At 68.3% G+C, this 88,201-nt stretch carries 72 protein-coding genes, 1 tRNA gene and 1 pseudogene (1 of these 74 only partly in view); 28 read left to right on the top strand and 46 right to left on the bottom strand.

The genetic code is table 11. From position 1 onward, the window contains the following. Both ASF18_RS24565 and ASF18_RS05735 read right to left on the bottom strand, forming a co-directional pair. Positions 1–171 (bottom strand): annotated as a pseudogene (locus ASF18_RS24565) (PhnA-like protein); the annotation flags it as partial. Positions 172–218: 47 nt separating this feature from the next. After that, positions 219–548, bottom strand: coding sequence for a CsbD family protein (locus ASF18_RS05735; RefSeq protein ID WP_056350089.1), 330 nt, complete (start codon positions 546–548; stop codon positions 219–221). Between the two features lie 931 nt (positions 549–1,479). Here ASF18_RS05735 and ASF18_RS05730 point away from each other — a divergent pair. Then, complete coding sequence (locus ASF18_RS05730; RefSeq protein ID WP_056350087.1) at positions 1,480–2,256, top strand: calcium-binding protein; 777 nt, start codon at positions 1,480–1,482, stop codon at positions 2,254–2,256. Positions 2,257–2,686: 430 nt separating this feature from the next. Here the strand turns inward: ASF18_RS05730 and ASF18_RS05725 are convergent. Next, positions 2,687–2,761 (bottom strand) — tRNA-Val (locus ASF18_RS05725). A gap of 422 nt (positions 2,762–3,183) precedes the next feature. Between ASF18_RS05725 and ASF18_RS05720 the strand changes: the two genes are divergently transcribed. The 4 genes from ASF18_RS05720 to ASF18_RS23540 all read left to right on the top strand — a co-directional run bounded on the left by ASF18_RS05720 (position 3,184) and on the right by ASF18_RS23540 (position 15,072). Beyond that, positions 3,184–5,373 carry a glycosyltransferase family 2 protein gene (locus ASF18_RS05720; RefSeq protein ID WP_056350085.1) on the top strand — a complete coding sequence of 730 codons (2,190 nt, stop codon included), beginning with the start codon at positions 3,184–3,186 and terminating at the stop codon, positions 5,371–5,373. A 507-nt stretch (positions 5,374–5,880) separates the two neighbouring features. Next, the gene (locus tag ASF18_RS05715) at positions 5,881–13,302 is read left to right on the top strand and encodes a type I polyketide synthase (protein ID WP_156649672.1); all 7,422 of its coding nucleotides are present in this window, start codon (positions 5,881–5,883) and stop codon (positions 13,300–13,302) included. A 25-nt stretch (positions 13,303–13,327) separates the two neighbouring features. After that, positions 13,328–14,704: an aminotransferase class I/II-fold pyridoxal phosphate-dependent enzyme gene (locus tag ASF18_RS05710; protein ID WP_056221203.1), complete on the top strand. Its 1,377-nt coding sequence runs from the start codon at positions 13,328–13,330 to the stop codon at positions 14,702–14,704. Positions 14,705–14,922: 218 nt separating this feature from the next. Continuing rightward, complete coding sequence (locus ASF18_RS23540; RefSeq protein ID WP_156389572.1) at positions 14,923–15,072, top strand: hypothetical protein; 150 nt, start codon at positions 14,923–14,925, stop codon at positions 15,070–15,072. A 22-nt stretch (positions 15,073–15,094) separates the two neighbouring features. Here the strand turns inward: ASF18_RS23540 and ASF18_RS05705 are convergent, their stop codons facing one another. The 3 genes from ASF18_RS05705 to ASF18_RS24375 all read right to left on the bottom strand — a co-directional run bounded on the left by ASF18_RS05705 (position 15,095) and on the right by ASF18_RS24375 (position 18,892). Continuing rightward, positions 15,095–16,471 (bottom strand): Nramp family divalent metal transporter, encoded by a 1,377-nt coding sequence (locus ASF18_RS05705; protein ID WP_082487129.1) that lies wholly within the window; start codon positions 16,469–16,471, stop codon positions 15,095–15,097. A gap of 165 nt (positions 16,472–16,636) precedes the next feature. Then, on the bottom strand, positions 16,637–18,334 hold the full coding sequence (locus tag ASF18_RS05700) for a PAS domain-containing methyl-accepting chemotaxis protein (RefSeq protein ID WP_056221197.1): 1,698 nt from the start codon (positions 18,332–18,334) through the stop codon (positions 16,637–16,639). Between the two features lie 312 nt (positions 18,335–18,646). Continuing rightward, positions 18,647–18,892, bottom strand: coding sequence for a hypothetical protein (locus tag ASF18_RS24375; protein ID WP_210166753.1), 246 nt, complete (start codon positions 18,890–18,892; stop codon positions 18,647–18,649). A gap of 567 nt (positions 18,893–19,459) precedes the next feature. Here ASF18_RS24375 and ASF18_RS05695 point away from each other — a divergent pair. Together ASF18_RS05695 and ASF18_RS05690 are read left to right on the top strand one after the other, a co-directional pair. Then, positions 19,460–20,131 (top strand): DUF2865 domain-containing protein, encoded by a 672-nt coding sequence (locus ASF18_RS05695; protein WP_162239161.1) that lies wholly within the window; start codon positions 19,460–19,462, stop codon positions 20,129–20,131. Positions 20,132–20,217: 86 nt separating this feature from the next. Beyond that, complete coding sequence (locus ASF18_RS05690; RefSeq protein ID WP_056221191.1) at positions 20,218–21,135, top strand: MBL fold metallo-hydrolase; 918 nt, start codon at positions 20,218–20,220, stop codon at positions 21,133–21,135. A gap of 7 nt (positions 21,136–21,142) precedes the next feature. Here the strand turns inward: ASF18_RS05690 and ASF18_RS05685 are convergent, their stop codons facing one another. Further along, positions 21,143–21,922: a DUF1499 domain-containing protein gene (locus ASF18_RS05685; RefSeq protein ID WP_056221188.1), complete on the bottom strand. Its 780-nt coding sequence runs from the start codon at positions 21,920–21,922 to the stop codon at positions 21,143–21,145. Positions 21,923–22,062: 140 nt separating this feature from the next. Between ASF18_RS05685 and ASF18_RS05680 the strand changes: the two genes are divergently transcribed. Further along, complete coding sequence (locus ASF18_RS05680; RefSeq protein WP_056221185.1) at positions 22,063–22,545, top strand: MarR family transcriptional regulator; 483 nt, start codon at positions 22,063–22,065, stop codon at positions 22,543–22,545. Here ASF18_RS05680 and ASF18_RS05675 read toward each other — a convergent pair. Beyond that, positions 22,542–23,270, bottom strand: coding sequence for an HAD-IA family hydrolase (locus ASF18_RS05675; RefSeq protein ID WP_056350077.1), 729 nt, complete (start codon positions 23,268–23,270; stop codon positions 22,542–22,544). The two genes, ASF18_RS05680 and ASF18_RS05675, sit on opposite strands and share 4 nt — an antisense overlap. Beyond that, positions 23,260–23,799, bottom strand: coding sequence for a hypothetical protein (locus ASF18_RS05670; protein WP_056221180.1), 540 nt, complete (start codon positions 23,797–23,799; stop codon positions 23,260–23,262). The genes ASF18_RS05675 and ASF18_RS05670 overlap by 11 nt, the downstream gene beginning before the upstream one ends. Before the next feature lie 102 nt (positions 23,800–23,901). Here ASF18_RS05670 and ASF18_RS05665 point away from each other — a divergent pair, with 102 nt between their 5' ends. Both ASF18_RS05665 and ASF18_RS05660 read left to right on the top strand, forming a co-directional pair. Further along, positions 23,902–25,299, top strand: coding sequence for an aminotransferase (locus ASF18_RS05665; protein ID WP_056350075.1), 1,398 nt, complete (start codon positions 23,902–23,904; stop codon positions 25,297–25,299). 673 nt (positions 25,300–25,972) lie between these two features. Next, positions 25,973–26,926 (top strand): metallophosphoesterase, encoded by a 954-nt coding sequence (locus ASF18_RS05660; RefSeq protein ID WP_056350073.1) that lies wholly within the window; start codon positions 25,973–25,975, stop codon positions 26,924–26,926. A gap of 55 nt (positions 26,927–26,981) precedes the next feature. Here the strand turns inward: ASF18_RS05660 and ASF18_RS25030 are convergent, their stop codons facing one another. The 7 genes from ASF18_RS25030 to ASF18_RS05630 all read right to left on the bottom strand — a co-directional run bounded on the left by ASF18_RS25030 (position 26,982) and on the right by ASF18_RS05630 (position 35,536). After that, positions 26,982–27,110: a hypothetical protein gene (locus tag ASF18_RS25030; RefSeq protein WP_274534750.1), complete on the bottom strand. Its 129-nt coding sequence runs from the start codon at positions 27,108–27,110 to the stop codon at positions 26,982–26,984. Between the two features lie 113 nt (positions 27,111–27,223). Then, positions 27,224–28,756, bottom strand: a complete 1,533-nt coding sequence (locus ASF18_RS05655; protein ID WP_056221169.1) for an acyl-CoA carboxylase subunit beta — start codon at positions 28,754–28,756, stop codon at positions 27,224–27,226. A 116-nt stretch (positions 28,757–28,872) separates the two neighbouring features. After that, positions 28,873–29,667, bottom strand: coding sequence for an ATP12 family protein (locus ASF18_RS05650; protein WP_056350072.1), 795 nt, complete (start codon positions 29,665–29,667; stop codon positions 28,873–28,875). 65 nt (positions 29,668–29,732) lie between these two features. After that, positions 29,733–30,410 (bottom strand): HAD-IA family hydrolase, encoded by a 678-nt coding sequence (locus ASF18_RS05645; RefSeq protein ID WP_056350070.1) that lies wholly within the window; start codon positions 30,408–30,410, stop codon positions 29,733–29,735. Between the two features lie 630 nt (positions 30,411–31,040). Next, entirely contained in the window at positions 31,041–32,471 is a 1,431-nt protein-coding gene (locus ASF18_RS05640; protein WP_056350067.1) for an RluA family pseudouridine synthase, read from the bottom strand. A gap of 91 nt (positions 32,472–32,562) precedes the next feature. Then, entirely contained in the window at positions 32,563–33,810 is a 1,248-nt protein-coding gene (locus ASF18_RS05635) for an Hsp70 family protein (protein ID WP_056350065.1), read from the bottom strand. A gap of 229 nt (positions 33,811–34,039) precedes the next feature. Further along, positions 34,040–35,536 carry a carboxypeptidase M32 gene (locus ASF18_RS05630; RefSeq protein WP_056350062.1) on the bottom strand — a complete coding sequence of 499 codons (1,497 nt, stop codon included), beginning with the start codon at positions 35,534–35,536 and terminating at the stop codon, positions 34,040–34,042. 297 nt (positions 35,537–35,833) lie between these two features. Between ASF18_RS05630 and ASF18_RS05625 the strand changes: the two genes are divergently transcribed. Then, positions 35,834–36,220, top strand: coding sequence for a hypothetical protein (locus ASF18_RS05625; RefSeq protein WP_056350060.1), 387 nt, complete (start codon positions 35,834–35,836; stop codon positions 36,218–36,220). 70 nt (positions 36,221–36,290) lie between these two features. Here the strand turns inward: ASF18_RS05625 and ASF18_RS05620 are convergent, their stop codons facing one another. The 6 genes from ASF18_RS05620 to ASF18_RS05595 all read right to left on the bottom strand — a co-directional run bounded on the left by ASF18_RS05620 (position 36,291) and on the right by ASF18_RS05595 (position 42,692). Continuing rightward, positions 36,291–37,607: a replication-associated recombination protein A gene (locus ASF18_RS05620; protein ID WP_056350058.1), complete on the bottom strand. Its 1,317-nt coding sequence runs from the start codon at positions 37,605–37,607 to the stop codon at positions 36,291–36,293. A 140-nt stretch (positions 37,608–37,747) separates the two neighbouring features. Then, the gene (locus ASF18_RS05615; protein WP_056350056.1) at positions 37,748–38,047 is read right to left on the bottom strand and encodes a hypothetical protein; all 300 of its coding nucleotides are present in this window, start codon (positions 38,045–38,047) and stop codon (positions 37,748–37,750) included. 434 nt (positions 38,048–38,481) lie between these two features. After that, complete coding sequence (locus ASF18_RS05610) at positions 38,482–39,945, bottom strand: Do family serine endopeptidase (protein WP_056271721.1); 1,464 nt, start codon at positions 39,943–39,945, stop codon at positions 38,482–38,484. 119 nt (positions 39,946–40,064) lie between these two features. Continuing rightward, positions 40,065–40,727 (bottom strand): hypothetical protein, encoded by a 663-nt coding sequence (locus ASF18_RS05605; protein ID WP_056350055.1) that lies wholly within the window; start codon positions 40,725–40,727, stop codon positions 40,065–40,067. 221 nt (positions 40,728–40,948) lie between these two features. After that, on the bottom strand, positions 40,949–41,311 hold the full coding sequence (locus ASF18_RS05600; protein ID WP_056271717.1) for a phasin: 363 nt from the start codon (positions 41,309–41,311) through the stop codon (positions 40,949–40,951). Positions 41,312–41,438: 127 nt separating this feature from the next. After that, complete coding sequence (locus tag ASF18_RS05595; RefSeq protein ID WP_056350052.1) at positions 41,439–42,692, bottom strand: glycosyltransferase; 1,254 nt, start codon at positions 42,690–42,692, stop codon at positions 41,439–41,441. 142 nt (positions 42,693–42,834) lie between these two features. Here ASF18_RS05595 and ASF18_RS05590 point away from each other — a divergent pair, with 142 nt between their 5' ends. Together ASF18_RS05590 and ASF18_RS05585 are read left to right on the top strand one after the other, a co-directional pair. Further along, positions 42,835–44,109: a glycosyltransferase family 4 protein gene (locus tag ASF18_RS05590; RefSeq protein ID WP_056350049.1), complete on the top strand. Its 1,275-nt coding sequence runs from the start codon at positions 42,835–42,837 to the stop codon at positions 44,107–44,109. 211 nt (positions 44,110–44,320) lie between these two features. Further along, positions 44,321–44,503: a hypothetical protein gene (locus tag ASF18_RS05585; protein WP_056221130.1), complete on the top strand. Its 183-nt coding sequence runs from the start codon at positions 44,321–44,323 to the stop codon at positions 44,501–44,503. 83 nt (positions 44,504–44,586) lie between these two features. On the opposite strand, the gene ASF18_RS05580 is transcribed toward ASF18_RS05585, so the two are convergent. Both ASF18_RS05580 and ASF18_RS05575 read right to left on the bottom strand, forming a co-directional pair. Next, entirely contained in the window at positions 44,587–46,269 is a 1,683-nt protein-coding gene (locus ASF18_RS05580; RefSeq protein WP_056350047.1) for an acyl-CoA dehydrogenase family protein, read from the bottom strand. A 213-nt stretch (positions 46,270–46,482) separates the two neighbouring features. Beyond that, complete coding sequence (locus tag ASF18_RS05575; RefSeq protein ID WP_056350120.1) at positions 46,483–47,355, bottom strand: DMT family transporter; 873 nt, start codon at positions 47,353–47,355, stop codon at positions 46,483–46,485. Between the two features lie 140 nt (positions 47,356–47,495). On the opposite strand from ASF18_RS05575, the gene ASF18_RS05570 reads away from it, so the two are divergent. Beyond that, positions 47,496–48,380 (top strand): YihY/virulence factor BrkB family protein, encoded by an 885-nt coding sequence (locus ASF18_RS05570; protein ID WP_056350045.1) that lies wholly within the window; start codon positions 47,496–47,498, stop codon positions 48,378–48,380. Positions 48,381–48,513: 133 nt separating this feature from the next. Further along, a complete protein-coding gene (locus ASF18_RS05565; RefSeq protein ID WP_056350042.1) occupies positions 48,514–49,338 on the top strand; it encodes a transglutaminase family protein in 825 nt (274 codons plus the stop codon). 170 nt (positions 49,339–49,508) lie between these two features. Here ASF18_RS05565 and ASF18_RS05560 read toward each other — a convergent pair whose 3' ends face one another. Next, positions 49,509–51,284: a glucan ABC transporter ATP-binding protein/ permease gene (locus tag ASF18_RS05560; RefSeq protein WP_056350040.1), complete on the bottom strand. Its 1,776-nt coding sequence runs from the start codon at positions 51,282–51,284 to the stop codon at positions 49,509–49,511. A gap of 248 nt (positions 51,285–51,532) precedes the next feature. On the opposite strand from ASF18_RS05560, the gene ASF18_RS05555 reads away from it, so the two are divergent. After that, positions 51,533–52,306, top strand: a complete 774-nt coding sequence (locus ASF18_RS05555) for a MotA/TolQ/ExbB proton channel family protein (RefSeq protein WP_056221112.1) — start codon at positions 51,533–51,535, stop codon at positions 52,304–52,306. Positions 52,307–52,339: 33 nt separating this feature from the next. After that, positions 52,340–53,173: a flagellar motor protein MotB gene (locus ASF18_RS05550; RefSeq protein WP_056271697.1), complete on the top strand. Its 834-nt coding sequence runs from the start codon at positions 52,340–52,342 to the stop codon at positions 53,171–53,173. A gap of 199 nt (positions 53,174–53,372) precedes the next feature. On the opposite strand, the gene ASF18_RS05545 is transcribed toward ASF18_RS05550, so the two are convergent. Together ASF18_RS05545 and ASF18_RS05540 are read right to left on the bottom strand one after the other, a co-directional pair. Then, the gene (locus ASF18_RS05545; RefSeq protein ID WP_056350038.1) at positions 53,373–53,843 is read right to left on the bottom strand and encodes a CAP domain-containing protein; all 471 of its coding nucleotides are present in this window, start codon (positions 53,841–53,843) and stop codon (positions 53,373–53,375) included. A 60-nt stretch (positions 53,844–53,903) separates the two neighbouring features. Further along, positions 53,904–56,576: a DUF3772 domain-containing protein gene (locus ASF18_RS05540; RefSeq protein WP_082487118.1), complete on the bottom strand. Its 2,673-nt coding sequence runs from the start codon at positions 56,574–56,576 to the stop codon at positions 53,904–53,906. Positions 56,577–57,152: 576 nt separating this feature from the next. Between ASF18_RS05540 and ASF18_RS05535 the strand changes: the two genes are divergently transcribed. Beyond that, complete coding sequence (locus tag ASF18_RS05535) at positions 57,153–57,701, top strand: HNH endonuclease (protein ID WP_055950293.1); 549 nt, start codon at positions 57,153–57,155, stop codon at positions 57,699–57,701. A 347-nt stretch (positions 57,702–58,048) separates the two neighbouring features. On the opposite strand, the gene ASF18_RS05530 is transcribed toward ASF18_RS05535, so the two are convergent. The 3 genes from ASF18_RS05530 to ASF18_RS05520 all read right to left on the bottom strand — a co-directional run bounded on the left by ASF18_RS05530 (position 58,049) and on the right by ASF18_RS05520 (position 61,098). After that, positions 58,049–58,969, bottom strand: coding sequence for an outer membrane beta-barrel protein (locus ASF18_RS05530; RefSeq protein WP_056350037.1), 921 nt, complete (start codon positions 58,967–58,969; stop codon positions 58,049–58,051). 148 nt (positions 58,970–59,117) lie between these two features. After that, positions 59,118–59,972: an outer membrane beta-barrel protein gene (locus ASF18_RS05525; RefSeq protein ID WP_200917513.1), complete on the bottom strand. Its 855-nt coding sequence runs from the start codon at positions 59,970–59,972 to the stop codon at positions 59,118–59,120. A gap of 256 nt (positions 59,973–60,228) precedes the next feature. Then, entirely contained in the window at positions 60,229–61,098 is an 870-nt protein-coding gene (locus ASF18_RS05520; protein ID WP_056350035.1) for an outer membrane beta-barrel protein, read from the bottom strand. Between the two features lie 239 nt (positions 61,099–61,337). Between ASF18_RS05520 and ASF18_RS05515 the strand changes: the two genes are divergently transcribed. After that, positions 61,338–61,640, top strand: coding sequence for an MmcQ/YjbR family DNA-binding protein (locus ASF18_RS05515; protein ID WP_244472588.1), 303 nt, complete (start codon positions 61,338–61,340; stop codon positions 61,638–61,640). Between the two features lie 64 nt (positions 61,641–61,704). Here the strand turns inward: ASF18_RS05515 and glmM are convergent, their stop codons facing one another. The 7 genes from glmM to ASF18_RS05480 form a co-directional block, all read right to left on the bottom strand. Next, positions 61,705–63,048 (bottom strand): phosphoglucosamine mutase, encoded by a 1,344-nt coding sequence (gene glmM / locus ASF18_RS05510; protein ID WP_056350031.1) that lies wholly within the window; start codon positions 63,046–63,048, stop codon positions 61,705–61,707. 238 nt (positions 63,049–63,286) lie between these two features. Continuing rightward, the gene (gene ftsH, locus ASF18_RS05505; RefSeq protein WP_056350029.1) at positions 63,287–65,203 is read right to left on the bottom strand and encodes an ATP-dependent zinc metalloprotease FtsH; all 1,917 of its coding nucleotides are present in this window, start codon (positions 65,201–65,203) and stop codon (positions 63,287–63,289) included. Positions 65,204–65,362: 159 nt separating this feature from the next. After that, a complete protein-coding gene (tilS, locus tag ASF18_RS22810; RefSeq protein ID WP_280138925.1) occupies positions 65,363–66,319 on the bottom strand; it encodes a tRNA lysidine(34) synthetase TilS in 957 nt (318 codons plus the stop codon). A gap of 41 nt (positions 66,320–66,360) precedes the next feature. Then, positions 66,361–67,329 (bottom strand): tol-pal system protein YbgF, encoded by a 969-nt coding sequence (gene ybgF, locus ASF18_RS05495; protein WP_056271680.1) that lies wholly within the window; start codon positions 67,327–67,329, stop codon positions 66,361–66,363. Between the two features lie 168 nt (positions 67,330–67,497). Next, the gene (gene pal / locus ASF18_RS05490; RefSeq protein ID WP_056221079.1) at positions 67,498–68,016 is read right to left on the bottom strand and encodes a peptidoglycan-associated lipoprotein Pal; all 519 of its coding nucleotides are present in this window, start codon (positions 68,014–68,016) and stop codon (positions 67,498–67,500) included. 332 nt (positions 68,017–68,348) lie between these two features. Beyond that, positions 68,349–68,738, bottom strand: coding sequence for an Hpt domain-containing protein (locus ASF18_RS05485; RefSeq protein ID WP_082487113.1), 390 nt, complete (start codon positions 68,736–68,738; stop codon positions 68,349–68,351). Between the two features lie 548 nt (positions 68,739–69,286). After that, on the bottom strand, positions 69,287–70,291 hold the full coding sequence (locus tag ASF18_RS05480; protein ID WP_244472587.1) for a WcbI family polysaccharide biosynthesis putative acetyltransferase: 1,005 nt from the start codon (positions 70,289–70,291) through the stop codon (positions 69,287–69,289). An 84-nt stretch (positions 70,292–70,375) separates the two neighbouring features. Here ASF18_RS05480 and ASF18_RS05475 point away from each other — a divergent pair, with 84 nt between their 5' ends. Continuing rightward, complete coding sequence (locus ASF18_RS05475) at positions 70,376–71,425, top strand: GSCFA domain-containing protein (protein WP_056350109.1); 1,050 nt, start codon at positions 70,376–70,378, stop codon at positions 71,423–71,425. 4 nt (positions 71,426–71,429) lie between these two features. Here ASF18_RS05475 and hemC read toward each other — a convergent pair whose 3' ends face one another. Then, complete coding sequence (hemC, locus tag ASF18_RS05470; protein ID WP_056271675.1) at positions 71,430–72,353, bottom strand: hydroxymethylbilane synthase; 924 nt, start codon at positions 72,351–72,353, stop codon at positions 71,430–71,432. A gap of 255 nt (positions 72,354–72,608) precedes the next feature. Between hemC and ASF18_RS05465 the strand changes: the two genes are divergently transcribed. Further along, positions 72,609–72,956: a hypothetical protein gene (locus tag ASF18_RS05465; RefSeq protein ID WP_056271672.1), complete on the top strand. Its 348-nt coding sequence runs from the start codon at positions 72,609–72,611 to the stop codon at positions 72,954–72,956. 68 nt (positions 72,957–73,024) lie between these two features. After that, positions 73,025–73,423 (top strand): hypothetical protein, encoded by a 399-nt coding sequence (locus ASF18_RS05460; RefSeq protein WP_056350025.1) that lies wholly within the window; start codon positions 73,025–73,027, stop codon positions 73,421–73,423. Between the two features lie 7 nt (positions 73,424–73,430). Here the strand turns inward: ASF18_RS05460 and ASF18_RS05455 are convergent, their stop codons facing one another. Together ASF18_RS05455 and ASF18_RS05450 are read right to left on the bottom strand one after the other, a co-directional pair. After that, positions 73,431–73,730, bottom strand: coding sequence for an antibiotic biosynthesis monooxygenase family protein (locus tag ASF18_RS05455; protein WP_056350023.1), 300 nt, complete (start codon positions 73,728–73,730; stop codon positions 73,431–73,433). 32 nt (positions 73,731–73,762) lie between these two features. Then, the gene (locus tag ASF18_RS05450) at positions 73,763–74,629 is read right to left on the bottom strand and encodes a Kdo hydroxylase family protein (RefSeq protein WP_056350022.1); all 867 of its coding nucleotides are present in this window, start codon (positions 74,627–74,629) and stop codon (positions 73,763–73,765) included. A 279-nt stretch (positions 74,630–74,908) separates the two neighbouring features. Here ASF18_RS05450 and ASF18_RS05445 point away from each other — a divergent pair, with 279 nt between their 5' ends. Further along, a complete protein-coding gene (locus ASF18_RS05445) occupies positions 74,909–75,367 on the top strand; it encodes a hypothetical protein (RefSeq protein ID WP_056271663.1) in 459 nt (152 codons plus the stop codon). Positions 75,368–75,454: 87 nt separating this feature from the next. Continuing rightward, a complete protein-coding gene (locus ASF18_RS05440) occupies positions 75,455–75,760 on the top strand; it encodes a hypothetical protein (protein WP_056271659.1) in 306 nt (101 codons plus the stop codon). Between the two features lie 73 nt (positions 75,761–75,833). On the opposite strand, the gene ASF18_RS05435 is transcribed toward ASF18_RS05440, so the two are convergent. Beyond that, entirely contained in the window at positions 75,834–76,307 is a 474-nt protein-coding gene (locus ASF18_RS05435; RefSeq protein ID WP_056350020.1) for an Hsp20 family protein, read from the bottom strand. 179 nt (positions 76,308–76,486) lie between these two features. On the opposite strand from ASF18_RS05435, the gene ASF18_RS05430 reads away from it, so the two are divergent. Beyond that, positions 76,487–77,470, top strand: coding sequence for an alpha/beta hydrolase (locus ASF18_RS05430; RefSeq protein ID WP_056271652.1), 984 nt, complete (start codon positions 76,487–76,489; stop codon positions 77,468–77,470). A gap of 59 nt (positions 77,471–77,529) precedes the next feature. On the opposite strand, the gene ASF18_RS05425 is transcribed toward ASF18_RS05430, so the two are convergent. Further along, positions 77,530–78,240, bottom strand: coding sequence for a glutathione S-transferase N-terminal domain-containing protein (locus ASF18_RS05425; RefSeq protein ID WP_056350018.1), 711 nt, complete (start codon positions 78,238–78,240; stop codon positions 77,530–77,532). A 109-nt stretch (positions 78,241–78,349) separates the two neighbouring features. On the opposite strand from ASF18_RS05425, the gene ASF18_RS05420 reads away from it, so the two are divergent. Continuing rightward, on the top strand, positions 78,350–78,913 hold the full coding sequence (locus ASF18_RS05420) for a TetR/AcrR family transcriptional regulator (protein WP_056350016.1): 564 nt from the start codon (positions 78,350–78,352) through the stop codon (positions 78,911–78,913). A gap of 171 nt (positions 78,914–79,084) precedes the next feature. Here ASF18_RS05420 and hisN read toward each other — a convergent pair whose 3' ends face one another. Beyond that, entirely contained in the window at positions 79,085–79,873 is a 789-nt protein-coding gene (gene hisN / locus ASF18_RS05415; protein WP_056350107.1) for a histidinol-phosphatase, read from the bottom strand. A 120-nt stretch (positions 79,874–79,993) separates the two neighbouring features. Further along, positions 79,994–81,946: an AI-2E family transporter gene (locus ASF18_RS05410; RefSeq protein ID WP_082487111.1), complete on the bottom strand. Its 1,953-nt coding sequence runs from the start codon at positions 81,944–81,946 to the stop codon at positions 79,994–79,996. Positions 81,947–82,531: 585 nt separating this feature from the next. Here ASF18_RS05410 and ASF18_RS25025 point away from each other — a divergent pair. Beyond that, the gene (locus ASF18_RS25025) at positions 82,532–83,572 is read left to right on the top strand and encodes a methyl-accepting chemotaxis protein (RefSeq protein WP_082487108.1); all 1,041 of its coding nucleotides are present in this window, start codon (positions 82,532–82,534) and stop codon (positions 83,570–83,572) included. A 6-nt stretch (positions 83,573–83,578) separates the two neighbouring features. Here the strand turns inward: ASF18_RS25025 and ASF18_RS05400 are convergent, their stop codons facing one another. Next, a complete protein-coding gene (locus ASF18_RS05400) occupies positions 83,579–84,871 on the bottom strand; it encodes a nicotinate phosphoribosyltransferase (protein WP_056350012.1) in 1,293 nt (430 codons plus the stop codon). A 442-nt stretch (positions 84,872–85,313) separates the two neighbouring features. On the opposite strand from ASF18_RS05400, the gene ASF18_RS05395 reads away from it, so the two are divergent. Next, positions 85,314–87,476, top strand: coding sequence for a molybdopterin oxidoreductase family protein (locus ASF18_RS05395; protein WP_056350010.1), 2,163 nt, complete (start codon positions 85,314–85,316; stop codon positions 87,474–87,476). A 291-nt stretch (positions 87,477–87,767) separates the two neighbouring features. On the opposite strand, the gene ASF18_RS05390 is transcribed toward ASF18_RS05395, so the two are convergent. Next, on the bottom strand, positions 87,768–88,201 hold the 3' portion of the coding sequence (locus ASF18_RS05390) for a pyridoxamine 5'-phosphate oxidase family protein (protein ID WP_056221034.1). Its footprint extends 70 nt past the window's final position; 434 of the gene's 504 nt are visible here — the last part of the coding sequence; the start codon falls outside the window, past its right edge; its stop codon occupies positions 87,768–87,770.

The raw sequence follows: 88,201 nt of genomic DNA, 5'->3' as shown, positions 1-88,201 counted from the left end.
GGGTCCGACGCTGGACAGGCCGACGCCCACCCCGACCATGTTGAGGATGACCTGGGTCACCAGCGCGGTGACGGCGCCGGCGAAGATGGCGCCCCAGGAGACCTGGTTCAGGAGGACGGTACGGGTGTCGGCCGAGACGGCCGGGGTCGCGAGAAGGGGGGACGTGGACACGGGATACTCCGAACGTTCGGTGGGTCTGGAAAAGCGGCGTGGAAGGGTCAGAGCTTGCTGACGAGGAGGCCGAGGCCGAAGCCGACGAGGCCGGCCACGAGAAGCGAGGCGTGCGGCCAGGCGACGGACCGTTCATGGACCTCGTGCAACTGGCGCTTGCCCTGGTCGTAGGCGTCCTCGGCATAATCCGAGACCTCGTCGGCGACGTTTCGGACGACGTCCTTGGCCTGGCCGTAGAGGTCCTCGGCCGAGCCCTGGGCTTCACGCAGGCGCCCCTTCACCGAATCATCCCGGGATCCCGCAAGATCGCCGATGGCGCCCTGCGCCTTGCCGGCGAGTTCCTTGGCGGTACCGGTCACACGGTGGGTGTCGATCATGATGGTCTCCCGTCGTCGTCTGCCGAAGTGGCTTCGCAAGCGTGGCTGCATCCCGGAAGACGATCGCCGGGTGCGTCAGCAACTGTGCGCAAACGGATCGTGCGCAATCCTGTTCCGGTCACGCTCGCGATTTCTGGTACGGACGCATTAGGGGGGCGGTCAGAGGGACCGCCGTGCGGGCCGACGTGCGGATCGGCCGAATGTCCTGTGCCGATCGGGTTCTCGGCATCCATCTGTTCCTGGAATGAGTCTCGGTCGAATCGGCCTGCGACGCCACGCACCCGGTGTCGTGACACGGACGGAGCCCTGCGACGCGAGCCTCCGTGCAGGGGCGCGCGCGGCTGCGCGCCCGATCCTGCTGCAGGCTCCCCCTCCCCTCGCAATGTTGTGATCACATCCGCGTGGGCCCTTTTATTGATCGCCCGCCGCGTGCAGCAGCGCAGCAACGGGTCAGTCGCCGGAATGTCCGTCCGTGACCCTGGTCGGTTGATGGCCGTCGGCAGAAGATTGTCACCCGCCAAGTCTGATCGGGCACTGCGGCAAACGTCACAGTCTGAGTGTTCATTCAGCGTCTCTTCCAGATCCTGTTCCGTTCATGTCTGGCTGATTGTGCGGAGAATTCACTTCGGAACTATCCAGCCAGATCAGGGCGCCCTTCGTCAAAACTATCCGCTGGGCGCAGTTGGGAGCCAACGTCCTATGCCAGTTCTCTGCCGTCTAAGTAGTTTGACCATGAAAAGACAACTACCAACACCAAAAGCCTACGCAGCTTAAGTTCGCATGGCCGGCGTCAGGCCCCTTGGCTTTGGCTTAAAATTCTATTAAAGCTCCCGCCACAGCGCGGGGTGCACTTGCTGCGAGGGTTAGTTCTCTCTCGGACGAAGTATTACGTAGTCCGTGCCGTACAAGTTTTTTAAGGGGGAATTTGAGTATGGCTTTCGGATACTTCGATCGCGGCACCGACGGTGACGATGTTCTGTACGCCTCGCTGACCCAGGCCAGTCGTCTGGAAGGCGGTGCTGGTGATGACACCTACTATGTGTACCACCGGGACGATAAAATCGTCGAATTCAATGGTGAGGGTGGCGGAATCGACAACGTTCACTCGACCGTCACTTGGGCGCTCGGAGTTAATCTCGAGAACCTCTATCTGGAAGGGTCGGCCAATATCGGCGGTTCCGGCAACGACGGCGACAACATCATCGTCGGCAACAGCGGCATGAACAGCCTGCGTGGGGGAGCCGGCAGCGACACGATCGACGGCGGCGCTGGGGACGACGTGATCTCCGGTGGATCCGGTCGCGATGTCCTCGCCGGCGGTACAGGGGCGGACAAGTTCATCTTCGACGCGTCTCTGACGTCGGGTAACCTGGACCACATCGCCGACTTTCAGGTTGGACTCGACAAGATCGTCCTCGACAGCTCGATCTTCGGTGTCTTCAACAACAGCACGCCGATCTACAATGGCTATGCTCAGCTGGTGGACGGCACCGGAGTGGACAATCACTTCATTCTGCGCCCCGGCAACGAGATCTCCCAGAAGGGAGCGCCGACGATTATCTATGACAGCACGAGCGGAAACGTTTCCTTCGATGCCGATGGGACCGCTGGGGCTGGCAAGGCGGTGGTCTTCGCGACGCTCGACACGAAGCCCGTCGAACTCCATGCGGACGATTTTCTGGTCTACACCGCTCCGCTCTACGCCTGATTGACGGCAGCCTGACCAAACGGCCGCACACCGGTCCGCGGCCGCTCATCGACAGCCGTCGTCTCCCCTCGGGGGCGGCGGCTGTTCTCTGTCGTGAGGCCTCCCGCGATCGGATTCGCGCACGCGTGTTCCGGGGGGCGCCTGGTCGCGCGATGCTCGGGCGGGAAATGTCTGGGGGATGACGCGGTTTTCGCGGCTGCGTGATCGGACGCGCGGGACGCCTTGGTTCGTGACGGCTCCGGCCTCGTGGGATTAGGCGCGCCCGGAAAACACGACGCGCTCACGGCCCGTCACCGACAAGCCACAAGGACCTGGAATCCCGGCCGATCCGCCATCGACCACGCGTCGCCGTTGCGGGATGCCCAATTGGAAACGACAAAGGCGGCCCGAAGGCCGCCTTTCGTGAACCACTAATCCGATCAAGGAGTAATGGTGGGCGCGACAGGGATCGAACCTGTGACCCCTACCATGTCAAGGTAGTGCTCTCCCGCTGAGCTACGCGCCCTCACCGGTGCCGCTCGGCGCCGGTGGAGGGGGCTATAGCCTGGGGTTTCGGGGTACGCAAGGGCCCTCGCCGCGCGAATGTTCGGCCTGCCGGTCGGGCGATCCCCGGCCCCGGCATCGGCCCTGTGTGACCCGCGAAAATGCGGTAAGCCGGGCCCGGTCGCCTTCCGGTGGCGCGGGCCGGTCCGGCGCGCCGACCGGGGCTGGCGGCCGGAACAGGCGGGTTGGGGCTTGCGGTGGAACGATGCGGGGCGGGAACGAGGGTGGGCGCGGGAAGGCCGTTCGCGCTTGGGGCGGCGACGCCGACCGGGGGAGCGGGGGCGATGATCGGGCCTGCCCTCCGGTGTCCCGCCGTTCGATGACGCTCGCGGGAAGGTCCGGCCCTGCCGCCTCGGGTACGGTCCGCGATGGAGTGAGCCAGGGATGAAGACCCCGAACCGGTCCGGCTCGCTGCCGGCCGTCTCGCTCCCCTGGATTCGCAGGGGGGCTTCGACGCGGCGCTTCGTCCCGGATGGCCCCGGCTTCGACCTCGACCTCGCGGATGCCGGTCTCGGCGGGACCTGGGCGACGATCCGGTTCCGGGACGTCGGGAGCGCGGGCGTCTGCCGGCTAGTCCTCAGCGCGCGGGTCCTCGGCCCGGACGGTCGGCCCGGCATCGTGGCCCTCTCCGAGGAGGCGGAGGGCGGGGATCGCTTCGCCTGGACGGGGCGCTTGCCCGAGGGGCTGCGAGCCCTGCACCTGGCGCCCCTCGCCCGCGAAACGGGGTTCCACCTCGACGGTTTCGCGATCCGCCGGGTCCGGCGGATCGGCCTCGTCGCGCGCGCCCTGCGCCGGAGCCCGGCCCTCGCCGCGCGCGCCCTGTACTGGCGCGCCCTCGGCCTCAAGGTTCGCGGGCGGGCGCTGCTCCTGCGGGCCCTCCACGATCGGACGGAGACCGGCTACGCCACGTGGATCGCCCGATTCGATACCCTCTCCGAGGCCGATCGGCGGCGCATCCGCGACGCGATCGATGCCTGGCCGGACGCGCCGCGGATCTCGGTGGTGATGCCGGTGCACGATCCCGCCCCGCGCGTCCTGGACGCCGCCATCCGGTCGGTCCGCGCGCAGCTCTATCCGAACTGGGAGCTCTCGATCGTCGACGACGCCTCGACGGATCCGGCGATCCCACGCCTCCTGGCCCGTCGCGCCCAGCAGGATCCCCGCATTCACGTCGTCCGGCGTGCGGAGAATGGTCACATCGCCCGCGCCACCAACGACGCCCTCGCGCAGGCGACCGGTCCTTTCGTCGCCTTCCTCGACCACGATGACGTGCTGGCCGAGGGGGCGCTCTACCACGTCGCGGCCGCGATCCGTGCCGCGCCCGATCTCGTTCTGATCTACAGCGACGAGGACAAGATCGACGGGCGTGGGCGTCGCTTCGAGCCGCACTTCAAGTCGGGGTTCGATCGCGAGCTGCTCTACGGCCAGAACTACATCAATCACCTCACGGTGATCCGCACGGAGGCGATCCGGGCCGTGGGCGGCCTGCGCCCGGGCTTCGAGGGCAGCCAGGACCACGATCTCCTCTTGCGGATCACGGCGCGTCTGACGCCGGATCGCATCCGGCACATTCCGCGGATCCTCTACCACTGGCGTGCCGCCGGCGGCTCGGGGACGTTCTCGGACCGGGCCCTGGAGCGGAGCGAGGTGGCGCGGCTGCGCGCGCTGGCCGAGGTGGCCGCCCCCCTGCGGGCGACGGCGGTGCGCGGCCCCCTCGGGTTCAACCGGCTCGTCCGTCCGGTCCCGGAGCCGGCTCCCCTCGTTTCGGTGGTCATTCCGACGCGCGACCGCGCGGACTTGCTCGCCGTGGCCCTCGCGGGTGTTCTCGACGCGACGGACTATCCGGCCATCGAGGTGCTCATCGTCGACAACGACAGCCGGGAGCCCCGCACGCGCGACCTCTTCGCGCGCTATTCGAACGACGCGCGCGTTCGTATCGTGTCGGTGCCCGGACCCTTCAACTTTTCCGACCTCTCCAACCGAGGCGCGGCAGCGGCCCGGGGGCCGCTGCTCCTGTTCCTGAACAACGACGTCGAGGTCATCGAGCCCGGCTGGCTGCGCGAGATGGTGTCCATCGCGCTGACGCCGGACATCGGCGCGGTGGGCGCGAAACTGCTCTACCCGGACCGCACGCTGCAGCACGGCGGCATCGTCCTCGGGATCGGCGGCGTGGCCGGGCACAGCCATCCCGGGCTGTCCGAGGACGACCCCGGGTACTTCGCCCGGATGGTCCTGACGCAGGAGGTCTCGGCCGTCACCGGCGCCTGCCTGCTCCTCCGGGCGTCGGTCTTCTCGGAGAGCGGGGGCTTCGACGCGAATGACCTCGCCGTCGCGTTCAACGACGTCGACCTCAGCCTCAGGCTGCGTGCGCAGGGGTATCGGATCGTGTGGACACCGCATGCGCGGCTGATCCACCACGAATCGAAGAGCCGCGGCGCGGAGGACACACCCGAGAAGCTGGCCCGGTTCGAGCGCGAGGTCCGGGTGATGCAAGACCGATGGGGGGCGGTTCTGCGGGCGGACCCGTACTACAATCCCAATCTCTCGAAGATCGCCGCGCGCTATCGGCTCTGATGTTGCGGCGCAGCGTCGTCCCCTCGCACCGCAAAGTCGCCGTAATCAGCCGGTCTACCCGCCTTCCCTGGATGGCTTCGGCACAGCGATGAACCGTTGCGAAACAGGGTGGCAGCGGGGTCTGAATCACAGGGGGCGACGCTGGTCCGCATCCTTCCTGCCTCCAGGTCCCTCCCTTGCCAGGATGCCGGCGTAACGGGCCGGTTACTTCGGTCGGCGATGGTCCATAAGTCAGGTCGGGGAAGCCGTCCCGGTTTGTGGCATTTGTTTGGAATTCCTGCATGTGATCGAGCAGTCGTCGTCGTGAGGCGCGGCACTTTGCTCCCTCATCTTGCCGGAATGATCGATGAATACGTGCAACAGGGTCCCTGTGTCCGGTCGGTGATTGCCCTGATTCCCGGCGCTCCGGTTGGACAGTAGCCTGGAGCCATACTAAGGATCGGGCTGGTTGCCACCGGTGGTACAAGTCGGTCCTGTCCCCCGTTCAAGAGCGTGTGCGAATCGAACGTGACACAACGTACAGACATCGCGATCATCGGCCGTGCCTGCCGGCTTCCCGGCGCTTCGAGCGTCGACGGGCTCTGGCAGCTCCTGACCGAGGCGCGATGCGCCGTCGGTCGCATCCCGGATGACCGCTGGTCCCTGGAGCGGTTCGGACACCCGCGCGCGCAGGAGCGTGGCAAGAGCTATACGTGGTCCGCCGGCGTCCTCGACGACATCTGGTCGTTCGACCCGGGCGTGTTCGGCATCTCGCCCCGTGAGGCCGAGCAGATGGATCCGCAGCAGCGCCTGCTGCTGGAACTCACCTGGGAAGCCCTGGAAGATGCCGGGCTGCGCCCCTCGGACGTGGCGGGGACCCAGATCGGCGTCTTCGTCGGCGCCTCCTCCCTGGATTACGGCAACCTGCGCGTCCTCGACACCTCGTCGGGCGACGCCTACGCGGCCACCGGGAACACGCTCTCGATCCTATCGAACCGCATCTCCTACATCTACGACCTGAAGGGACCGAGCTTCACCGTCGACACGGCCTGCTCGTCCTCGCTCGTCGCCCTCGATGCCGCGGTGGCGGCCATCTCCAGCGGTCGGATCGACACGGCGGTCGTCGCCGGCGTGAACCTTCTCGCGAGCCCCTTCAACTTCATCTGCTTCTCGAACGCGCAGATGCTCTCGCGCACCGGCCTGTGCCAGGCCTTCTCGTCGAGCGCCGACGGGTACGTGCGCTCCGAGGGCGGTGTGGTGCTCGTGCTGAAATCCGCGAAAGCGGCCCTGCGCGACGGCAGTACCGTGCGCGGCGTCATCGCGGCCAGCGGCGTCAATTCGGACGGGCGCACCACCGGCATCTCCCTGCCCTCCGGCTATGCCCAAGGCGCGCTTCTGGAGCAGGTCTACCGCGAGGCCGAAATCGACCTCGACGCGGTGGTCTTCGTCGAGGCCCACGGCACCGGTACGCCGGTGGGCGATCCGATCGAGGCGAGTGCCATCGGCGGCAAGCTCGGTCGTCCCCGCAAGGCGCCGCTGCCGATCGGTTCGATCAAGAGCAACATCGGCCACACCGAGCCGGTCTCGGGTCTTGCCGGTCTCCTGAAGGCCAGCCTCGCTCTCGAGCACGACCTCTTCCCGACCTCGCTTCACGCGGCCGAACTGAATCCCCAGATCCCCTTTCGGGACCTGAACCTGTCGGTGACGAACAAGCCGCTGCCGCTGGCGCGCGATGGCAAGGCGCGCTTCGCGGGCGTCAATTCCTTCGGGTTCGGCGGCACCAACGCGCACGTCGTCCTCACGGACGGCCCGCCGGTTCGTGCCGCCTCGGGCGCCCCCGATGCGGCCCGGATGCCGGAAGTGCTCCTGCTCTCGGCCCAGAGCCGTGCCGCCCTCAACGAACTCGCCCTCGATTACGCCGAGCGCTTCGACGGCGCCGACAAGGCCGAGATCGCCCGGATCGCCGCGGCCGCCGCCCATCGCCGCGAGCGTCTGTCCTCGCGCCTGGCCGTCTCCCTGGATGCCGATCTTCCGGGGGTCCTGCGCGCCGTCGGTGAGGCCGAGGATGCCCCCGAAGCCCTTCTGGGGACCGCCGTGGACCGCGCGGCGGAGGTCGCCTTTGTCTATTCCGGCAATGGGAGTCAGTGGGCCGGCATGGGTCGTGAGGCCTATGACGAGAACGCCGTCTTCCGCGAGGCCTTCGACCGCATCGACGGCCTGTTCCACACCCTTTCGGGCTGGTCCCTGAAGGAGGCCCTGTTCGCCGAGGATCTGGAGGAGCGCCTCGCCCTCACGCGGGTGTCGCAACCCCTGATCTTCGCGATCTCGAGCGCCTCGACGACGGCGCTGCGGGCCCACGGCCTCAAGCCGAGCTACGTCCTCGGCCACAGCGTCGGCGAGATCGCCGCGGCGGAAGCCGCCGGGATCTTGAGCCTCGAACAGGCCGTGAAGGTCATCTTCTACCGGAGCAAGCACCAGGAGACGACGCGCGGCTTCGGAACGATGGCCGTGCTGCTCGCCCCTGCGGACGAGATCGAACTGTTCCTGAAGGATTACCCGAGCCTCGACATCGCCGCCTATAACAGCCCCAAGGCCATCACGGTGGCGGGCCCGGTGGAGGATATCGATGCGGCCATGAAGGCGCTGACGCGCAAGCGTCGTCGCGGGCGCAAGCTCGACCTCGAGTACCCCTTCCACGGCCGGTTGATGAACCCGACCGAGAAGCCGCTGCTGCGGGACCTCGCCGGGCTCAAGCCGCACGCTGCAACGACCGCGATGGTATCGACCGTCACCGGCAAGGTGCTGGCCGGAGATCAGTTCGGGGCCGGTTACTGGTGGCGCAACATCCGTGAACCGGTGCGCTTCTGCGAGGCCGTTCAGGAGGCGACCCGACAGGGCGCCCGAGTCTTCATCGAAGTTGGGCCCCGCGCGACCCTGCTGTCGCATATCGGCGACGCCATCGAGCCCCTCGGCATCGAGAACGCCACCATCGGCGTCCTCCACCGCAAGCCGGCGGGCGGCGATCCGATCGCCCGCACCGTCGCGGCCGCCCTCGTGCAGGGCGCCGCCGTCGATGAGGCGACGGTCTTCGGGGCGAATCCGACGGGCGACGTGTCGCTGCCGCTCTATCCCTGGCAGCGTCGACCCTTCCGGCTCGCCGAGACCACCGAGGGTGTCGGTGCGGCGACGCCGCGTCCCTATCATCCGCTCTACGGCTCCCGCGTCGCACCGGACGGCCTCGAATGGCACGGCCACGTCGACATCGCGACGGTGCCGGACCTCGATGATCACCGCATCGACGGGCAGGCGATCCTGCCCGGCGCGGCCTTCATCGAGATGGCCCTCGGTGTTGCCCGCGAGGCGATGAAGACGGACAGCGTCACGCTCGCGGACTTCGAGATCCAGTCGCCGATGGTGTTCGGCGAGGAATCCCTGCGCGAGGTCGCGGTGCGGGTCGCCGGCTCGGGCAACGCCATCCAGATTCTCAGCCGGCCACGCCTGACCCAGGCCGCCTGGCAGCTCCACGCCGCGGCCAAGATCATCGATGGGACCTTCCCGGCGCCCGCCCCGGTGGACCTGCACGTTCCCGCCGAACACGCGGTGGCGGGCGAAGCCCTCTACCGCCTGGCCGCCGCCTCGGGTCTCGGCTTCGGCCCGAGCTTCCGTCAGGTCGCGGCGAGTGCGCGCCTCGACGAGACCACCATCGTCTCGGAGCTCCTGCCCGCCGAGGCCGACGGGCGCTTCGGGCTCGTCCCCGCGCGCCTCGATTCCTGCTTCCACGGCCTCATCCTGCTCTTCGCCGGTCTGATGGGCGAGGGGTCGACCAAGGCCTATGTCCCGGTTCGCTTCGGCGAAATCCGCCTCGTCAAGCCGGGGGCCGTCATCGCCCGGGCGATGATCCGGACCCGGCGTGCCAACGAGCGCAGCATCCTGGCCGATTTTACCCTGGTGGATGCCGAGGGCGCCGTCATCGCCACCTTGCGCGAGGGGCGGTTTCAGGCGCTCCGCTCGAAGAACGGCAGCGATCTCGCCGCGTACGCCATCGCGCAGCGGCCCGAGCTTGCCACCGAACCCACCGCCATCGCGATGGAGCGCGGAAAGCGCGTCGCCGACGCGATCCGTCCGGCCTGCAAGGCCGCCGTCGCACCTGCCGAGGCGCCGCTGGCACCGGGGCACCTCCTTCTCGAAGGTTGGGCGACGTCGATGGCCTACCGCCTGGCGGAGGGCCTCCAGCGCTCCGGCACCGTGGCGATCGACGACCGCGTGCCGGAGGCGATGCGCCCCTGGCTCCTGAACGCCCTCTACGCCCTGGAGAGCAGCGACCTCGCCACCCTCGACGGCGAGCGCTGGACCCTGCGCAAGGATGTGTCCCTGCCGGCACCCGACGAGATCATGCGTTGGATCGCGGCGGATCACCCCGAACTCTCGGCCGAACTCGTGCTCACCGCCGATATCGGCGCCGTCGTCGGCCGGTTGCTCTCGGGTGATCTGACGGAGGCTCCGACCCTCTCGCAGAACGCCCTCGACGCCTTCGTCCTGCGCAGTGCGACGGCCCGGGCCGCGGCCGACGTGATCGCGGATCTCGTCGAGTCCGGCCGTGCCGCCCTGCCCCGCGACCGTGCGTTGCGGGTACTTCAGGTCGGATTCGGACCGCTCTCGGCGCAGGCCGCCGCCTTCACGGACGGCATCGAGGCGCAGCTGACCGTGTTCGAAGCCGATCGTCGCCTGGCGGAGCGGGCGCGCCTCGCCCTGCCGCGCGGCCTCACCGTCATCGAGGATACGGCCGAGCTGTCGGCAGGCAGCTTCGATGTGATCCTGGCCAGCAACGTCCTGCATCGCTCCGAGCGAGCCCTGCTCGGCAAGGTCGCCGACGCGCTCGCGACCGGTGGCTTCCTCGTCGCCGTCGAGCCGGGAGCGTCGCTGTTCCGCGATCTGGTGTTCGGCTTGACCCCGGATTGGTTCGAGGCAACGGCCGACCTGCCGGTGGGCCGTCTCGACGACATCACCGGGTGGCAGCGTGCGCTGAGCGACACCGGCCTCGTGCGGGTGGCCGTCGATCGCGCCGTCTCCGCCAACGGGGACGATCTTCTGTTCATCGCCGAGGCGCCGGTGCGCGCCAAGCCGGCGCCCGGCCAGACCTTCGCGTTCGTGATCGGCTCGCACGACGCTGTCGCGGCGGAGACGGCCTCGTCCCTGGCGACCCTGCTGGTGGCGAGCGGCGTCCACGTCTCGATCATCCTCGACTCGGAGCAGTCGCTGCTCGAACTGGAACGCGAGACCCCCGACACGGTCGTCTTCCTCGCGGGCGCCTTCAACCATACCGGTGCCGCGGCGGACCGCCTGCGGGAGCGCTGCCTGAGCCTGAAGCGCTGCGTCGAGCATCTCGGCAGCCGCCAGACCCGGCTCTGGGTGGTCTGCCCCGGCGCCACCCGCGATGCGGGGGATCCGACCGGCTCCGTGGAGGCCGGCGTCTGGGCCTTCAGCCGGACGCTTGCCAACGAGGTGGCGAATCTCGACGTGCGTCGGATCGACCTCGCCGAGGCGCTCTCGACCAAGGCCGCCGCCGAGCGGCTGCGCGACCTCATCCTCTCGGGCACGCTCGAGACCGAGATCATCCTCGACGCCGACCGGACCCGTGTGATCCGGTTCTCGCCGGGCCAGCTCTCCCGTCGTCCCGGCGCCGATGCGGTTCCGGCCGAGGCGGCCCGCCTGGAACGCAGCAATACCGGCGGCCTCAACGAGATGGCCTGGGGGCCGGCGACCCGCCGGGCTCCCGAGCGCGGCGAGGTCGAGATCGCGGTCGAGGCCACGGGTCTCAATTTCCGCGACGTCCTCTGGGCCCTGTCAATGCTGCCGGAGGAGATCCTGGAGGATGGCTTCGCGGGTCCGCGCCTCGGGCTGGAAGTGGCCGGCCGGGTCCTCTCCGTCGGCAAGGGCGTCGACGCCTTCAAGCCCGGCGATCGCGTCGTCGCCTTCGCGCAGTCGGGCTTCGCGACCCACATCGTGGTCCCCGAGCTCGTCGTGGCCCCGAGCCCGCCCGGCCTCGATCCGCAGGCCGCCGCCACCGTGCCGGTCGCCTTCCTCACGGCCTATTACGGCCTCGTCAGCTGCGCCCGCCTGCGCCGCGGCGAGTGGGTCCTGATCCATGGCGGAGCCGGCGGCGTCGGTCTGGCCGCCCTGCAGATCGCCAAGATGAAGGGCGCGCGGGTCATCGCCACGGCCGGCTCGCGGGAGAAGCGCGCCCTGGTCAAGGCGTTGGGGGCCGAGCACGTGCTCGACTCGCGTTCCCTCGCCTTCGTGGACGATGTCCGCCGCATCACCGGCGACGGCGTCGGCGTGGTGCTGAACAGCCTGTTCGGCGAGGCGATGGAGCGCAGCCTCAACGTCCTCAAGCCCTTCGGCCGCTTCATCGAGCTGGGCAAGCGCGACTACGTCGCCAACACCCATATCGGCCTGCGTCCGTTCCGCCGGAACCTGTCCTATTTCGGCGTCGATCTCGACCAGGTGCTCCAGCACCAGGGCGAGGACGGGGCCCGGCTGTTCCGGGAGGTGATGTCCCTGTTCAAGGAAGGCGGGCTGAAGCCTCTGCCCTTCCAGCCCTTTACGGCGGACGAGGTCTCGGACGCCTTCCGGCTGATGCAGCAATCGGGGCATGTGGGTAAGATCGTCATCGCGCCGCCGAAGCCCGGCAGCGTGATGCAGACGGAGAAGTCCGCCTTCACGATCTCTCCCGAGGGTGTCCACCTCGTCACCGGCGGTCTCGGCGGCTTCGGCATCGAGGCGGCGCGCTGGCTCGCGGACCAGGGTGCGAAGCACATCGTCCTCGTCGGCCGCAACGGGGCCGCGAGCCCCGAGGCCAAGCAGGTCGTGGCCGATCTCGGCGCCCGCGGCGTCGCCGTGGCCGCGATGGCCTGCGACATCACCAGCCGCAAGGCGGTGGATGCGCTGCTGGCCGAGGTGGAGCGCGGGGGCCGGTCGCTCGCCGGCGTGATCCACGGCGCGATGGTGCTCCAGGATGGCCTCATCGCCAACATCGACGCCGCCGCCCTCGACACGGTCATCCGTCCGAAGGTCATCGGTGCCGAGCATCTCGACGCCGCGACGCGCGCGCGCACGCTCGACTATTTCGTGATGTTCTCCTCGGCCACGACGTTCATCGGCAACCCCGGACAGGGCGCCTACGTGGCCGCGAACGGCTTCATGGAAGGCCTCGCCCGCCGCCGGCGCAAGCTCGGCCTGCCGGCGCTGGCCGTCGCCTGGGGGGCCATCGGCGATGTCGGCGTGCTGGCCCGTAACCGTGCGGTGATGGAGACCCTGGCGGGGCGCGTCGGCGTGACGCCGATGGATGCCCGCCACTGCCTCGACCTCATGGCCGACGCGCTCGAAGGCCAGGCGTCGAGCCCGGACGACGCCGTGATCGCCATCGCGTCGATGCATTGGGGCAAGGCGCGCGAGCGCCTCGCCACCATGAAGAGCCCGAGCTACGCCGAGCTCGGTTCGGACCAGCAGATGGAAGCCGGAACGGTGGCGGCCATCAATATCGGCCTCCTGCTGAAGACGCAGGACATCGACTCGGTGCGCAAGACGGTGGCCGACGCCATCGTGGAGGACATCGCCCGGATCCTGCGCCTGCCCAAGGACGACATCAGCCGCGTGCGCCACCTCTCCGAGATCGGTCTCGACTCGTTGATGGGCGTCGAACTCGGCGCGAGCCTGCAGGAGCGCTTCGCCCTCGAGGCGCCGCCGTCCGGCATCTCCTCCGGCCTCACCGTCAACGAACTCACCGAGACCCTGATCCAGTCGATCGCGGCTCCGGTGGACGAGGCGGCGGCGGCCGTGATGAGCCTGGCCCAGCGTCACGCCAGCGAGGGGGTGGATGTCCGCACCCTCGAGCCGTTCCACGCGATGGTCGAAGAAAACAGCCTCGCGATCAAAGAAATCCTCCCGTGAGCGATTCCCCCTTGAGGCATGCCGCATGAGCAATTCCGCGAGACCGGACGGCGGACGCGCGGCCCTGGCGGGTTTCGTCACGAACCGCCTCGGGCGAAACGCCAACCGGACGGCTCCCGCCCGTCCGGCGCAGCGCCCGGCGGGCGATGCGTCCGTACAGAACTTCGAGTCCCTGCCGGGATACCGGGAGTTGCGCCTCCAGCGCTCGGCGGCCGATCTGATCGGCCTCGGCAATCCGTTCTTCCGGGTGCACGAGACCAAGGCCGGCGCCACGACGCGCATTGCCGGCAAGTCGTTCGTCAACTTCTCGTCCTACGACTACCTCGGTCTGAACGGGCATCCCGACGTCAACGCCGCGGCGGCCCGTGCAATCGAAACCTACGGCACGTCGGCGTCGGCCAGCCGGATCGTGGCCGGTGAGCGACCGGGACACCTCTCCCTGGAGAAGGCCCTGGCCGACCACTACGACACCGAGGCCTGCGTGGTGATGGTGAGCGGCCACGCCACCAACGTCACCACGATCGGCGCCCTGCTGGAGCCGGGCGACGTGATCTTCCACGACGCCCTCAGCCACAACAGCATCGTCACCGGTGCTCAGCTCTCCGGCGCTCAGCGCCGCTCGTTCTCCCACAACGACCTCGACGCCCTGGAGACGTTGCTCGGCGCCACGCGCCACGAGCATCGCCGGGCGCTGATCGTGGTGGAAGGCCTCTACAGCATGGACGGCGATGCGCCGGACCTCGCGGCACTCATCGCCCTGAAGCAGCGCTACGACGCCTGGCTGATGGTCGATGACGCGCACGGGCTCGGCGTCCTCGGGCGGACCGGCATCGGTCTGGCCGAACATTGTGACGTCGATCCCCACGGGGTCGATATCTGGATGGGCACCCTCTCGAAGACCCTGTCCACCTGCGGCGGTTACGTGGCCGGACCGGCGGCGTTGATCGAGTACCTCAAGTGTACGGCTGGCGGCTTCATCTATAGCGTCGGCATCTCGCCGCCTCTCGCGGCCGCGGCCGAAACGGCGCTCGAGATCATGCATGCCGAACCGCACCGGGTGGAGCGTCTGCGGCAGAACGGCCACCTGTTCCTGTCCTGCGCGAAGAAGCATGGGCTCGACACCGGGACCAGCCTCGGCCTCGCGGTGATCCCCGTCATCGTCGGCGACTCCCTGAAGTCGGTGACGCTGTCGGACCGCCTCTTCAAGCGCGGCATCAACGTTCAGCCGATCATCCACCCGGCCGTGCCGGAGCGAGCGTCGCGCCTGCGCTTCTTCATCACCTCGGAGCATACGCCGGAACAGATCCGCGAGACCGTGGACGCGGTCGCGGAGGAACTCGCTGCCATCGAAAAGGGCGGTTCGCTGATCGAGCAGCTCATGGCGAAGCGCGGCAAGCCGTAGGGTCCCCGGGACCCTACGACTCCACCATCCTCCGCCTGCATCGGGTCTGGGCACCGGCGTCATCGCGCCGGTGTTTTTTTGCGCGTTTCGCACCGATGCGGCCGATTGCCCTCGACCCCTGAGCAAGCGACACTGATGTTGCTATCTGTGTCTCATCGCAACCGGAACCCGGCCCGGGATGCGACGTTCGTCCTCAGCCCGTCGGTCAGGAGCCCGTCATGAGACAATCGACTGTCGCCTCCATCGCGCGACGTCTGATCAAAACCGTCGCCGAGGCCAGTCGCTCGCTGATCGGTGCGATCCTCGAAGGGCCGATGCCGGCGCCTCAGCCGATCCCGGTGCGTGTCCGCGCCGACCGTCGCCGCTGAGGCCTGCCTGAAGGGCGTCTTTTCAGGCGCCCATCACGGTATCGAACAGCAGCTTGCCGTTCAGGACGACGATCAGGGCCGCGATGGCCCAGGACACGACCTTGAGCCAGGGTTTGATCGTGTGAACCCCCATCTTCCCTCTGTCGGAGACAAATCCGACCAGGGGGATGATCGCGAAGGGGAGCTGCATCGACAGCACCACCTGACTCAGCACAAGCAGCTTCGCCGTACCCTGTTCCCCATAGAGTGCCGTGACGCCGACGACCGGCACGATGGCGATCCCGCGGGTGACCAAGCGTCGGGCCCAGTCCGGGATGTGCAGGCGCAGGAATCCTTCCATCACGATTTGTCCCGCCAGCGTCGCCGTGACGGTGGAATTGAGGCCTGAGGCCAGCAACGCCACCGCGAACAGCGTCGAGGCGATGCCGGCTCCGAGGAGCGGTGAGAGCAGTTCGTAGGCCTGCTCGATCTCCTGGATGTCGGTGCGTCCCTGGGCGTGGAACACCGAGGCGGCCATGATCAGGATGGCGGCATTCACGAACAGGGCCAGCATCAACGCGATCGTCGAGTCGGCCACCGCGAAGCGGATGGCCTCACGTCGGCCGTCGTCCGTCCGAGGATAAGCCCGCGTCTGCACGATGGAGGAATGCAGGTAGAGATTGTGCGGCATCACGGTGGCGCCGATGATGCCGATGGCGATGTAGAGCGCCGCCGGATTCCAGACGATCTCGGATGTGGGCAGGAAGCCGCCGAGCACCGCTTGGAGTGGTGGTGCCGCGAGTGCGATCTGGATCCCGAAGCTCACGAAGATCACGGCCAACAGAGCGATGACGAAGGCCTCGAGCGCGCGAAAGCCCCGCCGCATCAGGAGCAGGATCAGGAAAACGTCGAGCGCCGTGAGGGTTGCGCCAACGACGAGGGGCAAGCCGAACAGGAGCTTGAGGGCGATGGCCGTCCCGATGACCTCGGCGAGGTCGCAGGCGATGATCGCCGCTTCGCAGGCGAGCCACAACATCAGGCTGATGGGGCGCGGGTAATGATCCCGGCAGGCCTGGGCGAGGTCGCGACCCGTCGCGATCCCGAGCCGAGCGGCGAGCGCCTGGAGGACGATGGCCATGAGGTTGGACAGCAGGATGACCGAGAGCAGCGTGTAGCCGAACTGGGCACCGCCGGCGATGTCCGTCGCCCAGTTGCCGGGATCCATGTAGCCGACCGAGACCATGTAGCCGGGGCCGATGAAGGCCAGCAGTCGACGCAACCAGGTGCCTGTCGCCTGAACGGGAACACTGCCGTTCATGCGTCCGAGGCTCGGGTGGTCAAGAGTCTCCCGGCTGAAGCGCCAGGATCCTTCCGTGCGCGTTCCGTTCGCCAGGGTACCCTCCGGTGCCGAGACAGGCATCGGAGCCGTCAGAGGTTCGTGTCGAGCCATGCCCACGCGTGTTTCCGGGAAGAGGACCGCCGGGCGCCTGGAAGCAGCCCACCGCTTTATAGCAGGAGCTATAAAAAGAGCAAACGGCTAAGTCGGGCCCGACGCGATGGTTGCTCCTCCCCGATCCGCAGGCCGTCAGGATGCCAGAGCTTGCAGGTTGCGATCGATATCGGCCACGCCGTGAGCCGCCGTCTGCATGCTCATCGAGATTTCCTGCGTGACCGCGCTCTGCTCCTCCACCGCAGAGGCCACGCCCGTGACGAAGCCGCGAACCACGTCGATCGCCTGTCCGATGGCCGTCAAGGAGACGACGACGTCGCCGGAGACCGTCTGCATCGTCTTGATATCCTCGGCGATCCGTGCCGTGGCGTTCGTGACCTGGTTGGAGAGGTTCTTCACCTCGCCCGCCACCACGGCAAAGCCGCGCCCCGCCTCGCCAGCGCGGGCGGCCTCGATCGTGGCGTTGAGGGCCAACAGATTGATCTGCCCGCCGACGCCCTGGATCAACTGAACGATACCGTTCATCGACGCGGCGGCGTCAGCGAGCTGGCCGGTCGACCGGTCGGCTCTCTGCGCGCGCTCGTCCATCTCGTCCACCTCCTGGCGGGACCGGGCAAGGCTGCTGGCGATCTCGCCGATGGAGGCGTTCAATTCCTCGGCGGCCGAGGCCACCGCTTGGACATTCACGAGGGTCTGCGACGAGGCGCCGGCGGCCTCGATCTGCGAGCGCATCCGCGCCGTGATATCGGTGGCGTACTTGACCACCTTGAACGGCCGGCCGCTCATGTCGAGGATCGGGTTGTAGGAGGCCTGGATCCAGATCGTGCGGCCGCCTGCGCCGACGCGTTGGAAGATGCCGCTGCGGAACTCGCCCCGGCGCAGGGCGGCCCAGAACGCATTGTACTCGGCCGAGGCTCCATAGGTCGGGTCGACGAACATGCGGTGGTTCTGGCCCCGGATCTGAGCGAGATCGTATCCCAGAACGGCGAGGAAATTCGCATTCGCATCCAGGACGTGTCCGGCGAGATCGAAATGGATCACGCCCTGCGAGCGGCCGATCGCTTCCACCTGGCCCTGCAGCTCTGCAGTCCGCAGCTTCTCGGCCGTGACGTCGGTGGCGAACTTGACCACTTTGACCGGGCGCCCGGCCAAGTCGAGGATCGGATTGTAGGTGGCTTGCAGCCAGATCGCGCGGCCATCCTTGCCGATGCGCCGAAACTCGCCGCTCTGGAAGACGCCCCTGGCCAATCCCTCCCAGAGGACACGATAGGCGGCACTGTCCCGTTCGGGGCCGTCGACGAACAGGCGGTGATGCTGGCCCCTCACCTCCTCGAGGCTGTATCCCACCACATCGAGGAAATTTCGATTGGCATTCACGATCGTGCCGTCGAGGTCGAACTCGATCACGCCCTGCGACCGGCCGATCGCTTCGATCTGGCTCCGCGTATCGGCACTCCGCTGCTTCTCCTCCGTGATGTCGGTGGCGAATTTGACCACGCTGGTCACGCGGCCGTCCCGTCCCCGGATGGGATTGTAGGTTCCCTGCAGCCAGATCTCGCGGCCACCCTTGCCGATCCGCCTGTACTCGGCACGCTGGAACTCTCCTCGGGCCAAAGCGGCCCAGAAGGCCTCGTAGGCCGGACGGTCCTGATCCGCCGCGTCGACGAACATGCGATGGTGCCGGCCTTTGATCTCCGCGAGTTCATAGCCCACGGTCTTCAGGAAATTCTCGTTGGCGGTCACGATCGTGCCGTCGGGAAGGAACTCGATCACGGCTTGGGACCGGTCGAGCGCCTCGAGCTTTGCCGCGGTGCGGGTGTTGAAGAACGTCATGGGCAATCCTCGGCTGCGATGCGTTCCACTGCCGTGCGGACACCTCTGCGCCCTCCGTGGTGCCCGTGGGACGGGCCCGACCACCGGTGAGGAAGCGCGGCGCGATTCCTCGAGGGAACTGTGCTGTCGACTCGACGATCCGGAGCGCTCGACATCCCCTGTGGGGTGTTTCGACGACAGCGTGGGAACCGCTGCCGGCACCCTCCCCGGTGCACACCGAGTGAAGCCGGAAAGCCTTAAATCCGAATGAAACCGTAGATAAAATCCCCGTGATGATCCGGAGAAATCTGTAGTCCGGGTTTCCATCAAAGGTTAGCTTCGAGGGAAGAGCAGTCTTAGCTGTTTGGGCGAATTGCTCGTTCTGTTCGTCCGCGCGACCCGGATGTCGCCGGTTCCGTCCGATTGCCGTGAGCCGATGTCGAAGTTTCGATGAAAGACCGCATGGCCGTAGCCTTCCCACGACACCGGGATTGCGATCGGCGGTCGGTCCTTCACCGTGGTTTCATTGCCAACAGGGCGATCGGGCACGACGCCATCGATCACGCGACTGAGGAACATCGAGCAATATGTTTCGACGGCATGGCTGTGCGTCGTTGAAACTGCACCGCCCTGCCGGCCGTCGAAACCAGCCAGGATGCCGCCGCTCCGTCGTCACGCGCGCCCGTCTCGGTTGTTTGCCGCCGTTGCGCCGGGTCCGCGATGATGTGTACCTGAGGAAGCCGTGCCCCGTGAGAGGCGGCCAAAACGATCTCAGCGACGGAAGCGGAGCCGGCGGGTATGAAGTGGCAGCGTCTCGCACCGGCCGGTACGCGACAGCAGATGATAGGGACGGCACTGGCCGGCCTTCTTCTGGGTCTCGGTGGGGTCACGGCGGGGACGACGATGGTCAGGGCCTCGGAGCGGGGGGGCCTCTTCAATTTCCTCGAGACGCTGTTCCGTGAGCCGGCTCCTCCGCCGGCGGCATCGATTCCCGCGCGCCGGCCCGGGCATTACGTCTCGCTTCCCGACGCCCGGCGGGTGAGCGCCGTGCGGCCGATGCGCCAAACGCCGCGCCCCCTCGTCGAGGCGACCGCGGCCCGACCGATCCGGATCCGGCATCCCCGAAGTCCGGCCGCGAGAAACCAGGTGGCGGCTGTGCCGGCCGCCGCGCGCACCGTATTGGGGGCCCGCACCGTCTGCGTGCGATCCTGCGACGGCTACGTCTTCCCCCTCGGACGCCTCGGGGCCCGGTCCGACCTGCCGGTTCACGAGGCCGCCTGCGCGGCGGCCTGCCCGAACACGCCGACGCGTCTCTTCACCCTGGGGGCGGGGGAGACCGAATTCGACCGCGCCGTCGGTCTCGACGGACAGCCCTACCGCAGCCTCGCCGTGGCCAACCTCTATCGGACGAAACGGGTGGAGCAGTGCAGCTGTCAGCCCGAGCAGGGCGTGGCCGCGCCGCTCTCGATTCTCCAGGACATGACCGTGCGCGCCGGCGACGTCGTCGCCACCGAGGCGAGCGCGGCCGTCGTCGTACCGGCCCGCGCCGGCGGTTTCACCGTCGTCGATTTCCGCGCCGCGCGCGGCCTGTCGCGCCGCGCGCGGCGCGACATCGATGCCAAGGTCGATGTGGTCCGCCGCGAGGCCGATGCCCGAGCCCTCCGCCAGGGTGTCCGCAGAGCCGATCGGGCGCTCCGCGTCCGGGTCGCCGCGTCCGACGGCTTCGAGCCGGGGCCGCCGCCGATCGACGTCGAGCCGCGCTTCGGTGCGGTCCGGGCGCCGACCCGGGTCGTGATGGCATCGCCCTTCGTCTATTGAATCGGCGGCCGGTCGCGTGCCGCGCGTTGTCCCTCGGCCGATGGCGGCGGAGGGGCCGGTTCGATTCCACCCGCTCAGGAGCTGCTATGAGCGAGACGCAGTCCGATCCCGACCTCGACGGATCGCCGCCTCCCAGCGGCGAGACGGTCCGGCTCTCCGCCCTGGTCCGGCGGCGGATCGCACCGAACGGCGGACCGTTCACGGCGACCGGCACCTGCAGCTACCTCGTCGGCGACGAGGCCGTCGCGATCGTCGATCCAGGCCCGGCGGACGAGGGGCACATCGCGGCGCTCGTCGCGGCCTGCGCCGGGGCCCCCGTGACGGCCATCCTGGTCACCCATACCCACCGGGATCACTCGCCGGGAGCCCGGCTGCTCCAGGCGCATACGGGCGCGCCGATCCTCGGCTGCGGTCCACACCGGGCGGCGCGCACGCTCGGCGCGGGCGAGATCCCCCATCTCGATGCCAGCGCCGACCGGGACCACGTCCCCGACCGGCAATTGCGGATGGGCGACACCGTCGCGGGGCCAGGCTGGACCCTCGAGGCCGTGGAGACCCCGGGCCACACCATGAACCACCTCGCCTTCGCCCTGCGGGAAGAGACGGCCCTGTTCTCGGGCGACCACGTGATGGCGTGGTCGACCACCATCGTGGCGCCCCCCGATGGCGCGATGCGCGCCTACATGGAGTCCCTCGAGGCTCTGCGGGACCGTGACGAGACGATCTACTGGCCCGGCCATGGCGGACCGGTCCGCGACCCGCGCCGCTTCGTGCGCGGCCTCGCCACCCATCGCCGTCAGCGTGAGAGCGCGATCCGCGGGCGCCTGGAGGCGGGCGACCGGGACATCCGCGCCATCGTCGCGGCGATCTACCAGGGCCTGAACCCCGCCCTGCGCGGCGCGGCCGCCCTGTCGGTCTTCGCCCACCTCGAGGATCTGGTCGAGCGCGGGGTCGTGCGGAGCGACGGCCCTGCCCGGCTCGACAGCCGCTACGCACCGGCCTGACGCCCGTTTACTTCACCGCGATGGCGAGATTGGCGACTTCGTCGAGATAGGCGCGGATGCGGTCGGCGTTGCTGCCGAAGTCCCGCGTGCCGAGACGCGAGGCGGAGCGGACGTCGATGCGGGCCCCGTCCGCCCGCGGGTGGACCCGCACGGTGACGTCATCGGCGAGGTTCAGGATGGGACCGCGCGACACCGCCTCGATGCGGCCGTTCCCGACACGTCCGCCGGGGCGGATCGCCTCGACGATCTGCCAACGGCGGTTCACGGCCGCCTTGCGTGCGAGCTCGAAGGCCTCGTCGGCATCGAGGTCGAGGGTCAGCGGCGCGATCTGCGGATAGGCCGCGCGTTGCGCGGCGCGGGCGGCGGGGCCTGGATCGGGCGGATAGCGACCCTCGCGGGCAGCGAAGGCGGTGCGGGAGCGCGAGAAGGCCGGGGGATTGTCGGTGTCGGTGGTCACGTCCGCGAGCGCCGGCAGCCTCAGGGCCCGCAGGGCCGCGTAGGCCGGATAGGCGAGGACGAGGCCGGCCAGGAACAGGCCCGCCAGGGCCGCCCCGAGGCCCCGCGCGCCTTCGCGCCAGACCCGGACGAAGGCGACGAGGGCCAAGAAAACCGCGACCCCCGCCAGAACGAGACCGGCGCCGAGGGTCGCCAGGGCGGGGCCCGCCTCGGCGCGCGGATCGCGCACCAGGACCAGGGCGAAGAGGCTGACGAGGAGGGCCAGCACCGCAACGGTCCGCGAGACCGGGCCGGCGCGGGTGATGGGATCTTCGTAGGGCAGACGACGCATGCTGTGACGAGATTCGCTGTCCGGACGATCCGCGGGGCCGTATGCCTGGAGCTTTACCGGTCCGCGCTCCCCGGCGCCACCCGGGCTGTGTGTCGCGAAGCTTCCGGGAGTGGCGCCGTGTCTGCTATAGCCGCCCGACGATGCCCGCGCCCCCACCCGCTCCGACCCCCGCCGAGGCTGCCGATCCTCTGCGGGTCTGGTTTCGCTTCATCCGCCTCAACCGTCGGGTGACCGCCGCGATGGCCGGGGAATTGCGCGGATTGGGATTGTCCATCCCACAATTCGATGCCCTCTCCACCCTCACCGAGCGCGAGGGCATGACGCAGCAGGACCTCGCGGCGCGGCTCTACGTGACCAAGGGCAACGTCTCCGGGCTGATCGATCGTCTCGTCGAAGCCGGCCTCGTCGAGCGTCGTCCGATCCCGGGCGACCGGCGCTCGCACGCGCTCTATCTCACCCCCGCCGGAGCGGACCTCGCCACGCGCGGCATCGTCGCGCAGAAGGCGTACGTCGCCCGCACCCTGGGGCAGTTGCCGGCCCAGGACATCGCGGATTTCGAGCGCCTCGTGCTGAAGTGGCGCGATCTGGCCCGTGAGCAGCCGGTCACCGGCGAAGCGGGCTAGAGCCCGAGCAGCGCCGGCAAATCCGCAGCCGAGTCGAGGATGTAGTCGGCCAGGGGCTCCAGCTCGTCCCGGGCGGCGGCACCCAGCGGGCCGCTGAGCACCGCGATCGCGATCGCCCCGGCCGCGCGGGCCGCGACGAGGTCGTAGGGGGAATCCCCCACCATGGCGATCCGCTTCGCCGGCACCCCGAGATGGTCGGCGAAGGCCGTGACCATTCCGGGCATCGGCTTGGCGCCGTGACCGGAATCATAGCCCACCACGAAGGCGCAGTGCGATGCGAGGCCGAGGGCGGCGCATTGGGCCCGCGCCGAAGCCTCGGCGTCGTTGGTGGCGATCCCGAGGGTGAAGCCACCGGCTACGAGGCGTGCGGCGAGGTCCGACGGTGCCCCGATCGGCGTCAGCGCCGCGAGGCCGGCCGCGCGGAACAACGCGTCCATCTCGCCATAGAGCGCCGGGCCGGCGGGCCGGCCCAGGACCTCGGCCCAGAGGGGGCCGTAGCCGGCCGAGGAGCCGGCGATGAGCGGCGAGGTCGGCGCGAAGCGCTGGCCGACCTCGTCGTAGTGGCTCACCCGCATGAGCGCATCCAGCCGTGACCGGTCCCCGCCCGACAGGTCGGACATCACCGAATAGGCGGCCGGCCCCCAGGTCCGGTCGAAATCGACGAGGGTCCCGTCCTTGTCGAACAGGATCCCGCGGATCGTGGTCCCGAGAATCTCAGGCCGCATCGCGGACCTTCTCGACCTCGATCACGACCCCCTGCGGGGTCATACGCTCGCGCGCCACCATGCGGTCGCCGGGCTCGAAGACGCCGAGGGCCACGTCGCGGTCGGGCAGCACCACGGTGGTGGTCCGGTTGAGATGGACGAGGACGTGGCGCTTCTGGGCCAGGGACGACACCGCCCAGCGTTTGAGCTGGCCGTAATAGGGCTCGCGCCGCCAGGCATTCGGCTGGCCCGGATCGACCTGCACGTTCATGTGGCGCGAGATCGGATCGAGGCTCAGCACCATCTTGGCGCGCTCGGGCTTCCATTCCGGGCCCATCCAGCCTTCGGTCATCCAGAGGCAGTGAAAGGCGCGGCAATGATCGGGCCGGGTCGCATGAATGGCGCAGCCCCGCCCCTGCCGGGTGTGCCGGCACCATTGCCCGGCAACGGACTCCACCGCCGGGACGTCGTAGACCTTGCAGCAGAGGGTGCAGGTTCCGCAGGCGCGGCCGGGGGCGGGTTGAGCCACGATGGTGGCGGGGTCGAGCATGGGTTCGGGTCCGGTTGCGACGTCGCGCGGGTTTCTACGGCGGGCGCCCCTCGTTACAGTCTCGCACCCATGTCGGCCATCGGCCAACCGTCAGGCAAAACTATGCTCTCGAACCTCGCGACCCGCGACGTCGAAACCCTGATCCATCCCTACACCAACCTGGAGACCTTTCGCGAGACGGGGCCGCTCGTCATCGAGCGCGGCCACGGCGTGTGGGTCTACGACAGCGACGGCCGACCCTATCTCGAGGGCATGGCCGGCCTGTGGTGCACGGCGCTGGGCTATTCCAACGAGGAATTGGTGGAGGCGGCCAGCGAGCAGATGGCGCGCTTGCCCTTCACGCACCTCTTTTCGGGGCGGAGCCACGACCCGGCGATCGAATTGGCCGAGACCTTGAAGGAGCTCATGCCGGTTCCGACCTCGAAGATCTTCTTCACCTCGTCGGGTTCGGAAGCCAACGACACGCAGGTCAAGCTGACCTGGTACATGAACAATGCGCTGGGCCGACCCCGCAAGAAGAAGATCCTCTCGCACATCAAGGGCTACCACGGGGTCACGGTGGCCACGGCCTCGATGACGGGCCTGCCCGCCAACCACGCCGACTGGGACCTGCCGCTGCCGGGTTTCCTGCATGTGGGCTGCCCGCACCATTATCGCTTCGGGCAGGAGGGGGAGAGCGAAGAGGCCTTCACCACCCGCCTCGCCGCCGAGCTGGAGGCGGTGATCCTCCGCGAGGGCCCCGAGACCGTCGCGGCCTTCGTGGCCGAGCCGGTGCTCGGCGCCGGCGGGGCCATTCTCCCGCCCGCGGGCTATTACGCCAAGATCCAGGCCGTGCTCGACCGGCACGACGTGCGCTTCATCGCCGACGAGGTGATCTGCGGTTTCGGGCGGCTCGGGACCTGGTTCGGATCCGAGGCGATGGGGATGCGGCCCGACAGCCTGTCCTTCGCCAAGGCGCTCACCTCCGGCTACCTGCCGCTCGGCGGCATCTCCGTCGATGAGCCGCTCTACCGTCTGATGGTGCAGCAGAGCGCCAAGCTCGGGACCTTCGGACACGGCACCACCTATTCGGGGCACCCCGTCGCCTGCGCCGTCGCCCTCAAGACCATCGCGATCTACAAGCGCGACCGCATCGTCGAGGGGGTCGCCGAGAAGGCGCCGCAGTTCCAGGCGCGCCTGGCGGCGCTGGGCGATCACCCCCTCGTCGGGGAGGCACGCGGCATCGGGCTCATCGGCGGCATCGAGCTCGTGGCGGACAAGGCGTCCCGCCGGCAATACGAGCCGAAGGCCGGCGTGGCGGCGCGGGTGGTCGCCTTCGCCCAGGCCGAAGGGCTGATCGTACGGTTCCTCGCCGGGGACCGCGTCGCGGTTTGCCCGCCCCTGGTGATCGCGCCCTCCGAGATCGACACCCTGTTCGACCGCCTGACGCGAGCCCTCGACCGGACTTCGGCCTGGATCGCGGAGCAGAAGCTCGAAGCCGCTCCGCGTCCCGTGGCTTGACCATCAAGATTGCGCTGCGAAGGTATTCTTCGCAGTGCATGATGTCTTTTGCGCTGCAAGCGCGGCCCTGCTTAAGTGTTCTCGAGATGGGACGCGCGGTCGATTTGGGCTTTGGTCAAGGGATCGTGAGAGCCTTAAGCTTTCATTCAGGTTGGCGGCGGCTCTATGGTTGTCACGTCGCTCGATCGGCGTCCGGGTGAAACCAAACGGTGCCCGCGAGACGTTCATGGCTCAAGATTAGGCATGAGAACCTGACAGAGCCTGTCGAGCACAACAGGACACCCGTTACATGCACCCGCGCCCACAGACTTCAGGCACCGCTCGACGTTCCGACCGCTCCACCATCATCGTCGATCATCAGGCTGAGACGTTCCGGCCCGTCGCACTTCCGGCCCTGGCAGCGGCCGTACAGGCCGTGTCCAAGGCGCAGAAGTCGGCTCGGACGGGGCTCCTGAGCGGTACTCGCTCCTCCCGCTTCGAGCACGAGGACACGCCACTGTCCTGACGTCTCGACGGTGGGTTGCGTCGAGGGGCGCGAGTCCACCCCTGCGGTAGTCCTTCCTCAACGCCTCGGGCCTAACGGTCACGCTGAGCGCGGCACGCTCCTCGCTTTCGTCATCTTTTGTGGCGAGAGGGACGCGCCGCGTCCTTCGCGCGACCGAGGAGCCTGACCATGCTGATCCTGCCGAGCCGCCGGCAGTTCCTGACCGGGCTCGGGGCGAGTGCGGGTGTCGTCGGGTCGACGGGTGTCTACGCCTTCGGCATCGAGCCGCTCTACCGTCTCGTGGTCACGCCTTACGCCCCCGTCCTTCCGAACTGGACACCCGGCCTGTCGCTGCGCGTGGCAGTGCTGGCCGACTTCCATGTCGGCGAGCCGTTCATGCCCCTCGACCGGATCGCCGAGATCGTCGACACCACGAACGCGCTGAAGCCCGATCTCATCCTGATGCTGGGGGACTACCCGGCCGGACCCAGCGTCACCTACCGAAAGATCCCGCTGCCGGAATTCGCCCGGGTGGTGTCGGCGCTCCGCGCCCCGCTCGGGGTCTACTCGATCCTCGGCAACCACGATTGGTGGGACGACAAGCAGGCGCAGGCGCGCCGCGACGGCCCCGTGGAAGCGCAGAGGGCGCTGGAGAATGTCGGGATTCCCGTCCTGGAGAACGACGCCCTGCGTCTCGTGAAGGACGGCAAGCCGTTCTGGATCGCGGGCGTCGGCGACCAGATTCCGTTCCTCTTGGAAGATGACGAGGGCGGGCGCGACGACCTGCCGGGCACGCTCGCGAAGATCACCGACTCCGCGCCCGTTCTTCTGATGATCCACGAGCCGGACCTGTTCCTCGACGTGCCGGACCGCGTGTCCCTGACCCTCGCGGGCCACACCCATGGCGGTCAGGTTCGCCTCTTCGGCTATTCGCCGGCCATTGCGGCGATCCACGGCAACAACGATTTCGCCTACGGCCATGTGGTCCGGAAAGGCCGCCAGATGATCATCTCGGGGGGGTTCGGCGTGAGCCGCATTCCGGTGCGCCTGGGGGTCCCCCCGGAGATCGTCCTGTTGAATCTCGGAAGCGCGTCCGATCCGGCGGGCAAGACCGTTCAGGGACCCGGGCTCATCCAGGGCTGACGCGCCTCGGGGGCAGCCCGGCGCGGGCTCGGGCCCGCACCGGTGCCCTGCGGGCCTACTTCTTGCCGGCCTTCGGTGCCGCGACCACCGTGCCCTTGGTCGAGGGCGCCGCCGCGATCGTCTTCGTCACGGGCTTCTTGGGCTTCTTCGCCTCGCGGCTTCCGCGCTTCTGTTCCGCCGCCATGACCTGTCTCCTTCCGATTGTGGTTGGGGGATCATGGCAGCCTTCCGGAAATAGGCCACCGGAATGTTGCGCGACGCCGGCCCGGCGAGGCGCCGGGCCGGTGGTCCCCGCCCTCAGAGCGGGATGTTGTCGTGCTTCTTCCAGGGCTGCTCCATCTCCTTGGTGCGCAGCATGCTGAGGGCCCGGGCGACGCGCTTGCGCGTCGAGTGGGGCATGATCACCTCGTCGATGTAGCCGCGCTCGGCGGCCACGAACGGCGAGAGGAAGCGGTCCTCGTACTCGCGGGTGCGCTCGGCGATCTTCTCGGCATCGCCGATCTCGCTGCGGAAGATGATCTCCACGGCGCCCTTGGCGCCCATCACGGCGATCTGCGCGGTGGGCCAGGCGTAGTTGAGGTCGGCGCCGACGTGCTTGGACGCCATCACGTCGTAGGCCCCGCCGAAGGCCTTGCGGGTGATGATGGTCACCAGGGGCACCGTCGCCTGCGAATAGGCGAAGAGCAGCTTGGCGCCATGCTTGATCAGGCCGCCGTATTCCTGCGCGGTGCCCGGCAGGAAGCCCGGCACGTCGACGAAGGTGACGATCGGGATCGAGAAGGCATCGCAGAAGCGCACGAAGCGGGCCGCCTTGCGGGAGGCGTCCGAATCGAGCACGCCGGCCAGCACCATCGGCTGGTTCGCCACGAAGCCGACGGTGCGGCCCTCGATGCGCCCGAAGCCCGTCATGATGTTGCGGGCGTAGGTCGCCTGGATCTCGAAGAAGTCGCCCTCGTCGGCCACGCGCCGGATCAGCTCGCCCATGTCGTAGGGCTTGTTCGGGTTGTCCGGGATCAGCGTGTCGAGGCTCATGTCGAGGCGCAGCGGATCGTCGAAGCTCTCGATCTCCGGCACGCCGTCGATGTTGTTGGCGGGCAGGAAGTCGACGAGACGGCGAACCTGCAGGAGCGCCTCGACGTCGTTCTCGAAGGAGCCGTCGGCGATGGAGGACTTGGTGGTGTGGACCTTGGCGCCGCCGAGCTCCTCGGCCGTCACGACTTCGTTGGTGACCGTCTTCACCACGTCGGGCCCGGTCACGAACATGTAGCTCGTGTCGCGCACCATGAAGATGAAGTCGGTCATGGCCGGCGAGTAGACGTCGCCGCCCGCGCAGGGGCCCATGATCACCGAGATCTGCGGGATGACGCCCGAGGCGGCGACGTTGCGGCGGAAGACCTCGCCGTAGCCGCCCAGCGCCGCGACGCCTTCCTGGATGCGGGCCCCACCGGCATCGAAGATGCCGATGATCGGCGCGCGCATCTTCAGCGCCATGTCCTGGACCTTGACGATCTTGGCCGCGTGCGCCTCGGACAGGGAGCCGCCGAACACCGTGAAGTCCTTCGAGAACAGGAAGACCGTGCGTCCGTTGATGGTGCCCCAGCCCGTGACCACGCCGTCGCCGGGGATCTTCTGCTTCTCCATGCCGAAATCGGTGGAGCGATGCTGGACGAACATGTCGAACTCCTCGAACGACCCGTGGTCGAGGAGGAGCTCGATGCGCTCGCGCGCGGTCAGCTTGCCGCGCTTGTGCTGGGCCACGACGCGGTTCTCGCCGCCGCCGAGGCGGGCCTGGGCGCGCCGCTCTTCCAGCTTCTCGAGAATGTCCTTCATGCGCGCTCGGCCCTGGTTGGAGAGATGAGGTCGCGTCCCGCACGAACTTGAGCGGTAACCTTGGCGGTCGCGATTTGAACCGGCCTTAGCACGCGTCGCTTTCCGCGAAAATCGATTTAACGGCTCAATTGTGCCAACCGGGCCGCGGCCTCGAACTCGGCTTGCCGAAGGGCGTGACGCGCCTCAGCCTCCGCGTCACGGCCCCAGACGCTCGCCTGATAGGTCTCGTCCACATGGGCCGCCGCCCAGGCTTCGGCCGGACTGGCCTGCCCGCGCAACACCGCGAGCGCGAGGACGAGCGATCCGGTCAGCGTCGTCAACGTGTGAAGGGCGGCCAACCGGAACGGGCCTTCGGTTTCGCCGATCGCCCGGCGCAGCGCCACCACGGTGGTATCCGGCTGGGTGACGTGCATGACGCCTTCGCCGAGGATGAAGCGGGCGCCGAGATCGCTGTGCGCCCAGTCGAGGATCGGGTCCCAGGCCTCGGCCTGGGCGCGCACGAGACGCTCCGGATCGCCGGCGCGGTAGGCCAGCAGGTCGGTGCCCGCATAAGCCGAGAGGTCGTCCACCACGGCCTCGCGGCGCGGCGCGACCCCGTCGATGGCGGTGTTGGCGAGGCGCGTCAGCGGCATGGTGGCGGGGTCGATGACCGCGACCTGCGCCGCCCATTCGGCCGCCACGGCCTCCGCGAGGGCGCGCGTCGGCAGGGCGAGAGGATTGCGGGCCGGCGTGTTCGCCGGGCGCCCGTCGAGGGTCAGCCGGAAGCCGTCGCCGTGCGCGGCGAGGCCGGCCTCTCCGTAGAACCGTTTCGGCAGGGCGGGCTTGCCGGGGCCGCGTGCCGCACGGGTGGGATCGGGCTGGGTGGGGTGTTCAGGCTCGCCGAGCCAATCGGGTTTGGGATCGTCGCTCATGGTCCTGCAGATAGGGCATCGCGGCGCGGGCTGCGAGACACGGCGTCTTGCGTCTGGCGCCGGGGTCAGGCCTGGGCCGCCGCCCGTGCGCGCGGATCCCCGGAGAAGAGGGCCCCGAGATCATCCGCGGTGTCGACGACGATGGAGGCGCCGGCACCGAACAGCGCCCCGACGGGATGGTAGCCCCAGGCCACGCCTACGGCCGCGGCACCGGCACTGACCGCCATCGTCATGTCGTAGGTGGTGTCGCCGATCATCACGGTGGCGTCTGGCGCAGCCCCGGTCTCCGCCATGGCCTGGAGCAGCATGGCGGGGTCGGGCTTGGAGGGCGCGTCGTCGGCGCTCTGGGTCGTGGCGAACCATCCCCGCCAGCCATGGGTCTCGAGCAGGCGATCGACCCCGCGCCGCGCTTTTCCGGTGGCGATCCCGAGTTGCACGTCGTCGCGGGCGTGGAGGCGTGTGAGCAGCGCTTCCATGCCGGGGAACAAGGGCTCCTCGTAGTTCGGGTCGAGGCGCAGGATGTTGAAGGCGCGCTTGTAGCTCTCGGATAACCCCTCGATCGGGCCGTCGTCACCGACGAGGCGCCGGAAGGCCTGCGGCAGGGACAACCCCACCACCGAGAGCGAGTCCGTACGGCTCGGCGCCGTCAGGCCATGCTCGGCAAAGGCCATGCCCTGCGCGGCCACGATGAGGTGCTGGCTGTCGACGAGGGTTCCGTCGACGTCGAAGACGATGAGCTTCACGGATTCGGGCTCGTGCTGCGAACGGCGTTCCTCACGGCTGCCGCGGGCCCTGGGTCTGACCGTTCCGGGGACGATCGTAGCCGAGCTTGCACCGGACGAGGAACCGGCGCCGGGCTCCGCCGCGCAGGCCGCGCGTGTGCGAGATCCGGTTGCAGGCGGCGTAGGACCGCCGCCGGGGCCGGCCGACCTGTGCCGCGCCGCGCCCTCCGGCCGTACCGACCGCCTGACTGGCTCCCGCCGGCCGTGATCCCTGCGCCTGTGCGCCCGGTCCCTGAGGCGGGACGGCCGGTGCCGCTTGTGGCTGCGGTCCTGAATTCTGCGGCGTCGCCGGCGTCTGCGGCTGCGCCCTTGTCTGGGTCTGGGCCGGTGGAGTCGCCTGCGCTGTCGCGGCGGTGCTGAGCGTGCTGCCCGCGCCGATCGCCGCGAGTGCCAGGAGTGCGAAGCCGATCGCCGGCGTCAGGATCGTGTCTCGATGCATCGTGGCGCGACGGTCCTTGGCCGGTGGCAACGCGCCCGCCGGGATGGATGGGGAGGATAAGGCATGGCGGGCGCTTGCCAAGGTGCAACCGTGGCGCCCTCCCGCCTCGTCCTCCGGCGAGGTGCCGCACCTCCCGAGAGCGGGAGGGGGCGTCAGGCTTCCGGCGCCTCCACGATGGGATCGTAGCGGGATGCGTCGAACCCGAGCAGGTTCCAGCTCTGCGCCATATGCGGCGGAAGCGGGGCCGTGACGTCCACGGGCTGTCCCGTCCGGGGATGCGGGATCACGATCCGTCGCGCGAGGAGATGCAGCCGATTCTGGATGCCGCCGGGCAGCTCCCAGTTCTCGATGCTGAAGTATTTCGGGTCGCCCACGATGGGATGCCCGATATGGGCGGCGTGCGCGCGCAACTGATGGGTGCGCCCGGTCACCGGCTTCAGCGACAGCCACGACAGCTTCTGGGCCGCGTTGTCGACCATGGCGTAATACGTCAGGGCGTGCGCGGCGCCCTCGTCGCCGTGCTTGGCCACCCGCATGCGCGCATCCGCGTCCGTGGGCTCCTCCTTGGCGAGGTAGGTCGAGATCCGGCCCTGCGCCACCCGAGGCACGCCGGCGGTGAGGGCCCAGTAGACCTTCCGGGCCGAGCGCGAACGGAAGCTCTTAGCCAGGGTCGCGGCGGCCAGCCGCGTCTTGGCCACGATGAGGCAACCCGCGGTGTCCTTGTCGAGGCGGTGGACGAGGCGCGGCTTCTGCCCGTCCTTGCCCGTCAGCGCCTCTAGGAGGCCATCCACGTGCCGCACGGTGCCGGAGCCGCCCTGGACCGCAAGGCCGAAAGGCTTGTTCAGGATCATCATCTCGGCATCCTCGTAGAGGATGAGCGAGCGGATGAAGTCGGCGTCCGTGGCGTCCTTCGCGGCCGAGCGGGGGCGCTCGCCCTGGGCCTCGAGCTTGAGCGGCGGCACGCGCACACTCATGCCCGGCTCGAGCCGATCGTTGGGCTTGGCGCGTTTGCCGTCGACCCGGAGCTCGCCCTTGCGCACGATGCTCTGGACGCGCGTGAAGGGAAGCTGGGGAAAACGCGTGGTCAGGAAGCGGTCGATCCGCATCCCGGCCTCGTCCTCCTCCACCGTGAGGGTCTGGACGCCGGAGGCCAGGGTGGCGGAGGCGGCCGCGCGCTGCTCGCGCCGGGTCGGTCCCTCCGGCGCCGGTGCGGTCTCGCGCGAGGCCGCGCCCGGGCGACGCGCCGGCGCGGGACCGGCCGGCGCCGGTCGCTCGGCGCGGGTGCGCGGCGCCCGCCGGGGGGCTTCGGTCATGGTCTCGAAGCCGTCCTGGGGGCCGGCCTCGCGGTCGCTCGCCTCCTGGCCGGGGCGCCAGGGGGCGTGCTTGGCCGCGGCATCGCCGCGCCCTTGCGCCGCGCGCTGGGCGGCATCGAGGGCACTGGTGCGCGGCCCCGTGCGCTCGCGGTCCGGCCGCCGGAAGGCACCCGGTTTGCCCGGCCGGGGGGAGCGGCCGGGCGGTGCGCCGCGGCCCGTGCCGGCGCCCTTGCGCCCGGAGCCGCCGCGTGAAGGTGGTCGTGTGGTCATGGCCTGCTCGTAACACCCACGGGCGCCCCGACAAAGGGCACACGGAGCGTGTCGCCCGACCGGGTCGATCTTTCTGGGCTCCGATCCGGCCTCAGGCCGCGCGCCGGGCCGCCTCGAGGGTCAACCCGGTGCCCACGGAGCCGAAGGTGTCGCCATCGACCACGCGGGCGTTCGGGACGCCGGCGGTCAGGGCGGCGCGGACATGGGGCAAGCCGGTGGAGCCCCCGGTAAGGAACAGGGCGTCGATCCGGTCGGCCGTGAGGCCGGCTTGCGCGAGGCATCGGTCGATCCGCTCGGCGATCCGCCGCGCGAGTTCGTCCGTATGGACGACGAGGCCCCGCCGGTCGATCTCGGCCTCGAGCCCCGCCTCGACCCAGTCCAGGGCGATCCTGCCCTGACCGGCCTCCGAGGTCGCGATCTTGGCGCCCTCCACCTCCATCGCCAGGGAATGCCCGCGCTCGGCTTCGACGACGGTGTGGAGCCGCGCCAGCAGGTCGGGACGCCGCGCGTCGCGGCGGACCTCCTCGATCTCGCGCAGGGTCTTGGCATTGTAGAGCCGGTTGATGCTCGACCAGGTGGCGAGGTCGTGGAAATAGCCCGTGGGGACATCGATATCGCCCCGCGTCATCGCGCTGCCGAGGCCGAGCAGCGGCATCACCGTGCCGAGGCTCAGCCGGCGGTCGAAGTCGGTCCCGCCGATGCGCACCCCGTCATTGGCCAGGATATCGCCGCTGCGATCGGGCTGCGCATGCCGCTCCGGCGAGAGGCGCACGATGGAGAAGTCCGAGGTGCCGCCGCCGATATCCGCGATGAGGGCGATCTCCTCCGCGCGGACCTGCTGCTCGTAATCGAGGGCGGCCGCGATCGGCTCGAACTGGAACGAGACGTGGCGGAAGCCGATGCTGGTGGCGATCGCGCGCAGGGCCTCCTCGGCACGGGCATCGCCCTCCGGATCGCCGTCGACGAAGTGAACCGGGCGGCCGTGGACCACGGTATCGAGGACGCGGCCGGTCTCGGTCTCCGCCCGCGTCTTCACGGCCGCGAGGTAGCGGGCGATGACGTCGCGGAACTTGATGCGCTCGCGCCCGACGGGGGTCGTCTCCTCCAGGAGGGACGAGCCCAGCACCGACTTGAGGCTTCGCATCAACCGGCCCGGCGTTCCCTCGAGGTACTCGGCCATGGCGGCCCGCCCGACGAAGGGCGCCTGCCCCGGCGGAAAGAAGATCGCGCTGGGGATCGTGACGTGGCGCCCCTCCAGGGGCACGAGCTGCGGGCGCTGTCCGGTGACGAGGCCAAGGGTGGTGTTCGAGGTGCCGAAATCGAGGCCGCAGGCCGCCATGAGGATCTCCGGACGTCAGGTCCGCTGGTGGAGGGGCCGCCGGCCTACAGGCTGACCCGCGTCCGGTCCACCGTCCGTGAACCCGAAACGACGGACCGCGCCCGCGCGAGGCGGTCGGCGAACCGAGCCGGGCGGCGGTTTCGGCGACGGCCTCGCCGCGCGCCGGTGCACTTCGGCCGCCGCCGCGAGCCCCGCGCGGACAGGGCGGCGATCGCCCGGCGCAGGCGTCTCAGCCCTCTCCGAGATACCGGAGCCGCAGGTGAGCCATGAAGTCCTCCGCGCCGAGGGGTTTGCCGGTGGCGGCGACGAGCAGGCCGTCGGTCTCGAGCAGGGAGCCGCGGGCGTGGACGGCCTCGCGCAGCCATCCGCGCAGGGCCGTGAAATCGCCCCTGGTCAGATCGGACGGCAGGCCCGGCCTCTGGTCCCGAGCCGCGCGGAACAGCTGCGCCGCCGCCATCGCGCCGAGGGTGTAGGTCGGGAAGTAGCCGAAGCTTCCGCTCGGCCAGTGGATGTCCTGCAGGCAGCCCAGCCGATCATCGGGGGCGGTGAGGCCGAGGAGATCGCGCAGGCCGTCGTTGAAGGCGCCCGGCAGGTCGGCGAGCGCCAGATCGCCCGCGATCATCGCGGTCTCGAGTTCGTAGCGCAGGAGGATGTGGGCCGGATAGGTCACCTCGTCCGCATCGACCCGGATGAAGCCCGGCGCCACGCGCGTGTAGCACCGGTAGAGGTTCTGCGCGCTCCAGGCGGGTCCCTCCCCGCCGAAGGCCTCCGCCAGGATCGGCGCGAGATAGGCGCAGAACTCACCCGAGCGACAGGCCTGCATCTCCACCAGCAGCGACTGGCTCTCGTGCAGGGTCATGCCGCGGGCCGTCCCCACCGGCTGGTGATGCCACGCGGCCGGCAGGCCCTGTTCGTAGAGGGCGTGGCCGGTCTCGTGCAGCACGCCCATCAGGGCGCCGGTGGCATCGGCGGCATCGTAGCGGGTGGTGATCCGCACATCGTCGGTGGCGCCGCCGCAGAAGGGGTGGAGGCTGACGTCGAGCCGGCCCCGCTCGAAATCGAAGCCGACGGCGCGCATCAGCCGTTCCCCGATCGCCTTCTGCGCCTCCACCGGGAACGGGCCGGTCAGGGGCAGCGGGGCCGGCTCCCGCGCCTGACGCGCCTGAACCGCCGCGATCAGATCCGGCAACGCAGCGCGCAGGTGGGCGAACACCGGATCGATCGTCGCGCGGCGCATCCCGGGATCGTAGCCGTCGAGGAGGGCGTCGTACGGATCGAGGCCGAGGGCGGACCCCTTCGCCGCGCCGACCTCCCGCTGCAGGCGCAGGGTCTCGCCCAGGGCCGGCGCCAGCATGGCGAAATCGGCGCGCGCCCGCGCCTCCCGCCAGATCATCCCCGACTGGGACGACGCCTTCGAGCTCGCCGCCACGAGATCGGCCGGAACCGCGGCGGCATGCAGATAGGCCCGGCGCATCTCCCGCAGGTTCGCCCGTTCCCACGGCCCGAGGCTCGCGACGTCGTCGAGGGACCGGGCGATCAGGTCGCCGGTCTCCGGGGCCGTCAGGATCTCGTGGCCGATGACCGCAAGCTGGGCGAGCTGCTCGGCCCGCATGTCGGCCGCACCCGCGGGCATCAGCGTCTGGCGGTCCCAATGGAGAAGCCCCGCGGCGTCCCCGAGGGCGCCGAGGCGCGCGAAGCGGGCGGAGAGGATCGGATAGGTCTGCATGCTGGCTCGAAGGGACCTGCTGGATCGTGGCCTGGGCACGGAGCGTGACCGAGAACCGCTGGGACGTCGGTCCGGGGTGTCACGCACCCGGCCGCGCGGCGAGACCGGAGACGCGAATCCCACCATGGCGGCCACCCGGTTGCAAGGCCGGGCCGCGCGATCGCGCAGCTCCGGCGCCTCGCGCCGAGCCGAGACATCGGACGCCCCGCAAGACTGGCCGCCGGCCCGGCCAGACCAGATCTGGCCCGGCCTGGGCAGTTAAGACGGTGTTAGCGGACTCGGTCCACTTTGAGCGACATGGAACCCGTGCTTGTCCCGCTCAGCGACGACTCCGCCGCCTTCGATTTCAGCGCATTCCCGCTGGCGCCGAGCGGCGCGGCGCCCGCGACCTCCCGGGCGGCGGCTGTCCCGGACGTGCCCGCCCGGATGCTGGCCGGAACGTCGGCCGGCTCACGGCCCCATTCCCTCCACCGGACGCTGCTTCCCTGGATCGGCGGTCAGGTCGCTGCGGCCATCGGTCTCGGCACCTGCCTCGCGCAGGCGATGCCGCCCGTCTCCGCCAAGCCGTTGCCCACCGACGAGATGGCCTTCGCCCTGCGCGTCGGCGATCCGGCGGAGTTCACGGGGCCGGTCCCGAGTGCGATCCGGGACGGCTTTCATCTGCGCCTCGTCTCGAGCGACTAGATTTCCCTCGTCTGCCTGAGGCAGCGGGAGCGCGACGGGTCGCGGACTTTCGACGGAGGAGACGCGGGCTTCAGTCCTCGTCGGCGCGTCGCTGCCGGCGCAGGGCTTCCCAATGGGCCAATCGCTCGGTGTAGCGCTGCTCCATGCCCCGATCCGTGGGATCGTAGAAGTGCTGGCGCCCGAGCTTTTCCGGCCAGTAATCCTGGCCCGAGAAGGCGTCGGGCTCGTCGTGGTCGTAGCGATACCCCTCGCCGTAGCCGATCTTGCGCATCAGCTTCGTGGAGCCGTTGAGAATGGTGCGGGGCGGTGGCAGCGAGCCGTGCTCCTTCGCCACCCGCGTGGCGGCCTTGTAGGCCTCGTAGACCGCGTTCGATTTCGGCGCGCAGGCGAGGTAGACCGTGACCTGGGCCAGCGCCAGTTCGCCCTCCGGCGAGCCGAGGAAGTCGAAGGCGTCCTTGGCGGCGGTGGCCACCACGAGGGCCTGCGGGTCGGCCAGCCCGATATCCTCCACCGCCATGCGCACGAGGCGGCGGGCGATGAAGAGGCGGTCCTCGCCGCCGTCGAGCATCCGGCAGAGATAGTAGAGCGCCGCGTCCGGGTCGGAGCCGCGCACGGTCTTATGCAGGGCGCTGATGAGGTTGTAGTGCCCCTCCTGCGACTTGTCGTAGATCGGCGCGCGGCGCTGGATGATCGCCTGCAAGTGCTCCGCGTCGAAGGTCTCGCCCGGCTTGGCCGAGCGCCAGACCTCCTCGGCGAGGGTCAGCGCGGCCCGCCCGTCCCCGTCGGCCATGCGGACCAGGACCCCGCGGGCCTCCGCGTCCAGGGGAAGCGGCTGGCCGGTCAGCGCCTCCGCCCGCACCAGCAGCTTGGCGACGGCCGCGTCGTCGAGCGCCCGGAAGAGGAGGACGCGGGCGCGGGACAGGAGGGCGGCGTTCAGCTCGAAGGACGGGTTCTCCGTGGTGGCGCCGACCAGCGTCACCGTGCCGTCCTCCATCACGGGCAGGAAGGCGTCGAGCTGCGCCCGGTTGAAACGGTGGATCTCGTCGACGAAGAGCAGAGTGCCCCGCCCCATGGCCCGGCGCCCGCGCGCCGCGTCGAAGACCTTCCGGAGTTCCGCGATGCCGGAGAAGATCGCCGAGATCTGCTCGAAATGCAGGTCGGTCTCGTGCGCCAGGAGCCGCGCCACGGTGGTCTTGCCGGTGCCCGGCGGTCCCCAGAACACCAGCGAGCCGAAGGAGCGGGCGTTGAGGAGCCGGGTCAGGGCCCCGTCGGGGCCGGTCAGGTGCTCCTGGCCCACCACCTCGGCGAGGGTTTTCGGGCGCAGGACATCGGCGAGAGGGCGGGGGGCGGCGTTGGCCAAGCCGGCGGAGGCGAACAGGTCGGACATCGGCGCATCAAAGACGCGGGCGGCGCCGCTTAGCAATCGAACCGTCGCACCTGTCACCAGCGATCCGGCGCATGGCCCAGGCGCGGTGCTCCGCCTCCGCCAGAAGCGCCCGGCGGAAACCGACGTCGGAGATGGGTCACCTACATGCGAAGGGGTGTTCGCTTTTGGTCTTGCCGCAGCACCTCCTCAGATACCTTGGGATCGAGGTCGCCGAAGGTGTTGTAGAGGTCTTCCACGGCGGCGAGCTGCGCGACGATCGTCTTGTCGAGTCGGAGGTTTTTCGCGGCAATCGCCGAAAAGAGCGTATCGGCCGCCAAACCGTACTCGCCCGCTGCGATGAACGAGCGAATGTCCGTCGCATCGTGGTTGTCCAGATCGCCCTCGATGGCCCCGAGGATCCCTGCAAGAATCTCGGATTTTGGGTGAAGGACTTCGATCATGACGGAGCACCAAGTTGTCTAGAGAGGGAATCCCGTGATGACCCGGCCGTTCCCGTCGACGACCACCCTGACATGAACGCCCGATCGCACCCCTTCGACGATCAGGCGGCCCTGGTAACTCGGCCGCTTCATAAGCGTCGGATCCAGAGCGATCTCGGAAATCATATCCATGATCGTCTGATCCGACCATGATCGTGGAAAGTATGACTTTCCGGGTTTTCCGGTTCGTGGTGAGTGACCACCTCCGCTTGCGTCCCCGTGAAGGATATGGGCGGCGCGTTCCGCCGTGATGTTCGAGGGCAGCCTGAGCGACACGCCCATCTCCGGCATCCAGCGGACCAAGGGCAGCCCGCCGAAATCAACTACCGGTTGTTTCTATCCGCGGAGGTTCGCTGGGGCAAGCGGTGCGCGGGAGGCGCGGAGCTTCGAATTCGCTATCCCCCGAACATCGAGGTCATGACCTCGCCGCCGCGGTTGATCGAGACCTCCCACATGTTGAGGCTGTTGCGGGTGATCCGTTCCAGGTCCTTGGTGGTGGCGATCGGCATGCCGTTGATGGCGACGATCATGTCGCCCTTCTGCAGGCCTGCGCGCGCGGCGACCGAGCCTTCGTCGATGCTGGCCACCGCGACCCCGTCCGACGGGAAGTCGGCCTGAAGCTCCTCCGCCACGGCGGGGGACGTGTTCACGAGGGTCGCGCCCAGGAAGGGCGAGCGGGTGCGCACCTTGAGGGTGTCGCGCGGACGCGTCTCCGGTGCGGGGCCGAGCTTCACCGCCACGGTCGAGCGCCCGGTGCCGCGCAGGATGCCGAACTGGGTCTGGCCGGTGAGTCCCTTCAGGGCGAAGCGGTAGCCGAAGGCTTCCGGGTCGTCGACGCTCTTGCCGTCCACCGTGAGGATGAGGTCGCCGCGCTTGAGGCCGGCCTCCTCCGCCGGACTCTTGGCCTGGAGGCTCGCCACCAGCACGCCGGTGGGGTGATCCAGGCCCATGCTCTCGGCGATGTCGGGCGTCACGCTCTGCACGCGGGCGCCGAGCCAGGGACGCCGCACGGCGCTCGCCCCGCCCTTGGCGGTCTCCACCACGGCGCGGACCATGCTGGCGGGGATGGCGAAGCCGATGCCGTGGCTGCCGCCCGATTGCGAGTAGATCGCGGTGTTGATCCCGACCAATTGGCCCTGGAGGTTGACCAGGGCACCGCCCGAATTGCCGGGATTGATGGCCGCATCGGTCTGGATGAAGAACTGGTAGTCGGAGGAGCCGACCTGCGTGCGCGCCAGCGCCGAGACGATGCCCTGCGTCACCGTCTGCCCGACCCCGAACGGGTTGCCGATCGCCATCACGAAGTCGCCGACTTCGAGGGACTCGGAGTCGCCGAAGGCCATCGGGCTCAGCCCGCCGGACGGGCTCTTGATCTTGACCACGGCGAGATCGGTGCGGGGATCGCGCAGGACGATGGTGGCTTCGAACTCGCGCCGATCGGCGAGCGCGATGCGCACTTCGTTCATATTCTCGATGACGTGGTTGTTGGTGATGACGAGGCCGGATTCGTCGACGATCACGCCGGAGCCGAGGGACTTCTGGGCGCGTTCGCCCGGCGCGCCGCCGCGCCCGCGTCCCGCGCCGTTGTCACCGAAGAAGCGCCTCATGAACTCGTCCATGGCGCTGCGGCTCTGACCGCGCGTGTCCACGTGCGAGGCATAGACGTTCACCACGGAGGGGGCGGCCCGCTTCACCACCGGGGCGAAGGACAGTTGCACCTGGCCCTTGGCGAGGGGCACCACCTTCTCCGGCGCCCCCGGCTCGGGGACCGCCGGCGACTTCATCATCTGCGCCGTGGCGGGCGCGGCGGCGAGCGTCGCGGTCAGCAGCGGGACGAGCAGAAGGGACGTGCGCGGCATGGGAACTCCCGGGACGAGGGCGCGGCGGCCCTGCCCCGGTCTGGGACGGCGCCGCGACGGATTCCCGGATATCTAGACGCGTCGAGCCGCCGGCGCGAGGGGCGCCGGAGCCGGATCTTTCAGCGCCGGCCGATCGTGCCGGTGAAGCGGCTCGCCCGCTTGGCGAGGGCCGCGAAGCAGCTCAGCGACGCGTCGGCGGCGCGCTGCATCTCGGTGACCTGGAGGCGGATGGCATCGGCCGGGGTCTTGGCGCCCGAGAGAGCCTGCCAGTGGGCCACCGCCGCGGCGCCCTCGCCGCGAAGATAGGTGAGCACGGTGGTGTTCACCTCGCCGAGTTCACCCATCACCTCGGAGATCCGCGGCGACTTTGCGAGGTCCGCGAGCTTGCCGAAGGAAGCCTGGGAGCCTTCGAGGACGGACCGCGCCGCCGGCAGGGGCTCGGCCATGGTCGCGGGCAGGGTCTGAGCGATGGTCTCCACGGCGTCGGTCGCGACTTCGACAGCGTCGGCCGCGGCCTGGACCGTCTCCCGCCCGCCTTCGCCCGGTGCCGCCGTCTCTTCCGGGACCACGGTGAGATCCTCGACGCGTTCGGAGGTCTCGGTCGTCGCGGTGGCGGACTCGGTCACGACCGGGACCGGCGTGCCGTCGCTTCCGGCTGCCGCCGCCAGAGCGTCCGGGGACACGCCTTCGAGGAGCGCGTCATGGAGGTTCGGCGCATGGTCCGACCCCGATGGATCGTTCGGGTCACCCATCTCGACGGCCTGCACGGTGTCGATGTTCATCGGTCCATCCTCCTGGCTGCCGGCGGTCTGCGGGAGCGCTCCGGCTCGGTCCTGCGCTTTGGAGGGGGGTCTGCGCCGTCTTGCCATGGCTTCTGTCTCCTTGCCGCTTCGAGGGGAAGAATAACCCGAAACGGCGGGATGTCTGCGGGGCGCCGCGCGGGCGGGCGGCACCCCGAGGCGCTGAAGGGGGCCGGCCGCGCGTTTCGGGCCTTCGGCCGGGTTCAGGCGGAGGGGCGCAGGGTGTTCTGAGCCAGGGCGCCCAGATCCTTGGCCTGGGCCTGCAGGGTGGCGATCTGGCTGCGGATGAATTCGCCCTGCAACGCCATCGCCTCGCGGACGTCGCGGGTCCGGACCAGCTTCTGGGCGAAGTCGAAGGTCGCGGCGGCATTTTCCTGAGCCTGGTCGAGACCCTTCGCGACGACGGTCTGCATCGACTCCTGCACCGACTTCGACGTCGTCTGCATCTGCTCGGCCGTCTTGACCGCGGTTCCGATGAAGGTGCTCACGGCGGTGCGGGCCTGATCGACGCTCTTCTCGGCGAAGGCGCGCATTTCGGCGGGGATTTCGAAGGTCTGACCGGTCATCTCGCTTCTCTCCAGGCTGCACCGACTCGTTCGATGCATCGCGGGAAATCTATGTTGCGATGCAACATGAACGTCAAGATCATCGGTCCGGAAAGATGCAGAATTTTGCCAACTTTCTGCGCCGCCTTCAAGCGGCCGAGGCAGCCGCGTCCGCGGGCAGCCGTTCGACGGCCCGGGTTGCGAGAATGCGTTCGTAGACTGCGATCAACGCATCGGTATGAACCCCCAGCGTCATCGGGCTCGCCCAGTAGCGGGCATGCGCGGCGGCGCCGAGGCTGGCCGTGCGTGCGTCGTCGTGGAGCGTCGCGGCCGCCCGGGCCCAGGCCTCGGGCTCCGGCGAAACGGAATAACCGTTCACCCCGTCGAGGACCTTCTCGGACGCTCCGGATCGGTTCGAGGCCATCGCCGGGATGCCGTTGGCCAAGGCCTCGTAGACCGTCAGGGGCCCGGTCTCGTACCAGCGGGACGGCGCGGCGATCGCCCGGGCCCGGCGGCGCAGGAGCGACCAGACCGCGTCCGGCGCCTGCCAGCCCACGAGTTCGACCCCTGGGCGCGCACGAAGCTCGTTCTCCAGGGGACCGGTGCCGACGAACAGGGCCGGAAGCCCGGCGGCCCGCGCGGCGTCCGCCACGAGGTCGACGCCCTTCTCACGGGTCAGGCGGCCGACATAGGCCAGCGCATCGCCCCGTGCCGGATCGGCCGGCACCTGCTTCGTGACGCGCACCGGATTGTCCACCCGGTGATGGGTGACCGCCAGACCCTCCAGGAGCGTACCCATCCGCGCCACGCTCGCGTCGCAGACATGGATGATGTCGAGGCGCTGCCGCTTCAGGGCCGCGCGCAGGGAGACCGAGCGGCCGATGCGCACCAGCTTGTGGAGCCGGCTCCGGCCGTCGCAGGGCGCTGCGAGGCAGGCGGCCGAGAGAGGCTTCAGAGCACAGGGCTCGGCCTGATCGAAGCGGTAATAGACCCCGTTCGGGCAGGCCAGGAAGTAGTCGTGCAGGGTCGTCACGACCGGGAGACCCCGCGCGAACAGCGCCGGGAAGACGCTGGGCGACAGGCTGCGCGTCCATTGGTGCAGATGGATCAGGTCCGGCCGCACCGGCAGCGCGTCCAAGGCGGCGCCGAGACGGGCGGCGGCCTCCGCGTCCCAGAGCCCGTTGAGCGCGGCGCGATGCGCCGGACGCTGCCAGATGTCCGTGTTGCCGAGGCCGATCCGGCGGATGCGGGGATGGTCGAGGAGGTCATCCACCGGCCCGTCGATCGCCTGGATGTAGGTCACGTCGAGTCCGGCCTCGGCGAGGCCCCGTGCCGATTCGACGGCCACCTTCTCGGCACCGCCGCTCGCCACCGCGAATTCCGCCAACACGACGATCTGCATGGGAGGTCCGAGACTGTGCCGATGCCTGAGGAATTCGCAGCGGACGACCCGACGACCACCGCAAGAACCGGGATTTACCGGAGATCAACGTACGTTCGGTAAAGATCGGGGAAGACCTCGTCGTTGGCCGGGACAGTTCACCATGCACCTCGTCCTTGTCGTGGACCACGCCTTCATCAACGGCGGACAGGCCAAGGTGGCCCTGGATGCCGGCCTCGGGCTGCGTGCCCGCGGCCACAGCGTCACGGTGTTCGCCGCCGTCGGCCCCGCCGACCCTCGCCTGGAGGCGGCCGGCATCCGCGTGGTCTGCCTCGGCCAGGACGACATCGGCACGACCCGGAACAAGCTCGCCTTCGCCGCGCAGGCGATCTGGAACCGTCCGGCCGCCCGGCGCCTGGCGGAGGAACTGCGCGGTCTCGACCCGCGCGACACCGTGGTCCACGTCCACGCCTTCGCCAAGGCGCTCTCGCCCTCGATCGGGCGCAGCCTCGCGGCGTCCGGACTTGCGCTGCTCTATACGATGCACGAGTTCTTCCTCGTGTGCCCGAACGGCGGCTTCTACGAGTATCCGGCCGCCCGGATCTGCCACCGCACGCCGATGTCCCCGGGCTGCCTGACCACGAACTGCGACGCCCGCAGCTACCCGCGCAAGCTCCTGCGGGTGGTGCGCCACCTCGCTCTCGAGCACGTGGCCGGCCTTAAGGCCCTGTTCCCGCACATCGTCACCCTCAGCGCCCTGCAGGAACGGGTCGTCGCCCCGCATCTGCCGAGCGCGACCCACTTCCACCGGGTCGACAACCCGATCGCGGTGGCCAACGCGCCCCTCCGCTCCGGGGCGCCGGGCGATTTCCTCTTCGTCGGGCGCATCTCCACCGAGAAGGGCGCGCCGATCTTCGCCGAGGCGGCCCGCCGCGCCGGCGTTCGCCCGGTCTTCGTCGGGGACGGGCCGGCCCGCGCCGACCTCGCGGCGCGCTATCCCGAGGCCGTGATGCTGGGCTGGCGCGACGAGGCCGGCGTCCAGGCCCTGATGCGGCAGGCCCGCGCCCTCGTCTTTCCGAGCGTCTGGTACGAGGGACAGCCCCTCACGGTCTACGAGGCCCTCGCCTGCGGCGCGCCGGTGATCGTCAGCGACGCCTGTGCCGGCCGGGAGGCGGTGGAGGACGGCGAGACCGGCTTCTGGTTCCGCTCCGGCGACCCGGACTCGCTCGCCGCGCATCTCGTGCGACTCTCCGACGACGGCCTCGCCGAGCGCATGAGCCGGGCGGCCTACGAGCGCTACTGGGCGGCACCGCTGACGTCGGATGCGCATCTCGACCGGCTCACGCAGGTCTACGACTTCGTCCTGCGCGAGGCCCGAACCGCGGGCGCGCCGGCCGGCCGCGTCGCCACGCGCTCTCAGCTTCCGGCCGTATCCTGAGACAGCGGCCGAGATCCATCGACCGCGATGGAATGGCCCGATACGGGATGTCTCAGACCCGGGTGGGCGTTCTGGCCGGCCTGTCGACCCTTGGGTGGACCGATCCGGTCATCGGGCCCGGTTCCCCCATGGAAACCCCACGCGCCCCCGGCGTTGTTTCGGACGATGTGCCGAAGAAGGCGCTGAATCCCCGAACCGAAGGAGTGCCCGCATGGCCGATCACCAGAAGACACCGGAGAGCGACACGATCTCCACCACGGGCCAGGCCGCCCCGAAGGGGTCGGACAAGAACCGCCCCGAGAACCAGAAGGGCGAACTCGACGCGCGCCTCGACGAGGCGCTGGAGGAGACCTTCCCGTCGAGCGATCCCGTCTCGGTGAAGGTGACCAAGTAGCGCGACCTCGACGACACCCTCTTTGAATACCGGAACGCCGGGGCGTCGGATCGCCCCGGCGTTCCGGCGTCGGAGTGCGAGGCTCAGGCGGCTTCGAGCAGGCGGCGGGCGATGACCTGCGCCTGGATCTCGGCGGCACCCTCGAAGATCGAGAGGATGCGCGCGTCGCAGAGCACGCGGCTCACGGCGTATTCGAGCGCAAAGCCGTTGCCGCCATGGATCTGCAGAGCGTTGTCGGCCGCCGCCCAGGCCACGCGGGCGCCCAGAAGCTTGGCCATGCCGGCCTCGAGATCGCAGCGCTTGCCCTCGTCCTTCTCGCGAGCCGAGAAGTATGTGAGCTGGCGGGCGATGTTGATCTCCACGGCCATCATGGCGATCTTGTCGGCCACGCGGGGGAAGTTGATCAGCGCCTTGCCGAACTGCACCCGGTCCTCGGCGTAGCGCAGACCAAGGTCGAGGGCGTTCTGCGCCACACCGATGGCCCGCGCCGCCGTCTGGATGCGCGCGGATTCGAAGGTCTGCATCAGTTGGGCGAAGCCCTTGCCCTCGACCTCGCCGAGGAGGTTGCCGGCAGGGACCTCGAAGTTGTCGAAGGCGAGTTCGTACTCCTTCATGCCGCGGTAGCCGAGCACATGGATCTCGCCACCGGACAAGCCCTGGACCGGGAACGGCTCTGCGTCGGTGCCGCGCGGCTTCTCGGCGATGAGGAGCGACAGACCCTTGTGGCCCTTCTCCTCCGGCTTGGTGCGCACGAGACAGGTCATGATGTCGGCGCGCACGGGGTGCGTGATCCAGGTCTTGTTGCCCGAGATCTTCCAGACGTCGCCGTCCTTGACCGCCTTGGTGCGCAGGCTCGCGAGATCGGAGCCCGTGTTCGGCTCGGTGAACACGGCGGTCGGCAGGGTGTCGCCCGAGGCGATGCTGGGCAGGAAGCGATGCTTCTGCTCTTCGGTGCCGCCGCACAGGATCAGCTCGGCGGCGATCTCCGAGCGGGTGCCGAGGGAGCCGACGCCGATATAGGCGCGCGACAACTCCTCGGAGACCACGCACATGGAGATCTTCGGCAGGCCCATGCCGCCGTACTCCTCCGGGATCGTCAGGCCGAAGACGCCGAGCTCGGCCATCTTGGTGACGATCTCCATCGGGATGTAGGCGTTCTGGCTGTGCCACTCGTGCGCGTGCGGCACGACCTCGGCGAGGCCGAAGCGACGCATCTCGGAGCGGATCGCCTCCATGTCCTCGTCGAGACCGGACTTGCCGATGGTGGCCGAGCCGCCGTTGTCACGGATCCGGGCCACGAGGGCAGCCCGGTTCTCGGGGGTGTTACCCTCGGCGATCAGGGTCTCCACCGCTTCGATGCGGAACTTGGCGACCTCGCGCGCGCCAAGGCCGAGGGAGCCTGTCGGCCGCACCATCTCGCCCTGGCTCATCGGAATGCCCGAGAACATCTGGTCGAGGTACTCGCCGAGACCGATCCGGACGAGGAGGCTCTCGGTCTCGCCGAACTCTCCACTCTCCGTCAGACGCTGCGCGTACGCGCCGAGCTCACGCACGCCCTCGGCATAGGTCGCGATCCAGGCGAGACCATGCGTGGCGTGCTGCTGGGTCTCCATCTTCTCGGCCGAGATCTTGCCCTCGTCCGACAGGATCGTGGCGCGCACGCGCCGCGTGGCCTCGGCGACGAGACCCTTCGCGGCCTCGGCGGCCTCACGGGCCAAAGTCACGAGATCCTGCGGTTCAGTCGAGACGACGGGAGAGGCTGACATGGCAAACTCGCTGGCAAAGGAACGATACTTTGCAGTCCATTATAGGCAGGTTTGTCACGGCTGTAGAGGCGTCTCGCCGCACTGCGGCACTATCCCGCCTGAATTCATTATCCGTGGGCGTGAAAAACCCTGATTTCTCTTTCCTAACCAAGGGGTGATGAATTTTATTGAGATGCTTCTCAAAGAAAAAGTCACCGCCGCACCGGCGGGGGCTCATCCGCGACTGGCCAGAGCGACACCGAGGGTAGCGATGGCCATGCCACCCATCTGGACCGGCGCGAGCGACTCTCCGAACAGGAGGTACGCCATGACGGCCGAGACCGGCGGTACCAGGAACAACAGCGACGCGACACCCGCCACGGCGCCGCGCTTAATCAGCATCAGAAGCAGGAGGATGCCACCGACGGAGTTGACGAGGACCGACCAGGCAAGGCCGAGCCAGAGGGGCGTGGAAGCATCGAATCCACCCGTTCCGAACAGGAGGGCGATTGGAACGGCAAGGAGTACGGCGCCCGCGAACTGAATGGCGGCATTGCTGAGGAGATCCGCACCAGCCCCATGTCGCTTCTGCCAGAGGGTTCCGCCGGTCATCGCCACCATCGCGAAGAGGCAAGCAGTCAGGGCCGGAACCGGGATGCCGGCAGGATCCGAGGCGCCGATCTTCGGTGCCAGGACGAGAAGCGCACCGGAAAAGCCGATGCCGATACCGAGCCAGCGCCGCCGGCTCACGGACTCCCCAAGGACGCGACCTGCCAGGCTCGCGGTCAACAGGGGCTGCAGGCTGCCAACGAGGGCAGCGATGCCGGACGGCAAGCCATGCTGCACCGACCAGAACACGCCGATGACGTAAACCCCCTGCATCAGCACGCCGGCGAACGCGGCATGGAGCCAGCCGGTGCGGTCGCGTGGCCAGCGAGCTCGGAGCAGGAGTGCCAGGGTCGCCAGCACCAGCGCGACGGCAACGACCCGGATTGCCACGAAGGTGAAGGCCTCGGCATGGGGAGCCACGAAGCGGGCCGCGACGAAGCCCGTCGCCCAGATCAGAACGAACAGGGCGGGGACGAGGAACGGAGCGGGCGCGGGCATGATGGCGGCCACGCATCACAGGGTCGCGATAAATTCAAGCGGGTAGAGCGCCGCCTCGCGCACAGCACGTTGCGCGAACCGGTCGCGTGACGTTTAGAAGACACGCCCGCCTGCCCCGTTCGAGGACGAACCCCCGCCCCGTGAGACGTCTCCGCAAACCTTTCGAGATCGCAGGCGTCGCCGCCCAGCGTTTCGTCGCCCATGACGGCTGGGCCATCGCCAGCCACATCGCCCTCTCGAGCCTGACCGCGCTGTTTCCGTTTCTCATCCTTCTCGCCGCCCTGGCTGGTCTGTTCGGCACGAAGTCGCTCGCCGACGAGGCCAGCGTCCTCATCTTCGATGCCTGGCCGCGCGAAGTGGCCAAGCCCATCGTCAATGAGGTGCACCGGGTGCTGACCGAGCAGCGCGGAGGCGTGCTGACCCTGGGTGCCTTGCTGGCGCTTTACTTCTCCTCCTCTGGGGTCGAGAGCCTGCGGGTCGGGTTGAACCGTGCCTACGGCCTGCGCGAGGTACGGCCCTGGTGGCTGACGCGTCTCGAATCCATCGGCTATGTTGTCTGCGGTGCCTTCGCCATGCTGGCCTTCGCCCTCTTGGTGGTGCTTGGCCCCCTGATCTGGCGCAAAGTCATCAACGTGGCGCCGGGGCTCGAGCCCCTCAGCCTGACCGTCGCGATCGGACGGATCGGAATCACGGCCTTCCTGCTCCTCACCGTACTCGTGATCGCTCATAAGTTTGTTGCGACAGGGCGCCGCTCCGTCCTGGCGGTGGTCCCCGGAATCGCGGTGACCTTGCTGCTGTGGTTCCTGGCCGGCCTCGGTTTCGGCTACTACCTCGACCGCTTCTCCAACGCCTACGCCTCCACTTATGGCGGCCTCGCCACCGCGATGGTGTTCCTGGTCTTCCTGTATTGGCTGGCCGCGATGTTCCTGTTCGGTGGCGAGATCAATGGCACCGTCATTGCAGCGCGACGCGTGCGGCTTCAGGCGCGGATGCAGGAGAAGCAGGCCCGGGCTCGGGAGCTCTGAGTCTGTACTGCTTCATCTGCGCGCAGGGCGCGCGATGACATCCGCCTGTGACCCTGGCGGCCTAGTGTCCCGGTTCGGGCACGGGCAGTGATGGCGCAAGCGGCGGCGCGGCGGCCGGCCCGGGAGAGCTTCGATGCTGATCAGGTTCGGTTGCAAGATGGGCTATGATTTTCCGCAGCCGACGCCCGTCATCGCCCGCCTGAACTCCTATCCGGTGAACGGCTTGGCTGCCGTACCGCCGGACGTGCTCACCCTCGATCCACCGCTGCCCCTGCGCACCTTCCGCGATGTCTTCGGCAATCGGACCGTGCGCTTCATGGCTCCCGCCGGTGCCCTGACCCTGAGCGTGCATGCGGAGACGGAGGACGACGGCGCCCTCGATCCGGTGGTGCCGGAAGCCGAGGAGCACGCGGTCGAGGATCTGCCGGAAGAGGCGCTGCCGTTCCTCGTAGCGAGCCGCTACTGCGAATCCGATCTCCTCTCGAGCGAGGCCTGGCGGCTGTTCGGGGACCTCGAGCCCGGCTGGTCGCGGGTGCAGGCGATCTGCGACTACGTCCACGGACACATCACCTTCGGCTATGGGTATGCCCACGTCGACCGCACCGCTGCCGATGCCTTCGCAAGTCGGCGCGGCGTGTGTCGCGACTATGCTCACCTGTTCGTCGCCTTCTGCCGGGCCCTGAATATCCCAACCCGCTACTGCACCGGCTATCTCAGCTTCATCGGCGAGCCCGAGCCGCATGCCCCGGGGGACTTCGCCGCCTGGACGGAGGTCTATCTCGGTGGCGCCTGGCACGTCTTCGACCCGCGCAACAATGCTCCGCGCCGAGGCCGGATCCTGGTGGCCCGTGGGCGCGATGCGGCGGACGTGCCCCTGACCCATACCTTCGGACCGAACCGCCTGACGAAGTTCCGGGTTTGGGCGGAGGACGGCGCGACGTCCGCCGCGGCGGATTGATCGCCTGCACCTGAAGACGCCGCATCGAGCGGGACGCGGATACCGTTCAGACGCAAGCGCAGCGTGAAGCCATAACTTTCAGGGTGCCGTCTAAGTCCTTGGCAAGACAACCAAAAGCCCTCGTCCAAGAACCGGCGAGGGCTTTTGGCTGTTGATTTGCGCTGCGCGGATCACGCCGCGAGCGGCATGCCTTGCGGCTCGGACCCCGCCATGAACTGGGCTCGCGCGAGATCGGCGAAGCGTCCGTTCTGAGCGACGAGCTCGTCGAAGCTGCCCGATTCGACGATCCGGCCCTCATGAAAGACGAGGATGCGGTCGGCGTTACGGATCGTCGCCAGGCGGTGGGCGATGACGAAGGTGGTGCGACCTTCCATCACGGCCTCCAGGGCACCCTGCAGCTTGCGCTCAGTGGTGGCATCGAGGGCCGAGGTGGCTTCGTCGAGGATCAGCACCGGCGGGTTCTTGAGGAGCGCGCGGGCGATGGAGAGGCGCTGGCGCTCGCCGCCGGAGAGCGAGCGTCCGCGCTCGCCGATCACCGTATCGAGGCCGTCGGCTTGGCGGGCCATGAACTCGGTGGCCTGAGCCCGCTCCAGGGCGTCGAGCATCTCGGCATCGGTGGCGTCCGGGCGGCCGACCTGCAGGTTCTCGCGGATCGAGCGGGCGAACAGCATCGGCTCTTGGAACACAACACCGATGTTGTGGCGCAGGCTGGACAGTCCGATGTCGCGGATATCGCTGCCGTCGATGCGGATGGCGCCGTGGTCCGGGTCGAAGGCGCGGTGCAGAAGGCCGAGCGTGGTCGACTTGCCCGAACCGGTGGTGCCGACCAGGGCGATCGTCTCGCCAGCCCGGGCTATGAAGGAAACATCTTCCAATGCCTTGCGGCGAGCGTTGTACGAGAAGCCGACGCCTTCAAAAGCGACCTCACCGTCGAAGCGCGTGACGTGCTGGGCACCCGGACGGTCGTGGACCGCTGGTGTGGTGTCCAGGATTTCGAAGAACTCGTCGATCTTGGGCATCTGCTGGAACAGGCCGTTGATGCAGGTCGCAACCTGGTCGAGGCGCGAGACCAGCATGGTCGCGAGGCTCATGAAGGCCACGACCTCGCCGACGCTGGCCTGACCGTGCTGGTGCAGGGCGATGCCGGTGATGAAGATCGCCGTCATGGTCAGGGTCGCGGAGGCGCGGGTGGCAACGTTGGCAAGCGCCCACCAGGACAGAACCGGGATCTGCGCGGCGAGCAGGTTGCGGATGATGTCGTGCATCGCGTCCTTCTCGGCCTTGGCACGGGTAAAGGATTGGATGACGGCGACGTTACCCAGCGCGTCCGAAGCGTGCTCGGCCAGGCCCGACTGGTAGGCCTCGACCCGGCCCTGCAGGGTCTCGGTACGACGCATGACCATCGTGGTCAGGGTCGTGAAGGCCAGCACGAGCACAACCAGGATCGAGCCGAGCTGCCAGTTCACGAACAGGGTCATCGGCAGAAGGACGATCAGGGAGACGAAGGCCACGAAGTGATCGCGGAAAAAGCCGAGCCAGAGCCAGAACATGCCGTTTGAGCCCTCCAGCATCGCCTTCAGGACGCGACCGGAATGGTTCGAGGAGTGGAAGGCGAGCGGCAGCTCGAGCACGTGCTCGAAGTAGTTGGCCATGGCGGTCAAACGGTTGCGGTGGGCCAGCCGGTCCGCGTGCAGGGCGATCGTCACGCCGGCCGCGATGGTGAACAGGCCGAAGGCCACCCAGGCGCCGATCAGGGGCGCCAGCGTCGTGAAGGCGTTGGTGCTGCTCTTGAGGTGGGTGAGCTGGTCGATGATGCGGCCCATCAGAAGCGGCTCGGCGAACGCCGCCACCGCCAGGGCCACATTGGCGCAGGCCAGGACCGCCGCCAGACGGCGGTCGGAGCCCAGAAGACCCATGACCCGTACGTAAAGACGAACCAACGACATGATACCGTGTGCTCCGATCCCTGACCGGGTTGCGCGAACGCGTCCCGGCGGAGGCCGCCAAATCCTTGGCGTTGCGTGCCTTATGCGGAGCGCTCCCTGAACGGTGCATGACGCGAACCCCTCGGGTTTGGCCAGAGTCCGGCGGTGTTTTTTACGGTTCGTTCAACCTGAATCCGTAACGGTGGGGACGGCGCCTCGTCGTGCGGCGCCAACGCGGCATGCGGGCAGCCGCACAGGCTCGAGTGATCATGGATCTCGCAACCGGTATCGGCCTCGTCGGCGGCTTCGCCGTCGTCTTCGTCCTGATCATGATCGACGGCGGCAACTTTGCCGCCTATTTCGACAAGCACGCCGTCATCGTCATCTTTGGCGGCGCCACCGCCGCGACGATGATGCGCTTCCCCTTCTCGACGATGATGCACGGGCTCCCGATGGGCCTGCGCTACGCCTTCTCGATGCGCGCCATCAAGCCACGCGACCTCATCGAGGAGATCACCAAGATAGCCGACGTGGTGCGGAAGTCCGGCCCGATGGCCTTGGAAAACATGGAGATCTCCGATCCCTTCCTGGCCCAAGGGGCACGCTACATCGCTGATGGTTATGACCGCGAGTTCATCCGGGACACCATGGAGCGCGACCGCGACAACTTCCTCATGCACCTCGACGAAGGCTCGAAGATCTACCGCGCCTTCGGCGACTGCGCCCCGGCCTGGGGCATGATCGGAACCATCCTCGGCATGGTGACGATGTTCGCCAACATGTCGGACCCCTCGAAGCTGGGCCCGGCTATGGCGACTGCCCTCCTCGCCACCCTCTACGGCGCCCTGATCGCCAACATGATCACCCTGCCGCTCGCCGACAAACTCCACGTGAAGCTGGAGGAGGAGGATGTGTCGCGCTCGCTTATCATCGACGGCATCCTGCTCATCCGCGACGCCAAGAGCTCCTCCCTGGTGCGCGAGATGCTCATCGCCTACCTCCCGCACAACCACCGCGACGAACTCGTGGCCGAGCCGGCGTGATGGCGCGCACCCGCATCACGCGCGACGGCGCCGATGGCTAAAAAGAAGCGCGGCGGCGCGCATGGCGGCCACGGCTGGTTCGTGACCTTCGCCGACCTGATGGCGCTTCTCATGAGCTTCTTCGTGATGATCGCCGCCTATTCGACCCAGGACCAGAAGAAGATGCAGGCGGTGGCCGGCTCCATGCGCGACGCGTTCGGCGTCAACAAGGAGTCGCGCTTTGCTGGCATCATCGAGAAGGACGGCCTCGCCCACGCCGACAAGGTCAAGTACAAGCGCGACATTCCCCCTGACCTTGCCTCCGATCACACCACCCCGCCCGCGGTCGACGGGAACGTTGACGAGGGTATGCCGGACAAGGGCTACCCGGACGGCGCCGGTCTCGCGGCAGCGAGTCTGCGTCAGGCGTTGCAGGACATGCCCGAGGTCGCCGAGCTGTCGAAGAACATCATCGTCGCCCCCTCGCAACGCGGGATCGACGTGTCGATCGTCGACCAGGATGGCGCCTCGATGTTCCCCGATGGATCGAGTCGGCCCAATGCCCGTACCCGACGCCTCTTGGAGCGGATCGCCGGGACCTTGCGCAAGATGCCTAATCGCATCGCCATCACGGGCTACACTGCGACGGAGAGACCCGGAACGCGACTTCTCGCTCCGCCTTGGGAGCTTTCGGCCAATCGCGCGATCAGCGTGCGCGAGATCCTGGCCGGCAGCGGCGTACCCGATGACCGTTTCGCATCCGTGACCGGGAAAGCCGATACGGAGCCGCTGTTTCCGGACAATCCCTACCTCCCGGCCAATCGCCGGGTGACGGTGACGCTCCTCAGCGAAACGTCACCGACGCCTCGCATGAAGAACTTTCCCTGAGCCGCCGAGCCTGCGCCTCGTGCACCGTCCGGCCTGACGGCTGGCTCGATCGAGAGGCGTCATCGGCAACGGAAAAGTTTTTCTCGCCCAGCCATCCGGGGAGGCCTCCCTCCCCCCACCCCCCGGAAAACGCGCTCGCAGTCTGACGTCCGGTGGCTGTGCCAGCTTCCGGCCGGGACAGGCTATCCCTGGATAAAGCCTACTGTGCCAATAGGAGGGCCCAATAGACCTTGTACTTCGATCTTGGTGCGTAGGCGGTGGCGATGCCCATACGCTGCACACCGGGCGCAAGCATCGCTGCGTTGTGTGCCGGACTATCGCGCCACCCGGAGAACGCCTCGGCCAAGGTGTGATACCCGGCCGACAGGTTGGCCTCTGCTGACTCGAAGCCGAGCCGCTCGACGGCATTCTTGACGGTCTGAGCCCGGCTCGGTCGATCGGCGGCGGCCATGGAGGCCGCCTCCGCCTCCGCCAGCTTCTGCAATTCAGGATCAAGGCGCAGGGGCCCTGCGCCGTTTCGCGCGCGGTAGGCCGAGATCATGTCACGTGCAGTCGCCGTATCGACCTGCGCCGACTGCGTCGTCATCGGCCAGTAGAGGCTGGGAAGCGTAGAATTTACAGGCTCCGGGGTAGCGCAGCCGGTGAGCAGAGCCAGACCGCCGGCCATCATGCCGGCTCCGAAAATTAGTACCGTCCTCCGCCCCACGCCTCGGTCTCCCTACGCACCGTGTCAGCTCCCCGCGCGCCGCCTCCCCGCCTCCGCGGAGCGCATCGGCTCGGCCTCGTCGAGCCGGTCCTCAACGCGCTGCGGCGCGGTTTGGTCTCCGGAGCGTTGCGGTTGGGCGAACGCGCTGGCGATCTGCCCTACGGCGCTCTGGAAAGAATCCAAGCCTTGCACCGTGACCACGCTGGACCCCGGCCCGAGGGCGGGGATCATTCCAGCCTGCGACAAGGTCTGAAAGACCGTAAGGTTCAAATCGTTCTGCACTTTCAAGCCAAGACTGACGTCGACGATCATGACGATCAGCTCGAATTCCAGGAAGGGATCGCCGATCTTGCGGAAGACGACGCGGGGCGGCGGTTCCTTCAGCACGTCCGGTTGGGCTTGAGCGCAGCCCATCAGGAGTTCGGCCGCGTGAACGGGGTCCTGGTTGCGCAGAACGCTGACCGTGATGCTGACGCGGCCGGTCCGATCGCCACGGACCCGGTTCTTCACAATACCGGAGATCAGGTTCGAGTTCGGCACGATCACAGCCGAGCGGTCGAAGGTCTGAATCTCGGTGGAACGCACCGAGATGCGTTTCACGATGCCTTCGCTGTCTCCGATCAGGACCTGATCGCCGACGCGGATCGGGCGCTCCCAGAGAAGAAGCAGGCCTGAGACGAAATTGTTGACGATGGATTGGAGACCGAAGCCGATACCGACCGAGAGGGCACCGGCCACGATGGTGAGTTTCTCCAGGCTCAGGCCCAGGTAGGAGAAGGCCAGCGCCAGGGTTAGTAGGAAGCCGATATAGCCCGCGATCGTCGAGATCGAATTGCGCAGGCCTGCGTCGAGGTCGGTGGCCGGCAGGTAGGTCTGTTCGAGCCAGCGCTGGATCGCCCGCGTCACTGCCATGCCGAGGAGCAGGAGACCGATGGCGAGCGCGATCGTGGAGAGCGAGATCGTGACGTCGCCGACCTTGAAGCCGAAGAAAGCGCTGCGAACCGAGCTGAACACGTCGGTCGAGTCGAGGCCCCAGGGCGCCAGGGCAAGCAGCGCGGCCACGAGGACCAGTACCACTCGCGCGAGGCCGGTCGCCAGCACGGCGATCTGATTGATCGAGCGCTTGCGCAAGCCGGTATTGGCCTGGAGCGCGGTGGCGATCTTGGTGTCGTCGCAGAGCGTCCCCCCGATGAAGGTGTCGGCGCTGGAGATCAGCAGGAACAGCAGGACGAAGAGCCCCGCCGTCCAGACGAGCTGGTCGATGACGAAGGCCGCGAAGGCCACGTAGCCGACGAGGGGGGCGATGGCGATGACCACCACCGCCGCCCAGCCGAGAAGCCGCGCCGGGCCGCCGATCCCGGTGGTCGCCTCCGGCGCCACGTAGGGGCCGAAACACGCCTCCTCCTGCTCGGCCGAATCGGCGAAGCGATGCAGTCCGATGGCGAGGATCAGCGCTGTGGCGAGCGCGCCGATGCCGCGCGTGGCGATGGAGATGGGCAGCGCCGCCGAGATCCCCGAGTTCAGGGCCTCGATCGACTTGACCACTGTGATGACGATGGCGATGCCGACGGCCAGACGGGTCACCCGCGCAGCGGCGGCGTCGCTCATGGTCGCGACGCGCCAGGACGGCTTGTCGGGTGAGAGCAGCGCGTCGGCCAGGGCCTCCACGAAGGCGATGAAGGCGAGGCCACCGAGGATGGCGCCCGCCACCGGCAACAGGCGCAGGGGTAGGAGATCGGTGGCATCGAGGGCGTAATAGACCGCGTAGCTGCCGATGAACGCCGGGATGGTGCCGAGGAGGAACACGCGCCAGGCCGCGAGGAGCTTCCGGCGTTGCGAGGGGTCGACGGCCTTGGCATCGCGCCGGCCGAGGCGTGGGGCGATGTTGCGACGCCCGAAATACAGGGCGATCGAGATACCGAAGGCGATCCCGAGCAGCAGCAGGTTTCCGATGGTGCCGTTGCGGGCGAACAGGGCCGCCGTATCCTCCACAGCGCCTTGCAAGGCGCGTCCGTCGCGTGGGATGTCGGCCGCGATCCTCATCCACAGGTCGGGATTCACGAGGGCGGTCGATCGCTCGAACAGGCCGCGAGTGAAGGCCGCGCGACGGCGGTTTGAGACCTGATCGACGATCTGGTCACTCTGGACCAGGAGGGAGCGGGCAAGTCGCTGGGTCTCGTCGATCTCCGCGACGGCGTGCTCGCGCTCCGTCCGCTCGCGCGCCACGTCCTCGCCCTCCTCACCGTCCTTCGGCTTCGGACCGAGCTGTGTCAGCCGCTCGCGGGCCGCATCGAGGCGCGGGGTGGTGATGTCGATGACGTGACGGATCTTGTCCGCGATCACCTCGATGCCTTCGCGGGCGCGGGTCAGGTCGCCGCTCCCGATATTCGGTCCGGTGAGGATTTTTTCGCGCTGCTCCAGATCCGCCTTGGCGCTGTCGAGCTGGTCGCGGACGTTTTGGATCTGCTCCGAAACGGCCGGCTTCGGGGCCGCCGCTTTGGGGGCCGGCTTGCTATCTGCGGGGGCTGCTGGCGCAGGGGCCGGGGCAGCCTTCGTCGGGGCCGCGGCGGGCGGCGCCGTGGGCGTGCCCTGCCCCACTGCGCCCGCAGGAGCCAGGACGAGGACACCCAGCCAAGCGGCGATCAGTGCCGCACCTCGGGTGCCTCGGGTCGTCTGGCCTCTCGGGATACCACCCATGATGATCCTTTCGCGCTGCGCCGTCGCGCGGTTCTGGCGCGCTGTCGCGCCTCGCCTCGTCGGGCCACTGGCAACCCGCATGCCCGAACTGGACGGGTAGAACCTGCACCACTCGGAAGCACGGGGAGCGACCGGAAACCGCCCCATCGCCGAGCAATGGGGCGAAAGGCTGACGGTGCGGCAGATACAGGCAGCCGATCGGTACGGATCGCCGATCCGTGGGCGCGACCTCGTGGAGAGCGGGGGTGACCTTCACAAGCGTGTCACGCTGATATTAGACTAAATCCCGATGGACTTGGCCTTTTCGTTCCCGTGCGAGGAGGTGGCGACGACCATCCGCGCCGATGTGCGTCGCCACGAACCGGGCGTTCCCGCCCGATGCGACGGCTTTTGGCCAATGCCTGGCTCCCCCGCCCCTCCTCGGCGCTTGTCGAGCGGCTGGGCCCTACCCCCATTTCCGCCTGCGCCAAGACGCTCCGAGACGCGGAGATGTTTGATCTTTCACCAACCTGGGACGATGCGCCCACCGACCTCCGCGCATTGTCCCGCTGTTGACCCGTCGAGAGGGTAGCGCCGATGCTGGATCTTCAAACGCTCGTACTGAATGCGGATTATCGGCCGCTCTCTTATAATCCGCTCTCCTTGTGGTGCTGGAAGGATGCCTTCACCGCATTGTTCCTCGATCGAGTCACGCTGGTGGCCAGCTACGACGTCGAGGCTAGGTCCCCGTCTCGCTCGCTGCGCGTGCCCAGCGTCGTTGCCCTGAAGAGCTATGTGACGCTGGCACGTAGCCCGGCCTTCACCCGCTACAACATCTACCTGCGAGACACTTTTTCCTGTCAGTATTGCGGCCTGCGCCTTCCGGCGGGAGGCCTAACCTTCGACCATGTCGTGCCCCGGTCCCGCGGCGGCCTGTCGAGCTGGGAGAACGTCGTCGCGGCCTGTTCCCCCTGCAATCTGCGCAAGGCCAATCGCACCCCGGCAGAGGCGGACATGCCTCTGCTCCACGAGCCGCACCGGCCGACACGGCACGAACTGCACCGTCGCCAGCCGGAGTTCGATCACCGGGAGTATCACCACACTTGGCTCGATTATCTCTACTGGGACACCGAGTTGGAGACCTAAGTGCGGTCAGAGCGCCTGGAAGCGCGGCGGAGGCTCATTGTAGAGCGGTAGTGCGAGAGAGCGCGGCACGCGACGGACGGGAATCAGGACGACCGGGCGTCGCGGGGCAACGTAGACCGGATCCCGGTAGGCGATGTGCGGCGGGAGGAGCGGGCGCCGGTCGCCCCGGCCGGGTTCACCGCCTGCGTGAGCGGGCGCTGCTCCCACGAACGAGGCCGCAGCGCTCGCGAATAAGGCCGCGGCGCTGCCGAGTAAAATGTGGCGACGCATGAACGAACTCCCGGCGGCGGCGTGGTCGCCGCGCGGACGACCGTAAAAGAAAAGAGCGAGCGATCGCTTAAGGGCCTTCAGAATTTCACGGCGGCGCCGGCCCGCACGGTGCTGATGGCGATCCGGTTCGCGGCACTCTGCTGGAAGTCGTTGAGCATGACGTACTGATATTCGCCACGCAGGAGGATGTTGCTCGTCAGGGCGAACTCCAGGCCGCCACCAAGGACGAAGCCGCCCATGGTCTTGGTCTTGGCAGTGCGGACCACCTGGGTGGCCGGAGTTCCGGATTCCGGGTTGTTCGGGTCGAAGCCGTTCGCTGTGTAGCCGAAGTTCTTGACCGCCACGGGATTGCCCGTCGTCAGAGCTTGGTTGGCCTTGTAGGCGATGGTGTCGTAGCCGTAATCCTGAATCGCGACGGATTGCTCGGTATGGACCCGGCCGATGGCAAGGCCGCCCGTAACGTAGGGCAGGAAGTTCCCGATCGCGTAGCCGCCGCGGGCGCGGATCGTGCCGTAATCCTCGATCCGCGCGGTCGCGGCACCGGTCAGCGAGACCGTCTCCAGGTAACCGTCGGATCCGACCTTGAACCGGCTGAGACTGTCCCGCGTCGAGGCTGTCCGGTCGAACCGCGTATAGTCGGCCTCAAAGCCGATCACGGTCTCGTCGAACTGGTAGTTGAAGCCCGCGAAGGCGCCGTAGCTGGCCCCCTCCATATTGCCACCGCGGGACGCAAGCAGGCTGGAGGCGTTGAAGGTCGTTTCTGCGGTGGAGTAGCGCAAGGCGTTCGACACCAGCGGCGTGTAGGCGTTCTTGAAGCCGGCGGTCGCTGACGAGTACCCGCCGTGTCCACCGAAATAGACGCCGTTCCAGTCGATGATCTGGACTTCGGGTTCGTAGTCGGAGCCGCGCAGGATGCCGTAATCAAGGTCCGCGCCCCACGCCGGCACGACGATTCCGACAGTGAAACCGGTCAGGAGCGCGAGGGAAACGGTACGCATCGATGTCGTCCTCAGGGCGTAAGCCCGATGGGTCAGATGGCTGAGCCTATGGTTCGGTTTTACTTGAGTAACCTTAACGCTCCGTTGCCCTGTCCTTCGCGGGAACGGTAAGGAGCCCGGCGGCGAGGCGCTCGCCGGGCCGGGTCCCTTATTCGTAGGGATTTCGGTTCCAGCTCGCACCGGGGAGGCCGGGGAGGCTCGCCGGACCGCCGGCGAAGCGGTAGCGCAGGCCGACGCGGACCTCATGCGAGGCGAGGTCCTTCAGGCGCGAATCGAAGCCGTAGGTGTCGAGCCCTGTCTTGGCGCGGCCGAGATCGACGTAGCGATAGCTGGTGTCGAGGCTCAGGCCGGCGCCGATCTCGTAGGACACGCCGCCTGTGAGGGCCCAGGCCAATGAAGCGACCGAGCGGCTCGGGCGCCGCACAACGTCGCGCAAGCCGGTGCCCGCATTGCCGTCGCAGGCTTCCAGGATGCAGGTCGTCTGGGTGTAGGCCTTGCCGAGATGCTTATCGGCGAAGCCGATGCCCCCGCCAATATAAGGCGTCAGGCCCCACCAGGTCCCGAGGTCGGCATAGATGTTCACCAATCCGGTGAGGACGTCGAGCTGAGCGGATTCGATGTTGTAGCCCGTCACGAAGCCCGAGCCCGACGAATAGGCGCTGTAGCGGGCGGGCATCCGCTGATCGATCGTGGCGTCCACGCGCAGCCAGTTGTTGATGCGGTAGCCGACGCCGCCGCCATAGCCGGGAACCGTCTCCAGATTCAGGCGCGTGAGGGGATTGAGGGGGCTTCCGTCGGCCGGCGCTGGGGTCGCATCATGGGGACGGGCATAATCGCTGACCGTCGCGTCGACCCGGAGGTACCACCCCTCCCCAATGGCGACCGGGGCCGGTGGCGGTGGTGGCAGGGGGCGAAGATCCGCCGCCGAGGCGGTGGGCGCTAGCCCTTGAGCAGCGAGCATCAGCCCGAAGGCCGTGACGAACCGGAACGTGGATGCGGCCATGACACTCTCGAACGCTGAACGATTTGAAGCGATCGAAGGGGCGCGCGGCACGCCTCGGATCACGCAACGCCGCACTTTAGAGCGGAACCGTTAGAGAGGACTTAACCCTAACGCTTTGTCGCAACGGGGTTTTTGATGATCGCCGACGCCCGGAAACGGACGAAGGCCGAGGACGCGGCACCCCGCGTCTTCGGCCTTCGGATCCATCCGGTCTCTGTCCCTGCTGGGGGGAGCCACCCAGCAGGGCACGCCTCCGTCAGTATTTGCGAACCAACGGGGCCGGCTCGGGCTGATACTCGGCGACTGCAGGGGCGACGATGCCACCAAGCAGCCAGCGCATACCGATCCGGACGTCGTGGGAGGTGACCTCCTTCACCTTGTAGACCGCGCCACCGCAATCCTGGTTGATGCAGTTCACGACACCCGAGCGCACGTCACCCAGATTGAGGTAGCGATAGCCGAGTTCCAGCTTCAAATTGGGCGTCACGCTGTAGGCGAGACCGGCCATAGCCGCCCAGGCCAGCGTGTTCGAATGTTTGTCCTTCGCGAATCCATACCCGCCGGTCGCGTTGCCGAAGCCGCGATCGTTGAATCCGGAAAAGTCGTGGAACGCAGTGCCGACGCCGCCGCCGACGAAGGGCGTCACGCCATACCAGGTGCCGAGATCAATGTAGCCGTTCGCCATTACGACGACGGACGCCAAGTTGGCCTGATACGCGTTGACCCCGCGGCACCCATCCGAGCGGCAATCCGCTCCATAGCTGTCCTGGAAGGTCAGCTTGCCGCCGCCGCGGTACTCGGCCGTGATATCGCCGTGGAAGTAAGCGCCGAACTGATAGCCGACACCGCCGCCGGCGAAGAATTGGCTTTCGATGGCCTTCTGGTCGTATCGGTACCCGTCCGGCAGCGATCCCTTCAGGACCGTGGTCGAGATGGCGCCCACGCTGGCTGCGCCAACGCCGACGTCGCCGCGCAGGTACCAGCCGCCGCCGATCTCAACGGGCGGGGGCAGCGGCTCGGGCGGCAGGGGCGGAAGCAGATCCGCCGCTTGGGCGAGGCAGGGCGCTGCCACGCTCGCAAAGAGCGTGATCGAGCGCGCCAAGGCAGACAGCTTGGTGCGGCGCATCGGATGTCCTTCAATCGACCGTGTGCCGGAAGCCTGAAATGCCGGCGGGATGACGGGGACATCATGGGATCCAAGAGTTAAATCGGATTTAACGTTAAATCTTATCCTTGCGGATGCGTTGACGGCTGTCACACAACGCTTGGTCCGTGATTACGGCGGAATGCACGCTCGTTTTGAGTAGAAATTTAAGCGACAGGGAAACACTGCCCGTGCCCAGCAGACCAGAGGATGTTCGCCGCTTGGCCGGGGCACTTCCTGAAGTAACCGAGGGGGCGCACAACGGACACCCGGACTTTCGGGTTCTTGGGCGGATCTTCGCGACGCTGTGGGTGGAAGAGGAACGGTTGGTTCTGCGCCTCTCGCGAACGCTGCAGGCCGAGTGGATCGAGGCCGAGCCCGATCTCTTCGAAGCGGTGGACGGCGCTTGGGGTCGGCGCGGCTGGACTTGTCTCACCCTTTGGGAGGCGGATGAGGACATGCTGGCCGCAGCTCTCCTGGCCGCCTGGCGAGAGGTCGCACCTGCGGCTTACGATCAGATCTAAGGTCTCGCATCTCGAACGGGCCAAAGCATCTGTGCCGAGCCGTTTTAGTCAAACCCGAGCGAATTCACGCCGCAGCTCTGGCAACAGCCTCGACTACATCATCCACCACCTCCGTGACGAGACCCCGGTCGTCCCCTTCGGCCATCACACGGATCACCGTCTCGGTGCCCGACGGGCGGATCACCAGGCGGCCGGAATTGCCGAGGCGCTCACGCGCCTGAGCAATTGCCGTGACGACCGAATCCGCACTCAGCGGCTGGCCGGACCGGTAGCGTACGTTCTTGAGGATTTGGGGCAGCGGCTCGAAGCAGTGGCAGACTTCGCTGACCGGACGCTCCTGACGCTTCACGACGCTGAGCAACTGCAAAGCCGCCACGAGGCCATCGCCGGTGGTGGCGTAATCCGACATGATGATGTGTCCGGACTGCTCGCCGCCGAGATTGTAGCCGTGCTCCCGCATGTGTTCGAGCACGTAGCGGTCCCCCACTGCGGTGCGCGCCAGATTCAGACCGATGCCACCCAGGAAGCGCTCCAGGCCCAAGTTCGACATGATCGTGGCGACCAGCCCCGGCTGCGTTAGGCGGTCATCCTCCTTCCATGACCGGGCGACCACGGCCATCAGCTGATCGCCGTCGACGGACTGGCCCTTCTCATCGATGATAAGGACCCGGTCTGCGTCGCCATCCAAGGCGATGCCGATATCAGCGCGCAGCTCCCGAACCTTGGCCGCAAGCGCAGCCGGCGCGGTTGAACCGACGTCACGGTTGATATTGAAGCCATCTGGCTCCACACCGATGGCGATCACTTCGGCACCCAACTCCCAGAGGGTTTCGGGTGCCACTCGGTAGGCGGCGCCGTTCGCGCAATCCACAACGATGCGCAGGCCGTCAAGGGTGACGTTGCGCGGCAGGGAGCGCTTGGCGAATTCGATGTAGCGGGCGTGCACACTCTCGATGCGCTTGGCACGTCCAAGGTCCCGCGAACCAGCCAGACGCTTATGCAGTTCGCCGTCGATCAGTGCCTCGATCTCCCGCTCGACATCGTCACTGAGCTTGAAGCCGTCGGGCCCGAACAGCTTGATGCCGTTGTCCTCGAAAGGATTGTGCGAGGCTGAGATCATCACGCCGATATCGGCGCGCATGGATCGGGTGAGCATCGCCACGGCCGGGGTTGGCATCGGCCCGAGTTGGAGTACGTCCATGCCCATCGATGTGAAGCCGGCAATCAGGGCGGTTTCAATCATGTAGCCCGAGAGACGCGTATCCTTGCCGATCACGACTCGATGGCGGTAATCGCCGCGCTGGAAGATTAAGCCTGCCGCTTGACCGACCTTCAGGGCAAGTTCCGGCGTGATGACGCCGTTGGCCCGTCCCCGGATACCATCCGTGCCGAAATACTTGCGCGACATGCTTTTCGCGTCCCGTCTGCTGTTCTCGTGTGTAGGGGAACTGAGTCCGCCTTAAGACGCAATCCTCCGACTGACCGCCGGTGATGATGCTTCGGCATTAGGTTCACCCATGGGATGAAAATCCGGTTGCCGGATCCCGCCCTTGAAGACCAAATCCATCATATCGTTAGGACGGCCTTGATACGAACGAGCCCGTCGGTGGCGGGCTCGTTATGTCAGATGTGGCTTATCTCAGGTTTTAAGCCTGTGGCTGAGGCTCCAGTCCATCACTGCCGCGTGGACGGCCACGGCCGGCAGACGGAACGGATGAGCCGCGCAGCGTGGTCGGTCCATCGCCCGAGTCCCGGATTGGAGGTTTGCCCGCGATGAGGTTCTTGATCTCGTCACCGGACAGGGTTTCGTATTCGAGGAGACCCTGAGCCAATGCCTCCAGATCGTCCTTGTGCTCACCGAGGATGCGGCGCGCCTCTTCAAGGCCGGTTTCCACGAGGCGGCGAACTTCTGCGTCGATCTTCTGAGCGGTCGCCTCCGAGACCGTCTGCTGACGACCCATCGACATGCCCAGGAAGACCTCGTCGTTGTTCTCTCCGTAGGCCACGGTACCAAGCTCGGGCGAGAAGCCCCAGCGGGTCACCATCATGCGGGCAAGACGGGTCGCCTGCTCGATGTCGGACTGTGCACCCGAGGTCACCTTGTCGGCGCCGAAGGTCATCTCCTCGGCGATGCGTCCGCCCATCATGATGGCGAGGCGCGAGGTCATCTGTTCGAAGGACATCGAGAGCTTGTCGCGCTCGGGCAACTGCATGACCATGCCCAGTGCCCGGCCGCGCGGGATGATCGTAGCCTTGTGGACAGGGTCCGTCGCCGGGACGTTGAAGGCCACGATGGCGTGGCCGCCCTCGTGATAGGCGGTCAGCCGCTTCTCGTCCTCGGTCATGACCAGGGTGCGCCTCTCGGCACCCATCATCACCTTGTCCTTGGCATCCTCGAACTCGTGCATCGTGACGATGCGCTTGCCGCGCCGCGCGGCGAGCAGGGCCGACTCGTTGACGAGGTTCATCAGGTCGGCGCCCGAGAAGCCGGGGGTGCCGCGCGCGATGACCTTCAGGTCGACGTCCGGCGCCAGGGGCACCTTGCGGACGTGGACGCGCAGGATGCGCTCACGGCCGACGACGTCGGGATTCGGCACCATGATCTGGCGGTCGAAGCGGCCCGGACGCAGCAGGGCGGGGTCGAGCACGTCGGGACGGTTGGTCGCCGCGATGATAATCACGCCCTCGTTGGCCTCGAAGCCGTCCATCTCCACGAGGAGCTGGTTCAGGGTCTGCTCGCGCTCGTCGTTGCCGCCGCCGAGGCCGGCGCCACGATGGCGGCCGACCGCGTCGATCTCGTCGATGAAGATGATGCAGGGGGCGTTCTTCTTGGCCTGCTCGAACATGTCACGCACGCGCGAGGCACCGACACCGACGAACATCTCGACGAAGTCGGAGCCGGAGATCGTGAAGAATGGCACGTTGGCCTCGCCCGCGACCGCCCGGGCGATCAGGGTCTTACCCGTGCCGGGGGGGCCGACGAGAAGCACGCCACGCGGAATACGGCCGCCGAGACGCTGAAACTTCTGCGGGTCGCGCAGGAACTCCACGATCTCCTGCAGGTCCTCCTTGGCTTCCTCGACGCCGGCGACGTCGTCGAAGCTTACGCGGCCGGAGGCCTCGGTGAGAAGCTTGGCCTTCGACTTGCCGAAGCCCATTGCGCGCCCCGCCCCGGACTGCATCTGCCGGGAGAGAAAGATCCAGGCGCCGATGAACACGAGGATCGGCAGCCAGCTCACGAGCAGCTGAATGAACCATGGCGTGTTGTCGGATGGGGGACGAGCGGTGATCTGCACGCCCTTGCTTTGCAGCTTGGACACGAGGCTCGGGTCGTTGGGGGCATAAGACGTAAAGTTGCCGCCGCCGACATAGGTGCCGCTGACATCCTGCCCGGAGATCACAACCGTCTGAATCTTACCGGAATCGGCATCATTCAGGAGCTGGCTGTAGGCGATCTCGGAACCGCCACCACGATGACCCGGGTTTTGAAACAGGGTCACAAGGGCAAGCACGAGCAGGAAGATGACGACCCACAAGGCGAAGTTGCGGAAATTCGGGTTCATCGATCAATCCCTGGAGGCATCGGGGCCCGCCGCGCGAATTGGGGCGGGTCGCTCCTGACGCTCCCCGCCAATGTAGGCAGCGAGTCCCCCCTTGCCAAGTCGAAGGGGAGGCCGTGCCATGGCCATGCCGCCGCGGCAAGGCCGCATCGGATGGGAGGGTTACGAAGATTTCCTTCCTCGGCGCAGTGGCGCCGAGGTCAGCACCAGATCCCCTGCCCGCGTCACTTCGAACAATATCCCACGCAGAGTCCGGCGTACCGGAATCCCCTCATGCAGGGCGGGTCGAAGGTCATCCAGAACGAGGGCTTCGAGCCGTTCCAGCCGCTCCGGGCTATCGGGCTTCATCTGCTCCGCCGCGAGGCTCGCAACACGAAGAAGTACGGCGTCCGGCAGGAAGCGAAGATGGGGACCGTCCAGGTGGATGCCGGGGCGGCACTCCGGCCGGAGTGCCGTCGCGAAAGCGATCCGCGCCGCTTCCGTCAAGGCCGCGTCGTCACGAGCGCAGCGCGCCGCGAGACGGCAGAGCCGATCCGAACTCAGACCTTCGCGGGTGAGGTCCGGTATGAGCCTGCGCAGGCGTGCTCGGGCGAAGCGTTCGTCGTCGTTGGATGGGTCGCGCACGAAGGCGAAGTGCCGGCGCTCGCAATAGTCCACGAGTTGAGCCTTCGCGATTTTCAGGAAGGGCCGTGCCAGTCTGATGGAAGGTGTCAGGGATCGCTCGGTGCGCATACCCGCGAGGCCTGCCGGCCCGCTCCCCGCCAGGAGACGCATCAGAACGGTCTCGGCCTGATCGTCCCGAGTGTGCCCGGTGAGCACGAGGCCGGCGCCGATGGTTTCGGCATGGGTGGCAAGGAGAGCGTAACGCGCGATGCGGGCGGCCTCCTGAAGCCCCCGCGACGGCTTTGGTCCGGTCCAGGCCAAGGTTCGGTGGGGGAGACCGACAGCTTCGGCGAGGCTGGCGACCGCCGCGGCTTCCACGCCCGCTTCAGGCCGAAGGTTGTGATCGACCGTGGCGACGTGGACGGTCGCCGCAGGATCGACGGCCGCCGCTGCAGCCATCAACGCGGTCGAGTCGGGTCCGCCGGAGACCGCGAGGAGGACCGTTCCGCCAGTCAGATAGGGGCGGAGCGCGTCCTCGACCGCGTCGACCGGTTTGCTTAGGCGGCGCAGCGCGCGCGCTTCTGTTCGCGGGTCACGCCCTGGCGGACGCTGGCGCTGGCAGAAGGAAATTTACGCTCCAATTCCGCGAGGGTCGCACAGGCCTGCTCGCGGGCTCCGAGCGCATTGAGCGAGGCTCCGAGCTTCAGCATGGCATCCGGCGCCTGCGCCGAGCGTGCATAGTCCGTGGAGACTTTCAGGAATTGCTCGGCCGCCTCGCGGTTGCGATTGCGCTGTAGGTAGCTCTCGCCGAGCCAGTAGGTTGCTGATGGCACCAGTGCATCGCGCGGGTGGGATTGGATGAATTGGCGCAGGCCCATCTCGGCCTGCTCGTACTGGCGCTGAAGGATGTAGGCGTAGGCCATCTCGTAATCGGCGCGCGCATCCCCCGTCCCCGTAGCAGCGACGCTGCCGGCCCGGGGCGGATTCGGAAGTGCACCGGTGGTCGGAACGCGGGCGGGCGGTGACAGGTCGACTGGGCCGCCGAGACCAGGCGGCGTCAGGCCGGGCTCCTCGTCATCCGCCTCGACGACCGCCGGAGGCACGTTGCGAGCCCGGGGCGCTTCGGCCCCCGCCCCGCTCGGCGTGGTGGTACCCAGCTGCATCGGCGCGCCCGGTTTGCCAAGATTGTGCTCGGGATCGAAGGCGTCGCTGCGCTTCTGGGGCTTGGCCGGAGCCGGATTGGTCCCCGATGGAGCGCCGCTGCGGCCCCCCTTCGCCTCCTGCAGGCGGAACTCCACGTCCTCCTGAAACTTGCGGAGCTGCTCCTTCAACTGGCGATTTTCATACTGCAGCGTTTCGATCTGCCCCGCGGTCTGACGCGACTGGTTCTCCAGCCGATTGAGCCGGACGACGAAGTCGGACGCGTCCTGCGCCATCGCGGGAGCCGACATCCCCCAGAGGATCGATCCCGTGACGGATCCGGCTGCGGTGGCGAGGCGGGTCGCGAGGAGGAGGCGGGCAAGCATGACGGGCGTTACCGGTGGTCGAGGAGCGGAGGTGCGTTCGCGAAGATCGCAGCCTGCCGATAGCAAATGCTGTCCCACGCGGCAAAAATGCGGCCATGCCGCGGCACATCGTTTCGGGCGCGGGATCCTGAAGAGGGTTCGGCTCCGAGATCCCGCGGCATCCTTGCGTCAGGAACCAGCGCCGCGATCGAGCACGGTGACGGCGCGGCGATTCTGGGACCAGCACGAGATGTCGTTGCACACGGCCACCGGACGCTCCTTGCCATAGGAGACGGTACGGATCCGCCCATTCGCGATGCCGCGCGAGGCCAGGTAGTCCTTCACAGACTGGGCGCGGCGCTCGCCGAGGGAGAAGTTGTACTCTCGGGTGCCGCGCTCGTCGGCGTGCCCCTCGATCAGGAAGGTGTAGCGCGGATAGCGCTGCAGCCAGTTGGCCTGCTTATCCAGGGTGGCGGTGGCGGTCGAGGTCAGATCGGTGGAGTCCGATTCGAAGAACACCCGGTCGCCGATATTCACCACGAAGTCCTGGGCACTGCCGGGGGTGTTGGCGCCGCCGTTCATGCCACCGCCGGCGCCGAACCCGGAGGCGTCGGCCAGATCCTTGTCGTTGGTGCAGGCTGCGACGCTGAGGGCGGCGCAGAGGGCGGCCGCCAGCGGAAACACGCGGAAGCGCGCAATCATGGACATGATCCTGTTCTCCTCGGGCACAGCCGCCGGATCCCTGATGATCAGGCTGACGACGTCGCCTCATGTGACCCCCTCGGGGACACAGCGGCGGTTCTTATGCGGTCTCGGTTAAGCGAAGGTTCCGTCAACCTTGAACGGATCTTGCCGAAATCGGCCAAAGTCTCGTGAAACCCAGTCTCCATGCACGCCCGCTCCGAATCGCTCCATTGACGGCGAGGTGAGACGAACCCCGGAGATCGGCCCCGATTGCGGCATCGGCGCGACGCTGAAGTCGATGTTTGTACGCGCGTCCAATCCGTGGCGGCATGGCAACATACGAAGCCCCGCGGGCTTTAGGATTGGTTTTGGATCGCACGGATCGCCGTCACCGCGGCTTCAGCGGATCGCCGGACGGCTGCCAAGGGCGCCGCAAGATCGGTTCCATCCAGGCAAGCCCGCTCCATCTCCGAACAGCGCTGGGAGAGATCGAAGAAGCCCAGGGACCCACTCGCGGAAAGCAGGATGTGGGCATCCTGCCCGAGGACGATGCGTTCCGAGGCCGGCGCCTGAAGCCGTCGGCCGATCTCGGTTCTCAAACGGTCGAGAAGATCCATTAAGCGGGCCCGGCCGAAGATGTCTTCCAACTCCTTGAGTGTGCGGGGCTCGTAGATCGGCCCTACCCGCGGGGCGGGCGCATCAGGGGCTGCGGACGTCTCGGCCTCGCGGGTCGAATGGTCCGGCATGAGGTCGTCCAGACTAGGTCGAGGTCGGGACTTGGCCCAACCACCGCCTCTGTTGATCGGTGGTTAACCTCTACCGGACAAAGCCCACTGTGCAAAGAGTTGGTGCGATCCATGCACCGGCGTCAGGTCCTCGTCGTCGGGGACAATCCCCGGCTTCCTGAAATGCCGACCGCCCTGTGCCAGCGGAACGGCATTGCCGTGGTCTCGGTTTCCGGCGGCGAGGCGGCTGTGGCCGTCCTCCGGCAGGCCAGCGCGACAGAGAACGAAGTGGGCAATACTTCGTACTCCTGTTCACCGACATCAACCTTCCAGGCCTCATCGACGGCTGGTCCGTTGTGCAGGCTTTTCGCGCGCTCGACCCCGATGGACTGGTCGTCTGTTCGTCGACCCGCGTCTGCAGAGATCGCCATGCCGTGCCAGACAGCGTCTTCCTGGCAAGCCCTTCCGGACCCGGGATGTGCTTGATTTCGCCGGCTCGCTAAAGCGTGAACCCGCCGCCGGATGGGAGCCGATGAGTCTGCCGGCGACAGGCTGATGTCGGGGCGCAGTCAGGCCCTGAACAATGCCCGCACGGCGGGGTTCGCCCGCCAGCCCGCGACCCGGATGCATCCGAGAGCCTCCGGCGCATGGCGCCGATAGATCGCGAAGCTCGCCGCAATGAAGGCCCGTAAGTCGTAGAGCTTCGGGTCGCCCCGGCGGGCCCGGTCCTTGAACAGCATCGTGCCGGTTAGGCCATAGTGCACCGCGAGGTCAGGGTAGAGGGGCCAGACCACGTCGGCGGCCAGATCATCCGGGAGATAGTCCTCGACCTGGGCCGGAAGCGGTTCAAGGCCCGCTTCGGTGGCGAGCCGCCGGGCAATATCAGCCAGCACGAACAATTTGGGATGGTTCAGGACGTGCATGAAGCAGCCGCGTCGGGACCATCGGGCGAGCTCCGCCTCCAGCGGAAACATGATGTCGCGTGCGCTGCCGAGAAGCTCCGCTGCGGCGACGTTCCAAGCTTCGTAGAAGCCGAGTCGTGTATAGACCGACTCGCGGAACAGCTTCACGGTCTCCTCCAGTCCCAGCCCTTCCAGATAGGCGCACAGGACGATAGCGGAGTGATAAGGACCTGTCGGCGAGGCGATGAGGCGCGAGGCGGAGAGCGCACCGACATCACCCACGAGGACCATGTCGGGCTGATAGCCCGGGAACAGGATGGTCGGGTACAGGCGGAGGCGCGGATCGCTGTCGCCGAGGGCATGGACGTTGCCGCCCTCGACGAAACCTTCGGGGAAGAACTGCGTGAAGACGTGGTCGAAGGGGGCGAGATCGGCCTTCAGGCGCTCGAGGCTGCCATACCGTCGTCCGAGGCCGTCGAAGGGTACGAGGTGGACCTGCGCGCTCGGAAGCAGCAGTCTCAGAGATTGGGCGACGCCCTCGGCCTGGCAGTTGCCTAAGACCGCGATCCGCGATCCGTCCCGAACCGGGTCAAGCGAGTCGATGCGGGGCCTGCGCCATCCTCCCGCCCAGGATCGCCACGATGAACCCGGGCGTGCGAGGGAGGCAGCCAAGGCCGCGACAGAGTCCGGGACCAGTGTCTTGGTGGACGTGCGCGGCAATGGCCTAAGCGATCGGATGGAGATGCCGCCGTGGTGATGAACCCTTACGCCGATCTACCGGCCGAGCGATTCTGGCGCAAGGCCGTCGCAGGCGTGGCGCCCTTCGCCCTGGCACCCGCCCCGAGCGGCCGCTTTACCATCGCCCCCGAGTCCCGGGTGGCGACCGCTGGTTCGTGTTTCGCCCAGCATGTCGCCTGCGCCCTGACCCGGGCAGGGTTCGGGCATTATCTCGCCGAGGCCGCGCCCGACGGCATGGCGCCCGAAACCGCCGCCGACCGTCAATACGGGATCTACTCGGCCCGCTACGGCAACCTCTACACCGCCCGCCAGCTTCTGCAGCTCTTCGACCGGGCTTACGGCACCTACGCCCCTGCCCTCTCGATCTGGACGCGTCCGGACGGTCGCCTAGTCGATCCGTTCCGCCCCGGGATCGAGCCGGCGGGCTTCGCTGACGCGGCCGAGGTGGATGCCGATCGCCGGCGGCATCTCGCGGCGGTCCGGGCGATGTTCGAAAGCCTCGACGTCTTCGTCTTCACCTTGGGACTGACGGAGGGCTGGATGCATCGCGCAGATGGCGCGATGCTCCCGGTGGCCCCCGGGGTCATCGGCGGCAGCTTCGACCCGGATGCCTACGCCTTCGTGAATGCGCGGGTGGGTGACGTCCGCGACGACATGCTGACCTTCCTCGAGCGGCTGTTCGCGGTCAATCCGGCCGCCCGGGTCATCCTCACAATCTCGCCGGTGCCCCTGATCGCGACCTACGCGGAACGGCACGTTCTAGTCTCCAACACCTACAGCAAAGCTGCTCTGCGAGCCGCGGCCGAGGAGATCGTCGCGGCCGAGCCGCGCGCCGTCTACTTTCCCGCCTACGAGATCGTCACGAGTACCGCCAATGCCGCGCGCTACTACGAGGACGACCTGCGCTCGGTCACGCCCATGGCGGTCGCCCACGTGATGCGGGTGTTCCTCGACGCCTTCACCACACGGGCGAAGGCCCCGATCCTGACTCAGCCCCTCGGAATCGAGTATCGCCGCGCGGCCAGCGTGATCTGCGACGAGGAGGCCATCGAGCGAAGCCTGACGTGAGCGCCTACTGGAGGTGCCGTGTGTAGGTGTCGCCCGCCGCGCGCTTCAATTCGGCGCCAGCTTCGCGCCCGATGCGGGCGGCGTCCGACACGGCGCCGGAGCGCTGGACGGCCCAGTGGGCGCTGCCGTCGGGCAGGAACAGCAGGCCGTCGAGGTTAAGCGTGTCGCCGCTGATCCGTGCCAGGGCGGCGATCGGCGTCCGGCAGGAGCCGTCGAGCTCGGCCAGCAGTCCGCGTTCGGCCTCGAGCTCGGCGGTGGCGGTGGCCGAGACCAGGGGGGCCAGGAGGGCGCGCACGGCGGCGTCAGCCGCGCGGCACTCGATGCCGAGGGCGCCCTGCGCAACGGCCGGGAGCATCTCGCCGAAATCGAGCACGCTCCGGGCCATGTCGGCCATGCCGAGGCGCTCCAGGCCGCAGAGCGCCAGGAGCGTGGCGTCGCAAGTCCCCTCCTCCAGCTTGCGCATGCGCGTGTTGGCGTTCCCGCGCAGGGGTACGATCCGCAGGTCCGGACGGCGCATCAACACCTGCGCCGCGCGGCGCAGGGACGAGGTGCCGACCCGGGCCCCCGACGGAAGCTCGGCGAAGCCGGACGCGCGCGGCGACAGGAAGGCGTCGCGGGGGTCATCTCGCTCCAGGATGCAGGCGATGACGAGCCCGTCGGGCAGCCAGGTCTCCACGTCCTTCATCGAGTGGACGGCAACGTCGACCACGTCGGCATAAAGCGCCTGCTCGAGTTCCTTGGTGAACAACCCCTTGCCGCCAATCTCGGAGAGCGGGCGGTCGAGGATGCGATCCGCGACGGTGTTGACCACCACGATCTCGGTCTCGAGGCCCGGATTGGCCGCGACGATCTTGTCCCGGACCATTCCGGTCTGGGCCAGGGCCATCGGACTTCCGCGCGTTCCGATGCGGAGGGGACGTTGGATCATGGGCGAGGATCGCTCGGTGGTGGGGGGCCGGAACCCGGGGGATCGGGCCGGTCCGGTCTGCTGAAACCTAGGTACGCAGTCCGCGCGCGGATGTCACCGGGACCGCGTTCGATCCGCCGCCGGCCGCTAAGTATTCCGAAACCACGCGTACAGGTCGCGCCTCCCGCGCCCCGCGATCTTAGGCCAAGCTTATCGCTCTCGGCGTGTATCTCGTGCGACGAGGATGTCACGAGCCAGGTCGGCGGACGCTCACCGATGAAGCGCAGCAAGCTTGAAGCCTATTACGAGCAGGAGTTCGGTCCGCGCGACGACGAGCCGGACGACCGCCCGCTTCGGCGTTCGTCCGGTCGGGATCGGGCGCCGGCCAGGCCCCGGCGGCGGCGCGGCGGGTTCGGCATCGTCCGTCTGCTCAAGGTCACGCTGATGCTCGGACCCATGACGATCCTGCTGGCCGCGAGCCTGCTGATGGATTGCCAGGGGGGCGTCCGGGGATCCTGGGTCCCCGACATCCTGCGCAGCACTGCCTGCGCCCGCCGCGACCTGGCCGGCCGGGTTCTCCATCTCGACAGCGACCTTCGAACGGTCGCGAACGGCCTGCGGTAGCGCGGCGTGATCGGGACGGACCATCGCGATCGTGGCGGGAGGCCGCGGTGAAGCTCGGAGCTCGGACCATGCCCCTGGAGACGCTCGCCGCGCCGGTGCGGGACGACCCTGCGGCCGACGCGGCCACGCCCGCGCACGCCCGGATCCGTGAGGCGATCATCCGCGACGGCCTGCGCACGCCCCGGACCGTGCGCCGGTTCGGGGAGTTCGAAGGCGAAGCGGACGCGGAGGTCCGGTCCTTCACCCTGGGCTGGGCGCCGTCCCTCCTCCTCAACCTCCTCCTGCTCACCGCGCCCTTCGCTCTGGTGATCGGGCTGCCGCCGGTCCTGGCCTGTCGCGAGCGCGCCGAGCAGTTCGGCTTCTTCGCCGGCGAGACCCTGTCGGGTTGTGCCGCGCGCGGCGTCCGCGCGCGGATCGGCCGGCTCGACGACCGCATCAAGATGCTGGTGCGGGGCTCCGGCTCGTGACGCGGCCTCAGAAGGCCTGGAGCGCCAGCTCGGTGTGCTCGACGCTGGGCGGCGCCTCGAAGCAGGGCGAGACCATGGCCCGGTAGTCCTTCCAGGCCTGGGAGCCGGTGAAGTCCACGGTGTGGTTCTCGAGAGTCTCCCATTCGATGAGCAGGCGGTAGCGCTGCGGCTTCTCGATGGAACGCCGGACGGCGAAGCTGCGGCAGCCCTTGGCGGATTTGAAGATCGCCGCCGCCTTGGCGATGCCGGCCTCGAACTCGGCCTCCAGGCCTGGCTTGATGTCGATCTGCGCGATTTCGAGGATCATGAATCTCTCCGGCCGTAAGGTTCGAGGGGGGATCAGCGAAGGGGGCGGCCGAGGGCCTGGGCGAGCAGGCGCTGCGGGCTGCGCTCGGGGCGGGCCTGGTCGGCCACCGCGAGGTAGGCGGTCTGCTCCAGCATGTACTGGCCGCCCATGGCGCCGTGCATCACGAGGTCCGAGAAGGTTACCCAGGTCTGGCCGGGGGAGAAGTGGACATCGGCCTGGGGCGCCGTCTCCTGGTAGGTCATGTCCTGCTTCAGGGCGTCGTGCAGGTGCAGCATGAGGTGGTCGTACTCGCTGCGCCGCGCCTTGGTGATCTTGAGGAGCGCCAGCATCCGGGCCGAGAGCGGCGAGTAGCCGGGCAGGCGCGGCAGGAATTTCCGCGCCATGGACGGAAAGTCCTCGCCGACCCGCCAGTGGCGCGGCTGCCCGTTGGGGTTGATGTTCCGGAAGATGCGCAGGATGCGCTTCTCGCCGATCGGGTTCGACGGGAAGGCGTCCACGTGCAGGCGGGTGTCGTCGCGCCGCCAGCTCAGCTTGCGCTGGTCCACCTCGTAGGGGCGATAGGAGGTGCCCGCGAAGGAGACCTTGCCGGCATAGGCCGGCAGGTGCGCGGCGACCAAAGCCTCGGCGAAGCGGCGGTAGCGGATGAGGACCTGGCGCAGGGCCTCCTGCTCCTCCGGCGTGCCGGCCGCGCCCCGCAGGGTGGCTTGCGGCCCGCGGATGTTGACGTTCTTGGCCTTGCCGTCGGCGAAGGGGCGCTCGACGAAGCGCTCCTCGAAGGGGCTGAGGGGAAAGTCGAGGTCGGGGAACATCAGGACCGCGCCGCCCTCGAGGGCATCCACCAGAGACGGCGTGCCGGGGGGCGGCCCCGCGCGTGAGACGGATACGATCGGGCTGATCATCGGGCGGGGATCCTCGAAAACCGCGGCGGGACCGGCGGTTTAGCCGAAGCGCACGCGCCTGACCACGGGCGTGGCGGCCCGTCGTCGATCCCCCTGCCCGTCCCGGCCCGGATCGGTCCCGACGGATAGCGGTGGATGACGGCGCTTGCCTGTTGTCACACCGCTCGAACCGGCCCAACCCTGACGGCCTGTCCGGAGCAACCCTGGCGTTTCGGTCGCGTTGATGGAACAGTCGCGGTTCCGACCTCACGGAACCCTGCGGCGATGAGGATGCCGACCATGGCGACGTTGAAGGAATTCGAGGAGTCCCTGCGCGAGCACGGCATGCACATGGCCCTCGCCCTGCTGGAGCGCCTGCGTGAGCGGGACCGGGCGACGCGGACGATCAAGCCGGCCCGGCGCCTGACTGGCCAGAAGATGACCCCGGAACTCGCCCGCGCGATCCTCGACCTCCACGCCTCCACCGGCATGACCCAGCAGGAGATCGCCTTCAAGGTCGGCGTGAACCAGGGCCGGGTCAACGAAGTGATCAAGCGCGGCAAGTGGCTGGACGACGATCCCCACGCCCCGGAGGCGGTCGCCCGCGACAGGGCGAAGGCCCGCCTGCGCGCCGATCCGCCGGCCGAGCGACCGGCCGCCCGCCGGTCCGTGGGCAAGCCCGCGGCCAAGCGGGCGAAGGGAACGCCGCCTGCGCGGCGTCCGAGCCCGCAAGGACAGCTGATCTTCGGCGACCTGTGATCGCACCCGGCGGTCGAGGAGCCTAGGCGTGGGGCGTTCCGCGTCTCTTTCGCGGGATCGACCGGGCGGGCTGCGCGTTGGCCCGCCATGCCGAACCGCGTCGCCCTCGCCGCCCTCGTTCTCGCCCTCTGCAGCGTCCCGGCGCTCGCGCAGCGGGCCTCGACGGTTGCCATGTCCTGCGGTCAGGCCAAGGGGCTGGTGGACCGGCGGGGCGGCCTCGTGCTTGGAACCGGCGGGCAGACCTATGACCGCTTCGTGCGCGATCGCAGCTTCTGCGAGGTCACCGAGATCACGGTCCCGGCCTTCGTGCCGGCACAGGATACGCCGCGCTGCTTCATCGGCTACCGCTGCAAGGAGCCGAGCCGCAGCGACTGGTTCGACGGCGGTTTCTGACGCGATCGCATCGCCCCATGGGAAAGCGCCCCGGCCATGGGACCGGGGCGCTCCGAACGTCCGTCTGGGCCGATCAGGCGGCCTGCTGCGTCGAGCCCTCGATCACCGGGGCCCGCGGGGTGCGGCCGGTGGCGATCTGGATCTGACGCGGCTTCTTCGCCTCCGGAATCTCGCGGACGAGATCGATGTGAAGGAGGCCGTTCTCGAGGGCGGCCCCCGTCACCTGGACGTAGTCCGCCAACTGGAACCGACGCTCGAAGGCGCGGGCCGCGATGCCCTGGTGCAGGAATTCCGCCGGCTTGGCGGGATCGGACTGACGCTCGCCCTTCAGCGTCAGCGCATTCTCCTTCACTTCGATCGCGAGATCGGACTCCGTGAAGCCGGCCACCGCCACCGTGATCCGGTAGGCGTTCTCGCCGGTGCGCTCGATGTTGTAGGGCGGATAGGTCGGGGCCGCGTCGGCGCTCACGAACTGGTCGAGGGCCGAGAACAGGCGGTCGAAACCGACGGTGGAGCGATAAAGGGGAGCAAGGTCGAACTGACGCATCACATATTCTCCGTAAGAAGCAACATGCTGGTTCTGGGTCCGCCCGAGGGCCGGACCAGTCGCACCGCCGTATTGGCCGGTGCTCACCTGATATCGGAGCCGGGTTTCAGCCTCGCAAGAGCCTCAGCCGGCGCCTCGGCCAAAAAATTCGGTTCCTTTCTTGCCGCGAGACTGCGTCGATGCTGACCCTGCGTTCCACCCCGGACAATCCCGTTCCACCGGGCGGTGCCCTGAAGGCGGTGCGCACCGATGACGGACTCGAGCTGCGGGCCGCCCATTGGCGTCCGACCACCCGCCTCGTGAAGGGCACCGTCTGCCTCCTCCAGGGCCGGGCCGAGTTCATCGAGAAGTACTACGAGACGATCGCGGACCTGCGCGGGCGGGGCTTCGCCGTCGTGGCCTTCGACTGGCGCGGACAGGGCGAGTCGCAGCGGCAGGTCGACGATCCGCATCGGGGCCACGTCGCCCATTTCGACGATTACCGCCTCGACCTGAAGGCGATCACGGATGCGATCCTGCATCCCCTGATGCCGCATCCGCATCTCTGCCTCGCGCACTCGATGGGCGGGGCCGTCGCCCTGACCGGTGCCCATGACGGCTGGTTGCCGTTCCGGCGCGTCGTCATGGTGGCGCCGATGCTGTCGATCCGGATGGTGCGATGGCCGGCCGGGGCGGCCCTCCTGGCCGGCACCCTGCACGCGATCGGGTGGGGCCGGCGTTACATCCCCTTCGGCTCGGCGGTTTCGATCGCGACGAAGCCCTATCCGGACAATCGCCTGTGCCGCGATCCGAAGCGCTACGCCCGCAACGCGGCGGCCGCCCGGGATGTCGGGGCCGGTGCCGTGGGCGATCCGAGCATCGCCTGGCTCGCGAGCGCCTTCCGGGCGATGAAGCGCCTCGCCGACCCGCGCGTGCCGGGCCGAATCTCGGTGCCGACCCTCATCGTCGCGGCAGGCGCCGACCCCGTCTGCGGCACCTCCACCACCGAGCGGTTCGCCCGCCGCCTGCGCGCCGGGCACATCCTGGTGCTGCCCGATGCCCGGCACGAGATCCTGTCGGAGCGCGACAGCATCCGGCAGGACTTCTGGGCGGCCTTCGACGCCTTCATGCCCGGCTCCGACGCGACGGAACCGACCGACACGCGCGTGCGGCAGGAGGCGTGAAGCTCAGGAGCGGGAAGCGGCGCATGACTCGGGAGCAAGGAGGGGCGTGCGCTTCAGGATCAGGTGCGGTCGTCCAACTCCGCGACGCCGCTCTGACGGTCCGCATAGGCCGCTTTGAAGGCCGGGCGCTGCTGCCAGCGCTTCCAGAATGCGTCGATGTGCTCGAAGCGCTCATCCAGCGGCGTGGCGTTGACCGGGAACTTCGAGAAGGCAATGGCGGTCGCCATGGTGATGTCCGAGAAGGTGGGTGCCGCGCCGCCGAGAAGCCATTCGCGACCGTCCGACAGATGCTGGTTCACCAGGCTCGCATGCGCCAGGGCTTCCTTGCGGCAGTGTTCGCCCCAGGCCGGGTTGCTGGTGAGTTCGAGCTTCGGCCCCAGGCCCTGGTGCAGAACGTGGAACGCGGTGACGATCCGGTAGAGGATGTGCACCCAGATGCGGTTGTCCCACATCGTGTCGAGCCCCTGCTGCAAGGGGTCTTCACCCATGATGCGCCGACCGGGGAACGCCTGATCGAGATATCGAACGATCGCGGCCGTCTCCGAGAGGACGCTCCCATCCTCCAGCTTGAGGGTCGGCGTTTCGCCCCAGGGGTTCATCTTCAGGTGCGGCCACTGCCGTTGCTCGCCGCCCGGTGACATGTCGTAGACCCGTTCGGCGAAGTGATCCGCGATGCCTTTCTCGTACAGGAAGATGCGCAGACGTTGCGGATTCGGGAATGCCGAGGGCGAGGTGAAAAGCTGAAGGCGGGACGCGGTCTCGGTGGTCATTCAAATCTCCCTGTCTGTCAGTAGGCAGGCGGAGAGCTAGGGCTGTCCTTTCGATCGGTCAACACCTATCTGCCAACTGGCAGGCACTGAAGGAACGCGAGGCGGCGCGATGAAGGCAGACAACAAGGAGGCGATCCTCGCGGCAGCGAAGCGGACGGCGATGGCGCATGGCTACGCTGGCTTGAACTTCCGCGATCTTGCGGCCGAGGTCGGCATCAAGGCAGCGAGTGTCTACTACCATTTCCCGGGCAAGGCCGAACTCGGTGTGGCGGTTGCGAAGCGCTATTGGGAAGACATCGCCGCCGATCTCGACGCCATCTCGAACCAAGCGTCTGACCCGCTCGCCAGTCTGCACAGATATCCCGAGATTTTTCGCACGTCCTTGCAGAACGACAACCGCATGTGCCTGTCGAGCTTCATGACGGCCGAATACGACGATCTGCCGGACGTCGTGAAGCACGAGGTGAGGGCCTTTGCCGAGGTGAACGTCGCTTGGTTGAGCAAGGCTTTGACCGCAGCGGGGGTGGTGGAGGCGGTCGACAGCGACGGGCGGGCGGGCGCCATCTACGCGGCCGTTGCGGGCGCCCAACTCATGGCGAGAGGTCGAGCAGATCTCTCGCTCTTCGACACCCTCATCGACCACTATCGCGCGACCGGCCTTCTCCCCGCGTAAGGATCCGCCCATCCTCGAAGAAGGTCCGCTCCCGATCCGACGGCGGTCGTCCGGAGCGACTCGATCGGGCTGCCGCTGACTGTTCTCTGCGGGCCTCCCGAGGGAGGACCAAGGGCCAGAGCTGGACCGCCGGGCGGGTGAGCCCCGAGGAGCGTCAGAAAGCCGTGCGCCTCACGGATTGAGCTGGCGCAGGGCCGCCTCGTGCAGGCGGCGGTCCCCGGCGGCGACGATGCGCCCGCCCCCCGTCGCCGGTCCGCCGTCCCAGGTCGTCACGATGCCGCCGGCGCCCTCGATGATCGGGATCAGCGCGACGATGTCGTAGGGCTTGAGCCCGGCCTCCACCACCAGGTCGATCTGCCCGGCCGCCAGCATGCAGTAGGCGTAGCAGTCGGTGCCATAGCGGGAGAGGCGCACCGCGCCCTCCAGGGCGAGGAAGCGCTCCCGCTCCGCCCCGTCCGCGAACAGGCGCGGGTCGGTGGTGGCGAGGACCGCCTGGTCGAGGGCGGTGCCGCGGCGGGTCAGCAGCCTGCGTTCGCCGCGGGGCGACCGCAGGCGGGCCTGGGCGCCGTCGCCCGAGAACAGTTCGCCGAGATAGGGCTGGTGCATCAGGCCGCGCACCGCCGCCCCGTGATGGGTCAGGCCGATCAGGGTGCCCCAGGTGGGCAGGCCGGCGACGAAGGCGCGGGTGCCGTCGATGGGGTCCAGGACCCAAACGCATTCGGCCTCGAGGTTTTCGGACCCGAACTCTTCGCCGAGGATGCCGTGGGTCGGCAGGTCGCGCCGGATCATGCCCCGCATGGCCACCTCGGCGGCCCGGTCCGCCTCCGTCACCGGATCGAAGGCCGCCCCGCCCCGCGCCTTGTCGTCCATGCCGAAGGCGGCGCGGAAGAAGGGCAGGATCGCTTGTCCCGAGGCCGCGGCGAGATCGTCCATGAACCGCGCGAGATCGACGACGCTCATCGGCATACCCCTCTTCCGGTCGGTGCCCGCCGGACAAAGCCCCATCCGGCAGAGTTCCATCGGGATGGTCGGGGAGCGAAGCGGAGGGAGGGGGCGGCGGTCAAGCCCAAAACCGTGCCGTCAGACCGGCATCGGTTGGACCGGGGCGAATTTTGTCTCGACCGCGGGCGGTTCGTCGGCCGGACGACGGGTCCCGTGCGCGGCGGCCACGACGGCCTCCACGGCGGCCTTCAGAGACGACACATGGATGTCGGCCTCCACCGCCCGGCGCCGGGTCGCCTCGTCGAGGCTGGCATCGTCCGCCTGCCACAGGCCGAGGACGAAGCAGGCGCCCGGGAGCTTGCGGTGCAGGCGGTCGGCCAGCCGGCGCAGGTGCGTCGGCTCGCCGCTGATCGCCATCGACACGATGCAGACGAGCTTTGCCGGGCCGGGATCGAAGGCGTCGATCCGCGCCCGTGCCACGTCGGCGAACGGCACCACCCGGGTGCCGATCCCGCGCTTGGCGAGGAGCTGGGCCAGGATCGCGCAGGCGGCCTCGTCGACGAAGCTGCGCCCGGCGACGCACAGCACCGTGCCGTCGGGCCGCCAGGCTTCCGGCACCGGGTCCGGGCGCGGGGCGTCGGGGTCGGCCTTCGCCTCGGTGTCGCCGCGCAGGTCGTCGCGGTCGGCCATCTCCTCGATCAGTCCGCCGACACTGGCCCGGATGTCGTTCTTCTGCTCGGTGGTGAGCACGCCGCGGGCGGCGTCCCGGGCGGCGAGCTCGAGGCCCCTCACCACCACCTCGTCGTAATAGGCGGTGAGCGAGCAGGTCTTCAGGATGAGGTCGGCATGCTCCTGCGCCTCCTCCGGGTCGTCGGCCAGGATGCGCTGGTAGAAGTTCTCCACTGGAGTCAGGGCCGGCCGGTCGCCGAACAGGACATCGAGGAATTCGAGCTTGTCCACGTGGCGCCCGAGCACCACGAGGCAGACCGTCAGCGGCGTGGACAGGAGCAGGCCGACGGGTCCCCAGAGCCAGGTCCAGAACAGCGCCGAGACCAGGACCGCGAAGGGCGACATGCCGGTGGACTGGCCGTAGAGCATCGGCTCGATGAAGTGCCCGACCAGGGGTTCCAGGATGAGGAACAGGATCAGCGTCCCGATCACCATCGACCAGCCGGGATCGACCGCGGCGGCCAGCGCCAGGGGGAACAGGGCCGACACGAAGGCGCCTACATAGGGCACGAAGCGCATCAGCGCCGAGAAGATGCCCCACAGGACGGGATTCGGTACGCCGAGGAGGTACAGCCCGATCCCGACCACGAGGCCGAAAGAGGCGTTGAGGCCGAGCTGGACCAGGAAGTATCGGCTGAGGCGCTTGGCGGCGTCGTCCATCGCCACGGTGGTGCGGTGGAGGTCGCTGGAGCCGGCGAGCCGGATCATCCGGTCGCGCAGGTCCTCCCGCTGCATCAGCAGGAAGAGCAGCACCACGAAGACGATGCCGATGGTGGCAAGTGGGTGCAGGATGGGCGAGATCAGCGTGCCCGCCATGGTCACCGGTCCCGGCACGCGCTCCTTGACCTCCACCAGGATCGCCTTCTCGGGCGGGGCCGGATTGGCCTGGGATTCCGGCTTGGTTTCGGGCTTCGGTTCCTCGTGGCTCTCGTGCATCGTCCGGCCGATGCTGGCGACGTAGCCCGCCAGGCGCCCGGCGGGCGTGTCGTTGAGGCCCTCGATCTTGCGCTCGATCGTGCTGCGGTAGCGCGGCACGTCCTTGGCGATGTCGGCGAGCTGCACGCCGATCAGCGTCGCCAGGGCGGCGGCGGTGCCCAGCGCCAGGAGGACCGAGGCCGCCACCGAGAGGAAGCGGCCGAAATGCCAGCGCCGCAGCAGGTTCACCAGGGGGCCGAGGACGAAGGAGAGCAGGATCGCGATGGCGATCGGGATGAGGACGTCGCGGCCGACATACAGTCCCACCATGATCAGGGCGGCGACGATGATCGGCGACGTCACGGCCTGGGTCGGCGTGCCGGCGGCCGCGATGCGCGTGGGTCGCGGGGGGACGAGGGACGGCTTCGGGGGGGATCGCAGGGCCATTCCGATTCCGTGTTCGAGACGCGACGCGCGGGCCGCCGACGTGGCCGGCACCGACGCGGTGAGAACGACCCGCGCGCGCGAATCGATCCCTCCCAGGGGTTCATCTCGTCGCGAAACCGTGATCGAGGCGGGTTGAGCCTGCCTCCGATGCATAGCTGAGCGGCGGCGCCGCACCGGTCTTCGCGCCGTCCGCCCGGGGTTGCCGCGTATCCGTCCGCCTGGACGCCGTCATCCTGAACGTTCGGGTGCCAGCGGGAGGACGAGCGCTTCGTCGATTTTCGGGCGTGTCTTGCGCCGAGGGCGGTTCGACCTGATCGCGTCCGGGAAGGATGGGCCGATCGTGTTCGACGCCGTATGGAGACGTGCTTAGACTGCGCGAATTCTATGTCTGTATTGGGATACCTGCGCTAAACATAAGATAATTTCGGAGTCTATTTTGGGATGCGCAGGCGCAGCGATTGAATTTTAATGGAACTCTAAGCTTGGTTGCGTACGGTGTTCGACAGCGAGGGGACGGGGCCCGTCCGACGATGGCTGGAGGCAGGTGTGCACGACACGGCGAGTGATGCTGGCACGGGACCCGGCGTGGCCGATGCCACCAACCTGCGGGGCATTGCCACCGAGATCGCGGCGCTCCAGCGCATCGCCTCCGACAAGAGCCGGCGCATCCAGTCGATCACCGGCCAGGTGAAGATGCTCGCTCTCAACGCCCTGATCGAGGCCTCCCGGGCCGGCGAGATGGGCCGCGGCTTCTCGGTGGTGGCGCAGGAGGTGCGTGCGATCGGCGCCGAGGTCGAGACCGTCGCCCGCGCCCTCGAGGTCGAGCTCTCGAACCGCATCGCCGGGCTCCAGGTCCGGGTCCGGAGCTTCGCCGACGAGTCCCAGACCCAACGGCTGATCGACCTCGCGCTCAACGCCGTCGAACTCATCGACCGCAACCTCTACGAGCGCACCTGCGACGTGCGCTGGTGGGCCACCGACGCGGCCCTGGTCGCCTGCGCGGCGGAACCAAGCCCGGAAGCCGCCACCCACGCGACCCGGCGGCTGGGCATCATCCTCGACGCCTACACGGTCTACCTGGACCTCTGGCTCTGCGACCTGAAGGGCAACGTGATCGCCCACGGACGCCCCAACCGCTATCCCGGCCTCATCGGCCGCAACGTCGCCGACCAGGACTGGTTCCGGCGCGCCGCCGCCCTCCCCGACGGGGAGGCCTACGTCGCCGCCGACGTCATGGGGCAGCCCGGTCTCGGCGGGGCGCAGGTGGCGACCTACTGCGCGAGCGTCCGCGCGGACGGCGACAGCCGGGCCGGGCCGATCGGCGTCCTGGCGATCCACTTCGACTGGCAAGCCCAGGCCCGGGCCATCGTCGACGGCGTGCGGGTGGCGCAGGAGGACCGGGCCCGAACCCGCGTGCTCCTCGTCGACGCGCGCAACCGGGTGATCGCCGCCTCGGACGGGTGCGGCGTCCTGGAGGAAACCCTGCCGCTGGCCGCCGGCGGGCGGCTGAGCGGCGCCGACCAGGATCCCCGGACCGGCCGGATCGTCGCCTTCCACCGCACGCCGGGCTACGAGACCTATGCGGGCCTCGGCTGGTACGGTGTCATCGTCCAGACGCCGGAGTGAGCGCGCTCAGACCAGGACCGGCATCGCGGCCTGCCCCGCGGCGCCGAAGACGCGGGTGTAGCGCGTGATCTCCTCGGCCGGGCCGATCGCCTTCGACGGATTGTCGGAGATCTTCACGGTGGGCCGGCCGTCGGCGGCGATCACCTTGCAGACGATGGAGATCGGGTCGAGGCGGCCGTCCGGCACCAGGCCGCGGAAGTCGTTGGTGAGCAGCGTGCCCCAGCCGTAGCCGATCCGCATCCGGCCGTGGAAATGGGCGTGGATCGCCTCGATGGTGTCGATGTCGAGCCCGTCGGAGAAGATCGCGAGCTTTTCGCGCGGGTCGGAGCCCCGGGAGCGCCACCAGGCGATCGCCTCCTCGCCGCCCGCGATCGGCTCCTTCGAGTCGATGCGGATGCCCGTCCAGGCGTTCATCCAGTCGGGGGCATTCGCCAGGAAGCCCGTTGTGCCGTAGGTGTCGGGCAGCATCACCAGGAGGTTGCCGGCGTAGTCCTGCTGCCAGTCGGCCAGTACCGCGTAGGGCGCGCGGGCGAGGCCCGCATCGTCGTCGGCCAGCGCCGCGTAGACCATCGGCAACTCGTGGGCGTTGGTGCCGACCGCCTCGACCTCGCGGCGCAGGGCGATGAGGCAGTTCGAGGTGCCGAGGAAGCGGTCGCCCAGGGCCTCGTGCATCGCCTCGACGCACCAGTCCTGCCACAGGAAGCCGTGGCGGCGCCGGGTCCCGAAATCCGCGATGGACAGGCCGGGCAGGCGCTGCAGCCGCTCGATCTTCTCCCAGACCCGGGTCATGGCCCGGGCATAGAGCACCTGCAGGTCGAGCTTGCCGAGGTGGCGCACGACGCCGCGCGTGCGCAGCTCGTTCAGGATGGCGAGGGCCGGCACCTCCCACATGGTGGTCTCGAGCCAGGGGCCGTGGAAGGTCAGGACGTACTGCCCGTCCCGCGCCTCCAGCTCGTAGTCCGGCAGGCGGAAGCCCTCCAGCCAGTCCATGAAGTCGGCCGAGAACATCTGCCGCTGGCCGTAGAAGGTGTTGCCGCGCAGCCAGGTGGATTCGCCCCGGCTCAGGCGCACCGAGCGGGCATGGTCGAGCTGCTCGCGCAGCTCGCCGGCATCGACGAACGCGGCCAGCCGCACCTGCCGCGAGCGGTTCTGGATGCCGAAGGTGACGCGGGCGTCGCGATGGCGGCGGAAGATCGTCTGCGCCATCAGGAGCTTGTAGAAGTCCGTGTCGAGCAGGGACCGGACGATCGGGTCGATCTTGAAGCTGTGGTTGTACACCCGCGTGGCAAGATCGAGCATGGTTCGGATCACGGCCCCTCAGGCGGCGCCCCCGGGCGTCCGCGCGGCCGCAGAGGCGCACGGCACCGCGGGCCGAGTCAATCGGTGACACGAAGCGGTTGGGGGTGCGGCTGTGGGCGAGGCGGCGACCCGGCCGGTTCGGGCGATGGCGGGTGCCGCGGCGGCATCCACGTCACCGGTGCCCCACGCTGAGGGCAGGTTCTCAACGACTGCCCGCGACCCGACCTCGCCGCCTCGCAGCGCGGCGCGGACGCAAATCTCGGTCCGAGCGGGATCCCGTCTTCACCGAAATGGAATGCTTGGCCGAAACGGAATGCGTGGCCGAAACGGGATTCTTGGCCGAAACGGAATTTGGAATTGTTCGCACTTGAGTGCATCCTGCCCGGGCATCGGGCCGGCTCGTCAGGAACAATAAGACGGGACGCTCGGCCGTGGAGGACACATGAACGAGATCGTCAAGCCCGACTCCCTGATCGTCGCCGAGGCCGAGAGCCTGACCGAAACCTTTTTCGGCGGCTGCCCGCACGATTGCCCCGACACCTGCTCGATGCTGTTCGAGGTGAAGGACGGCGAACTCATCGGGGTTCGGGGCAACCCGGATCACCCGATGACCCGGGGCGGTCTCTGCGTGAAGCTGAAGGACTACGAGAAGCGCCACTACCACCCGGACCGGCTTCTCTATCCGATGAAGCGGGTCGGGCCGAAGGGCTCCAAGCAGTTCGAGCGCATCACCTGGGACGAGGCCCTCGACACCATCGTGACGCGCTGGAAGGCGATCATCGATCAGCACGGGCCGCAGGCCATCGCGCCCTACAGCTATCTCGGCAACCAGGGCCTCGTGCACGGGCTGAACGGCGGCGACGCCTTCTTCAACCGGATGGGCGCCACGGTGATGGAGCGGACCTTCTGCGGCGAGGGGTCCTGCACGGCGTGGCTGCTCACCGTCGGCCCGACCGCCGGCCTCGACCCGGACAGCTACATCCACTCCAAGTACATCGTGATCTGGGCCTGCAACTCGGTCAGCACGAACCTACACCACTGGGCTATCGTCAAGGACGCCCAAAAAAAGGGAGCCAAGGTCGTCGTCATCGACACCTACGCCTCGCGCACGGCGAAGGCGGCCGACTGGCACATCGCGCCGAAGCCCGGCACGGACGGGGCGCTGGCCATGGCGCTGATCAATTCCATCATCGAGCAGGGCCTCGTCGACCAGGACTACGTCGACAATTACACCGTCGGCTTCGAGGAGCTGAAGGAGCGGGCCAGCACCCGCACGCCGGAATGGGCCGCCGCAATCACCGGCGTCCCGGCCGCGGAGATCCGCAAGCTCGCCCGCGAGATGGCGACCGAGCAGCCGGTGGGCATCCGCATGGGCGTGGCGCTGGAGCGCCACTACGGCGGCGGCCAGACGATCCGTGCCGTCACCTGCATTCCGGCGCTCACGGGCGCCTGGCGCCACGTCGGCGGCGGCGTCACGCAGTTCGGCGTCTGGGAGCACCCCTACAAGTTCGACGTGATGTGCCGGCCCGACCTGATCCCGGAGGGGACCCGCGTCGTCAGCAACCTGCAGATCGGACGCGCGCTCACCGGCGAGATGAAGCTCGACCCGCCGATCATGTCGATGATGTGCTGGAATTCGAACCCGGTCACGCAGGCGCCCGAGACCGACAAGATCGTCGAAGGGCTGATGCGCGAGGACCTGTTCATGGTCTCCGCCGAGCACTTCATCTCGGATACCGCCTCCTACGCCGACATCCTGCTCCCGGCCACGATGGGGGCGGAGATGGAGGACATGATCCTGTCCTGGGGCCACCTCTACCTGACCTACAACACCAAGTGTGCGGACGCGCCCGGCGAGGCGATCCCGAACAACGAGATCTTCCGTCAGCTCGCCGCGCGGCTCGGCTTCGAGGAAGAGAACTTCAAGTGGACCGACACGGAGTGCCTGGAGCACTACGTCGACTGGAACGCCCCGGCCTGCGAGGGCATCGACCTCCAGTACATGCGCGCGCACGGCTTCGCCCGACTCAAGGTCGGTACGCCGGACGACCGGGCGCCGCATAAGGAGGGCAACTTCCCGACGCCGACCGGCAAGTGCATGTTGATGATCGAGGGTGCCACGAACTTCGTCGCCCCGCCGTTCCGTCAGATGTACGAGGGCTTCCAGCCCGGCGAGGCCCTCGACCCGCTGCCCGACTACCTGGGCCCGCGCGAGTCCCACACCAACGACCCGGAGCTGGCCAAGCGCTTCCCGCTCAACATCGTCTCGCCCAAGAGCCACTACTTCCTGAACTCCTGCTACGCGAACATGGAGGACAAGCAGAAGGGCCAGGGCGAGCAGTTCGTCATGATCAGCCAGCACGACGCCGATGCCCGCGGCATCCGGGACGGCGACCGGGTCCAGGTCTCCAACGACCGGGGCGCCTTCAAGGGCGTGGCGCGCATCACCGACGACGTGAAGGCCGGCATCGTGGTCGCGACGCTGGGCTACTGGCGCCAACTCAACGAGGGGACCGTCAACAGCATCTCGTCGGGGGCCTTCACCGACATGGGCCACGCACCGTCCTTCTCGGACAATCTCGTCGAGGTCGCGCGGGCGAATTGAGGGCGTCGCCGGCGAGCGGGGCGACCCCTCGAACCGAGGCGCGCAAGCGTCCCACGGGACGCTTGTCTTTCGCGCCGCAGCCCGCGTGCCGGATTTCCCGGCAATCGGCAGGGACGCAGCCCGCGTACCTGTCGCCGGTGGGCCCGGCGCGGCTCCCCTGCCCGCCCCCGGGATGAGGCCGGGCCACGCGGTCGTTCCGGCGCGATGCCTGTCCGCAGACGGCACCCTACGAACCAAGAGGGCGGCGCGCCCTTCTGCACGCCGCCCTCCGGTACGACACGGGCGTCCGATTCAGGCGAGGTCGACCTTCTTGGTCTCGGTCTTGGGAGACTCGCCGGTCAGCGCGGCCTTCACGTAGCCGTAGATGTGCAGCATCGTGGCGTTCGGGCTGTCCCAGTATTCGCCCTTCTCGGGATGGACGCGCAGCAGGGCGACCTCGGGATCCTCCTTCCCGTTGGGGAACCAGGTCTTCAGGCTCTCGCTCCACTTGTCGTTGATGACCGCCTGGTCGGTGACGATCTCGGCCTTGCCGGCGATCGAGACGTAGGTCTGGCTCGACGGATCCGAGTAGGCGAGGTTGATCTGGTTGTCCTTGCTGATCTCGGCGGTCTTCGGGGAGTGCAGCTTGGTGAAGAACCACAGGTCGCCGTTCTCGTCCGCCTCCTGGCACCACATCGGGCGGCTGTAGAGCTTCCCGTCCTGGTCGGCGGTGGTCATCATCGCGA

This window comes from Methylobacterium sp. Leaf89 (genome assembly GCF_001422215.1).
Taxonomy (GTDB): domain Bacteria; phylum Pseudomonadota; class Alphaproteobacteria; order Rhizobiales; family Beijerinckiaceae; genus Methylobacterium.
This window is presented reverse-complemented; position numbering and strand designations above follow the sequence as displayed.

Coding starts and splice junctions, on each gene's coding strand:
- ASF18_RS05735 (WP_056350089.1), bottom strand. CDS start 548: ATGATCGACACCCACCGTGTGACCGGTACCGCCAAGGAACTCGCCGGC.
- ASF18_RS05730 (WP_056350087.1), top strand. CDS start 1,480: ATGGCTTTCGGATACTTCGATCGCGGCACCGACGGTGACGATGTTCTG.
- ASF18_RS05720 (WP_056350085.1), top strand. CDS start 3,184: ATGAAGACCCCGAACCGGTCCGGCTCGCTGCCGGCCGTCTCGCTCCCC.
- ASF18_RS05710 (WP_056221203.1), top strand. CDS start 13,328: ATGAGCAATTCCGCGAGACCGGACGGCGGACGCGCGGCCCTGGCGGGT.
- ASF18_RS23540 (WP_156389572.1), top strand. CDS start 14,923: ATGAGACAATCGACTGTCGCCTCCATCGCGCGACGTCTGATCAAAACC.
- ASF18_RS05705 (WP_082487129.1), bottom strand. CDS start 16,471: ATGCCTGTCTCGGCACCGGAGGGTACCCTGGCGAACGGAACGCGCACG.
- ASF18_RS05700 (WP_056221197.1), bottom strand. CDS start 18,334: ATGACGTTCTTCAACACCCGCACCGCGGCAAAGCTCGAGGCGCTCGAC.
- ASF18_RS24375 (WP_210166753.1), bottom strand. CDS start 18,892: ATGTTCCTCAGTCGCGTGATCGATGGCGTCGTGCCCGATCGCCCTGTT.
- ASF18_RS05690 (WP_056221191.1), top strand. CDS start 20,218: ATGAGCGAGACGCAGTCCGATCCCGACCTCGACGGATCGCCGCCTCCC.
- ASF18_RS05685 (WP_056221188.1), bottom strand. CDS start 21,922: ATGCGTCGTCTGCCCTACGAAGATCCCATCACCCGCGCCGGCCCGGTC.
- ASF18_RS05680 (WP_056221185.1), top strand. CDS start 22,063: ATGCCCGCGCCCCCACCCGCTCCGACCCCCGCCGAGGCTGCCGATCCT.
- ASF18_RS05675 (WP_056350077.1), bottom strand. CDS start 23,270: ATGCGGCCTGAGATTCTCGGGACCACGATCCGCGGGATCCTGTTCGAC.
- ASF18_RS05670 (WP_056221180.1), bottom strand. CDS start 23,799: ATGCTCGACCCCGCCACCATCGTGGCTCAACCCGCCCCCGGCCGCGCC.
- ASF18_RS05665 (WP_056350075.1), top strand. CDS start 23,902: ATGCTCTCGAACCTCGCGACCCGCGACGTCGAAACCCTGATCCATCCC.
- ASF18_RS05660 (WP_056350073.1), top strand. CDS start 25,973: ATGCTGATCCTGCCGAGCCGCCGGCAGTTCCTGACCGGGCTCGGGGCG.
- ASF18_RS25030 (WP_274534750.1), bottom strand. CDS start 27,110: ATGGCGGCGGAACAGAAGCGCGGAAGCCGCGAGGCGAAGAAGCCCAAG.
- ASF18_RS05655 (WP_056221169.1), bottom strand. CDS start 28,756: ATGAAGGACATTCTCGAGAAGCTGGAAGAGCGGCGCGCCCAGGCCCGC.
- ASF18_RS05650 (WP_056350072.1), bottom strand. CDS start 29,667: ATGAGCGACGATCCCAAACCCGATTGGCTCGGCGAGCCTGAACACCCC.
- ASF18_RS05640 (WP_056350067.1), bottom strand. CDS start 32,471: ATGACCACACGACCACCTTCACGCGGCGGCTCCGGGCGCAAGGGCGCC.
- ASF18_RS05635 (WP_056350065.1), bottom strand. CDS start 33,810: ATGGCGGCCTGCGGCCTCGATTTCGGCACCTCGAACACCACCCTTGGC.
- ASF18_RS05630 (WP_056350062.1), bottom strand. CDS start 35,536: ATGCAGACCTATCCGATCCTCTCCGCCCGCTTCGCGCGCCTCGGCGCC.
- ASF18_RS05625 (WP_056350060.1), top strand. CDS start 35,834: ATGGAACCCGTGCTTGTCCCGCTCAGCGACGACTCCGCCGCCTTCGAT.
- ASF18_RS05620 (WP_056350058.1), bottom strand. CDS start 37,607: ATGTCCGACCTGTTCGCCTCCGCCGGCTTGGCCAACGCCGCCCCCCGC.
- ASF18_RS05615 (WP_056350056.1), bottom strand. CDS start 38,047: ATGATCGAAGTCCTTCACCCAAAATCCGAGATTCTTGCAGGGATCCTC.
- ASF18_RS05610 (WP_056271721.1), bottom strand. CDS start 39,945: ATGCCGCGCACGTCCCTTCTGCTCGTCCCGCTGCTGACCGCGACGCTC.
- ASF18_RS05605 (WP_056350055.1), bottom strand. CDS start 40,727: ATGAACATCGACACCGTGCAGGCCGTCGAGATGGGTGACCCGAACGAT.
- ASF18_RS05600 (WP_056271717.1), bottom strand. CDS start 41,311: ATGACCGGTCAGACCTTCGAAATCCCCGCCGAAATGCGCGCCTTCGCC.
- ASF18_RS05595 (WP_056350052.1), bottom strand. CDS start 42,692: ATGCAGATCGTCGTGTTGGCGGAATTCGCGGTGGCGAGCGGCGGTGCC.
- ASF18_RS05590 (WP_056350049.1), top strand. CDS start 42,835: ATGCACCTCGTCCTTGTCGTGGACCACGCCTTCATCAACGGCGGACAG.
- ASF18_RS05585 (WP_056221130.1), top strand. CDS start 44,321: ATGGCCGATCACCAGAAGACACCGGAGAGCGACACGATCTCCACCACG.
- ASF18_RS05580 (WP_056350047.1), bottom strand. CDS start 46,269: ATGTCAGCCTCTCCCGTCGTCTCGACTGAACCGCAGGATCTCGTGACT.
- ASF18_RS05575 (WP_056350120.1), bottom strand. CDS start 47,355: ATGCCCGCGCCCGCTCCGTTCCTCGTCCCCGCCCTGTTCGTTCTGATC.
- ASF18_RS05565 (WP_056350042.1), top strand. CDS start 48,514: ATGCTGATCAGGTTCGGTTGCAAGATGGGCTATGATTTTCCGCAGCCG.
- ASF18_RS05560 (WP_056350040.1), bottom strand. CDS start 51,284: ATGTCGTTGGTTCGTCTTTACGTACGGGTCATGGGTCTTCTGGGCTCC.
- ASF18_RS05555 (WP_056221112.1), top strand. CDS start 51,533: ATGGATCTCGCAACCGGTATCGGCCTCGTCGGCGGCTTCGCCGTCGTC.
- ASF18_RS05550 (WP_056271697.1), top strand. CDS start 52,340: ATGGCTAAAAAGAAGCGCGGCGGCGCGCATGGCGGCCACGGCTGGTTC.
- ASF18_RS05545 (WP_056350038.1), bottom strand. CDS start 53,843: ATGATGGCCGGCGGTCTGGCTCTGCTCACCGGCTGCGCTACCCCGGAG.
- ASF18_RS05540 (WP_082487118.1), bottom strand. CDS start 56,576: ATGGGTGGTATCCCGAGAGGCCAGACGACCCGAGGCACCCGAGGTGCG.
- ASF18_RS05535 (WP_055950293.1), top strand. CDS start 57,153: ATGCTGGATCTTCAAACGCTCGTACTGAATGCGGATTATCGGCCGCTC.
- ASF18_RS05530 (WP_056350037.1), bottom strand. CDS start 58,969: ATGCGTACCGTTTCCCTCGCGCTCCTGACCGGTTTCACTGTCGGAATC.
- ASF18_RS05525 (WP_200917513.1), bottom strand. CDS start 59,972: ATGGCCGCATCCACGTTCCGGTTCGTCACGGCCTTCGGGCTGATGCTC.
- ASF18_RS05520 (WP_056350035.1), bottom strand. CDS start 61,098: ATGCGCCGCACCAAGCTGTCTGCCTTGGCGCGCTCGATCACGCTCTTT.
- glmM (WP_056350031.1), bottom strand. CDS start 63,048: ATGTCGCGCAAGTATTTCGGCACGGATGGTATCCGGGGACGGGCCAAC.
- ftsH (WP_056350029.1), bottom strand. CDS start 65,203: ATGAACCCGAATTTCCGCAACTTCGCCTTGTGGGTCGTCATCTTCCTG.
- ybgF (WP_056271680.1), bottom strand. CDS start 67,329: ATGCTTGCCCGCCTCCTCCTCGCGACCCGCCTCGCCACCGCAGCCGGA.
- pal (WP_056221079.1), bottom strand. CDS start 68,016: ATGTCCATGATTGCGCGCTTCCGCGTGTTTCCGCTGGCGGCCGCCCTC.
- ASF18_RS05485 (WP_082487113.1), bottom strand. CDS start 68,738: ATGCCGGACCATTCGACCCGCGAGGCCGAGACGTCCGCAGCCCCTGAT.
- ASF18_RS05475 (WP_056350109.1), top strand. CDS start 70,376: ATGAACCCTTACGCCGATCTACCGGCCGAGCGATTCTGGCGCAAGGCC.
- hemC (WP_056271675.1), bottom strand. CDS start 72,353: ATGATCCAACGTCCCCTCCGCATCGGAACGCGCGGAAGTCCGATGGCC.
- ASF18_RS05465 (WP_056271672.1), top strand. CDS start 72,609: ATGAAGCGCAGCAAGCTTGAAGCCTATTACGAGCAGGAGTTCGGTCCG.
- ASF18_RS05460 (WP_056350025.1), top strand. CDS start 73,025: ATGCCCCTGGAGACGCTCGCCGCGCCGGTGCGGGACGACCCTGCGGCC.
- ASF18_RS05455 (WP_056350023.1), bottom strand. CDS start 73,730: ATGATCCTCGAAATCGCGCAGATCGACATCAAGCCAGGCCTGGAGGCC.
- ASF18_RS05450 (WP_056350022.1), bottom strand. CDS start 74,629: ATGATCAGCCCGATCGTATCCGTCTCACGCGCGGGGCCGCCCCCCGGC.
- ASF18_RS05445 (WP_056271663.1), top strand. CDS start 74,909: ATGGCGACGTTGAAGGAATTCGAGGAGTCCCTGCGCGAGCACGGCATG.
- ASF18_RS05440 (WP_056271659.1), top strand. CDS start 75,455: ATGCCGAACCGCGTCGCCCTCGCCGCCCTCGTTCTCGCCCTCTGCAGC.
- ASF18_RS05435 (WP_056350020.1), bottom strand. CDS start 76,307: ATGCGTCAGTTCGACCTTGCTCCCCTTTATCGCTCCACCGTCGGTTTC.
- ASF18_RS05430 (WP_056271652.1), top strand. CDS start 76,487: ATGCTGACCCTGCGTTCCACCCCGGACAATCCCGTTCCACCGGGCGGT.
- ASF18_RS05425 (WP_056350018.1), bottom strand. CDS start 78,240: ATGACCACCGAGACCGCGTCCCGCCTTCAGCTTTTCACCTCGCCCTCG.
- ASF18_RS05420 (WP_056350016.1), top strand. CDS start 78,350: ATGAAGGCAGACAACAAGGAGGCGATCCTCGCGGCAGCGAAGCGGACG.
- hisN (WP_056350107.1), bottom strand. CDS start 79,873: ATGAGCGTCGTCGATCTCGCGCGGTTCATGGACGATCTCGCCGCGGCC.
- ASF18_RS05410 (WP_082487111.1), bottom strand. CDS start 81,946: ATGGCCCTGCGATCCCCCCCGAAGCCGTCCCTCGTCCCCCCGCGACCC.
- ASF18_RS05400 (WP_056350012.1), bottom strand. CDS start 84,871: ATGCTCGATCTTGCCACGCGGGTGTACAACCACAGCTTCAAGATCGAC.
- ASF18_RS05395 (WP_056350010.1), top strand. CDS start 85,314: ATGAACGAGATCGTCAAGCCCGACTCCCTGATCGTCGCCGAGGCCGAG.